This window comes from Azospirillum sp. TSO35-2 (assembly GCF_003116095.1).
Lineage (GTDB): Bacteria > Pseudomonadota > Alphaproteobacteria > Azospirillales > Azospirillaceae > Azospirillum.
The window spans coordinates 2,146,755-2,244,225 of record NZ_LGRA01000021.1; the positions used below are offsets into that span (position 1 = coordinate 2,146,755).

Consider the following 97,471-nt stretch of genomic DNA (forward strand, 5'->3'; position numbering starts at 1 on the left):
CCGGGGTCGACTGCGCCACCCGGGTGGCGGAGCTGAACGCCCAGGCGCTGGTCCTGGTCGCCAACGGCCAGACCATCGCCGGCGCCAGGGCCAGCTTCGGCTGCTCCGCCAAGGGCGAGGTGATCGGCACCGCCGCGACCTCCATCACCGGCAACGGCGACGAGGCGGCGCAGCGGCGCGGCGCGTGGCAGACCGCCTTCAACGGCTTCTTCAGCCTCGCCGGCGCCAAGACCCTGCCGGTCGCCTTCGGCCCGGTCACCGGCGGCATCACCACCATGCCCAGGCTGGTGTCGATCCAGGGCGCCAGCGAGCGCGACCTCGGGCTGGCGGCGATCTGGTTCGCCCTGGTGGCGGCGATCTTCGTGTTCGCCTTCTTCCGGCATTTCGGCCGCACCGACGCCATCACGCCGATCGCCGGGGTGCCGATGCCGGCCGGCTACCGGGCGCCCTACAGCCTGTCGCGCTTCCAGTTGCTGTGGTGGAGCGGCATCGTCACCGCCTCCTACGCGGCGATCCTGACCATCACCGGGTCGATGGACACCATCACCACCGGCACCATGGCGCTGATGGGCATCGTCGGCGGCACCTCGGTGCTGGCCTCGTTCCAGGACAAGCGGCCGAGCGACGATGAGGTCCGGCGCCGGCAGCACGCCGCCGCCTACCTCGCCGCCGCCCAGGCCAGCCCGCCGGACGCCATCGCCATGGCGCACAGCCTGGCCGAGGTCTACCCGCCGTCGCGCGGGCTGCTGCCCGACCTGCTGAGCGACGCCGCCGGCTACAACATCCACCGCCTGCAACTGCTGGCCTGGACCGGGGTGCTGGGTGTCACCTTCCTCTACGAGGTCACCCGCACGCTGGGCATGCCGGAGCTGTCGGCCAACCTGCTGGCGCTGACCGGCATCAGCAACGGCACCTATTTCGGCTTCAAGCTGCAGGAGCAGCAGGTGCCGGCGCCGACCGCCGGCGATCAGCCGGCCCCCGCCGTCTGATGCGCAACCCGCCCCACCGCATTTGACCGTCGCGGCGGACGGTAAGGGCGCGCTATAACCCAAGCCCTTACCCTCCTGTCTTTCGGCGCACGAACGGTCCATGGCTCCTCCCGCACCCATCACCGCGCTCCAGGGCGTCTCCGTCACCTTCGGCGGCCGTCCGCTGTTCGAGGGCATCGACCTGTCGATCGCGCGGGGCGACCGCGCCTGCCTGGTCGGGCGCAACGGGTCGGGCAAATCGACGCTGATGAAGGTGCTGGCCGGGCTGATCCAGCCCGACGGCGGCACCGTGTTCGTCCAGCCCGGCGCCCGCCTCGCCTACCTGCCGCAGGAGCCGGACTTCACCGGCTGCGCCACCGTCCACGACTATGTCGTGCAGGGGCTGCCCGCCGACGAGCAGGACGAGGCGCACCGGGTCGACGCCGTGCTCGACCGCCTGCAGGTCGACGGCGGCCTGGACCCGCGCACGCTGTCGGGCGGCGAGTCGCGCCGCACCGCCCTGGCCCGCACCCTGGTCGGCAACCCCGACGTCATGCTGCTGGACGAGCCGACCAACCACCTCGACCTTCCCACCATCGAGTGGCTGGAGGAGGAGTTGCTGGCCTTCCGCGGCGGCCTGCTGCTGATCAGCCACGACCGCGCCTTCCTCAACCGGCTGGCCAAGCGCACGCTGTGGCTGGACCGCGGCACGGTGCGCGCCACCGACCGCGGCTTCGCCGAGTTCGAGACCTGGCAGGCCGAGGTCTTCGAGTCGGAAGAGGCGGCGGCCCACAAGCTCGACCGCAAGATCGAGAGCGAGATGAAGTGGCTGCGCGAGGGCATCTCGGCCCGGCGCACCCGCAACATGGGCCGCGTGCGCAACCTGCTCGACCTGCGCGCCGGGCGGGCCGAACAGATCAAGGGCGGCCAGCAGGCCAAGCTCGCCATCGCCGAGGCGGACCGCGGCGGCCGGCTGGTGATCGAGGCGACCGGGATCGGCAAGAGCTTCGACGGGCCGGACGGCCACAAGACCATCGTCCGCAACTTCTCCACCCGCATCCTGCGCGGCGACCGGGTCGGGCTGATCGGGCCGAACGGCGCCGGCAAATCGACCCTGCTGAAGATGCTGACCGGCCAGCTGGCCCCCGACGAGGGCACGGTGAAGCTGGGCACCAACCTCGACACCGCCTATTTCGACCAGCGCCGCGAGGGGCTGGAGCCGGAGGACACCATCCGCAAGGTGCTGTGCCCGTTCGGCGGCGACGCGGTGATGGTCAACGGCCAGTCGCGCCACGTCGCCGGCTACATCAAGGACTTCCTGTTTGACACCCGGCAGCTCGACAGCCCGGTCAAGGCGCTGTCGGGCGGCGAGCGCAACCGGCTGCTGCTGGCCCGCCTGTTCGCCAAGCCCAGCAACCTGATGATCCTCGACGAGCCGACCAACGACCTCGACATGGACACGCTGGACCTGCTGGAGGACGTGCTGGGCGACTATCAGGGCACGCTGCTGCTGGTCAGCCACGACCGCGACTTCCTCGACCGGCTGGTGACCGCCACCATCGCGCTGGAGGGCGACGGCACCGCCACCGAATACGCCGGCGGCTATTCCGACTATCTGCTGCAGCGTCCGGACAAGACGGCGCCCGCCGCCGCGGCCAAGCCCAAGCCTGTCGCCGCGCCCACCGCCGCCGCGCCGAAGCCGCGCGGCAAGCTGAGCTACAAGGACCAGCGCGAGCTGGACGAGCTGCCGGCCCGCATGGACAGCCTGGGGACGGAGATCGCCAAGCTGGAGACGGCGCTGGCCGACCCCGACCTGTTCAGCCGCGACGCCGCCAAGTTCCAGAAGACCAGCGAGCAGTTGCACACCAAGCAGGCGGCCCTGGCCGCGGCGGAAGAGCGCTGGCTGGAGCTGGAGTCCCTGCGCGAGGAGCTGGAAGGCGGCCGGGGATGAGCGTTCCCCACATCCTCCAGGCGCTGCTGGTCATGGCGCTGTGGGGGCTGAACTTCGTCGTGGCGAAATGGGCGCTGCACGAGTTTCCCCCGCTGTTCCTGATGTTCCTGCGCTTCGCCCTGGTGGCGGCGCTGATCGTGCCGTTCTTCCGCATCCCGCGCGACAAGCTGGCGAAGGTGGCGCTGCTGTCGGTAACGCTGGGCACCGTGCATTTCCCGCTGATGTTCACCGGGTTGCAGGGGATCGACGCCGCCACCGCCTCGCTGGCGGTGCAGGCGCAGGTGCCCTTCTCGTCCCTGCTGGCGGCGCTGGTGTTCAAGGACAAGCTGGGCTGGCGCCGCGGAATCGGCATGGCCGCGGCCTTCGCCGGGGTGGCGGTGATCGCCGGCGAGCCGCGGCTGGGCAACGCCCTGCCCTCGCTGCTGATGCTGCTGGCGGCCAGCCTCGCCTTCGCGGTGGCCAGCGTGCAGATGAAGCTGATCGGGGCGGTGAACGGCTTCGCCGTCAACGGTTGGATGGCGCTGATGGCGATGCCGCAACTTCTGCTCCTGTCGCTGCTGCTGGAACATGGCCAGATCGACGCGCTGGTCCACTCGACCTGGGTCGGCTGGGCGTCGATCGCCTACATGGCGGTCGGCGTCACCATCGCCGCCTACGGGCTGTGGTACCCGCTGCTCAACCGCTACGACGTCAACCAGACCATGCCCTACCTGCTGACGGTGCCGGTGTTCGGCGTCGCCTGCGGCGTGGCGCTGATGGGCGACCCGGTGACGCTGAGCCTCGCCATCGGCGGGCTGTTGACCATCGGCGGCGTCGCGGTGATCGTGAAGCGCCGTCCGCGGACGGTCAGCGAGACGGTCACCAACCCGACCTGATGCCGTGGACATGAGCGCACACCGCCGGATCGACCTGCCCTCGCCCAACCACGGCCCGCGCGCCGCCGGCGGGGCGGTGGAGCTGTTGATCCTGCACTACACCGGGATGCCGACCGCCGGCCAGGCGCTGGCCCGGCTGTGCGATCCCGACGCCCAGGTCAGCGCCCACTACACGGTGGACGAGGACGGCACGGTCTACGCCCATGTGCCGGAAGACCGCCGCGCCTGGCACGCCGGCCGGTCGAGCTGGCGGGGGGCGGGCGACGTCAACGGCCGCTCCATCGGCGTCGAGATCGTCAACCCCGGCCACGAGTTCGGCTACCGCCCCTTCCCCTCCGTCCAGATGGACTCGGTCGCCACGCTGTGCCGGGCGATCATGGGCCGCCATGGGATCGCCGCCGCCGAGGTGCTGGGCCACAGCGACGTCGCCCCGTCGCGCAAGGAGGATCCGGGCGAGCTGTTCGACTGGCCCGGCCTCGCCGCCCAGGGCATCGGCCTGTGGCCCACGCCGTCCCAGGCCGACGAGGGCCCCTGCTCACCCACAGAGGTGACGGCGCTGCTGGGGCGCTACGGCTACGACCCGGCCGAACCGAAGGCCCTGCTGGCCTTCCAGCGCCATTTCCACCCGCAGGCGCTGACCGGCGCCCCCGACGCCGAGACGGTGCGCCGCCTGCGCGCGCTGGTCCGGATGACCGGGCGGTGATGGCGTCTCCTGATTTCCGGCTTTGCGATTTGGGATTTGCCCCCACCGCCGCTTCCCTATATGAACGCCCCTGCCAGATGGCCGGATGGCCGCCTTCGGTTTCGACCGGGGGAGGAAAGTCCGGGCTCCACGGAAACACGGTGCCGGTTAACGGCCGGCGGGGGCGACCCTAGGGACAGTGCCACAGAAAGCAAACCGCCCGCGTTTCGACGCGGGTAAGGGTGAAAGGGTGCGGTAAGAGCGCACCGCGGACCCGGCAACGGGGACGGCACGGTAAACCCCACCGGGAGCAAGACCGAATAGGAGCGGCCCGGCCACCCGGCCCAGCGATGGGACGGGATGGGGCCAAGCGCGTTTCCGCGCCGCCGCTCGGGTTGGTCGCGCGAGGCGTCCGGGCAACCGGCGTCCCAGACGAATGGCCATCGCCTGATCCTTTGCGGGATCGGGACACAGAACCCGGCTTACAGGCCATCTGGCACTTTTCCCCACCACGCATCCCATAGCGTCCCGGATCCGCGCCCCGCCCGGGCGGCCGATCCCATGTTGCCCCAGGGCACGCCCCCCGGTCGGCGCGCTTCCCGCCCGATCCTCCCGGCGGGCCCATCCACCCGCATCATCCACAGCCTGCGCCCTGTCCTCCCCGCCCTTCGATGGCGGCGTTCCGCGCTGTCCGCGGGTTGGGCACAGGCTCGTCCACATTTTCCCCAGAACAATCCACAGCCGGTGGATAACTGTGGGGCCAATTCCCATGCCGTCCCATGCCTGACCCTGGTTTCGCACCCTAAGCATTATGTCGTTCGGAGGGGTCGATTCGGCTGGTGGATGAACCATGGATAGGACGTATTTTCGTAAATTTTTGGAACGTTCAATGAACCTGTGTGGATAACTTTATCCACATCCCAGCGACTCGCCGGAATACTGCGAAGATCCCCGGAATTCGTACACCAACTTGCCCGGATGCCACAGCTCCACCCAAAAGTCTTGACACCCCCGTCTGAATACTCGGGGGGCCGTTGACGCCCATGCCGTCCCATGCTATCCCAGAACTGCCCATTTAAGGGGGGCTTTTACCCAGTCTGGTTAACACCGGCGGGGAAGGGCTGAATGGGCCAAGCGGGGCTAGCGCGGGGCACCCGACCGCGCGTGGGGGATAGCAGGGGGGACCACTGGGCCTATGGCCGTTTTCCTGTCCACATACGTCAACAAAGTTGACAGGAAAGGGCGTGTGTCCATCCCGGCACAGTTCCGGCAGTCGCTTGCCAAAACCTCGGCGGCGACGACCGTCTATCTCTGGCCCTCGCTGAACCACCAGGCGCTGGAAGGCGCCGACCAGGACTATCTCGACGTCCTCTCCGAAAGCCTCGAGTCCCCCGACCTGGACGCCGACGAGCGCGACATGATCGAGACCTTCATCTTCGGCAAGCTGATCCCCGTCTCCCTCGACGCCGAAGGCCGCATCGTCCTGCCCAAGGAGCTGGCGGAATTCGCCGGCATCAACGAGGAGGCCTCCTTCATCGGCCGCCGCAAGACCTTCCAGATCTGGGAGCCGGAAGCGCTGAAGTCCCACGAGCAGGCGCTGCGCGAACAGGTCGTGCGCAAGGACATCTCGCTGAGCCAGATCGTCGCCAAGGCGTCCCGCGCCGCCGCCGCCGGCCGGGCCGGGGAGGGCGGCGCATGACCGCCCCCATCCACATTCCGGTGCTGCTGGACGAGGTGATCGCCGCGCTGGCGCCGCGTGACGGCGGTGTCTATGTCGACGGCACCTTCGGCGTCGGCGGCTACAGCCGCGCCCTGCTCGAAACGGCGGATTGCCGCGTCTACGGCATCGACCGCGACCCCGCCGCGATCGACCGCGGCCGCGCCCTGGCCCAGGCCTACCCCGGCCGGCTGGAGGTGATCGAGGGCCGGTTCGGCGACATGGACGTCCTGCTGCGCGACCGCGGCATCGACCGGGTCGACGGCGTCGCGCTCGACGTCGGCGTCTCCTCCCCCCAGATCGACGAGCCGGAGCGCGGTTTCTCCTTCCGCTTCGACGGCCCGCTCGACATGCGGATGGGACGCGATGGGCCGACCGCCGCCGACGTGGTCAACCACGCCGACGAATCGGAACTGGCCGACATCATCTACCAGCTCGGGGAAGAGCGGATGGCCCGCCGGGTCGCCCGCGCCATCGTCGCCGCGCGCCGCGAGCAGCCGATCGCCCGCACCGCGCAACTGGCCGACATCGTCCGGTCGGTGGTGCCGCGGGGGAAGAAGGGGGAGGGGATCGACCCCGCCACCCGCAGCTTCCAGGCGCTGCGCATCCATGTGAACGACGAGCTGGGCGAACTGCGGCGCGGCCTGTCCGCCGCCGAGTCGCTGCTGGCGCCCGGCGGGCGTCTGGCCGTCGTCTCCTTCCATTCGCTGGAGGACCGCGAGGTCAAGGCGTTCCTGAAGGAACGCTCCTCGCCGCCACCCTCCCCGTCCCGCCACACGCCCGTGACCGCGGTCGCGGCGCATCACCCATCCTTCCGCCTGCTCTCCCGGAAACCCGTGGACCCGAGCGAGGCCGAAGCCCGAAACAACCCCCGCGCCCGGTCCGCCCGGCTGCGCGCGGCTGAACGCACCGAGGCGCCCGCGTTCCCAGCGCCCGGCAAGGAGGCGGCATGAAAGGCAAAACCTGGCTGTTCTGGGGTGGCCTGATCGCGGCTGCCGGCGGCGTCCTGTTCCAGACCAGCTACGACGTCCAGGATCTCGAGGAGAAGCTTGCCGGGCTGAACCGCAAGATCATCCTGGAGCAGGAGTCCATTCAGGTCCTGAAGGCCGAATGGAGCTACCTGAACGATCCCTCCAAGCTTGAGGCCCTGGCGCACGCCTACCTGCCGTTGCAGCCGACCGAAGCCCGCCAGTTCCTGGCGCTGGAGATGATCCCGATGCGCCCGGCCGACGCGCCGCCGCCCGCCGCCACGACCCCGGGCCTTGCCCCGCTGCCGCCGATGGTCCGGGCGCCGGGCGCCGCCGTCCCGCAGGTCGCCGCCCGCATGCCGGTTCCGGCCGCCTCCACCGGCATCGTGCCGGTCAGCGCGACGCTGCCGGCCGGCGCCGCGATCCCGAAGACGGTGCCGATGGCCAAGGCGCTGGAACGCGCGCCGGTCGTCGTCCCCGCCGCCCTGCCCGCCCCCGCCGACCCGTCCGCCGCCCGTCCGGCGCGGATCAAGCCGGCGGCGCTGGTGCCGGGTGCCGCCCGCGCTCCGTCCGAACCGGCGCCGGCCGCCGGCCGGATGGCGCCCAACGTCCCGACCGCGCTCAACCGGCCGACCGAACTGGCGTCCCGCCCGATGCCCGTCGCGGCCCCGACTCCGGCGCCCAAGGCGGCCGCCGCCCAGCCGTCCTACCAGCCGAAGCCGACCGACAGCCTCGGCCTGCTCGTCGCACGCCTGGGTGCCAATCGATGACCATCCCGCCGCATGACCAGGGCGGTCCGGCGGGCTACGGCCAGCCGGGCGCCAGCACCGGCAGCAGCTATGTTCCGCCCCCGGCGCACAAGCCGCGGACGTCGCTGACGGTCGCGCTGGAGCAGAGCCGCTACCGCCTGATGGTCACAGCGGCGGTGGTGACGGCGGTGTTCGGGGCGATCGGCGTCAAGCTGTCGCTGGCGACCCTGTTCGCGGGCGGCGGCGAGCCGCGCCAGCACGTCGCGCTGGAGTTGGACAACACCACCTCCAACCGCGCCGACATCATCGACCGCAACGGCAACCTGCTGGCGACCTCGCTGGTCACCCAGTCGCTCTACGCCGATCCCAAGCTGGTGTCGCGCCCGGAAGAGGCGGCGCAGAAGCTGGTCAGCGCCCTGCCCGAGCTGGACTACAAGGAGGTGCTGGGCAAGCTGAGCGGCGACCGCCGCTTCGTCTGGCTGAAGCGCAACCTGACGCCGAAGCAGCAGGCGGCCGTCCATCGCCTGGGCATCCCCGGCGTCTCGTTCGAACGGGAGGAGCGGCGCTTCTACCCGGCCGGCCCGCTGACCTCGCACATCGTCGGCTTCACCGGCATCGACAACAACGGCCTGGCCGGGATGGAGCAGGGCTTCAACAAGCGGCTGACCGCCGAGCCCGGCACGCCGCTGCAGCTGTCGGTCGACCTGCGGTTGCAGCATGTCCTGAAGAAGGAACTGGCCGCCACGGTGCAGGAGTTCAGCGCCATCGGCGCCGCCGGCATCATCTTCGACGTGCGCAACGGCGAAGTGATGGCGATGGTCTCGCTGCCCGACTTCGACCCGCAGGACCCGACCGGCCTCGACCCCGACACTCTGTTCAACCGGGCGACGCTGGGCGTCTACGAGATGGGGTCGACCTTCAAGATCTTCAACTCGGCGCTGGCCTTCGACTCGGGCAAGATCCGGGTGTCCGACGCCTTCGACGCGGCCCACCCGATCAAGATCGGGCGCTTCACCATCAACGACTACCACAACCTGCACCGGGCCCTGACGGTGGCGGAGGTGTTCCAGCACTCCTCCAACCTCGGGTCGGTGCGGATGGTGCAGCAGATCGGCATCGCGGCGCAAAAGTCCTTCATGACCAAGATGGGCTTCACCAAGCCGACCGGCCTGGAGCTGCCGGAAAACGGCTGGCCGCTGGTGCCGAACCCGTGGCGCGAGGTCAACAGCTACACCATCTCCTTCGGCCACGGCATTTCGGTCAGCCCGATGCACACGGTGGCCGCCGCGGCCTCGGTCATCAACGGCGGCCAGTTCCACACGCCGACGCTGCTGCGGCGCCAGCCCGGCGCCGAGATCCCGACCGAACAGGTGGTGTCGCGCCAGACCTCCGACATGATGCGGCGCATGTTCCGCTTCGTGGTGGCGGACGGCACCGGCAAGTCGGCCGACGTCAAGGGCTATGTCGTCGGTGGAAAGACCGGCACCGCCGACAAGCAAAAAGGGCGGCACTACCAGAAGAACTCGCGCATGTCGTCCTTCCTCGGGGCCTTCCCGATGCAGGACCCGCGCTACATCGTCTATGTGCTGGTCGACGAACCCAAGGCGACGGCCAAGACCTATGGTTACGCCACCGGCGGCTGGGTCGCCGCCCCGGCGGTGGGCCGCATCATCAAGCAGGTCGGGCCGCTGTTGAACGTGCCGACGGTGGACGAGAACGCGCCGGAGATCCTGAATTCCACCTACCTGAACGCCGCTGGTTCCACCAACTGGCAGCAGTCGCTCCCGCCCGTCACCGCCCCAACCCCGCCGAAGGGAAGCACCGTTGCGTCTTTCCCAACTCAGACCAAGCCGCGCTGACGCCAATCCCGGCGTTACCGACCCCGCCCGGCCTCCCGCCGGGGATGATCCCACCCGGCCTCCGGCCGGGACTGATCCAGAAATCACCGGGCTGACCGCGGACAGCCGCGCGGTCAGGCCCGGTTTTGTCTTTGCGGCCCTGCCCGGGGTGAAGACCGACGGCCGCGCCTTCATCGCCGACGCGCTCGCCAAAGGCGCCGTCGCGGTCCTGGCCGCCGAGGGCACGGCGCTTCCGGCCGGCTCCGGCGCCGTCCTGCTGACCGACCCGCAGCCCCGCCTCGCCTTCGCCCGGATGGCCGCCGCCTTCCACGGGCGCCAGCCCGGCACGGTGGTCGCCGTCACCGGCACCAACGGCAAGACCTCCACCGTCCAGTTCGCCGCCCAGATCTGGGAACGCATGGGCGTGGCCGCCGCCAGCCTGGGCACGCTGGGACTGCTGGGCCCCGGCCTGCACGGTTATGGCGGGATGACGACGCCCGACCCGGTGTCGCTGCACCGCGACCTCGCCGCCGTCAAGGACGCCGGCATCGAGCATCTCGCCATGGAGGCGTCGAGCCACGGGCTGGAGCAGTTCCGGCTGGACGGCGTCGCCATCACGGCCGCCGGCTTCACCAACCTGACCCGCGACCACCTGGACTATCACGGCACGATGGAGGCGTACCGCGACGCCAAGGCGATGCTGTTCAGCCGCATCCTGCCGTCCGGGTGCGCGGCGGTGCTGAACGCCGACAGTGACCACTTCCACCATTTCGCCACGATTTGTAACGAACGTGGCCACCGCGTCCTGTCCTATGGTCTCGCCGGCACCGCGCTGCGGGTCACCGGGGTGGAGCCGCTGGCCCATGGCCAGCGCCTTGCCCTGTCGGTGCTGGGCCGCGACGTGACGGTGGACCTGCCGCTCGCCGGACGCTTCCAGGCCTGGAACGTCCTGTGCGCGCTGGGCCTCGTGATCGGGTCCGGCGGCGACGCCGACCGGGCGCTCGGCACGCTGTCCTCGCTGGAGGGGGTGCCGGGACGGCTGCAGCACGTCGCCACCCACCCGAACGGGGCGACGGTCTACGTCGATTTCGCCCACACGCCGGACGCGCTGGAAACGGTGCTGCTGGCGCTGCGGTCGCACGCCCATCGCCATCTGGTGACGGTGTTCGGCTGCGGCGGCGACCGCGACCGCGGCAAGCGTCCGGTGATGGGGGGGCTGGCGGCCCGTCTGGCCGACCGCGCCATCGTCACCGACGACAACCCGCGCACCGAGGATCCCGCCTTCGTGCGGGGCGAGGTGCTGGCCGGCGCGCCGGGCAGGCTGGAGGAGATCGGCGACCGGGCCGAGGCGATCCGCACCGCGGTGCGGCAGCTTCAGCCCGGCGACCTGCTGGTCATCGCCGGCAAGGGGCACGAACAGGGACAAACGATCGGCACCGAGGTGCGTCCGTTCGACGACGCGGACGAGGCCCGGAAAGCCGTAGCGGAGGTTGGAGCATGAGCGACGACAAGACGGTCCTGTGGACCGCGCAGGACGCCGCGGCCGCGACCGGCGGCCAGCTGACGGGCGGAGACGCCTGGGCCGCCACCGGCGTGTCGATCGACAGCCGCAAGGTGGCGCCGGGCGACCTGTTCGTGGCGTTGCGCGGGCCGAACTTCGACGGGCACGCCTTCGTCGGTGCGGCGCTGGCCACCGGGGCCGTCGCGGCGCTGGTCGACCACATCCCGGACGGCCTGCCGGCCGACGCCCCGCTGCTGCGCGCGCCGGCCGACACGTTGGAGGCGATGGCCGGGATGGGCGCCGTCGCCCGCGCCCGCTGCGGCGCCCGCTTCGTCGGGGTGACCGGGTCGGTCGGCAAGACCGGCACCAAGGAGACGCTGCGCCACGTCCTGTCGGCGCAGGGGCCGACCTACGCCACCGAAGGCAGCCTGAACAACCATTGGGGCGTGCCGCTGTCGCTCGCCCGCCTGCCCGCCGACCGCGCCTACGGCGTGTTCGAGCTGGGGATGAACCACGCCGGCGAACTGGGGCCGCTGTCGCGGCAGGTCAGGCCCGACGTCGCCATCATCACCAACGTCGAGGCGGCGCATCTGGAATTCTTCGCCGGGGTCGAGGCCATCGCCGACGCCAAGGCCGAAATCTTCGAAGGGCTGGGGCCCAACGGCGTCGCCGTGCTGAACCGCGACAATGGCCAGTTCGCCCGCCTGAAGGCCGCCGCCGTCCGCCACGGCCTGTCGCATGTCTGGAGCTTCGGCGCGGCGGACGACGCCGACGCCCGGCTGCTCGACTGCTCGCTGCACGCCACCTGCAGCGCGGTTACCGCGGTGATCCGCGGCGAGCGGCTGCAATATTGCCTGTCGCTGCCCGGCAAGCACTGGGTGATGAACAGCCTGGCCGTGCTGCTGGCGGTGAAGGCGCTGGGCGCCGACGTCGCCGCCGCCGCCCGCGCCCTGTCCAGCCTGCAGCCGGTCAAGGGCCGCGGCACCCGCAAGCGAATCCACGCCGACCAGGGCGCCTTCACCCTGATCGACGAGAGCTACAACGCCAGCCCGGCGGCGATGGTCGCGACGCTGGAGGTGCTGGGCACGATCGACCCCGGCGCCGGCGGCCGCCGCATCGCCGTGCTCGGCGACATGCGCGAACTGGGCGAGCGCGCCGACGCGCTGCACGCCGCGCTGGTTGATCCGCTGCGGGCGGCGCATGTCGACAGCGTCTACGCCTGCGGCCCGCACATGCGCGCCCTGTTCGACCGGCTGCCCGAGGCGATGCGCGGCGCCTGGACCGAGAGCAGCGTCGATCTGGCCCCCATCGTCGGCGCCGCCGTCAAGGGCGGCGACGTTATCATGGTCAAGGGGTCGTTGGGCAGTCGCACAGGTCTGATCGTCGATGCGCTCGCGGCACTCGACACGCGGCGCGAAAGCGGCGACAAAGCCGCCTCCCGATCCACCAACCAGCCCCAGACGGCTTTGCAGACGGCCTCCCCACCCGCCCAGGCGTCGACCACCCAGGTGTCGGCCGCCCAGGCGCCGCGAGGCTGACGGACCCACATGCTCTACAACCTCCTCTTCGGCCTGGCCGACGTCTTCTCGCCCTTCAACCTGTTCCGGTATCTCACCTTCCGGACCGGCGGCTCCGTGCTGACCTCGCTGGTGATCAGCTTCATGTTCTTCCCCAGCCTGATCGCCTGGCTGAAGCGCAAGCAGGGCGAAGGCCAGCCGATCCGCGCCGACGGCCCGGAAAGCCACTTCAAGAAGAAGGGCACGCCCACCATGGGCGGCCTGATGATCCTGATCGCGATGACGGTCAGCACCCTGCTGTGGGCCGACCTGACCAACGCCTACATCTGGATCGTCCTGCTGGTGACCATCGGCTACGGCCTGATCGGCTTCGGCGACGATTATCTGAAGCTGACCAAGCGCAACACCAAGGGCCTGTCCGGCCGCTTCCGCCTGGGGTGGGAGATCGCCATCGGGCTGGTCGCCTCGGCGCTGATCATGTGGGTGTCGGCCCCGCCGCTGTCGGGCGGCGTGGCGGTCCCCTTCGTCAAGGACTTCCTGATCCAGCTGTCCTGGTTCTTCGTGCCGTTCGGCGCCTTCATCATGGTCGGCGCGTCGAACTCGGTGAACCTGACCGATGGTCTGGACGGTCTGGCCATCGTGCCGACGATGATCGCCGCCGGCTGCTTCGGCCTGATCTCCTACCTGTCGGGCAACGCGATCTTCGCCAACTACCTGCAGATCCACCATGTCCCCGGTTCGGGCGAGCTGACCGTCTTCTGCGGCGCGCTGGTCGGGGCCGGGCTGGGCTTCCTGTGGTACAACGCGCCGCCGGCCATGGTGTTCATGGGCGACACCGGCTCGCTGTCGCTGGGCGGGGCGCTGGGCGCCGTCAGCGTGGTGACCAAGCACGAGATCGTGCTGGCCATCATCGGCGGCCTGTTCGTGCTGGAAACCGTGTCGGTGATCGTGCAGGTCGCCTCGTTCAAGCTGACCGGCAAGCGGGTCTTCCGCATGGCGCCGCTGCACCACCATTTCGAGAAGAAGGGATGGGCCGAACCGACGGTGGTGATCCGGTTCTGGATCATCGCGTCGATCCTGGCCCTCGCCGGCCTCTCCACGCTGAAACTGCGCTAGGGGGGAGGCGGCGATGATCGACCTGTTCTACATGCAGGAGCTTCCCGTCGCGGTGATGGGGCTGGGCAAGTCCGGCCTCGCCACCGCCACCGCCCTGCGCCGCAGCGGGGCCGACGTGTGGGTGTGGGACGACAACCCCGCCTCGCGCGCCGCGGCCGAGGCGGAAGGCTTCCGCGTCGTCGATCTCGCCACCGCCGACCTGTCGGAGCTGACCACCATCGTCTGGTCGCCCGGCATCCCGCACACCCACCCGGCGCCGCACCCGGTCGCCACCCGCGCCCGCGCCCTGGGCATCGAGCTGGTCTGCGACATCGAGCTGCTGGGCCGGGCGGAGCGCGACTGCGCCTTCATCGGCATCACCGGCACCAACGGCAAGTCGACCACCACCACGCTGATCGGCCACATCCTGGCCGCCGCCGGCCGCAAGGCCGCGGTGGGCGGCAACCTGGGCACGCCGGTGCTGACCTTCGACCCGATCGGCGCCGGCAACATCTGCGTCCTGGAAATGTCGAGCTACCAGCTCGAACTGACCGTCTCGATCACCTTCGACATCGCGGTGCTGCTGAACATCACGCCCGACCATCTCGCCCGCCATGGCGGGATGGCGGGCTACATCGCCGCGAAAAAGCTGATCTTCCACCGCCAGACCAAGCCGCGCACCGCGGTGATCGGCGTCGACGACGATCCTTGCCGCAGGATCCACGACGAGCTGGTGGCCGCCGGCGACCAGCGCATCTGGCCGATCTCGGCCCGCGGCCCGGTCGCGGGCGGTGTCTACGCCGCCGACGGCTGGCTGGTCGACGACACCGACGGCGCGGCGGAGCGCGTGGCCGCGCTGTCGCGCTTCCCGGCGCTGCTGGGCGCCCACAACTGGCAGAACGCCGCCGCCGCCTTCGCCGCCTGCAAGGCCGCCGGGGTGCCGGTGCCGGCCATCGTCGCGGCGATGGAAAGCTTCCCCGGCCTCGCCCACCGCCAGCAGCTGGTCGGCACCGTCGATGGCGTCCGCTTCGTCAACGACAGCAAGGCGACCAACGCCGACGCCACCGAAAAGGCGCTGGCGACCTTCGATCCGATCTATTGGATCCTGGGCGGACAGGCCAAGGACACCGGCCTGTCGGGGCTGGAGGGCTACACCGGCCGCATCCGGCACGCCTTCCTGATCGGCGAGGCGCAGGAGCAATTCGCCGCATGGTGCGATGCACAAGGCGTTGCTTATACACGGTGCGGCACGCTGGACGTCGCCACCGCCAAGGCGGCCGGCCTGGCGCTGGCCGAACGGCTGGAGGGCGCCTGCGTCCTGCTGTCGCCGGCCTGCGCGTCGTGGGACCAGTTCGCCAATTTCGAGAAGCGCGGCGAGGCCTTCGCGGGCTACGTCGCCGGCATCGTCAGCGCCCATGACGGGTCCGACATCGATCAAGCAAACATCGGCGGCAGCGGGAGCGCGGCATGATCACCTTCGACCGCACCGACCAATCGATCTTCGGCCGCTGGTGGTGGACGGTGGACCGCTGGCAGCTCGGCGCCGTGGCGCTGCTGATGTTCCTCGGCACCGTGCTGATCACCGCGGCCAGCCCGCCGGTGGCCGAGCGCATCGGCATCCAGGACACCTTCTACTTCGTCGAACGCCACGTCATGATGCTGGTCCCGGCGGTCATGATCATGGTCGGCGTGTCGCTGCTCAGCCCGCGCGGCGTGCGGCGGGTGGCGCTGGGGGTGTTCCTGATCGCGGTGGTTCTGGTCTACGCCACGCTGGTGGTCGGCGTCGAAATCAAGGGCGCCCGGCGCTGGATCCATGTGCCGGGCCTGTCGATCCAGCCGTCGGAGTTCGTCAAGCCGGCCTTCGCCGTGGTCGCGGCGTGGCTGTTCTCGCTGTCGCGCACCAACCCGGGCTTTCCCGGCGCGCTGGTGTCGATCGTGCTGTACGGCGTCACCATGGCCGGCCTGATCCTGCAGCCCGACCTCGGCATGACCTTCGTGGTGTCGGCGGTGTGGTTCACCCAGTTCTTCCTGGCCGGGCTGAACCTCGTGCTGGTGATGGGGCTGGGCGGGCTGGGCGTCGTCGGGCTGGTCGGCGCCTACTACACGCTGCCGCACGTCACCAGTCGCATCGACCGCTTCCTCGACCCGCACGCCGGCGACAACTACCAGGTCAACCGCTCGCTGGAGGCCTTCGCCAACGGCGGCCTGCTCGGCACCGGCCCCGGCCAGGGCACGGTGAAATTCTACCTGCCCGACAGCCACGCCGACTTCATCTTCGCGGTCGCTGGCGAAGAACTGGGGCTGATCTTCTGCCTGGGGTTGGTGGTGCTGTTCGCCTTTGTCGTCCTGCGCGGGTTCGCGCGGGTCTTCAACGACAACAATTACTTCGTCCTGCTGGCGACCGCCGGGCTTCTGATCCAGTTCGGGCTTCAGGCGGCGATCAACATGGGTTCGTCCTTGCATCTTATGCCGACGAAGGGCATGACCCTGCCGTTCATCTCGTACGGCGGCTCGTCGCTGCTGGCGTTGGGTTTCGGCATGGGCATGGTTCTGGCTTTGACACGCAAGCGTTTCGGTCCTTTGGAATGAGGAAGCCCGCCATCCTGGCCTCCTCCTCCCCCCACAAGGTGATCGTGCTGGCCGCCGGCGGCACCGGCGGGCACATGTTCCCGGCCGAGGCGCTGGCGCGCGAGCTGCTGGCCCGCGGCCGCGCTGTGTCGCTGGTCACCGACCGCCGCGGCCACGCCTTCGGCGACACCCTGCCGGAGGTGCCGGTCCACCGCATCCGCGCCGCTTCCCCCGGCGCCGGCTTCGTCGGCAAGCTGAAGGCCGCCTTCCACCTGGGCCTGGGCCTGCTGGAGGCGCGGGCGCTGATGCGCCGGCTCGCCCCCGCCGCGGTGGTCGGTTTCGGCGGCTACCCCTCCGTCCCCACCGTCTACGCCGCGATCCAGGGCCGCCTGCCGGTGCTGCTGCACGAGCAGAACGCCGTGCTGGGCCGCGCCAACCGGATGCTGATCGCCGGCGCCCGGCGGCTGGCCGTCGCCTTCGACCGCATCGAGAAGCTGGGCGAGGCGCAGCACGCCAAGCTGGTCCGCACCGGCAACCCGGTCCGCCCGGCCATCGCCGCCCGCCGCCTGTCGCCCTACGCGGCGCCCGATGCCACGTCCGACGCCCCCATCCGCCTGCTGGTGATCGGCGGCAGCCAGGGTGCGCGCGTCTTCTCCGAGGTGATCCCGGCGGCGCTGGCCCGGCTGCCCGCCGAACTGCGCGCCCGCATCCACCTGTCGCAGCAATGCCGGCCGGAGGATCTGGAGAGCGCCCGCGCCGCGCTGGAGCCGCTGGGCCTCGGCCGGCTCGACCTGCAGAGCTTCTTCCGCGACGTGCCGGAGCGGCTGGCCGCCTGCCACCTCGCCATCACCCGCGCCGGCGCCTCCACCATCGCCGAGCTGACCTGCGTCGGCCGTCCGGCGATCCTGGTGCCCTACCCCTTCGCCACCGACGACCACCAGACCGCCAACGCCCGCCATCTGGCGGAGGCTGGGGCCGCGTGGCTGATTCCGCAGCCGGACTTCACCGCCGGGGCGCTGGCCGAGCGGCTGAGCGCGTTGCTGGCCGACCGTCAGGCGCTGGCCGACGCCGCCCGCGCCGCCCACGACTGGGGCACCGCCGACGCCGCCTCCGCGCTGGCCGACGCGGTGCTGGCGATGCTCGACCCGACGCGGGAGCGGCGCGGGACGACCGGCGCCGAATCCGATCCGGTCGAGAGCCGGACCGACACCCCGCCCGACCAATCCGACCACGACCAATCCCACCACGCCCGGCCGGCCGAGGCCGGGACCCATGCCAAGGGGGCCGCGGAATGATCAAGACGATGCGGAATCTGAGCCGACCGACACCGCGTCCGCTCCACGACTGGCCAGCGGACATGACGCGGACCGAGGGGGGCTGGTACAACCGTCCGGGCTGTCCGCTGGTGCCGCGCTTCCTTGCCGAAGGCGGCTTCCTGCGTGACCGGCTGTCGATGATCCACGGATCGCAACCCCTCCCGACCGACCTCACCGACGAGGCGGTCGACGCCACCCTTCGCCTGATGCTTCGCCGCGGAAAGTAAGCCCGACATGCGCGCCCTCCCCCTCTCGATCGGCACCATCCACTTCGTCGGCATCGGCGGCATCGGCATGAGCGGCATCGCCGAGGTGCTGCGGAACCTGGGCTACACCGTCCAGGGGTCCGACCTCGCCGAGAACGCCAACGTCAAGCGTCTGCGCGAGCTGGGCATCTCGGTGTTCGTCGGCCACCGCGCCGAGAACATCGCCGGCGCCGCGGTCGTCGTCGTCTCCTCCGCCGTCAAGCGCGACAACCCCGAGGTCGTCGCCGCCCGTGCCGCCCTGGTGCCGGTGGTCCGCCGCGCCGAGATGCTGGGCGAGCTGATGCGGCTGAAATGGGCGATCGCCATCGGCGGCACCCACGGCAAGACCACGACCACCTCGATGGTCGGCCATATGCTGGAGCACGCGAACCTCGACCCGACCGTCATCAACGGCGGCATCATCAACGCCTACGGCTCCAACACCCGGCTCGGCACCGGCGACTGGATGGTGGTCGAGGCGGACGAGAGCGACGGCACCTTCGTCAAGCTGCCGGCCTGCATCGCCGTCGTCACCAACATGGATCCGGAGCATCTGGACTTCTACGGCACCTTCGACAACGCGCGCGCCGCGTTCGACAGCTTCGTCCAGAACATCCCCTTCTACGGCTTCGCCGCGCTGTGCATCGACCACCCCGAGGTGCAGGCGATGATCCCGCGCGTGTCGGACCGCCGCATCGTCACCTACGGCTTCTCGCCGCAGGCCGACATCCGCGCGGTGAATGTCGAGCTGGGGCCGGACGGCGCCAAGTACGACGTGCTGATCTATGACCGCCACACCGGCGAGAGCCGCGCCATCGCCGGCGTGCGCCTGCCGATGTACGGGCCGCACAACGTCCAGAACTCGCTCGCCTGCTTCGCCGTCGGCAACGAGATGGGCCTGCCCGACGTGGTGATGCGCGACAGCATGGCCCGGTTCCAGGGCGTGAAGCGCCGCTTCACCAAGACCGGCGAGACCAACGGCATCACCGTCATCGACGATTACGGCCACCACCCGGTGGAGATCGCCGCGGTGCTGAAGGCGGCGCGCACCGCCGGCACCGGCCGCACCATCGCCGTGGTCCAGCCGCACCGCTACTCGCGCCTCGCCGCCCTGTTCGAAGAGTTCTGCACCTGCTTCAACGACGCCGACGCGGTGATCGTCGCCGACGTCTACGCCGCCGGGGAGACCCCGATCGAGGGGGTCAGCCGCGACAGCCTGGTCGAGGGGCTGCGCATGCACGGCCACCGCCACGTCGTCGCCCTGCACAACCAGCAGGAGCTGGCGCAGGTGGTGCGCGAGATGGCGCGGCCCGGCGACTTCGTCGTCTGCCTGGGCGCCGGCAACATCACCCAGTGGGCCAACGCGCTGCCGGGCGAGCTGGCGACGCTGTACGGCACCAAGCGATGACGGCGGCCCCGCGCATGAGCGCCCCAGGCGGCCACTTGATCGAACGGATGCCGCCGGTGCGCGGCCGGCTGACCGCCGACGCCGCGCTGGCGCCGGTGACGTGGTTCCGCGTCGGCGGCCCGGCCGAGGTGATGTTCCGCCCGGCCGACGCCGACGATCTGGCCGACTTCCTGGCGGCGTTGCCGGCCGAGGTGCCGGTGACGGTGATCGGCGTCGCCTCCAACCTGCTGGTGCGGGACGGCGGCGTGCCGGGCGTCACCATCCGGCTCGGCCGCGGCTTCACCGACATCGTGGCGGACGGCATGACCCTGACGGTCGGCGCCGCGGCGCTCGACCTGAACGTCGCCATGGTCGCCCGCGACGCCGGGATCGCGGGGCTGGAGTTCCTGTCGGGCATCCCCGGCACGGTCGGCGGCGCGCTGCGGATGAACGGCGGCGCCTATGGCCGCGAGCTGGCCGACGTGCTGGTCTCGGCCAGCGCGGTGGCGCGCGACGGCCGCCGGCTGGCGTTCAGCCACGCCGGCATGGGCTTCACCTACCGCCACAGCGCCGCGCCGGAGGATTGCATCTTCACCGGCGCCGTCCTGCGCGGCGAACCCGGCAACCCGCTGGAGATCGCGCGGCGCATGGCCGAGATCTCCGACAAGCGCGCCGACAGCCAGCCGGTCCGCTCGCGCACCGGCGGCTCGACCTTCAAGAACCCGGCCCCTGAACTTTCTGGGGGCCACAAGGCGTGGGAGCTGATCGACAAGGCGGGCTGCCGCGGCCTGTCGATCGGCGACGCCCAGGTGTCGGACAAGCACTGCAACTTCCTGATCAACAACGGCAACGCCTCCGCCGCCGAGCTGGAGGCGTTGGGCGAAGAGGTCCGGCGCCGCGTGTTCGCCGCCAGCGGCGTGACGCTGGAATGGGAAATCAAGCGCATCGGCATCCCGGCCGACGGAGAACCCGCATGACCGAAGCTCTGCTCCACGCCCACAAGAAGCACGTCGCCGTGCTGATGGGCGGCTGGTCGGCCGAACGCGAGGTGTCGCTGGTCAGCGGCGCCGGTGTCGCCAAGGCGCTGGAAGAGGAAGGCTACCGCGTCACCGCGGTCGACGTGCAGCGCGACCTGGGCGGGTTGATGCAGGCGCTGACCCACCCGCGCCCCGACGTGGTGTTCAACGCCCTGCACGGCCGCGGCGGCGAGGACGGCACGATCCAGGGCGTTCTGGAGTTCCTGGGCCTGCCCTACACCCATTCGGGCGTCCAGGCGGCGGCCATCGCGATGGACAAGGCGATGACCAAACGCGTGTTGGAGACGGTGGGCATCCGGTCGCCGAAGGGGGTGGTACTGGCCCGTGGGGACATCACCGGAGGGGTTCACCCGATGCCGGCGCCCTATATCGTCAAGCCTGTGGACGAAGGCTCGACCGTTGGCGTAACCCTGGTCCGCGAGGGGCAGAACAGCCCGGTCGGCGACGCCTGGACCTTCGGGGAACGCGCGCTGGTCGAGGAGTTCATCCCCGGTCGCGAACTGACCGTGGGCGTCATGGGTGACCGCGCGCTGGCGGTGACCGAGATCGTCTTTCAGGCTCAGGTTTACGACTACACCGCCAAATACAGCGCCGGCCACGCCATCCACACCATCCCCGCCGCGGTTCCCGAGGCGGTGGCGGAGGAGGCGAAACGGCTGGCGGTGCTGGCGCATCACACCCTGGGCTGCCGGGGTGTCTCGCGCAGCGACTTTCGTTGGGACGACAGCCGGCCGGGTACCGAAGGGCTGTATTTCCTGGAGATCAACAACCAGCCGGGCATGACGCCCCTGTCGCTGGTGCCCGAACAGGCCGCGCATGTGGGAATTTCCTACGGCGCGCTGGTCGGCTGGCTCGTGGAGAACGCCGCATGTCAGCTCGCCTGATGGCCAACCCGGAGTTCCGTGCCGCCGCCGGCGCGCGGGCCCGGGAGGAGATGCCGACTCCGCCGCGCGCCATGGCCGCGTCGGCGGAGAAAGGCAAGCGGCGCCGCGCCTGGCCGCGCTGGACCCGCTCGGCCGTCAAGGCGACGCTGATCCTGGTGCCGGTGCTGGGGCTGACCGCCTTTGCCGGATCGGCCTGGAAGCGCGGCAACCTGGCCGACACGCTGGCGGCGGCGCAGGACAGCCTGATCCAGTCGACCGGCGCCATGGGCTTCCGCCTGTCGGAGATCCTGGTGGTCGGCCGCAGCGAGACCGAGCGCGACACCGTGCTGGACGCGCTGGGCGTGCGCCGGGGCGAGCCGATCCTGTCGATCGACCTCGCCGAGGCCAAGCAGCGGCTGGAGGAACTGCCCTGGGTGTCGTCGGCGGCGATCGAGCGGCGGCTGCCCGGCTTCCTCTACATCCGCCTGTCGGAACGCCAGCCGATGGCGATCTGGCAGCATGACCGCCAGTTCACCGTGATCGACCGCGCCGGCCGGCCGCTGGCCGACGCGGCCGAACTGGCCCGGCGCGGCAACCAGCGGATCGAGACGCTGCCCCAGGTGATCGGCGCCAACGCGCCGCAGCAGGTCCACACCCTGCTGTCGGCGCTGGACAGCGCGCCGACGCTGGCGCCGATGCTGTCCTCGGCCAGCTGGATCAGCGACCGCCGCTGGAACCTGCAGCTGAACAACGGCGTGACGGTCAAGCTGCCGGAGGGCACGGCCGACATGCGCCGGGCGCTGCGCCAGCTCGAACAGATGCAGACGGCGAGCCATGTGCTGGAGCGCGACATCGTCGCGATCGACCTGCGCCAGCCCGACCGCGCGGCGATCCAGACCTCCGCCACCGCCCAGCTTCCGGGCTGGGAGGACGACACGAAGAAGAAACCGGGCAAGAAGTCGTAAAGAGAGCGGACCCGGCGGTCGGGGCTTTGTGGGGAAGCGCCGGTCGTCGGCACACGGGGGTTGAGGGCGGACTTTGGGGGGCATGGTCGGTATGGGATTCAACGGCGCCAAGAAGCCGAAGCGGCCGGCCCGTGGCGGAATCGTCACGGCGCTGGACGTCGGCTCGACGAAGGTGTGCTGCGTCATCGCGCGGATGGAGGAGCCCGGCTCCCTCCGCGTGATCGGCGTCGGCCACCAGATCGCCACGGGCATCCGCGCCGGCACCATCATCGACATGGAGGCGGCGGAGACCTCGATCGGCGCCGCCGTCCACGCCGCCGAGCAGATGGCGGGCGAGACGGTGCACGACGTGGTGGTCAACCTGTCGATGGGCCATCCGCGCTCGCACGCCTTCACCGCCCAGGTCCCGGTCTCCGGCCAGGAGGTGACGGACGGCGACGTCCGCCGCGCCATGGCCCACGCCCGCACCCTGCGCGCCGGTCCCGACCAGGCGCTGATCCACACCATCCCGCTGGGCTTCACGCTCGACGGCAGCCGCGGCATCCGCGACCCCAAGGGGATGAGCGGCCATTCGCTGGGCGCCCAGCTGCACGTCGTCACCGCGGCGGCCGGCGCCATCCGCACGCTGCACGCCTGCATCGCCCGCTGCCACCTGAACATCGAGACGATCGTCGTCAGCCCCTTCGCCTCCGGCCTCGCCTGCCTGGTGGAGGACGAGATGGAGATGGGGGCGGCCTGCGTCGACATCGGCGGTGGCGGCACGACGATCTCCATCTTCTCCGAAGGCAACCTGGTGTGGACCGGCGCGGTGCCGCTCGGCGGGCGGCACGTCACCAACGACATCGCCCACGGGCTGACGACCCCGCTGGTCCACGCCGAACGGCTGAAGGTCCTCTACGGCAGCGCCCGGGTGAACCCGGCCGACGAGCGCGAGATGATCGAGGTGCCGCAGATCGGCGAGGACGAACGCAGCGGCAGCGGCAGCATCAGCCAGCCGCGGTCCCTGCTGGTCAGCATCATCCAGGCCCGGATGGAAGAGATTTTCGAAGAGATCCGCAGCGCGCTGGAACAGTCGGGCTATTCCCGGCTGGTCGGCCGGCGCGTCGTGCTGACCGGTGGCGCCAGCCAGTTGCCCAACACGCGCGACATGGCCGCCCCGATCCTGGACAAGCAGGTCCGCATCGCCCGCCCGACCCGGATCGCCGGCCTCAACGAGGCGCATGGCGGACCGGCCTTCGCGACGGTCGCGGGCCTTCTCCTACACGCCGTGCGCAACCCGACGGAGCTGATGGTGACCGGCCAGGAAGCGGTCGCGTCCACCGGGCTCCTGGGCCGCGTCGGCCTGTGGCTGCGGGAGAATCTGTAGATGATTCCCCCCGTCGCACCCACCCGATTCCCGATCGGACAGACACCGGACACAACCGGGCGCCGATCGCGGTCGATCAAACACCAAACTCAACGAAAACAGGTTGTGGAGGCCTGAAGCACATGATCAACGTGACCATTCCCCAAATCGAGCCCGAACTGAAGCCGCGCATCACGGTCTTCGGCGTCGGCGGCGCCGGTGGCAACGCCGTCAACAACATGATCAAGTCGAACCTGGAAGGCGTGGACTTCGTCGTCGGCAACACCGACGCGCAGGCGCTGAAGGGATCGCTCTGCGAGAAGCGCATCCAGCTCGGCACCGGGACCACCCGCGGCCTGGGCGCCGGCTCCAAGCCGGACGTCGGCCGGGCCTCGGCGGAGGAGCAGATCGACGAGATCGTGCAGTTCCTCGAAGGCTCCAACATGGTGTTCATCACCGCCGGCATGGGCGGCGGCACCGGCACCGGCGCGGCCCCGGTCATCGCGCGCGCGGCCCGCGAGCGCGGCATCCTGACCGTCGGCGTCGTCACCAAGCCCTTCCATTTCGAGGGTGGTCACCGCATGCGGCTGGCGGAAGGCGGCATCGCCGAGCTGCAGCAGTATGTCGACACCCTGATCATCATCCCGAACCAGAACCTGTTCCGCATCGCCAACGAGAAGACGACCTTCGCGGACGCCTTCAAGATGGCCGACGACGTTCTGCATTCGGGCGTGCGCGGCGTCACCGACCTGATGGTGATGCCCGGCCTGATCAACCTGGATTTCGCCGACATCCGGTCCGTCATGACCGAGATGGGCAAGGCGATGATGGGCACCGGCGAGGCCGGTGGCGAGCGCCGCGCCATCGAGGCCGCCGAGGCCGCCATCTCCAACCCGCTGCTGGACGACGTGTCGATGAAGGGTGCGCGCGGCGTGCTCATCAACATCACCGGCGGCTATGACATGACCCTGTTCGAGGTCGACGAGGCGGCGAACCGCGTCCGCGACGAGGTCGATCCCGACGCCAACATCATCTTCGGCTCGACCTTCGACAGCTCGCTGGACGGCGTGATGCGCGTGTCGGTCGTCGCCACCGGCATCGACGCCGCGGCGATGAGCAACCCGCGCACCCTGCACCCGGTCAACCTGTCGCTGGTCTCCGACCGCAACAAGAAGCCGGCCGCCCCGGGCAACCTGACCGGCGCGCCGACCGCCCCCGGCGTGTCGCCGGCGATCCCCAGCGCCGCCGCCGGCCTGCGCACGCCGCAGCCGGTGACCGCCGGCGCCGCCGCGATCCAGCATGACCCGGCCCAGGCCGCCCAGGCCGAAGCGCCGAAGCCGGCCGGCAGCCCGCTGCACGGCGAGAACCAGGGCGGCCACTTCTTCGCGCCGAAGCCGGCCGACGCCGGCCCGCGCCCGCCGATGCCCGTCGGCGCCCCGCCGCTGTCGGCGCCGCAGCACCAGCAGCCGATGGCCCAGCCGCAGCAACAGCCGCAGCAGCCCCAGCACCAGCAACCCCAACACCAGCCGATGGCCGCCCCGCAGCACCAGCCGCAGCCGCCGCAGCACCACCATGTGGCCCAGCAGGGTCACCCGGGTGGCCTGTCGGTCGGTCCGGTCCCGGCGCCCGCGCCGGAACCGGCGCCGGCCCGCAAGGGGAACTTCCTGTTCGGTCTGGTGACCGGCCTCGGCCGCAAGTCGGAACCGGCGCACCCGCCGGCGCCGCAGCCCGCGCCGCAGCAGCCGCCGCAGGCCTACCAGCCGGCGCCGCAGGGCTACCCGCAGCAGCAGGCCTACCCGCAGCAGCAGCCGCAACAGCCGGCCTATCCGCAGCAGCAGCCGGCCCCCCAGGGCTACCCGCAGCAGCAGGCCTACCCGCAGCAGGCGCCCCAGCAGCAGCCGCAGCAGCAGCCGAGCTATCAGGCGGCCCCGCAGCAGCAGCCGGCCCCGAGCTACCCGGCCGCCCCGCAGCCGATGGCCCCCGCCCCGCGCGCCGAGGCCCGTCCGGGTGAGCAGGAAGAGCTGGACATCCCGGCTTTCCTGCGCCGCCAGGCCAACTGACGGCGGCCGACCGACACGGCCGCCGGCTGACCCCCGGCGGCCAAGCGATCCCGGCGAAAGCCGGAGATAACCGCCGGCGCCGCAGCCTGCCAATCGCGGCGCCGACGGCTCCACAACCTGACCGAACCTTTCGGACCCCGGAACGCCTTCGTGCGTCTCCGGGGATTTTTTATTGCCGGCCGCTCGACCGCCCGTCGCACCGCCGCCGCCTTGTGCCCTGCAACAAACGGTAACAATGAGTGATTTGCCGATTTCCAGGACACGGTGTTACCTAACAGCATGGTCGAAGGCGAACACGGCCGGTTCGATGATCCCAGGGGTCGTTGGAACGTGTGATCGCCGGAGATCGAACCTACAGACCAAGATGGACAAGACATCGTGGCCAACAATCGCAGCAACGCGGGCGGCATGTTCCAGCAGACCCTGAAGAAGGCGGTGACCATCGCCGGCGTCGGGCTGCATTCGGGCGTCATCGTCACGCTGACGATTTCGCCGTCCGATGCGAATTCCGGGATCACCTTCATCCGCACCGACCGCCATGGTGCCGCTGCCGTCGTTCCGGCGCGCTGGGATGCGGTCGTCGACACGCGGATGTGCACCGTGATCGGCAACGAGCACGGCACCACCATCGGCACGATCGAGCACCTGATGTCGGCGCTGGCCGGCTGCGGCATCGACAACGCCATCGTGGCGCTGGACGGCATCGAGGTGCCGATCATGGACGGCAGCGCCGCCCCCTTCGTCGCCGCCATCGAGCAGGCCGGCATCGCCGTGCAGAACGCGCCGCGCCGGATCATCCGCATCCTGAAGCCGGTCGCCATCGGCGACGGCGTCAAGAGCGCGTCCTTCACGCCGGACGACGCGACGACCTACAGCTTCGACATCGACTTCGACAGCGCCGCCATCTCGCGCCAGTCGCGCGCGGTCGAAATGGACGTCGACGCCTTCAAGGACGAGATCAGCAGCGCCCGCACCTTCGGCTTCCTGCACGAGGTGGAGGGGCTGCGCAAGATGGGCCTCGCCCGCGGCGGTTCGCTGGACAACGCGGTGGTGATTTCGGGCGACACGGTGATGAACGCCGAGGGTCTGCGCTTCACCGACGAGTTCGTGCGCCACAAGATCCTGGACGCCGTCGGCGACCTGTATCTGGCCGGTGCGACCTTCATCGGGCATTTCCACGGCGTGCGCTCCGGCCACGCGCTGAACAACCAGTTGCTGCGCGCCCTGTTCGCCGACCGCAGCGCCTGGCGCTACGAGACGCCGGTGTCCCTGCCGATCGCCCACCGCGCCCTGAAGCAGCTCGCCGTCGCCTGACCTCTCTCTGTGCGGTCTCCACACCGCCTGCCCTCCCCTCCCGGGGAGGGCTTTTTCGTTTGCACCGCCCCCTCCCCTCTCGCACCCGTCGTGTCGTACCAAAGAAAAAGCGCCCTCCCCTCTCGGGTCGGGCGCTGTGACACTGCGTGTGCTTTTCAGAAAGCAACGGAGGGTATCAGCAAATTATTTCAATATCTTAAGAGGTGCTGTTAATCCAATCCTTCAAGGCTTTGCCCCGGTCACCCTACCCCACCGCCGCCAGTGTTTCCTCCGCACCGGCGTATTCGCCGAAGCGGGTGTCTTCCTTCAGGATGTGCTTGCCCAGCCATTCAGAGCAGAACAGGAACACCTCCTCACCGGTGATGCTGCTGTGGCTGACGCGGAACTCGTCGCGGTAGGCTTCGACCTGTTGGGTCAGCTTGTCGTGCAGGGCCTTGTGGGCGACGAAGGTCGGGTAGTTCAGGCGCTGCATCTGCGCCTCCTCCTCGGCGAAATGGTGCCGGGTGTAGGCGATCAGTTCGGCGAGGATGGCTTCGATCACGCCGGGGTTCTCGCGGTTCGCCGGGTCATACAGCTTGTTGACGATGGCGATCAGGACCCGATGATCCTCGTCCAGAGCGTCGTTGCCGACGCTCATCCAGCGCGACCACTGAATAGGCTCCATGGCGTTTCCTTTTCCCCCTCGGTTGATTGTGCCGGTCGGGTGGGTGCGGGCGTTGACCGCCCGTCGCCGTTGGTCCCGAGGACCACCACCCTGCCGCCTTGTTTCACCGGTCCGGCTTTGCCGGCACGAATGTTACCGAATCTCACTCCCCCCATGGCCATCCGTCAATCCGGTCGGATGGCCATGCGACATTTTGGCAGGGATTGCCCGGCCGGACGGCCTCAGCCGCCGATGCGGGCGAGCCACTCCTCCTCGGTCAGGATTTCGACCCCCAGTTCCTTGGCCTTGGCTGCCTTGCTGCCGGCATCGGCACCGGCGACGAGGTAATCGGTCTTGCCCGACACCGACCCGGCGACCTTGGCCCCCAGGGACTCGGCGCGCGCCTTGGCCTCCGACCGGGTCATCTTCTCCAGCGTGCCGGTGAAGACCACCGTCTTGCCGGCGACCGGCGAATTGCCGGCCTTCGGCGCCTCCGCCGCCAGCACGGTCAGCCGGTCGGCCAGCCCGCGGACGATGGCGAGGTTGCGCTCCTCGGCGAAGAAGCCGGCCAGTTCCTCGGCCGCGACCTCGCCGACGTCGGGGGTGGCGACCAGCTCCAGCCACGCCGGGCCGGGGGCCTGCCCCACCGCCCGCTCCATCGCCGCCCGCCAGTCGGCGAGCGTGCCGTGGCGGGTCGCCAGCGCCTGGGCGGCCCGCGTGTTCAGCCGCTTGATGCCGAGCGAGCCGATGATGGTTTCCAGCCGCAGCGCCTCGTTGCCGGCGTAGAAATCCAGCTTCGACCCGCTCTCCGGGTCGGCGAACCAGGCGAGGATGGTGTCGGCGGTGACCGGGCCGACGCCGTTCAGTTCGTGCAGGTCGCGCCAGTCCGGGCCGGGCATCGCCTGCCCGGCGGCGATCATGGCGTCGATCCAGCCGTCCATCGTCGTGTAATGGCGGGCCAGCGACTTGGCCGTCACCTCGCCGACATGGCGGATGCCGAGCGCGTAGATCACCCGGTGCAGGTCGATGCCGCGGCGGCGCTGGTTGATGGCGTTGAACAGGTTCTCGACCGACTTCTCTTTCCAGCCCGGCCGGCCGACCAGCTCCACCCGGCCTTCAAGCGTGAAGATGTCGACCGGCGATTTGATGAAGCCCTCGTCCCAGAATTCCTCGATGATCTTCTCGCCCAGCCCCTCGATGTCGAAGGCGTCGCGCGAGACGAAGTGGCGCAGCCGTTCCTTGGCCTGGGCGGCGCAGATCAGGCCGCCGGTGCAGCGGCGCACCACCTCGCCGGCCTCGCGGATGGCGAGGCTGCCGCAGACCGGGCAGGTTTCGACCGGGACGTAGGGCGCCGACTCGGCCGGGCGCTGCGACAGCACCACCTCGACCACCTGCGGGATGACGTCGCCGGCGCGCTGGACCACGACGAGGTCGCCGACGCGGATGTCCTTGCGGGCGATCTCATCCTCGTTGTGCAGGGTGGCGCGGCTGACCACCACGCCGCCGACGGTGATGTCCTCCAGCTCGGCGACCGGGGTCAACGCCCCGGTGCGGCCGACCTGGATGGTGATCGCCTTCAGCCGGGTCTGCGCCTGCTCCGCCGGGAACTTGTGGGCGATGGCCCAGCGCGGCGCCCGGCTGACGAAGCCCAGCCGCTGCTGCAGCTCCAGGTTGTCGACCTTGTAGACGACGCCGTCGATGTCGAAGGGCAGCCCGGCCCGCCGCCGGCCGATGCCCTCGTAATAGGCCAGCAGCTTGTCATTGCCATCGCACAGCTCGGCCGGGCGGTTCAACTGGAAGCCCCAGCCCTTCAGCCGCTCGCGGATGCCCCATTGCGTCTCGGCGATCGGCTCCGACACCTCGCCCAGCGCGTAGCCGAAGAAGCAGAGCGGCCGGCCGGCGGTGATGGTGGGATCGAGCTGGCGCAGGCTGCCCGCCGCGGCGTTGCGCGGGTTGGCGAACAGCGGCTCCTCCCGCTCGGCCCGCGCCGCGTTCATCGCCCGGAAATCGTCGCGGTTCATGTAGACCTCGCCGCGGACCTCCAGCACCTCGGGAAACGGCGCCGGCAGCCGCTTCGGCACGTCGCGGATGGTGCGGACGTTGGCGGTGACGTTCTCGCCCTCCGCCCCGTCGCCGCGGGTGGCGGCCAGCACCAGCTCGCCGCGCTCGTAGCGCAGCGAGCAGGACAGCCCATCGATCTTCGGCTCGGCGACGAACCCCAGCGCCGCGTCGTCGGACAAGCCGAGGAAGCGGCGGACCCGCGCCTCGAACTCCGCGACGTCGTCGGGCGAGAAGGCGTTGCCCAGCGACAGCATCGGCACCGCGTGCCGCACCTTGCCGAAGCCGGCGGCCGGGGCCGAGCCGACGCGCAGCGACGGCGAATCGGCGCGGCGCAGCTCCGGGAAGCGCGCCTCGATGGCGGTGTTGCGGCGGACCAGCGCGTCATAGTCGGCGTCGGAGATCTCCGGCTGGTCCTGCTGGTGGTAGAGCCGGTCGTGGTGGGCGACCTCGGCGGCCAAGGCGGCCAGTTCGGCCTGCGCCTGCTCCGGCGTCAGCGCCTCGACGTCAATCTTGCGGGGATTGGGCGGCGTGTCGAACAGGTCGTGCATGGCGCATCTCGTGAAGAAACGGGTCTTCCTGGGAAGGGCCGCGCAGGATAGCGCCGGACGGCGCCGAACGGGAGTCTCCCGCGACGGATCGGCGGACGCCCTATATAGTGAAGGAGCATGAACCGCCGGAGCCACCCGAGCTGATGAGCAAAGCGCCTGCCCCCGGCCTGCGCATCGACGACCGCATGGTCATCGCCGCCGCGCTGGACCGCATCCTCTACGACGACCCCGACCGCTTCGCGGCGGACGACGCGCGCACGGTGCGCCGCCTGATCCCGCACAGCCGTTCATCCTGGCTGCGGCTGGGCTTCCGCGCCGAGACCCAAGGCCCGTCGATGAAGGGCGAGGCCGCCGGCGTCGGCGACGTGCGGATGGAGGGCGACAAGAAGGTGGTGGAGGGCAGCGTCGGCGAATCGACGACCTGGCGCTGCGGCCAGTACAAGGTCACCAACCACGGCGGCGACCTGGAGATCTGGCAGGTGATGAGCGACGAGTACGCGCCCGAACCGAAGGGCGCCCGGCTGGAGTTCGACGCGCGCGGCGAACCGGAACGGCTAACCTTCTTCCAGCCGCGCGACATCGAACTGCGCATTCCCTTCACCAGCCTCGCCATCGGCGTGCGGCTGGGCGGCTGGCAGGATTGGAAGCGGGTGGCGGAGGGGGTGTGAGGGCGCCGTCAGCCGACGACGCCCCCCAAACCCACCTCACCCCTGCCGGTAGTTCGGCGACTCGTTGGTGATGGTGATGTCGTGGACGTGGCTTTCGCGCAGGCCGGCGTTGGTGATGCGGACGAACTGGCACTTCTCGCGCATTTCGGCGATCGAGGCGCTGCCGGTGTAGCCCATCGCCGCGCGCAGGCCGCCGACCAGCTGGTGGATGACCGCCGACATCGGACCCTTGTAGGGGACACGGCCTTCGACGCCTTCCGGCACCAGCTTCATGGTCGAAACCTCCTGCTGGAAGTAACGGTCCGCCGAACCACGCGCCATGGCGCCGACCGAGCCCATGCCGCGGTAGCTCTTGTAGGAACGGCCCTGGAACAGGATGACCTCGCCCGGGCTCTCGTCGGTGCCGGCAAACATGCTGCCCAGCATGGCGACGCTGGCACCGCCGGCGATCGCCTTGGCCAGATCGCCCGAATACTTGATGCCGCCGTCGGCGATCACCGGAATGCCATGCTTGTCGCACTCCTCCACCACGTCCATGACGGCGGTGAGCTGCGGCACGCCGACACCGGCGACGATGCGGGTGGTGCAGATCGAGCCGGGGCCGATGCCGACCTTGACCGCGTCGACGCCGGCGTCGATCAGCGCCTTGGCCGCCTCGGCGGTGGCGACGTTGCCGGCGATGACCTGGGTGTAGTTCGACAGGGCGCGGGCGGCGCGGACCTGGTCCAGCACCTTCAGCGAGTGGCCGTGCGCGGTGTCGACCACCAGCACGTCGACCCCGGCGTCGAACAGCGCCTCCGCCCGGGCCAGGCCGTCGTTGCCGGTGCCGGTGGCGGCGGCGACGCGCAGGCGGCCCTTGCTGTCCTTGCAGGCGTTCGGGTAGGCCTGGGCCTTCTCGATGTCCTTGACGGTGACGAGGCCGATGCAACGGTAATCCTCGTCGACGACCAGCAACTTCTCGATGCGGTGCTGGTGGAGCAGGCGCTTGCCTTCCTCCTGGCTGACGCCCTCGCGCACCGTGACCAGCTCCTTGGTCATCAGCTCGCTGACCGGCTGGCGCGGGTCGCTGGCGAAGCGGACGTCGCGGTTGGTCAGCATGCCGACCAGCTTGCCGCTGCCGAGCTGGTCGCGGCTTTCCACCACCGGGATGCCGGAGATGCGGTGGTCGGCCATCAGCTGCAGCGCGTCGGCCAGCGTGGCGTCCGGCGTGATGGTGATCGGGTTGACGACCATGCCCGACTCGAAGCGCTTGACCTTGCGGACCTCTTCGGCCTGCTGCGCGATGGTCATGTTGCGGTGGAGCACGCCGATGCCGCCCGCCTGGGCCATGGCGATGGCGAGGCTGCTTTCCGTCACCGTGTCCATCGCCGACGACATCAGCGGGATGCCCAGCTCGATGGTCTTGGTCAACCGTGTCCGGGTGTCCACGTCATTCGGCAGGACGGAGCTTTCGGCCGGAACCAGCAGCACGTCGTCGAAGGTCAGGGCCTCGCGGATTTTGGTGTCGCGCGCCATGGTGTGGATCTCCCGGAAGGTAAACGTGGCGCACTTATACACAAGACCATGGGCTTGTGAACCCGTGCGCACACAGCATCTGTTATGCAGGTGCGAAGGGCACCGTCAGCCGGCCCCGTGATCGTCGGCGTTGCCGCCGCGGAAGCCGGTGGCGACCACGTAGGTTTCCGACGATTCGGCCCGGCTGGCCGGCGGCTTGGCGTGCTTGACCACGGCGAAGTCGCGTTTCAGCCGGTCGAGCAGCGAGCGTTCCGCCCCGCCCTGGAACAGCTTGGCGACGAAGGACCCGCCCGGCGCCAGCACCTCCTCGGCGAAGTCGTAGGCGGCTTCGGCCAGCGCGGCGATGCGCAGATGGTCGGTCTGCTGGTGGCCGGTGGTCGGCGCCGCCATGTCGCTCAGCACCACGTCGGCCGGGCCGCCCAGCGCCTCCTTCAACTGCTCCGCCGCTCCCGGCTCCAGGAAGTCGGCCTGCATGGTGATGGCGCCGGGCACCGCGTCCATCGGCAGGATGTCCAGCCCGACGACCTTCCAGCCCTCCTTGGTGGTCTGCACCTTGTCCACCGCGATCTGGGTCCAGCCGCCGGGGGCGGCGCCCAGGTCGACCACGCGCTTGCCGGGGCCGAGCAGGCGGAACTTCTCGTCCAGCTGCAGCAGCTTGAAGGCGGCGCGCGAGCGGTAGCCGCGCTTGGTCGCCTCGGCGACGTAGGGGTCGTTCAGGTGGCGCTCCAGCCAGCGCTTGGAGGATTCCGTGCGCTTGCCGGCGGTCTTCACGCGGACCGTGGCACGGCGCCCACCGGGGCGCGACGACGGAGTCTTGTCGGTCATGATCGCTGCATATCCTCGAAAATCATCCGGTCCGCGCGGCCGTGGCCCCGCGGCCGGTCATTCGCCGGCGGCCCCCATCAGGTCCACCAGAATTCCTTCGCGCAAGCCACGGTCGGCGATGCGCAGCCGCTCCACCGGCCAGACGTCGCACAGGGCGTCGAGCACCGCGCAGCCGGCCACCACCAGATCGGCGCGGTCCTGCCCGATGCAGGGGTGGCGGGCGCGGCCGTCGAAATCCTGCGCGACCAGATGGTCGATCACCGTGCGGGCGTGGTCGATGCGCAGATAGCTGCCGTCGACCGCCCGGCGGTCGTAGCGGCACAGCCCGAGATGCACGCCGGCCAGCGTCGTCACCGTGCCGGAGGTGCCGAGCATCTGCACCTTGCCGGCGGCGACGCGGCTCTGGATGCGGTTGCGCGCCTCGAACGGGGCGATGGCGTCGGCCACCGCCTCGACCATGCGGTCGTAGCAGGCGCGGGTGACCTCGGGGCCGCCATACTCCTCGGTCAGGCCGATCACGCCGCAGCGGATGGAGGTCTGGTCGAGGATGCGCGGCGTCCGGCCCTTTTCCATCGCCAGCCACATCAGTTCGGTCGAGCCGCCGCCGATGTCGAAGACCAGCGCGTAGGGCTGGCTGCCCTCCAGCAGCGCGGCGCAGCCGGCCAGCGCCAGCCGCCCTTCCTCCTGGCTGGAGATGATCTCCAGCGTGATTCCGGTCTCGCGCTCCACCGTTTCGACGAAGGCGGCGCCGTTGACCGCCCGGCGGCAGGCCTCGGTCCCGACCGCCCGCACCGAGGTGACGCCGCGCCGTTCGATCTTGGAGCCGCAGACCCGCAGCGCGGCGATGGTGCGTTCCATCGCCGAGTCCGACAGCGAATCGCTGCGGCTCAGCCCCTCACCGAGGCGGACGATGCGGGAGAAGGCGTCGATCACGCGAAAGCCGCCCGGCGCCGATTTGGCGATCAGCAGGCGGCAGTTGTTCGTCCCGAGATCCAGCGCGGCGAAGACCGGACGCACCAGCGCCGACGAACGCAACCGCTCGGTGTCGTTCCGCCGTTCGCTTTGCACCTGTAGATCCACGTACCTTCCCCGCCGCACCTAAAGAGCGGAGTGTAACCCGGATCGCGGTCCGGCGGGAACCCCCCAAGACGGCTTTTCCGCCGACCGCGCCGCCAATGGCCACACCCGCGCCACACCCCCGGGGATTACTTGCCGGTGACGAAGGGACAACCGCTGGTTTCTAACGGCAGAAAGGCTTCAGACGCCGGGATGCTGCGGACCTGTTTGTAGTAGTCCCACGGCGCCTTGCTCTCGGCCGGGGACTTCACCTGATAGAGGTTCAGGTCGTAGAGCACGCGGCCGTCCTTGCGGATGCTGCCGGGGGTGCCGAAATAGTCGGTCGGCATCGCCTTCATCGCCGCGGTGACCGCCGCCGCATCGGTGGAGCCCGCCGCCTTCACGCCCTTCAGCCAGTGCAGCGTGGCGAGGTAGGTGTTCGCCTGCTCCTTGGTCGGCATCTTGCCGTGGCGCTCGAAGAAGCGCTTGGACCACGCCCGCGTCCGGTCGTCGCGGTCCCAGTAGAAGCCGCTCGTCACATACAGCCCCTTGGCCAGCTCGAGGCCCAGCGAGTGGATGTCGGTGATGAAGACGATGTAGCCGACCAGCCGCTGGCCCGATTCGGTCAGCCCGAACTCGCCCGCCTGCTTGATGGTGCCGATGGTCTCGGCGCCGACGTTGGCCAGCGCCACCACCTTGGCGCCGCTGCCCTGGGCGCTGAGCAGGTAGGAGCCGAAATCGCTGGTGCCCATCGGATGGCGCACGCTGCCGACCACGCTGCCGCCCGCCTGCTTGATCGCCTCGGTCGCCGCCTTTTCCATCGCCGTGCCGAAGGCGAAGTCGGCGGTGATGAAGTACCAGCTGGTCCCGCCGGCCTGCACCACCGCCTTGGTCGTGCCGACCGCCAGCGAGGCGGTGTCGTCGGCCCAATGGATGGAGTAGGGCGAGCACTGGGCGTTGGTCAGCTCGGTCGTCGTCGCGGCGCTGATCATCAGCACCTTCTTCTTCTCGCGCGCGACCGCCTGCACCGCCAGCGCCACCGACGAGACCGGGATGTCGGTCACCATGTCGACGCCGTCGAGGTCGAACCAGCGTCGAACGATGTTGGAGGCCACGTCGGGCTTGTTCTGCATGTCGGCCGACAGCACCTCGACCGGCCGGCCGAGCACCGTGCCGCCGAAATCCTCCACCGCCATCCGCGTGGCGAGCACCGCCCCCTTGCCACCGATGTCGGACGCGAACCCGGCCTCGTCGGCCAGCACGCCGATGCGCACCGGGTTGGGTGCCTGGGCCTGGGCGGAGACGGCGGTGGTCAGGGTGGTGGTGGCGAGCAGCGCCGCCGCGATGGCGAGCGGCCGTAGGGACAGGCTCAATCGATCCTCCCGATCCTGGTCTTGAAGGGGCAGTTCCCGGTCGGGCGGCGACAAGGGAGCGCCGCACCGGCGGATCCGTGGATAGCTCCATTTGATTTCGCAAGCAAACAGTATCGATTGAAACTTATTGGGTGAGACAACAAGCGGGGCGGCACCGTGGTTTGACCAGACCCGTTGCATCCCCCGTCATCGCCCACAGGCGCAAACTCAGGTGCGTCGTATCGCCCGCGGACCGGCAACCCCTTCTTTCATCGTCATCCCCGTGAAGGCGCATGGGCGCCAACTTTGGACATTTGCATCATGCCGAAGCCGACGGCTGACCATTTCAACCGTCATTCCCGCGAAGGCGGGAATCCAGGCTCTTCCAAGAGAGGACGCATTGGGAACTTGGAACCCCGCCTTCGCGGGGATGACGGCCGATGAGGAAAATGGTCGGCTTCGAAAGGCTGAACACTCCAGCGCCAACGCCTGTGCGCCATCGGTCGGACGCGGCAGGCTTCCACACCGACGCCCCAAAATGAAAACCCTCGCTCCGGGTGAAGCGAGGGTTTTCGTCACGGGCATCGATAGCCCGCATGTTTGTCGCCAATCAGGCGAATGAAATTCGAATTGTCTTGGCCGTACAGATCGGCATGCTCAAGTAAGCGCCGGTGGAGTCATGATCTTACTCACCCTCCCTGGTATCGGTCTTTACTGCTCCACCCAAGCTGTTCTGCTTTGGTGGATCGGCATCCAAGAAACCCGCTCACTTCACCTCGGTGTCGATTACTGTAAGACAGAGCCTGCTCCCCTTTCCGGTGGCTGTCAAGAAAATCGCACATTGCGGTGCAGCACCCATCCGGACAGCCCCGGCGGCGCCATCCGGACAGGGGTGGGCTGGCCTTTTGCGGCAGGCGCACCACCTTGAGGGCTATGCCGGAACAGGATGAAAACACATGGGGCGGACGGGTCGCGCGGTACGCGCGGGTCGGCACCGCCGTAGGCGGATTGGCGGCGCGGCTGGCGGGCGAGCGCGTGCTGGGCATCCCCTTGCAACGCGACCGCCACGCGGCGGAGCTGCGCCTGGCGCTGGGCGGGCTGAAAGGGCCGCTGATGAAGGTGGCGCAACTGCTGTCCTCCATCCCCGACGCCCTGCCGCGGGAGTATGTGCAGGAGCTGTCGCAGTTGCAGGCCGACGCGCCGTCGATGGGCTGGCCCTTTGTCAAGCGGCGGATGGCGAGCGAGCTTGGCCCCAACTGGCAGGCGCGCTTCCAGACCTTCGAGCACACCGCCGCCGCCGCCGCCTCGCTGGGGCAGGTTCACCGCGCGGTCGGGCCGGACGGGCGGCGGCTGGCCTGCAAGCTGCAGTACCCGGACATGGCCTCGGCGGTGGAGGCCGACCTGCGGCAGCTCGGCCTGATCTTCGCGATCTTCGAGCGCACCGACAGCGCCATCTCCACCCGCCACATCCAGACCGAAATCGGCGCCCGCCTGCGCGAGGAGCTTGATTACGAACGCGAGGCGAAGCACGCCCGCCTCTACCACGGCATGCTGGCCGGCACCCCCGGCGTCCATGTGCCGGAGGTGGTGCCGGAGCTGTCGACCCGGCGGCTGTTGAGCATGGAATGGGTGGAGGGCCGCAAGATCCTGGAGTTCGTCGCCGAGCATCCCGAGGCGCGCGACGAGCTGGCGATGAACATGTTCCGCGCCTGGTACGTGCCCTTCTACAATTACGGCGTCATCCACGGCGACCCGCATCTGGGCAACTACACGGTCCGGCCCGACCGGTCGATCAACCTGCTGGATTTCGGCTGCATCCGCGTCTTCAAGCCCAGCTTCGTCAAGGGGGTGATCGACCTCTACAACGCACTGCGCACCGACAACCGCGAGCAGGCGGTGGAGGCCTACCGGACCTGGGGCTTCGCCAACCCGTCGAACGAGCTGGTCGACGTGCTGAACATCTGGGCGCGCTTCGTCTACGCCCCGATCATGGAGGACCGCAGCCGCCGGATCGAGGAAACCAACGGCGGCCATTACGGCCGCGAGACCGCCGGCAAGGTCCACGCCGAACTGCGCCGCGTCGGCGGCGTCGAGATCCCGCGCGAGTTCGTCTTCATGGACCGCGCGGCGGTGGGGCTCGGCTCGGTCTTCCTGCATCTGAAGGCGGAGCTGAACTGGTACCAGATGTTCCAGGGGCTGATCCGCGACTTCGACGTCGACGCGCTGGCCGCCCGGCAGAGCGCGGCGCTGGCGGCGCAGGGATTGCCGCCAGCGGAGTGAGGGTGTCGCTGAGGGGTGTCGGCTGGCGAATGCCCCCTCCCTAGCCCTCCCCCGCTCACGCGGGAGAGGGAACTCCGCCGCTCCGGCACTGAATCCCCTCTCCCGCCAAAGGCGGGGGAGGGTTAGGGAGGGGGCATGGCAGCTTCGCTCAGCCCAAACTCTTCCCATCCGCCCACCGTTCAGTCTATAGCTCCCCCCTCCATGAAGACCGCCGATTTCGACTTCGACCTGCCGCCCGACCGGATCGCCGAGCATCCCGTCCGGCCGCGTGACGCCGCCCGCCTGCTGGAGGTGGGCCAGCGGCTGCACGACCGCGTCGTCCGCGACCTGCCCGCCCTGTTGCAGCCGGGCGACCTGATGGTCGTCAACGACACGCGCGTCATTCCCGCCCGCCTCGACGGCCGGCGCGGCGAGGTCGCGGTCGAGATCACGCTGCACAAGCGTTTGGGCGAACGGGAATGGGCGACCTTCTCCAAGCCCGGCAAGCGGCTGAAGCCCGGCGACACCATCGTCATCGCGGATGATTTCAGCGCCGAGGTCACCGCCAAGGATGGCATGGAGGTGCGGTTGCGCTTCTCCGCCGGCGGGGCGGAGCTGATGGAAGCGCTGCACCGCCATGGCCGGATGCCGCTGCCGCCCTACATCCGCCGCAAATCGGACGCGGGCGACGACGCCGATTACCAGACCGTCTTCGCCGCGCGCGAGGGCGCCGTCGCCGCCCCCACCGCCGGGCTGCACTTTACGCCGGACCTGCTGGCGGCGCTCGACGCGCGTGGGGTGCGCCGTGCGCCGGTCACCCTGCATGTCGGCGCCGGCACCTTCCTGCCGGTGAAGGTCGACGACATCGCCGAGCACAAGATGCACAGCGAGTGGGGCGAGATCTCCGCGGAGACCGCCACCGCGGTGAACGAGACGCGGGCGGCCGGCGGCCGGATCGTCTCGGTCGGCACCACGGCGCTGCGCATCCTGGAGACGGCGGGGCGCGAGGACGGCACGTTGGTCCCCTTCAGCGGCGACACCGACATCTTCATCACCCCCGGCTACCGTTTCCGCATCGTCGACCTGCTGTGGACCAACTTCCACCTGCCGAAATCGACGCTGTTCATGCTGGTCTGCGCCTTCGCCGGCTATGACCGGATGCGGGCGGCCTACGCCCACGCCATCGACCAGAACTATCGCTTCTTCAGCTACGGCGACGCCTCGCTGCTGCACAGGACGGACCCATCATGACCGGCATCGGCTTTGACCTTCTGGCGACCGACGGACGGGCGCGGCGCGGCCGCGTGACCACTGCCCACGGTACCATCGAGACGCCGGCCTTCATGCCGGTCGGCACCGCGGCGACGGTCAAGGCGATGACCACCGACGCGGTCGCCGCCACCGGTGCGGAAATCCTGCTCGGCAACACCTACCACCTGATGCTGCGCCCGACGGCGGAGCGGGTGGCCCAGTTGGGCGGCCTGCACCGCTTCATGAACTGGAACAAGCCGATCCTGACCGACAGCGGCGGCTTCCAGGTGATGAGCCTGTCCGACCTGCGCACCATGTCGGAGGAAGGCGTCACCTTCAAATCGCACCTGGACGGCAGCCTCCACCACCTGACGCCGGAACGCTCGATCCAGATCCAGCACCTGCTGGACAGCAACATCACCATGTGCCTGGACGAGTGCACGCCCTTCCCGGCCACGGAAGCGCAGGCCGAATCCTCGATGCGCCTGTCGATGCGCTGGGCGCGGCACAGCAAGGACGCCTTCGTCGAGCGGCCCGGCTACGGCCTGTTCGGCATCGTCCAGGGCAGCGTCTATCCGGACCAGCGGGCGGAGAGCGTCGCCGCCCTGACCGACATCGGCTTCGACGGCTACGCCATCGGCGGGCTGGCGGTCGGCGAGGGCCAGGAGACGATGTTCACCGTGCTGGACTTCACCGAGCCGCTGATGGTCAAGGACCGCCCGCGCTACCTGATGGGCGTCGGCCGGCCGAGCGACCTGATCGGCGCGGTGCGGCGCGGCGTCGACATGTTCGACTGCGTGATGCCGACCCGCTCGGGCCGCACCGGACAGGCCTTCGTCCGCCGCGGCACCATCAACATCCGCAACGCCCGTCATGCCCATGACGAGCGCCCGCTCGACGCCGAATGCGGCTGCCCCGCTTGCCGCAGCTACAGCCGGGGCTATCTGCATCATCTGTTCAAGGCGGACGAGATGCTGGGGCCGATGCTGCTGACCTGGCACAACCTGCACTACTACCAGGACCTGATGCGGGAGATGCGGCAGGCCATCGCCGACGGGACCTTCGAGCAGGTCGCCGGCGCCATGGAGGCCCGGCTGACCGAAGGCGACATCGAGGCGACCGTGGACCCCATCGCAAAGCCCGGCAAGCCGCCGAAGCAGGGCCGTCCGCCGAAGGCGGACAAAAGCGATGATGCTCCCAAGGCGGAACCGGTGGCAGAGGAAAAGACCGATGACTGAGAACATCTACGCCGGCCTGACCCAGCTCGGCGGCTCCACCGTCCAGCCCAAGACGCCGGACGAGGCGGTGCTGGAGCGGGTGCCGAACCCGAACCCCGGCGATCTCTACTGCGTGCGCTTCACCGCGCCCGAGTTCACGTCGCTCTGCCCGATCACCGGCCAGCCGGACTTCGCCCACCTGATGATCGACTATGTGCCGGGCGACTGGCTGGTGGAGTCGAAGTCGCTGAAGCTGTTCCTGACCAGCTTCCGCAACCACGGCGCCTTCCACGAGGCCTGCACGGTCGGCATCGGCAAGCGTCTGGTCGCCGAGCTGTCGCCGGTGTGGCTGCGCATCGGCGGTTACTGGTACCCGCGCGGCGGCATTCCGATCGACGTCTTCTTCCAGACCGGCGAGCCGCCGAAGGGCGTGTGGATCCCGCCGCAGGACGTTCCGACCTACCGTGGCCGCGGCTAAGCCCGCCACCGTCCCGTCCGATCCGGCGCGGCTGCGGGACTCCATCCGCGACCGCGCGCTGGCGGCCGGCTTCGACGCGGTGGGCTTCGCCCCCGCCGCGCTGGGATCGGAGGCGCGCGAGCGTCTCGCCCGCTTCGTCGCCGAGGGCCGCCACGGCGACATGGGCTGGATGGCCGAGCGCAGCGACCAGCGCAGCCATCCCCAGTCGCTGTGGGACGAGGCGCGCACCGTCATCGCGCTCGGCACCAGCTACGCCCCGCACGACGACCCGCGCCGGCTGCTGGAGCATCCCGACCGCGGCATCGTCTCGGTCTACGCCCGCAACCGCGACTATCACGACCTGGTCAAGGGCCGGCTGAAGACGCTGGCGCAATGGCTGGCCCACCAGACCAAGGCGGGGGTGAAGGTGTTCGTCGACACCGCGCCGGTGATGGAAAAGCCGCTGGCGGCGCAGGCCGGGCTGGGCTGGCAGGGCAAGCACACCAATCTGGTGTCGCGCGACCATGGCTCCTGGCTGTTCCTGGGCGAGATCTACACGACGCTGGACCTGCCGCCCGACCCGCCGGGGCGCGACCGCTGCGGGTCCTGCGACCGCTGTCAGGCCGCCTGCCCGACCGCCGCCTTCCCGGCGCCCTACCAGCTCGACGCCCGGCGCTGCATCAGCTACCTGACGATCGAGCACAAGGGGCCGATCCCCGACGACCTCAAGCCGCTGATGGGCAACCGCATCTATGGCTGCGACGATTGTCTGGCCGCCTGCCCGTGGAACAAGTTCGCCCAGGCGACGCGCGAGCCCGCCTTCCTGCCGCGCGCCGAGCTGACGGCGCCGCGGCTGGCCGATCTGGCGCAACTGGACGATGCCGGCTTCCGGCAGGTGTTCAGCGGCTCCCCGATCAAGCGCGTCGGTCGCGACCGCTTCGTCCGCAACGTGTTGATCGCCATCGGCAACAGCGGCGACCCCGCCTTGCGCCCGGTGGCCGAGGCGCTGCGCGACGACCCCAGCGAGGTGGTGCGCGACGCGGCCGGGTGGGCGGCGGCACGGTTGAGCGGCGCGGCAAATGCACACGCCTGAGTGATCAGTCTTCCGGGTGATGCCGCCGCCCGCTTACCTTGTCGCCGCCCGCGCTGTTGCGCTATCATCCCTGCGGAGGCGTGCATGTCGAGCAATGCCGAAGTTCTGAGCGCGATCCTGGACCTCAAGACTCATTTCGACGGAAAGTTCGATCGGGTCGAGCAACGCCTCGACCGCGTGGAGCAGCGTCTTGATAAGGTCGAACTGCGCCTGGACGGAATGGACAAACGCCTTGACGGCATGGACAAGCGACTCGACGCCGTGCAGAACAGCATCCACGGCCAGGGCGAGCGCATCAGCCGGATGGAAGGCCGTCTGGACGAACAGTCGCGCATCCTCGCCGCCCTGATCCCGACCCGCGTCGCCGCCGTTCCGCCCGCCGCCGAATGACCGGAGGCGACCGTCCCGCCCCACCCCATCCCTCCGCCGCCTGACTGCGGTCCCGCCGATCCCGACGAGTTGGGCGCCATCGCCCGCTTGGCCCGGCTGGGCTTCGGCCTGTCGGGCGAGCTGTTCGAACGCTATGCCGCGCTGTTCGGAACGGACAGTGTCCGACGGCTGCGTATCCCGGCCGGCCGTGGCTCCACCCTTGCCGCCTGCGCGGCGCAGTGGACGATGAACCAGTGGTTCGGCGGCCGCCCGGTCCCGGTGCAGGCGATCGCCATGGTCGCCGTCGATCCGGCGCTGCGAGGCGCCGGGCACGGTTCGGCGCTGATGCGCGCGGTGCTGGACGAGGGGCGGCGGGCCGGGGCGGCGCTGTCGGTGCTCTGCCCCGCCACCCTGCCCTTCTACCGGAAACTCGGCTATGGCCGCGGCGGCGTCACCTGCCAATGGAGCGCGCCGCCCGCCGCCTTCTCCGGCATCGAGCCGGCGCTGGACGGCTCGCCCGACGACGATCTCCGTCCGGCCGACCCGCTCGACGCGGCACCGCTGGCGGCGCTCCGCCTCCCGCTGCTGGTCGAGGCCAACGGCCTGCCGGAACGGACGGAAGCGCTGTGGACGCTCGCCCTCTGTCCCGACGGCGAACCGGCCGAGCTGTACCGCGGGGCCGGCGGCTATTTCGCCTTCACGCCGCCGGTCGTCTCCGCGCTGAAGGACCGCCGGCTTGCCGTGGCCGATCAGGCCCTGTCGACGCCGGGATCGCTGCGGGCGGTGGCGCGCCTGCTGGCGGGGTACCGGGCCCAGGTCGACCGGGTGACGTGGCGCGGTGGCCCCGACGACCCGCTGGCGCTGCTGGCGGGCGACGGCAGCGTCATGCTGGACGGGAGGGAGGAGTGGCTGGTGCGCCTGCTGGACGTGCCAAGGGCGCTGAAATGCCGCGGCTATCCGGCGGGCCTGGACGCTTCCGCTACTTTTGAGCTGAATGATCCATTAATTTTCGACAATTGCGGGATATACCACCTTGAGGTTGCCCGGTCTCGCGTCAGCATCTACAAATCCGCGCAAGTCGCCGAGCCACCCGTCCAGATCGGAGTCAACGCCTTCGCCAGTCTGTTCACCGGACACGCAAGCGCTCGCGCCTTGTGGCGCGCCGGATTGCTTCATGGTGAAGAAAAGATGATCGACCGGTTGCAGCGCATATTTTGCGGCGCACCAGCCTGGATGCCCGACCGTTTCTGAAAATGAAGGGCGCATGACCTGAATCAAACCGGATGTTAACCCACCCGTGGTTCAATCACGCTCATCATAGGGAGTGGAACGCCGCCAGCAAGGCGACGTCATCGGGGAGTCATCCATGACGATCGGAACACGGATCGCGCTCGGTTTCGCCACCGTGCTGCTTCTGACGGTTGCCGTGGCATTCGTCGGCTGGAACAGCCTGAGCACCTACGCCGAGCGTGTCGACCTCGCGGCGCACACCGCCGAACTGGACGCCCGGCTGAAATCGGTCCGGCTGGAAGAGGCACGCTTCGTCACCGAACGCGATCCCAAGGCCGCGGCCAGCGTTCCCGGCATGCTCGACACCCTGAACGCCAAGGCGCAGGACATCCGCGCCGCCCTGACCGATGGCGAGGGCGTGCGGCTGGTGGGGGAAATCCAGTCGGGCATCGCCGGCTACCGCTCCGCCTTCGCGAATTTCGTCGCCCAGGACGCCGAGGCGCACGCCCGCACCGCCGGCATGGAAACCCGCGCCCGCGCCCTGCGCGAGATTGCCGAGAAAATTGGCGCCCAGCAATCGGAGCGCTACGACCTGAACATGGCCAGCCAGAAGGACGCCGACGCCGAACTCCGCCACAGCGTCGAGACGGCCGAGCGCGCCAACCGTGTGATCGAACGGGTGCTGGAGGCCCGCCGGCAGCAGAGCGAACTGCGGCGCAGCGGCGCCCCCGCCCTGGCCGACCAGATCGCGACCGCGCTGGACGAGCTGGTGCAAACCACCGACACCGTCGCCAAGGACCTGCTGGGCACCAACGACGAGGATCTGGCCGGCCGCATCGCCGCCGACGCCCACGCCTACCACGACGCCTTCCAGGCGATGCGGGCCGCCGGCGTGACCGCCATGACCGACGCCACCGAAACCGCGCTCGACAACGCCGCGCGCGGCGTTCAGGACCGCGCGGTCGAGCTTCAGCAGAATCAGGCGATGGTGACCGACGCCCTGCGCGAGGCCTCCAAATTCGCCCAGAGCGAGGTGACGGAGGCGGTGATGCTGCGCGGGCTGGCGATGCGGCTGGTGCAGAGCGCCCAGGCCGCCATGCTGGGCCAGCGCGACTTCCTGCTGACCGGCTCGCCGGAGGCCCAGGCCGCGGTCGCCGGCGCGATGAAGGACACGACGGACCTCGCCGACAAAGCCGGGGCGGTGCTGGTCGACCAGGACGGCCGCAAGCTGATCGCCGCGATCACCGACGCCGCCCGCGCCTTCGATTCCGAATTCGGCGCCCTGTCCGCCGCCGTCGCCCGGCAGCACGACGCCTCCACCGCGATGGGTCAGGCGGCGACGTCAGTCAGCGACCAGATCGGCCGGCTGGTCACCCTGCAGCGCGAAGACCGCGAAGCGGGCCGCGCCAGCGCCGGCATGGTGATCGCCGTCGGCGCGGCCGTCGCCCTGCTGCTGGGCGCGCTGATGGCCTGGATCATCGACCGCGCCATCACCCACCCGCTGCACGCGATGACCGGCGCCATGAGCCGGCTGGCCGAAGGCGACCTGTCGATCGACATCCCCGGCGGCGACCGCAAGGACGAGCTGCGCAACATGGCCGAGGCGATGACCATCTTCAAGGACAACGCCCTGGAGATGCGCCGGATGGAGCGCGAGCGGGAGGAGATGCGCGTCCAGATCGACGCCGACCGCCGCCGCACCATGAACGAGTTCGCCAACGGCTTCGAACAGGCGGTGTCGGGCGTGGTGACCTCGCTGACCGAGTCGGCCAACTCGCTCGGCCGCGACGCGCAGGAGATGTCGTCCGACGCCGCGCTGACCACCGCCAAGTCGACCGCCGTCGCCACCGCCTCGCAGCAGGCGACCGCCAACGTGCAGACCGTCGCCGCCGCGGCGGAAGAGCTGTCGGCCTCCATCGCCGAGATCTCGCGGCAGCTCAACAACAGCTCGGCCACCGCGTCGGGCGCCGCCCACAAGGCGGTGCAGACCAACAGCATCGTCGAGGGGCTGTCGCACGCCGCCGAACGGATCGGTCAGGTCGTTGGCCTGATCGGCGAGATCGCCGAGCAGACCAACCTGCTGGCGCTGAACGCCACCATCGAGGCGGCGCGCGCCGGAGAGGCCGGAAAAGGCTTCGCCGTGGTGGCGACCGAGGTGAAGAACCTCGCCGGCCAGACCGCCAAGGCGACCGAGGAGATCTCGACCCAGGTCGCCGAGATGCAGACCGCCACCACCAGCGCGGTCGAGGCGATCCGCACCATTTCCGACGCGGTGACCAGCATCAGCGGCACCGTGACCGAGATCGCCCAGGAGATGGAGCAGCAGGGCAGCGCCACCCGCGAGATCGCGCACAACGTCCAGCAGGCGGCCGAAGGCACCCAGCAGGTCATGCGCAACATCGCCGAGGTGACCAGCGCCGCGACCAAGACCGGCGGCGCCGCCGACGCCGTGCTGGATGCCAGCCGCACCCTGGCCGGTCAGGCCGACCGCCTGCGCGGCGAGGTGCAGGGATTCCTGGACAAGGTGCGGACCGCCTGAGGGGGGAGGAAAAGCGGCGGCTTCGGCCGCCGCGGCCCCGCCGGCTCTACGCCGCCGCCGACCAGCCGCGGATCGGCGCGCGCGACAGGGCCGAGTTGCCGTAGGCCCGCAGCGTGGTGACCTCGGCGCCGATCCAGTCGGGCAGCGGCACCGTCTGGTCGGGGTCGTCCAATTCGACCTCGGCGATGACCAGCCCGGCGTTTGCGCCGTGGAACACGTCGATTTCCCAGCACAGACCGTCCTGGCAATGACGGTAGCGGGTCTTCTCGATCACCCGTCCGGCGCAGACGTGGCGCAAAAGCGTCTGGGCGACGTCGATCGACAGGGGGTGCTCCACCTCTTCGCGGCTGGCACCCTGTTTCCGCGTCTTGATGGTGAGGGTGGCGCGGCCGGCCGCGATGCGGACCCGGACCGTGTCGCTGCCGTCGTTCGGCAGATAGCCCTGGAGGATGCGGACACCGTCCCGATACAGGTGCCGGATATCCTTGCGCACGAGGAAGCGCCGCTCGATTTCCAGTGCCATGGCCGGGCCCTTCGGACGAACTCGTCCAAAACCCTAGCCGAAGGGATCGGCCCCTTCAACCGGCGGGACCCTGTGTGCAGTGCAACGGAGCCACCGCAGGGCGCGACGTTCGGTCGCAAAGCCGGGCGATGGGATGCTATCCTGCGGGGATGGACGACACCCTTTCCGCCCTGGCCCCCTGGCTCATCCTGTTCGCCCTGTATGGGCTGCCGCTGCTGCATGTCGCGCTGTCGCGGCGCGGCGGCGGCTGGCGACCGCCGGCCGGTTCGCGCTGCCCCTTCGGGCCGCGCGCCGGCTGGCTGGTGATGGTGCTGATGCTGGGGCCGGTCGGATGGCTGATGTTCGCGCTCCGCCGGCCCCGCAGCGCATGCCCTGCGCCCCCGGCGGGCCGCGGGAACCGGGCGGACTAGATCCGGCCCATCAGCAGCAGCACGATCACGACGATCAGCAGCACGCCCATGATGCCGCTGGGACCATAGCCCCAGCTGCGGCTGTGCGGCCACGCCGGAACGGCACCGAGCAGCAGCAGAATAAGGATGATGAGCAAAATCGTGCCGAGCATGGCCTTCTCCCTGTTTGCCGATCCCGCCGCGATGGGCGAGCGCAGACCGGAACGGGAATCGCCGGGCTTTGTTCCTGCCCGGCGCGAAGGTGACCGCCGGCCGCCAGGATGGGAAGAGCGCACGATTTCGGCACCCCCCGAACGGCGCCGGCTCGTCCTTTTGCGCCGCAGCGCCGCGAAGCCGCTGTGCCCGGCGCGGGTTACAGGCGGGTTGACGCCCCGCCCGACAGACCGTAGGCTTGAGCCCATGATCACGCACGGGCTCAACGGCATTCTGCGAATTAGCGGCCCGGTTCTCCTTTGAGAGCCGGGGATTTCGCTCGTCCATTCCGCAGAACCGTTTGAAAGCCTGATCACGTCATGCCCAACACCGTGAAGACCGTCGCCGCCTCCGCATCGGACGCGCGCGCCACCGCGCCCGGCCGCCGGGTTTCCTTTTCCCTGGTTGCCGACGCCGACCCGGGCACCCTGCCCCGCGTGCTGGAGCTGGTGGCCAAGCGTGGGCTGGTGCCGCTGGCGCTGCACAGCCGCCGGACCGGCGACGCGCTGGCCATCGTCCTGGAGGTCGCCGACCTTGCCCAGGGCGAAACCGACCACATCGGGCGCTGCCTGGGGCAAATCCCGATGGTGGCCGCCGTCACCGTGACGGAACTCGCCGCGACCGCGCCGCTCGCCGAGCCGGCGGAGCGGGAGCTGGTCGCGGCGGAGTAAAGGTCCGGCCGTCGCCGTTCAGTTCGACTTCGGGGCGCCGTCGACCGGGACGCCGCCGGCCACCGCCTCGTTCCCCGGCTGGGGTTCGACGATCTCGGTGCGCATCAGTTCCGCGGCGCGTTGCAGCTTGCGGAACTGCGCAACCGAGAACGGCAGGGTGATGAGATAGGCGATCTCCACCAGCGACAGCGTCCACCAGGGCAGGCTGACGAGCATCGCGGCGAGCAGGCCGACTCCGGCCAGCGCCGGCACCACCCAATGGGCCGGCACCCGGGCGCCCTTGAAGGAGAAGGTCGGCAGCGTGCTGACCATCAGCCCGCCGACCAGGAAGGTCCACGGCACGATCAGCACCGCGTGGCCGGTGAGCTGCGGCCCGACCTCGAAGCCCAGGATCATCGGCAGCAGCACAAGCCCGGCCCCGGCCGGCGCCGGCACCCCGGTGAAGTAGTTGTAGGCCCAGGGCGGCAGGTCGACCACGCCGAGTCGCGAGTTGAAGCGGGCCAGCCGCAGCGCGCAGCACACCGCATAGGCCATGGCGGCGATCCAGCCCACGCTGCCCGCGCCGTTCAACCCCCACAGATACATCATGAAGGCCGGGGCGACGCCGAAGCTGATGGCGTCGGACAGGCTGTCCAGTTCCGCCCCGAACTTGCTCTGCCCGTTCAGCAGCCGGGCGATGCGACCGTCCAGCGCGTCGAGGATGGCGGCGATGAGGATCGCGATCACCGCCGGCTCCCACCGCCCCAGCATGGCGAACCGGATCGCCGTCAGTCCGGAGCACAGCGCCAGCACCGTCAGCACGTTCGGCAGCAGGTGGTTGATCGACAACCCCTTCAGCCGCGGGTGCGGACGGCGCGGGCGGCGGACCTTGCCCGGACGGAAGATCGGCTGCCGGAAAACGGGCGGGCGCTTCATCGCCGCACATCCCCCTGCCGCTGCGGCTCGGCCCCGTTCAGGTCGGCGAGGATCGTCTCGCCGCCGATGGCGGTCTGGCCGACGCACACCAGCGGGGCGACGCCGTCGGGCAGGTAGATGTCGGTGCGGCTGCCGAAGCGGATCAGGCCGAAGCGCTCGCCCGCCTTCACCTCCTGCCCCGCCTTGGTCCACCACAGGATGCGGCGCGCCACCAGCCCGGCGATCTGGACATAGGCGATCTCGCGCCCGTCGGGCAGGCGCTGGCGGAAGGCCATGCGCTCATTCTCGTCGCTGGCCTTGTCCAGGGCGGCGTTGACGAAGGTCCCCTTGTGGTATTCCGCCGCCAGGATGGTGCCGTCCGCCGGCACGCGGTTGACGTGGACGTTGAAGACGTTGAGGAACACGCTGATCCGGGTCAGCGGCTGCTCGCCCATGCCCAGTTCCTTCGGCGGCACCGCCGGGACGATCATGGTGACGCGCCCGTCGGCCGGGCTGACCAGCAGGCCGGGCCGGGTCGGCGTCACCCGGTCGGGATCGCGGAAGAAGTAGGCGCACCACAGGGTCAGCACCAGCCCGAGCCAGCCGAGCGGCGTCCAGACGGCCAGACCAAGGATCAGGGAGACCACGGCGAATCCGGCGATGAAGGGCCAGCCGGCACGGTGGATGGGGACGACGACGGTATCGATGGCGGACATCGCCTGCTTTCTTTGCTTTTTCTGCCGAATGCGAACAGCCATTCTAGACGGCCGTTCCGAGCCTTTACAGAATTTTAGCAGCGAAGGGCCATGCTGACCGTCCGTCGTCCCTGAAGCCGAGCGCACCGCCTTGTCCGTTCCCGATCTGAACACCATTCAATCGCTGGCCGTGGTTCCGGACGGCGCCCTTCCGATCACACCCGATTCGATCGTGATGACGCCGGAAGGCGTGCTGGGCATCGCCAAGCCGCCGAAGCCGTGCAAGCTGACCTTCATGGCCGACGGCCTGCCCTTCAACATCGCCGTCCGGCACGAGGGCGACGGGTCGGTCTGCCAGATCTGGGCCGACCTCGGCCATGTGCCCTACACGGCGCAGGCACCGGAACGCCGCCGCGCCCTGCTGGCGGTGCTGCGCGGGATCGAGGGGCTGCCGAACGTCCGCTTCATCGTCCAGGGCGGCCAGAAGATCATCCTGTTCTCGGAAATCACCTTGGAACACCACGCCTCGCCCGAGGATCTGTTCCATCAGACCATCCTGGTCCTGCAGGAGGCCCGCCCCTTCCTGCGCCTGCTCGCCGAGTATCTGTAGGCACGGACGGCGTTCAGGCGTCGGGCCAGAACGACTCGCTCATCATTTCGGCGAAGCTCCAGGGGCACTGGGCGGGAAATGCAGCCTCGTCGAATCCGGTTTCGGCGGCGGCGTCGCGTCGCGCCAAACGGTAGGCGTCGGCAACGGCCTCCCCCAGCCTGGATTTCAGGCTCGGATTGTCGCGCAGATGGGTGTCGAGTTCGTCGCGCGCGTTGGCAATGGACAAGCGCCAGGAATTCCCACGCCGCGACGGTTGATGCTCCCACTTCAGCAGATGATGAAGGAGCACACGAAGCCGGCTGACCAACTCCCGCTTCTCGGTCTTGCCCATGCTCTCGATCTCCTCGGCGATATGCTCGATGTCGGCCGCATCGAGCTTGCCGGCCCGCAGGAGGGCCGCCTGTTCGTTCGCCCAGGCGTAGAAGTCGCGGTCGTAAAGGCTGCTGCCATCCATCGCCCACCTCCACCACAGCGCCGTGGCGCGGGTCGGGCCGGAGACACTCCCCGGCCCGCCCACCCGGCGGTCCTTACTTCGGAACCTTGCCCTGCACGCCCTCGACGTACCAGTCCATCTTCAGGATCTGTTCGTCGGTGGCGGTCTTGCCTTCCGGAATCACCACCTTGCCGGCCTGGTCCTTGACCGGGCCCTGGAAGGAGTGGCGCTTGCCGGAGATGATGTCGGCCTTGATCTGGTCGGCCAGCTTGATGACGTCCGCCGGGATCGCCGGGTTGTAGGGCGCCAGTTCGACCATGCCGGTGCTCATGCCGCCCCAGGTGTCGATCGGCTTCCAGCTGCCGTCCAGCACCGCCTTGACGCGGTCGACGTAATAGCCGTTCCAGTCCTCGACGATCGCGGTCAGGTGCGACTTCGGACCGAAGCGGGTCATGTCCGACGACTGGCCGACCGACCACAGCCCACGCTCCTGCGCGGTCTGGATCGGGGCCGGGCTGTCGGTGTGCTGGACGATAATGTCGGCACCCTGGTCGGCCAGAGCCTTGGCGGCCTCGGCTTCCTTGCCGGGGTCGTACCAGCTGTTGACCCAGACGACGCGGACCTCGGCCTTCGGGTTCTGCTCGCGCAGCGCGATGGTGAAGGCGTTGATGCCGCTGACCACCTCGGGAATCGGGTAGGAGCCGATGTAGCCGATGATGTTCGACTTGGTCATCTTGCCGGCGATGGCGCCGACCACGGTACGCGCCTCGTAGAAGCGGCCCGAATAGGTGGCGACGTTCTCGGCGCGCTTGTAGCCGGTGGCGTGCTCGAACTTCACCTCGGGGTGGCGCTTGGCCACCTTCAGCGTCGGGTTCATGAAACCGAAGGAGGTGGTGAAGATCAGCTTGTGGCCGCTGGCCGCCAGCTGCTCGATCACGCGCTCGGCGTCGGCGCCTTCCGGCACATTCTCGACGAAGGTGGTGGTGACCTTGTCGCCCAGCGCCTTCTCGACGGCCAGACGGCCCTGGTCGTGCTGGTAGCTGTAGCCGTGGTCGCTGATCGGGCCGACATAGACGAAGCCGACCTTCAGCTTGTCCTGGGCGTGGGCCGGACCGGCTCCCACGCTCAGCGCGACCGCGGCGGCGCCGGCCAGACCCAGCAGCGTCTTGCCCATCGTCCTTCTGTTCACGGCGGAACTCCTTGCTCTTCGGTGTCTTTTGATAGGAGGGTTTGTTTCGGTTTCAGAACGACGCGTCAAGCATCGGGATGAAACAGTTTTCCCAGACAGGCCGGCGCGTTCAGGCGGATGCGGGCGACGTCCCGCGAGATCATCACCAGGACCAAGACGGTAGCCAGATACGGCAGCATCGACAAGAGCTGCGACGGCACGTCGATTCCCATGCCCTGCACGTGCAGTTGCAGGATGGTGACGCCGCCGAACAGCCAGGCGCCCAGCATGACGCGCACCGGCTTCCAGGTGGCGAAGACGACCAGCGCCAGCGCGATCCAGCCGCGGCCCGAGGTCATGTTCTCCGCCCACATCGGCGTGTAGTCCATCGACAGGAAGGCGCCGCCCAACCCGGCCATGGCGCCGCCGAACATCACCGCCAGGAAGCGGATGCGCAGCACCTTGTAGCCCAGCGCGTGGGCCGCGGTGTGGTTCTCGCCCACCGCGCGCAGGACCAGCCCGGCGCGGCTGCGGTAGAGGAACAGATGGACCAGCGGCACCGCGGCGATCGCCAGATAGACCATGACGTCCTGGCCGAACAGCGCCTGCCCCACCACCGGCAGGTCGCTCAGGCCGGGGATGTTCAGCTTGGGCAGCCCTTCCAGCGGGATGCCGACGAAGCCCTGGCCGATCAGCGCCGACAGCCCGACGCCGAACAGCGTCAGCGCCAGCCCGGTTGCCACCTGGTTGGCCAGCAGGAACAGGGTCAGCACGGCGAACAGCGACCCGGTCGCCGCCCCGGCCAGCGCCGCCACGACGAAGCCGGCGGTGGCGCTGCCGGTCTGGACCGTCACGGCAAAGCCGCAGACGGCGCCGACCAGCATCATGCCCTCCACCCCCAGGTTGAGGACGCCCGACTTTTCCACCACCAGTTCGCCGAGCGCGGCGAACAGCAGCGGCGTCGCCGCCGCGAACATGGCGGCGAGGATCGAGCCGACCACGGCGAAATCGCTCATGCCACCACCCTCCGCGCCCCGAAGCGGATCCGGTAGCGGATCAGCACGTCGCTCGCCAGCAGGAAGAACAGCAGCATGCCCTGGAACACTCCGGTGATGGCCTTGGGCAGGCCCATGGCGATCTGCGCCGCCTCGCCGCCGATGAAGGACAGCGCCATCAGCAGCGCCGCCAGCAGGATGCCGACCGGGTGCAGCCGGCCGAGGAAGGCGACGATGATCGCGGTGTAGCCGTAGCCGGGCGAGATGCTGGGGGTGATCTGGCCGATCGGGCCGGCGACCTCGCCCATACCGGCGATGCCGGCCAGCGCGCCCGACAGCAGCAGCGCCAGCCAGACGATGCGCTTCTGGTCGAAGCCGGCGTAGCCGGCGGCGGCCGGGGTCAGGCCGATGACCTTGATCTGGAAGCCGACGAAGGTCCGCGCGATCAGCAGCCAGCCGCCGGCCACCGCCAGCAGCGCGAACAGCCCGCCGAGATGGACGCGGGTGCCGGCCCACAGGATCGGCATGACCGCGTCCGACTCGAACAGCCGCGATTCGGGAAAGGCGAAGCCGTCGGGGTCGCGGAACGGCCCATGGACCAGATAGTTCAGCAGCAGCAGCGCGACGTAGTTCAGCATCAGGCTGGTCAGGATCTCGCTGGCGTTGAAGCGCAGCCGCAGCCACGCCGGCACCGCCGCCCAGGCCGCGCCGCCGATCGCCCCGCCGATCACCATCAGCGGCAGCAGCCACCAGCCGCCGTCGCCGTAGAAGGCCAGCGCCAGCCCGCCGCCGGTGATGGCGCCCATGGTCAGCTGCCCTTCGGCGCCGATGTTCCAGACGTTGGCGCGGAAGCCAATGGCCAGCCCGACGGCGCACAGCACCAGCGGCGTCGCCTTGACGATCAGCTCGCCGATGCCGCGCTGGGTGGTGATCGGCGCGATGAAGAAGGCGTGGAGCGCCTTCAGCGGGTCGAATCCCATGGCCAGGAACAGGATGAAGCCGCTGAGCAGGGTCAGCGCCACCGCCAGCAGCGGCGTGGCGTAGACCATGGTCTTCGACGCCTGCCCGCGCGGTTCGAGACGGAGGAGGCTCATGCGGCGTCTCCATACACCCCTTCTCCCCCCTGGGGAGAAGGTTGGGATGAGGGGGGTCGGCGCAGCCGACGACGTCCGGCGGGTGCATCCCCCTCACCCTGCCCTCTCCCCAGGGGGGAGAGGGGAAGAACGATGTCACACCGCACGCACAATCTCCCCGTCTTCGTCCGGCGGCGTGCTGAACAGGCCGCCCATCAGCAAGCCGATGCGTTCCACCGTGGTCTCGTGCGTCGGCCGGCTGTCGGACAGGCGGCCGTGGAACAGCACGGAGATGCGGTCGCTCAGCACGAACAGCTCGTCGAGGTCCTGGCTGATGACCAGCACCGCGGCGCCCGAGCGGGCCAGCGCGATCAGCGCCTTGTGGATCGCCGCCGCCGCCCCGGCGTCGACGCCCCAGGTCGGCTGGCCGACGACCAGCAGTTGGGGTCGTTGCAGGATCTCGCGGCCGATGATGAATTTCTGCAGGTTGCCGCCCGACAGCGACCGCGCCTCCGCCCGGTGGCCGTGGGCGACGACGTTGAAGCCCTTGATGATCGTCTCGGCGTAGGCGCGGGCGCGGCCGAAATGGACCATGCCGCCGCGCACCAGCGGTTCACGGGCGTAGCCCGACAGCAGCGCGTTCTCCGACAGGCTGAGTTCCGGCACGGCGCCGCGGCCCAGCCGCTCCTCCGGCACGAAGGCGAGGCCGAGCGCGCGCCGCGCCCGCGGCCCCAGCAGCCCGGCCGCCACCCCTTCGATGACGACGGAGTTGGCGTCGGCGACCAGCACCTCGCCGCTCAGCGCCGCCATCAGCTCGGCCTGGCCGTTGCCGGCGACGCCGGCGATGCCCAGGATCTCGCCCGCCCGCACCTCGAACGACACGTCCTTCAGGTTGGTGGCGAACGGGTTGTCGGAGGTCGTGGACAGGTGGCGCACCGTCAGCCGCGCCTTCCCCGATTCGATCTGCGGCGGCCGTTCCGGCATCGCCAGCTCGGCGCCCATCATCATCTCGGCCAGACCGCGCGCGGTTTCCTGCCGCGGGTCGCAGGCCCCCACCACCTTGCCGGCCCGCAGCACGGTGGCCCGGCTGCACAGCGCGCGGATCTCCTCCAGCTTGTGCGAGATGTAGAGGATGGTGCAGCCCTCCGCCGCCAGCCGGCGCAGGGTTTCGAACAGCTTCGTCGCCTCCTGCGGGGTCAGGACCGAGGTCGGCTCGTCCATGATCAGCAGCTTGGGGTCCTGCAACAGGCAGCGCACGATCTCCACCCGCTGCCGCTCGCCCACCGACAGGTGGAAGACGTGGCGGTCGGGGTCGAGCGCCAGCCCGTAGCGTTCCGACACCGTGCGGATGCGCGTCGCCAGCGCATCCATCGGGCCGGCGTTGTCCAGGCCCAGCGCGATGTTCTCGGTCACCGTCAGCGTGTCGAACAGCGAGAAATGCTGGAACACCATGCCGATGCCCAGCCGACGGGCGCCGGCGGGGTCCGGCACCACCGTCTCGCGCCCCTGCCACAGCAGCGTGCCGCCGTCGGGGTGCAGCACCCCGTAGATCATCTTGACCAGGGTCGACTTGCCGGCGCCGTTCTCGCCCAGCAGCGCGTGGATCTCGCCCGGCTGAAGGACGAGATCGACATGGTCGTTGGCGAGGCAGCCGGGGAATCGCTTGGTGATGCCGCGCAACTCCAGTCGGGGAAGCGCGGCCTCCAGGGGGGGGGTCTCGGCGTGCGAATGCAAGGAGGAGCAATCCGGAAAAAGGTCAAACCTTCATGGCATTGCCAAAGCCGTGCCACCGCTACCAACAGAGTAATCCGCCGTAGCCACCGCCCGTCAACAGCCGATCCTCTGCCTAACCGGAATGCGTTTGCCGTTTTGGTCATCAGGCCCGGCCGACACCCCCCGCAACGCAGACCACCGCAGCGCAGCAGGCCCTTGCCAGCCGGGCCGATCCGCCCAACACTTTCGAAGAACAGGACGAGGCGGAGGCGAGAATGGCGGCGGAATACGCGGTGCTGGACCAGCGGAGCGTGGTGGCGGTGGCGGGCGAGGACCGCAAGGCCTTCCTGCAGGGGCTGGTGTCCAACGACGTGCTGCGCGTCGCGGCCGACCGCGCCGGCTATGGGCTGTTCCTGACGCCGCAGGGCAAGTTCCTGCACGACTTCACCATGGTTGAGTCAGGCAACGATTCGGACGCCGTCCTGCTGCTCGACCCCGAGACCGACCGGCGGGCCGACCTGCTGCGCCGGCTGAAGATGTACAAGCTGCGCTCCAGGATCGCGCTGGAGGACCGCGCTGAGCGGCTTCACGTCGTCGTCGCCTTCGGCGAGGGCGCGCTGGCGGCGCTGGGCCTGCCGGCCGAAGCGGGGGCCGCCCGGCCCTTCGGCGGCGGTGTCGCCTTCACCGACCCGCGCCTGCCCGGACTCGGCGCCCGCCTGTTCCTGCCCGCCGACGGCATCGCGGCGCTGGAGGCGGCCGGGCTGACGCCGCGCGACGCCGCCGACTGGGACCGGCTGCGGCTCGGCCTCGGCGTGCCGGACGGCAGCCGCGACCTGATCCCGGAAAAGTCGATCCCGCTGGAAAACCGGATGGACGCGCTGAACGCGATCTCCTGGGACAAGGGCTGTTACATGGGGCAGGAACTGACCGCCCGCACCAAGTACCGCGCCCTGATCAAGAAGAAGCTGTTCCCTGTGACATTCCTGGGGCCGGCGCCCGACGCCGGGACGCCGGTGACGGTGGAGGGCAAGGAGGCCGGCGAGATCCGCAGCGGCCGCGACGGCGCCGCGCTGGCGCTGCTGCGCCTGGAGGATTTCCAGCGCGCGATGGAGAACAAGCTGACGCTGCTGGCCGGCCCGGTGGCGGTCGCGCCACGGGCTCCGGACTGGGATCCCACCACGTCGGGGTAGTCCTTCACCGAAAGAATTCCCGGAAGGTGAGATCAAAAGGGCGTCACGGGTGTTGTTCCTGTTGTCTTTCGACACAACGACAAAGGAGCCACCCCATGCGTCGCACCCTGATCGCCACCGCCGCCACGCTGGCCTTGCTGTCCGGCGCCGCCGTCGCGCAGACCACGTCGCCGACCGTGGGCAACCCGTCGTCCTCGACCTCCACCATGTCCAACACGGCGATGCCGGACAGCAAGGCCGGCAGCCCCACCGGCGGCCAGATGGCCAGCGCCGACGAACTGATCGGCAAGAACGTCTACGGCCGCGACAACAACAAGATCGGCGAGGTCGAGGACGTCATCCTCGACGGCACCGGCAAGGCCAAGCAGTTGGTCATCAGCTCCGGCGGCTTCCTCGGCATCGGCGAGAAGCAGGTCGCGGTCGACTACACCGCCGCCAACTGGGACGCCCAGAACAACCGCCTGAACCTCGCCGGCATGAGCCGCGACGACGTGAAGTCGATGCCGGAGTTCAAGTACGACGACACCATGACGTCGCTGAACAAGCACCGGAAGTCGTCCACCACCACCGAACCGGTGGCGCCGGGCGCCGCGCCGACCACGGGTTCGGGGAGCACCCCCGCGAAGTAACACGCGGACGGTTCCGGGGGCGCTTCACGGCGCCCCCGTCCCGGTGTCATTGCATTCGAGCCTGGGGCAGCCACGTTTGGCCGAGGGTGCCCTTCTCCCCACAAGGGGAGAGGGGCGCAAGAGGGGTGCGCCCCGCCCCGATCACCCGCGCAGCAAATCCACGAAGCGCCGGCAGGCGTCGATCTCGGCGCGTACGTTCCGGCGGCGCTTGGTCGCCTCGGCGTCTTCGCCCCATTGCTCGATCTGGTAGGTTTCGTCCAGTTGCGAGACCTCGAACGCCTCCTCGGCGCTCAGCCGGCCTTCCAGCAGGGCCAGCGCGACGATGATCGAGCCGCACACCCCCGTCGCGGTCTGCAAGGCCGACAGGTACCAGTCGTCGGTCGCCTCCACCACACGGCGCAGCGCGACCAGCGCCTCGTCCGGCTGCGGCTTCGGCATCAGCCCGACACAGACGGTCAGCGGCGCGTCGTACTGCAGCGCCGCCCAGTCCAGCAACGGCTGCCACAGCCGGGCCTGTCGGTCGACCAGCGGCTGGGGATGGTCGGCGCGGTAGCACAGCAGGTCGGTGCCGGCGTAGGCGCTGACCGCCTCGACGATCTCCGCCCGCTTGGCCGGGATCAGGTCGACCGCGGTGCTGGAGAACTGCATCAGCGGCATCGAATGGGGATCGATCCGGTCGTCCTGCGCATTCCATTCGTCGGCCACGCCCTGGGCCAGCGTCCGGCTGGAGAAGACCAGCGGCGCCTTGGCCGGGCTGCGCACCGGACGGCCGTCCAGCTCGACCTGGAAGCCGCCGTCCGTTTCGCCGACGCCCGCGGCCTTGTAGAAACGCTTCATCGCTTACCTTTCCAGCAATTCCAGCACCGCGTCGGCGACCTCGCGCCCGCGGTGGACGATGCGGTCGGCACCGGCCCGCTCCAGCTCCGGCACCGCGTGGTACCCCCAGGAAACGCCGACCGAGGCCACCCGCGCGTTGCGGGCCATCTGGATGTCGTAGGTGGTGTCGCCGATCACAACCGTCCCCGCCTCCGCGACGCCGGTTTCCGCCAGCGCGCGCTGGACCATGTGCGGGTTGGGCTTGCCCGGCCCGACGTCGGCGGTCTGCAGGGTGACGAAGCGGCCGGTCAGCCCATGCCCCTTCAGCACCGCGTCCAGCCCGCGCCGCGACTTGCCGGTCGCCACGCCGAGCAGCACACCGGCCTCCTCCAGCGCCGCCAGCGTGTCGAGGATGCCGGGGAACAGCGGCTCGTCGACCTCGCCCCGGCTGCGGCTGGCGGCGAAGGCGCGCTTGTAGCTCTCCGCCACCGCCACATGGTCGGCGGGGGCGAGCGACGGTTGCAGCAGGGCCACCGCCTCAACCAGCGACAGGCCGACCATGCGCCGGACCTCCATCGGGTCGGGTTCGCCCAGCCCATGTTCGGCCCAGGCGGCGGTCATGGCGTCGATGATGGCGAACTGGCTGTCGACCAGCGTGCCGTCGCAGTCGAACAGCGCAAGGCGCAACGGGGCCGGTTGGGACGAAGCCGGACGGGACGGGAGGCTCATCGCGATGTCACTCCAGATCCTCGAACGGGTCGCCGCGCAGGTTGGCGCTGAAGCCGAGATACTTCCAGGTCGCGAGCATGTGGTCGGGCAGCGGGGCGGTCACGTCGATGGTCTTGCCGCCGCGCGGGTGCGGCAGGATCAGCCGGCGGGCGTGCAGGTGCAGCTTCTTCGCCACCTCCGCCCCGGCCAGGAAGGCGTCCTGCCCGGCGTATTTGCCGTCGCCCAGGATCGGCGTGCCGATGGCCGCCATGTGGACGCGCAGCTGGTGGGTGCGGCCGGTCAGCGGCCACATGGCGACGAAGGCGGTTTCCTTGCCGGCGTTCTCCAGCACCGAATAGACGGTGACGGCGCGCTTGCCCTCTTCCTTGTTCTCGGCCACCCGCTCGCCGTGCGGGCCGCCTTCCTTGGCCAGCGCCAGATCGATCTTACCCTGGTAGGGCTTGGGCACGCCGACGGTGGCGGCCCAATAGATCTTGCGCACGGCGCTGCCGCGGAACATCTCGGTCAGCTTGCTGGCGGCGAAGGTGGTGCGGGCGAGCAGCAGCACGCCCGAGGTGTCCTTGTCCAGCCGGTGGACCAGCTTCGGCCGCTCCGTCCCGTCGAAGCGCAGGGCGTCCAGCATGGCGTCCAGATGCTTGGTCGTGCCCGTGCCGCCCTGCACCGCCAGCCCGGCCGGCTTGTTGATGGCGATGACGTCGGCGTCACGGTAGAGCACCATCGCCTGCAGCTCGGCCGCCTGCTTGTCCGACACCGGCTTCGGCTTGGCGCCGACATGGCCGGGAGTCTTGGCCGGAGCGGCCCAGGCGGCCAGCGGCGGGATGCGGATCGCCTGCCCCTTCGCCAGCCGGTCGGAGGTCTCCGCCCGCTTGCCGTCGACACGGACCTGCCCGGTGCGCAGCAGCTTCTGCAGATAGCTGTGGTTCACATCGGGGTAGTGCCGCTTGAACCAGCGGTCGAGCCGCATGTCGGCCTCGTCGGCGGTGACGGTGCGGGTTTCGACCTTGCTGTCGCCGGATTTTTCGCCGGATTTTTCGCCGGTTTGGGCGTCGGGCTTGGCAGCGGGATTGCCGGCGGGCTTGGGAGACTCAGTCATCAGATGGACACCGAAACAAGAGAACGCACGACCCACAGGCCGGCAAAGAAACCGATCACGCTCAACAGGACCGAGGCGAGGCAATAGCCCAGCGCCGCCGCCATCTCGTCCCGGCCGACCAGGACACCGATGTCCAGCGTGAAGGACGAGAAGGTGGTGAAGCCACCCAGCACGCCCACCATCAACAGCGCCCGCATCTCCGGCGAGGGCGTCCAGGTCAACACCGCCAGTTCCGACAGCACGCCCATGACCGTGCAGCCCAGCGCGTTGACGACGATGGTGCCGAAGGGAAAGCGTGTGCCCACCCACTGGCCGATCAGCATCAGCATCAGGTAGCGCACGACCGAACCGGTCGCACCGCCGACGGCGACGGCGAGCAGCGAAAGAGGGGATGCGAGCACAGCGCCTCCGGACGCGGGATGGTGACGGGGGACCGTCGGGAACGGGTGAAGCGCCGGATTAGAGCCAGATTCCGGCGGACTTGTCACGCGGCGGACGCAGCGGCAGGATCGACGGGATGGAAACCCTGCCTCCCATCCTGCCCGCCGATGCCGCACTGCTGATCGTCGACCTGCAAATGGCGATCGACGACCCGCGCTGGAGCCGCGTCGGCCCGCGCAACAACCCGCAGGCCGAGGCCAACGTCGCCGCCCTGCTGGCGGCGTGGCGGCGGACCGGGCGGCCGGTGGTCCACATCCGCCACGATTCGACCGAGCCGGACTCGGCCTACCGTCCCGGCGGCCCCGGCCACGCCTTCAAGCCGGAGGCGATGCCGCTGCCGGGCGAACGGGTGGTGGCCAAGACGGTGAACAGCGCCTTCATTGGCACCGACCTGGACGGCTGGCTGCGCGGCCGCGGCATCGGCACGCTGGTGATCGCCGGCGTCATCACCAACAACAGCGTCGAGGCGACGGTGCGGACGGCCGGGAATCTCGGCTACGACGCGCGGCTGGTCGCCGACGCCTGCTTCACCTTCGCCCGCCGCGACCATGCCGGCCGCCACCGCACCGCCGAGGAGGTCCACGACCTGTCGCTCGCCAACCTGGAGGGCGAATACGCGACGGTCACCGACACCGCGACGGTGCTGGGGATGGTTTAAGCTTACGCCAGCTTCTGCTTCAGGAACTGCACGCTGCGCGTCCAGGCGAGGTCGGCGGCCTCCTTGTTGTAGCGCTCGGCCGAGGTGTCGTTGTGGAAGGCGTGGTTGACGCCGGGATAGACCAGGATCTGGTGCTCCACCCCGGCCTTCTTCAGCGCCTCGTCATAGGCGGGGATGCCGGCGTTCACCCGGTCGTCCAGTCCGGCGTAATGCAGCATCAGCGGCGCCTTGACCGTGGCAACCAGCGCCGGATCGGGCGTCGGGCCGTAGAAGGCGACGCCGGCCTTGAGGTCGGGCGCCTTGATCGCCAGCCGGTTGACCATGCCGCCGCCCCAGCAGAAACCGATCGCCCCGACCTTGGCCGAGGAATAGCGGTAGGCCATCAGGTAGCTCATCGCCGCGACCAGATTGTTGACCGTCTTGTCGGCGTCGAGCTGCCCGAACATGTCGCGCGCCTTGTCGGCGTCCGACGGCGTGCCGCCCAGCGGCGACAGCAGGTCGGGGGCGAGCGCGACGAAGCCCTCGGTCGCCAGCCGCCGGGTGACGTCCTCGACATAGGCGTTCAGGCCGCGATTCTCGTGGATGACGATCACCGCCGGCGCCTTGTCGGCCAGCTTCGGCCGGGCGAGATAGCCAGCAATGTCGCCGGTGGCGCCCTGGAAAGACACCTTTTCCGCCGCAAGCCGGCTGTCGTCCGCCGCGACCACGGCGGCACGGGCGTAGTTCGGCTCGATGGCGGCCAGGATCGCCGGGATGGCGGTGGCGCTGCCCGCCAGCACCGCCAGCCGTTCCAGGAACACCCGGCGCGGCAGCGGCGCGTGGGTGTATTCGTCGTACAGGTCGATGATGCGCTGGTCCATCCGTCGGGCCCCCCGTTTGTCTTTTCGCGCAGCGGTCGCGGAGAAGAGTGGTGGCGCCATCGGCCGTTGGCAACAGCGCCGATTCCCAGCCTTTCGCCCTATGACGTCGCGGTTTGGGACGTCTCGGTTTGCGACTCGCCCTGCAGGCTCGCCGGTTCGCCGACCGGGGTCAGCTCGCTCGGCGAATATTCCACCAGCAGCCCGTCACGCATCTCCAGCACGCGGTCCATCCGGCGGGCGAGGTCGAGATTGTGCGTCGCCACCAGCGCGCCGACCCGCGCCTGCCGGACGATGGCCGACAGCATGGCGAAGACATGCTCCGCCGTGTGGGGATCGAGGTTGCCGGTCGGCTCGTCGGCGATCAGCAGCGACGGCGCGTTGGCCAGTGCGCGGGCGATGGCGACGCGCTGCTGCTCGCCGCCCGACAGGCGGGCCGGACGGTGGGTGGCACGCGCCTCCAGCCCGACCATGCGCAGCAGCTCGTCGGCGCGCTGCCGGGCGATGGACTTCGACACGCCAGCGATCATCTGCGGCAGGACGATGTTCTCCCGCGCCGAAAACTCCGGCAGCAGGTGGTGGAACTGGTAGACGAAGCCGATGGAGCGGCGCCGCACCTCGGTCCGCTTGCCGTCGTCCAGGTTCGACACGTCGGTCCCGGCGATCCGCACGGTGCCCGAGGTCGGCCGTTCCAGCAGGCCGGCGATGTGCAGCAGCGTCGATTTGCCCGCCCCCGACGGGCCGACCAGCGCCACCAGCTCGCCGGCACCGACCCGCAGGTCGGCCCCGCGCAGCACCTCCAGCGTTTCGCCCGCCTGTTCGAAGCGGCGGACGATGCCCGTCAGTTCCAGCATGTCGTTTCGATTGGGCTCACTCATAGCGCAGGGCCTCCACCGGATCGAGCCGGGCGGCGCGCCAGGACGGGTAGATGGTCGCGGCGAAGGACAGGCCGAGCGCCATCAGCGTCACCTGCGTCACCTCGCTCCAGTCGATCCGGGCCGGCAGGTGCGACAGGAAATAGATCTCGGCGTTGAACAGGTTGGTGCCGGTCAGCCCCTGGATCACCTGCCGGATGCTCTCGATGTTCAGCGCGAAGGACACGCCCAGCGCCACCCCCAGCACCGTGCCGGTCACCCCGACGCTGGCGCCGGACAGGAAGAAGATGCGCATGATCATGCCGCGCGTCGCCCCCATGGTGCGCAGGATGGCGATGTCGCGGCCCTTGTCCTTCACCAGCATGATCAGGCTGGAGATGATGTTGAAGGCCGCCACCATGATGATCAGCGACAGGATCAGGAACATCACGTTGCGCTCGACCTGCAGCGCGGTGAAGAAGCTGGCGTTGGACTGCTGCCAGTCGACCACCCGCCCCTCGCCCGCCACCACCGACTGCACCGCGGCGCGCGCGGCGCCGATCTGCATCGGGTCGTTGACGAAGACCTCCAGCGAGGTCACGGCGTCGCCGGTGCGGAAGAAGGCTTGCGCCTCCTCCAGCGGCAGGAAGATGAAGTTGTTGTCGTACTCGAACATGCCGACGTCGAAGATCGCGCCGATCGGGTAGCTGCGCATCCGCGGCACGGTGCCGAAGGCGGTGACGTTGCCCTGCGGCGCGATCAGCGTCAGCTGGTCGCCGACCGACAGCCCCAGCCGCTGCGCCATGCGCACGCCGATGGCGATGCGGTCCTCGCCGAAATCCTCGGCCGAGCCGCGGATGACGTTGGTGGCCAGCGTCGGGCGGACGCGGAAATCCTCCGGCCGCACCCCGCGCACCACGGCGCCGGAGGCGGCGCCGCGCACCGACACCAGCGCCTGTCCCTCCACCGTCGGGGTGACGTTGGTCACGCCGGGGGTGTTGCGCAGCCGGCCGGTCAGGATGTCGAAGTCGGGCAGCGGCCCGCCGCGCGCGTTGTAGACGTTCAGATGGCCGTTGAGGCCGAGCACCCGGCCCAGCAGCTCCGCCCGGAAGCCGTTCATCACCGCCATCACGATGATGAGCGTCGCCACGCCGAGCGCGATGCCCAGCAGCGAGAACCCCGCGATGACCGAGATGAACCCTTCCTGGCGGCGCGCCCGAAGGTAACGCATCGCGACCATGCGTTCGAAGGCGTTGAAGATCATGCGGGGGTCCTGTGGGTGGGCGGAAGCGATGCCCTAGATAAGAACGTGAGCGTGGCGGGAAAAGGGCACTGTACCGACGGGCAGCCGGTCCCTCTCCCGGCGCTTGCGCAAACACCATTTGCGCGTGCGCCGGGAGAGGGACGCGAACGGATCAGCCCAGCAGCTTCGCCAGGGCCGCCTCGACCGGCAGTTCTTCCTTCTCGCCGGTGGCGCGGCGCTTCAGCTCGACGACGCCGGTCTTCAGGCCACGCGGGCCGACGACCAGCTGCCACGGCACGCCGATCAGGTCCATGTCGGCGAACTTGGCGCCGGGGCGCTCGTCGCGGTCGTCGTAGGCGACGTCCAGGCCGGCCGATTCGAGCTTGGCGTACAGCTCGGCGCAGACGCGGTCGGTTTCAGCGTCGCCGGTCTTCAGGTTGATCAGGCCAACGTTGAACGGGGCCACGGCGTCCGGCCAGATGATGCCGTTGTCGTCGTGGCTCGCCTCGATGATGGCGCCCATCAGGCGCGACACGCCGATGCCGTAGCTGCCCATCTCCACCGGGATCGACTCGCCGTTCGGGCCGGCGACCACCGCGTTCATCGGCTTGGAATACTTGGTGCCGAAGTTGAAGATGTGGCCGACCTCGATGCCGCGGGCCGACACCAGCTCCGACTCCGGAACCGGGCAGGAGGCGGCGTCGTGCTTCTCGTCGGTGGCGGCGTAGATCGCCGTCGTGCGGTCGAAGAAGGGCTGCAGGTCGTCGTCGAAGCCCGGCGCGTCCTTCAGGACGTCCAGGTTCAGCCAGTCCTTGTGGCAGAAGACGCCGCTCTCGCCGGTGTCGGCCAGGATGATGAACTCGTGGCTGAGGTCGCCGCCGATCGGGCCGGTGTCGGCGCGCATCGGGATCGCCTTCAGGCCCATGCGGGCGAAGGTGCGCAGGTAGGCCAGGAACATCTTCTGGTAGGCACGCCGCGCGCTGGCCGGGTCGATGTCGAAGGAGTAGGCGTCCTTCATCAGAAACTCGCGCCCGCGCATCACGCCGAAGCGCGGGCGGATCTCGTCACGGAACTTCCACTGGATGTGGTAGAGGTTCAGCGGCAACTGCCGGTAGCTCTTGATGAAGGAGCGGAAGATGTCGGTGATCATCTCCTCGTTCGTCGGGCCGAACAGCATGTCGCGGTCGTGACGGTCGGTGATGCGCAGCATCTCCTTGCCGTAATCGTCGTAGCGGCCGCTCTCGCGCCACAGGTCGGCCGACTGGATGGTCGGCATCAGCAGTTCCTGCGCGCCGGCCTTGTCCTGCTCTTCGCGGACGATCTGCTCGATCTTGCGCAGCACCCGATAGCCCAGCGGCAGCCACGCGTAGATGCCGGCGCTGGTCTGACGGATCATCCCGGCCCGCAGCATCAGGCGGTGCGAGACGATCTGCGCCTCGGTCGGGGTCTCCTTGAGGGTCGGCATGAAGAAGCTGGACAGCCGCATGGCTCTGCTCTCGTGTGCGAGGTGTTCAAAAGGCGTGCGGCGCGACACCCCATCAAGGATGCCGCGACCACGGGTGAGCGACTTTAGGAAGGTCGCCCGCGCTTGTCCACCATGCCACTCATCGCCAGCGGTCGCGCGGGCGCCGATCCGGCCGGATCAGCGGCTACGGCAATAGGCGGCGAGCCGCTCCGCCGCCGCCGGTTCGATCGGCTGGCCGTTCAGGTACAGCCGGTTGCCCATCACGGTCAGCCACACCGCGGTCACGTCGTTGGGCAGGCCGGGCGCCGACGCCATGGGAAAGCCCATGCGCCGGGCGAGATCGACCGACAGCGGCAGGTCGATCGGGATCGGCGGCGCCGCACCGGCGGAACCCGGCAGGTCGGCGGGCGCCACCGGCCGGCCATGCACGTCGACGCCGGGCCGGTATTCGACGTCGGGCGCCGGTTGGTGCGCGGTGAGGGTCTGGCACAGCGACAGATCGACCACCGGCCGCTGCCCGCCATCGGGCGACAGCCGGACCGGCCCCTGGACCGGGGGCTGCGACTGGGCCCGCGAGGGACCGGCGCACACCCCCGCCGCGGCGATGCCGAACGCCAGAAAGGCGGCCGTCCGGCCTGCCCGTCGGGCCCGATGCGCGTTGCTCCCCTTCATGCCGATCCCCGTCATAGTGTGTGCCGCTCCACCACCGGCGCCGGGTTCGACATCGACTTCCAGTAGATCGCCAGATAGGGCATGCCCTTCTCCGCTTCCTCCTGGGTGCGCGCCGACTGGCGGATGTATTTGCCGATGAAAGGCTTGTTGACGTGCTCCAGGTCGACCGCCGCCTTCAGCACCAGGAACTCCCCGATCCGGTCGGGCAGGTTGTAGTGCCACTTCTGCAAGCATTCGGAGGTGACGCCGGGCTTCGCCTGCTCCGGTTCCGGCAGGTGGAACTCCTGATGATGATACTGCGAGATTTCCTTCCAGGCCTGCGCCACCCGGCCGGGCTTGACCCGCGGCAGCGCCTTCAGGATGCGGACGTCGTCGTGGAACAGCGGCAGGAAGCCGCGCTTCTCGCCCAACTCGCTCAGCATGATGTGCAGACCGGCCAGCACCCCGCTGTCCGACCCGCCATCCGCCCCGTGGTCGCCGGAGCGGCCGCCGGGCGTCCTGTCCGGCCGGCGCCCGAACAGCGAGCGGAAAAAACCCTTCTTCGGTTTGTCGGATCCCGAGGCGGCGCTGTCCTGACCCACCTTGCGCTCGTCCCACAGCGAATCCCAGGCGTATTCCCAGGCGGTGAAGACGGCGTTGGACCGGTCGTCGAGCACGGTCAGCAGATACTCGCGCCCCTCGCGGGTCCAGTCGACGTCGCCGACGATGGCGCGCACCGGCCGGCGGCTGAGCACGACCGGCAGGATGCCGACCCGCACCAGATCGCTGTAGAACTCGACGAAGGACGGGGTCTGGATGAAGGGCAGCCGGGAGCATGGCTGCAGCTCCGGCGCCAGCAACTCCATGCTCTTCTTGGTCCGCTCCAACAGTTCGGTCGTCAGAACCGCGGCGAACTGATTGAACCGTTCGTTTTCGTTCGCGGTCATCGGCGCCTCGACGGTCGTTCCTTCCCTGCCCACGGCCTTGCCCGGTCATGACCGGACAAAAGGCGGTACGAAGCCGGGCGGCATGGCCATCCGGCGGTGGTTCGAAGAGCCGGGATCCGGGGAACCCGAACCGGAGCTAAGCGAAGCAACGCTACCAAGTAAACCGTTAACGTTTTCTAGAGCAAGGAAGGAAATTTTCTGTCCGCGCCACGGATGATCAAGGGGGGCGCCTTTCCCTGGCCCCCGTGCCCGGCGCCCCCGGCCGGAAGGCCGATAAAGAAAGGCCGCGCGGCACGAAGCAGCGCGGCCATATGAGTTTAGGGAGGAATCGCCACCAGGCGTCGGAAAGGAGGGAAAACGACGAACGCTGTCCCCCCTCGTCACATCAAAAAGAGTGAACCCGCGCCGCGGCGGTGGCAAGCCCAAAACACAGGCAGACGCTGTCTCTGCTTAAAGATTTTGCATTTTTGCCCAGGCTTTCGGCGATTGCTGATGTTCTGAGCGGTGTTTTGCCTATTTTGCGGGCTCATAGCCCCGATAGCCGGCGTCCAGGGCGGCCTTCCAGGGCGGACTCTGCGCCAGCACCACCGCCTGCACCGGGCAATCGGCCTGATGCGCACCCGGCAGATAGCCGAGGCTCATCAGGAATTCCCCGACGATCTCGCCGCCGGTGAAACGGAAGGTGCGGCCGAACAGCGTCACCCACTCCGCCTTGGTCAGCGGGTGATGGGCGCGCAGCCAGCCGTCGAACGAGCCGTGGCTGTCGCGCAGCGCGACGATCCGGCGTGCGTTGTCGATGACGGCGTCGACCTTCAGCCGGTTGCGGATGATCCCGGCGTCGGCGAGCAGCCGCGCCCGCTCCGTCTCGCCATAGGCGGCGACGCGGTCGATGTCGAAGCCGTCGAAGGCGGCGCGGAACGCCTCGCGCTTTTTCAGGATGGTCAGCCAGGACAGGCCGGCTTGGTTGATCTCCAGCACCAGCCGCTCGAACAGCACGCGGTCGTCGGCGCTGGGAAAGCCGTATTCGCCGTCGTGGTACGGCCCGTGGTGGGGATGGCCGGGAGCGGCCGCGCAGTAGGTCACGCTCACCCGAACACCCCCTCCATTCCCAGCCGGTCCGCGATCACAGCATGTCGCGCGCCATGTCGTGGAACGAGATGATGCCGGAACGCTCGACGCCGAAGATCACCAGCCACACCACCAGCGCCACCAGCGAGGTGATGGCGAACTTGCGCAGGATGCGCGGTTCCACCGGCGCGCTGGAGGCCATGCCGGGCTCCGGGTTGTCCGGCGTCCGCACGCCCCAGGGCAGCACCGCGAACAGCACCACCCACCACACGACGATGTAGACGAACCCACCCGTTACCCAATTGTCCATCGCACCACCTCCGGCGGCGTCCGGCGGGGGTGCCGGATCAGGCCTGCTCCAGTTCCACCAGCGTACCGCAGAAATCCTTCGGATGCAGGAACAGAACCGGCTTGTCGTGGGCGCCGATCTTCGGCTCCCCGTCGCCCAGCACGCGGGCGCCCTGCGCCTTCAGCCGGTCGCGGGCGGCCAGGATGTCCTCCACCTCGTAGCAGATGTGGTGAATGCCGCCCGACGGGTTCTTGTCCAGGAACGGGGCGATCGGCGACTTCTCCCCGAGCGGGTGCAGCAGCTCGATCTTGGTGTTCGGCAGGGTGACGAAGACCACCGTCACGCCGTGCGCCGGCACGTCGACCGGTTGGGAGACGGCGGCCCCCAGCGTGTCGCGGTACAGCGCCGTCGCCGCGGCCAGGTCCGGAACGGCGATGGCGACGTGGTTCAACTTCCCGATCATGCGTGTCCTCTCTCGGTGCGAATGGCCCGGCCCGTTCCCGGGCTCTGTCCCGTGGTTATACACGGACCAGATGGACCTCCGTCACCGGCTTCTTGCCATGAGACGCATTGAAGCAGCGGCGGACCGCGATGCGCGCCGCCTCCTTCACCTGGGCGTCGTCGCCGCGCGCCGAACGGGGCAGCGCCGCCACCGACTCGCGCACCGCGTCGATCACGTCCAGCAGCAGGTCACGGTCGGCCGCCTCGTCGATCAGCCCCATCACCGCCACCTGCGGCGCGGTCAGCATCTCGCCGGTGGACGACATCACCAGCGTCACCACGGCGGCGCCGTTGTTCACCATGCGGTTGCGCGCCCGCATCATCCCGGTGTCGAGCGGCACCAGCCGCTTGCCGTCCAGCGCCATCCGGCCGGCCTGCACCTGCGCCACCACCCGCGCGCCCTCCGGCCCGTCCAGCCGGATCAGCTCACCGTTGGCCGGCACGATGCGGTCGGCGACCTGACAATCCTGCGCCAGGGCGGCGTGGGCCTGCTGGTGGCGCTGCTCGCCATGCACCGGCACGGCGATGCGCGGGCGCACCCACTGGTACATGCGCACCAGCTCGTCGCGCGCCGGATGGCCGGAGACATGGACCGCCGCCTCGTCGGCGGTGATCAGCTCGATGCCCTGGGCGACCAGCTGGTTCTGCATGCGGCCGATGGCGCGCTCGTTGCCGGGGATCTCGCGGGACGAGAAGACCACCACGTCGCCGCGCGACAGCGTGATCTGCGGGTGGTCGTTGCCGGCGATGCGGGCGAGCGCGGAACGCGGCTCGCCCTGGCTGCCGGTGCAGATCAGCACCAGCTTCTCGCGCGGCAGGTAGCTGGCGTCATGCTCCGACAGGAATTTCGGCACATCGGCGAGGTAGCCGTTGGCCCGCGCCGCCTCGTTGATCCGCCACAGCGAGCGGCCGACCAGCGCCACATGGCGGTCGTGGGCCGCCGCCGCCGCCGCGATGCTTTCCAGCCGGGCGACGTTGGTGGCGAAGCAGCTGACGGCGATGCGCCGGTCGGGGTAGCGCCCCATCAGCTCCATCAGGGTCGCGCGCACCGTGGCCTCCGATCCGGCGGAGCCCGGCACCAGCGCGTTGGTGCTGTCGCCGACCAGCGCCAGCACCCCCTCGTCGCCGATGGCGCGCAGCCGCTCCTCGTCCGCCGTCTTGCCGACCAGCGGCTCCGGATCCAGCTTCCAGTCGCCGGTGTGCAGCACGGTGCCCGCCGCGGTGCGGATGGCCAGAGCGTTCGGCTCCGGGATCGAGTGCGTCATGGTGACGTATTCGACGGAGAACGGACCGACCTCGACCGTGCCGCCCAGCGGGATCTCGACGATCGGCACCGCCGCGCTCAGGCCGCGCTCGTGCAGCTTGGCGCGCAGGAAGGACGCGGTGAAAGGCGTGCAATAGACGGGGCAGCGCAGCTCCGGCCACAGATACTGGACGGCGCCCAGATGGTCCTCATGCGCGTGGGTCAGCACCAGCCCGACCAGATCGTCGCGCCGCTCCGCGATGAAGGTCGGGTCGGGCATGATGACGTCCAGGCCCGGCATGGTGTCGTCGGCGAAGGAGATGCCGAGGTCGACCATCAGCCATTTGCCCTGATGGCCGTACAGGTTGAGGTTCATCCCGATCTCGCCGGAACCGCCGAGCGGGAGGAAATACAGCGCGCCATCCTCCGGAACGAAGGGGTCCGCCGGGGTTTCGGGAGTTCCGGCGGCTGTCATGGAGGATCGTGTCATTGGACCGTGTTGCGCTTGTGGATCAGGAGGAGACCGCGGAGCGTCAGCTCGTTGTCGGTGTGTTCGATGACATGGGTAGCCTTCGCGAAAAGAACAGCCAACCCTCCCGTCGCGACCACCCGCATGGGTTCGCCGTACTCCGCCCGGATGCGGGCCACCAGCCCTTCGATCAGGCCGACATACCCCCAGAAGATGCCGGATTGCATGCAGGCGATGGTGTTCTTGCCGATCACCTCGGCCGGCGGCTGGATCTCGACGCGCGGCAGCTTGGACGCCGCCATCTGCAGCGCCTCCAGCGACAGGTTCAGCCCCGGCGCGATCACGCCGCCACAGTAGTTGCCGTCGGCATCGACCACGTCGAAGGTGGTCGCCGTGCCGAAATCGATGACGATCAGCGGGGTCTTGTAGGTCGCTGCGGCCGCCACCGTGTTGACCAGACGGTCGGCCCCGACCTCCTCCGGCCGGTCGACCAGCGCCTTGGCGCCCAGCTTGACTTCGGGCTGACCGACGATCATCGGGTCGCAGCCGAAATGATCCTTGCACAGCCGCTTCAAATTGAAGGTAGCGCCGGGGACCACACTGGCGATGATGGCGCCGTGGATGTCCAGCGCCTTCAGCCCCTTCAGCGCCATCAACTGCATCAGCCACACCATGTATTCGTCGGCGGTGCGCTTGGGGTCGCTGGCGGTGCGCCAGATGCCGCGCTGGCGGTCGCCGTCGTAGATGGCGAACACCACGTTCGTGTTTCCGGCGTCGATGGCGAGCAGCATGGTGAAATCCGTGGAAACGGGTGGGTCGGCGTCAGGCGGCGGACGGATCGGAGAAGAACACGTCGCCGGCGGCGATCCGCTGCCGCGGCCCGCCGTCCGTTGGATCAAGCAACAGAACGCCGTCGCTGTCCAGATCGGCGAAGGTGCCGGGGATCGTCCGGTCGCCGAGCCGGACCAGGATTGGGCCGCCCAGCCCCTTGGCACGGGCGAGCCAGGCCTCGCGCACCGGCGCGAACCCATGCTCCCGCCACCGCCCGTACCAGGTGGCGAGGTGGCCGGCATAGACCTCCAGCAGCGCGCCGGGTCCCATGGCGGGCGCCCCTTCGGCGATCAGCGCGGTGGCGCCGTACTCGGTGGTCGCGGGGAAATGTCGCAGGTTGATGCCGACGCCGAGCACCACCCAGGCGACCGTGCCGTCCGCCGCCGGCTCCGACTCGAGCAGGATGCCGGACAGCTTGCGGTCATGGACCAGGACGTCGTTCGGCCATTTGCAGCGCACCCCGCCGGGGTCCGGCAACACCGACTCGGCGGTCTCGGCGATGGCGAGCGCCGCCAGGAAGGAGATCTGCGCCGCCTCGGCCGGCGGCCGGCCGGGCCGCAGGATGGTGGTGCAGTAGAGATTGCCCTCGGGCGAGGTCCAGGCCCGGCCGCGGCGGCCGCGGCCGCTGTCCTGCCGGCGGGCCCAGACGATGGTGCCCTCGGCGCCGAATCCGCCGACCCCCGAACGCGCCAAGGCCTTCGCCTCGTCGTTCGTGCTGCCGACGTGGTCGAAGGCCTTGACCTGGAAGCCCGGAGGCAGGCGCAGCCGCGCCGCCTCCGCTTCGAGCGATGCCGTCATCGCTGCGCCGTCACCCGGCGAACAGGGCCGCCGCCGCCGCCGCCGCACCGTTCAGGATCGGCGCCGGAGCGACGAAGAACAGCAGGGTGAACAGGCTGGTGACGACCAGGACGCCGGTCATGCCGTCGTCGCCGATCTTGTCGACGACCACCGCCGGCTCATCGAAATACATGATCTTGATGATGCGCAGGTAATAGAAGGCGCCCACGACGCTGGTCAGCACGCCGACCACGGCCAGCGTGTAGTCCTGCGCCGCGACGGCGGCGAGGAAAACGTACAGCTTGCCGAAGAAACCCGCCATCGGCGGGATGCCGGCCATGGAGAACATGAAGATCGCCATGGTCGCGGCCAGCATCGGGTTGGTCTTGGACAGGCCGGCGAAGTCCTTGATCTCCTCCAGCATCTGGCCCTTGGCCTTCATGCTGAGGATGACGGCGAAGGCGCCGATGTTCATGGCGATGTAGAGCGCCATGTAGATCAGAACGCCGCGGACGCCATCCTGGGTGCCGGTGGTCAGGCCGACCAGCGCGTAGCCGACATGGCCGATCGAGCTGTAGGCCATTAGGCGCTTGATGTTGGTCTGCATGATCGCGGCGAAGGAGCCGATGACCATCGACAGGATGGCGGTCGCCACCAGCACCTGGTGCCACTGGCCGGCGAGATGGCCGAACGGCTCGATCACCACGCGGGTGAACAGCGCGATCGCCGCCACCTTGGGCGCCGCCGCGAAGAAGGCGGTCACCGGGGTCGGCGCGCCCTCGTACACGTCGGGGGTCCACATGTGGAACGGCGCGGCCGACACCTTGAAGGCCAGACCGGCCATCACAAAGACCAGGCCGATCACCACGCCGGTCGACACATGCGCGCCGCCGGCGAACAGCGCCGCCACCTTGTCGAAGGAGGTCGTGCCGGCGAAGCCGTAGACCAGCGAAGCGCCGTACAGCAGCATGCCGGACGACAGCGCGCCGAGGACGAAGTACTTCAGCCCGGCTTCCGACGACTTCTCGCTGTCGCGGCGGAAGGCCGCGATGACGTAGAGCGCGAGGCTCTGCGTCTCCAGCCCGACATACAGCGAGATGAGATCGTTGGCCGAAATCATCATCAGCATGCCGAGCGTGGCGAACAGCATCAGCACCGGGAACTCGAAGCGGGCCATGTGCTCCCGCTCGTTGAAGCCGAGCGAGAGGACGACCGAGAAGGCGGCGGCAACCAGCACCAGCACCTTCATGAAGACGCCGAAGGCGTCCATCACGAACATGCCGTTGAAGGTGACGACCCGCCCGCTGCCATAGCCCATCGCCAGCACGGCGGCGAGCAGCATGGCGACGATCGCCAGATAGGAGACGGGGCGGGTGAAGCCGTCGCCGCGGAAGACGCCCAGCATCAGCAGGGCGACGCCCGACAATGCGAGGAAGATCTCCGGCAGGGCCGGCCAGACGTCGGGAAACACTGCGGTCATGTCGAAGAACCCCTTACCGCGCGGCGACGGAGACGCCGGACGCGGCGTGCGACGCGGCCAGCTTGGTCTGGTAGGTCTGGATCAGCTGCTCGACCGACGCCGAGGTGACGTTCAGGAAGCTGGTCGGGTAGACGCCCATCCACAGGACGACGGCGATCAGCGGCAGGAACACCGCGATTTCCCGCGGGGTCATGTCGAACATCGCCTTGACGTCCGGCTTGGTCAGCTTGCCGTAGACGACGCGGCGGTACAGCCACAGCGCGTAGGCGGCGCCGAGCACCATGCCGGTGGCGGCCAAGGCGGCGACCCAGGTGTTGTCGCGGAAGACGCCCAGCAGCACCAGGAACTCGCCGACGAAGCCGGCGGTGCCCGGCAGACCGACCGAAGCCATAGTCATGAACAGGAAGACGACGGCGTATTTCGGCATGTTCTTCACCAGACCGCCGTAACGGGCGATCTCGCGGGTGTGCAGCCGGTCATAGACGACACCGACGCAGAGGAACAGCGCCGCCGAGACCACGCCGTGCGACAGCATCTGGAACACCGAGCCTTCGATGCCCTGCTGGTTCAGCGCGAACATGCCGATGGTGACGAAGCCCATGTGGGCGACCGACGAGTAGGCGATCAGCTTCTTCATGTCCTCCTGGGCGAGAGCGACCAGCGAGGTGTAGATCACGGCGACGACCGACAGGGTGTAGATCAGCGGCGCGAAATACTCGGTCGCTTCCGGCAGCATCGGGATGTTGAAGCGCAGGAAGCCGTACCCGCCCATCTTCAGCAGCACGCCGGCCAGGATCACCGACCCGGCGGTCGGCGCCTCGACGTGGGCGTCCGGCAGCCAGGTGTGGACCGGCCACATCGGCACCTTCACCGCGAAGGAGGCAAAGAAGGCCAGCCACAGCCAGAGCTGCATGTTGCGCGGGAACTGGGTGGCGGTGATGGTCGGGATGTCGGTGGTGCCGGCCACGTAATACATGGCCAGGATCGCCAGCAGCATCAGGACCGAGCCGAGCAGCGTGTACAGGAAGAACTTGAAGGCGGCATAGACGCGGCGCGGGCCGCCCCAGACGCCGATGATCAGGAACATCGGGATCAGGACGCCTTCGAAGAACATGTAGAACAGGACGAAATCCAGCGCGCTGAACATCCCGATCATTAGGGTTTCCAGCGCGAGGAAGGCGACCATGTACTCCTTCACCCGGACCTGCACCGACTCCCAGCTCGCCAGGATGCACAGCGGCATCAGGAAGCCGGACAGCACGACGAACAGCACCGAGATGCCGTCGACGCCCATGTGGTAGTTGATGCCGAAATCGGGGATCCACGCCGCCTTTTCCACCATCTGGTAGCCAGGGTTGCGCGGGTCGAAATTCACCCAGACGAGAAGCGTCAGCACGAAGGTGATGAGCGTCGTCCACAGCGCGATGAAGCGCACGTTCCGCAGCACGTCCGGCGAGGTGCCCCGGCAGAACAGCAGGATCAGCGCCACACCGACGAGCGGCAGGAAGGTCGCGAACGACAGGATCGGCCAGCTAGCCATTGTTGTTGTTCCCCCTCGAAACCGCTCAGCCGAAGACCGACAGCCAGGCGACGAACAGGACGACCCCGATCACCATGGCGAAGGCGTAATGATAGACGTACCCCGATTGCAGCCGGCTGGCGCGCGCCGCGACGTCGCGGGTGACGGCGGCAATGCCGTCCGGCCCCACGCCATCGATCACCGCACCGTCGCCCGACTTCCACAGGCCGAAGCCCAGGGCCTTGGCAGGGCGGACGAACATCGCGTCGTACAGCTCGTCGAAGTACCACTTGTTGTAGAGGAACTGGTGCACGCCGCGGAAGGTGCCGGCGATCTTGCCCGGCAGGCTCGGCATCTGGACGTAGCCGATGTAGGCCATCGCGATGCCCAGCAGGCCGACCACCAGCGGAGCCAGCGAGACCCAGCCTGGGGTGTGGTGGTGCGCGGCCTCGACCGGATCGTGCCCGTGCAGCACCAGCAGCGCCTGGCCCCAGAACTCCGCCCGCGCCTCGCCGATGAACCACTGGTGGAAGCCGACACCGGCGAACAGCGCGCCCAGCGCCAGAACCCCGAGCGGAACCAGCATGACCACCGGCGATTCATGGGCGTGGTCGTAAACCTCCTTGTCCATCCGCGGCGTGCCGTGGAAGGTCATGAACAGCAGGCGCCAGGAGTAGAAGGCGGTCAGCAGCGCCGCGGCGATGCCGAGCGCGAAGGCGAAGCGCCCCACCCCGCTGCCCGAAGCGAAGGCCGCCTCCAGGATCATGTCCTTGGAGTAGTAGCCGGCGAAGAAGGGCAGACCGGCGAGCGCCAGGTTGCCGATCCACATCACCGCGTAGGTGAAGGGGATCTTGCGCCAGACGCCGCCCATCTTCCGCATGTCCTGCTCATGGTGCAGGGCGTGGATGACCGAACCGGCGCCAAGGAACAGCAGCGCCTTGAAGAAGGCGTGCGTGAACAAGTGGAACATGGCCGCGCCGTAGGCGGAGACGCCGGCGGCGAAGAACATGTAGCCGAGCTGGGACATCGTCGAATAGGCGATGACCCGCTTGATGTCGAACTGGGTGAAGCCGATGGTCGCGGCGACGAAGGCGGTCAGGCCGCCGACCACGGTCACGACCTCCAGTGCCGTCGGCGCGTATTCGAACACCGGCGACAGCCGGCAGACCATGAACACGCCGGCGGTCACCATCGTGGCGGCGTGGATGAGCGCCGACACCGGGGTCGGGCCCTCCATCGCGTCCGGCAGCCAGGTGTGCAGGCCGAGCTGGGCCGACTTGCCCATCGCGCCCATGAACAGCAGCAGGCAGGCGATGGTCAGGCCGTTGAAGTCCCAGCTCAGGAAATGCAGCGACTGGCCGGTCAGCGTCGGGGCCTTGGCGAAGATCGCGTCGAACTGGACCGAGCCGGTCAGCACGAAGATCGCGAAGATGCCGAGCGCGAAACCGAAGTCGCCGACGCGGTTGACCAGGAAGGCCTTCATGGCGGCGGCGTTGGCCGAGGGCTTCTCGTACCAGAAGTTGATCAGCAGGTAGGAGGCCAGACCGACGCCCTCCCAGCCGAAGAACAGCTGCACCAGGTTGTCGGCCGTCACCAGCATCAGCATGGCGAAGGTGAACAGCGACAGGTAGCCCATGAAGCGCGGCTTCTGCGGGTCCTCGGCCATGTAGCCGACCGAGTAGACATGGACGCAGGCCGAGACGGTGTTGACGACGATCAGCATCACCGCGGTGAGCTGGTCGACGCGCAGAGCCCACTTCACGTCGAGCGTGCCGCTCTGGATCCAGGTCATCAACTCGATCGTGCGGGGGTGCCCGCCGACGGCGACGTCGAAGAACAGGATCCAGGACAGCAGCGCCGAGACCAGCACGGCGCCCGCCGTCACGAACTGCGCGGCGCGGTCGCCGGCGGTCGGCGGCCCGGCGACGACGTGATGGTCGTCGTGGGCGTCGTCGTGCGCGTGGTCCAGCTCGTCATGCGAGATGTGGTGGGCATGATCGTCATGGGCGTGGGCGATCTGGGCGTGTCCGTGCCCATGATCGTCGTGGCCATGACCGTGGCTTCCGTGACCCGCGGCGACCGGCGCGGCCTTCGGCCCGCCGAACAGCGCGATCGATCCGGCGACGAGGAACGCCAGGAGCGGAAGGAATACGACTAGCACTTCCATGGCGCCGCCTCAGCCCTTCATCATGTTGATGTCTTCGACTCGGATCGAGCCGCGGTTGCGGAAGTAGACCACCAGGATGGCGAGGCCGATGGCCGCCTCGGCGGCGGCGACGGTCAGGATGATCATGGCGAAGATCTGGCCGACCAGATCGTGCAGGAAGGTCGAGAAGGCGACGAGGTTGAGATTCACCGCCAGCAGCATCATCTCGATCGACATCAGGATGATGATGACGTTCTTCCGGTTCAGGAAGATCCCCAGCACGCCCAGCGTGAAGACGATGGCCGAGACCGTCAGGTAATGTCCGAGACCGATCTCCATGATCACACGCCCTCCCCGGTCGTAACCTTGCGAATGACGACGACGTCGTCCCGGTGACGGGCGATCTGGACGCCGACATTCTGTTTGCGCACGCCGGCCCGCTGGCGCAGCGTCAGCACGATCGCGCCGATCATGGCGATCAGCAGCACGATGCCCGACGCCTGGAACAGGTAGACATACTGGGTGTACATCAGCTGGCCCAGCGCGTGGGTGTTCGTCACCTGGTCCAGCGCCGGGGTCGGCGCGCCGGCGATCGACGCGACGCCCGGGGCGACGATCCAGCCGCCCAGCACCGCGACCAGCTCGGCCAGCAGGATCAGCCCGATCAGCGCGCCCAGCGGCAGCGTTTCCAGGGCGCCCTGCCGCAGCTCGCGGAAGTTGATGTCGAGCATCATCACCACGAACAGGAACAGCACCGCCACGGCGCCGACATAGACGATGATCAGGATCATCGCGATGAACTCGGCGCCCATCAGGACGCAGAGGCCGGCCGCCTGGAAAAAGGCGAGGATCAGGTAAAGGACCGAATGAACGGGATTCCGCGCCGAGATGACCATCACACCGGAGGCCACCAGCAGCGCGGCGAACACGTAGAAGGCGATGCCTTGGAGTATCATCGTTTTTCTCGCTTCCGCTTACCGGTAAGGAGCCTCGGCCGCGAGGTTCTGGGCGATCTCCGCCTCCCAGCGGTCGCCGTTCGCCAGCAGCTTCTGCTTGTTGTAGAAAAGCTCTTCGCGAGTCTCGGTGGAGAACTCGAAGTTCGGCCCCATGACCACCGCATCGACCGGGCAGGCCTCCTGGCACAGGCCGCAGTAGATGCACTTGGTCATGTCGATGTCGTAGCGCGTCGTGCGGCGGCTGCCGTCGTCGCGCGGTTCGGCCTCGATCGTGATGGCCAGCGCCGGGCACACCGCCTCGCACAGCTTGCAGGCGATGCAGCGCTCTTCGCCGTTCGCGTAGCGGCGCAGCACATGCTCGCCGCGGAAGCGCGAGCTGATCGGGCCCTTTTCATAGGGGTAGTTCAGGGTGACCTTCGGCTTGAACATGTAGCGCAGGGTCAGCGCCATGCCTCCAAGCAGCTCGGTCAGGAACAGGCTGCGCGCCGCGCGATCGAGGAACGCCATGGCCTCTTCGTCTCCTTCCTTGCCGGCGGGGGGATGAACCGCATCCGCCGGCACTTCTCAACGAGATTCAGTAATCGACTGTGTGGACCGCTCGCTTGTGCCGCCGCTTATTTGGGCAGCCAGCCGAAGGTCACCAGAACGCCGGCGGTCAGCACGACCCAGAACAGCGAGAAGGGCAGGAACACCTTCCAGCCCAGCCGCATCAGCTGGTCGTAGCGGTAGCGCGGCATGGTGGCGCGGACCCAGACGAAGGTGAACAGGCAGAACGCGATCTTCAGGGCGAACCACACGATGCCCGGCACCCAGGTGAAGGGCGCGAAGGGCAGCGGCGACAGCCAGCCGCCGAGGAACAGGATGCTCGTCATCGCGCTCATCAGGATCATGTTGGCGTATTCGCCAAGGAAGAAGAGCGCGAAGGGAGCCGAGCTGTACTCGACCATGAAGCCGGCGACCAGCTCCGACTCGCCTTCCGGCAAGTCGAAGGGCGAGCGGTTGGTCTCGGCCAGTGCCGAGATGAAGAACATCACGAACATCGGCAGCAGCGGGATGCAGAACCACACCTTCTCCTGCGCGTGCACGATGTCGGTCAGGTTCAGCGACCCGACGCACAGCAGCACCGAGATGATGATGAGGCCCATCGAGACCTCGTAGGACACCATCTGCGCCGCCGAGCGCAGCGCGCCGAGGAAGGCGTAGCGCGAGTTCGAGGCCCAGCCGGCCATCACGATGCCGTAGACGCCGAGCGAAGAGATCGCGAACAGGTACAGCACGCCGACGTTGATGTTGGACAGCACCACCCCGTAGTTGAACGGGATGACCGCCCAGGCGATCAGCGCCAGGAAGAAGGTGATCATCGGCGCGACGTAGAACACGACGCGGTTGGCACCTTCCGGCAGGATCTGCTCCTTGGCGAACAGCTTCAAGCCGTCGGCGAAGGGCTGCATCAGGCCGAAGGGACCGACGATGGCCGGCCCCTGGCGCAGCTGCATCGCGCCCATGATCTTGCGCTCGGCGTAAGTCATGAAGGCCACGGCGACCAGCAGCGGCACGACGATCGCCAGGATTTCCAGGACGATGATGATCAGCGGCAGGAGGAAGCCGCTCCAGAACTCAGCCATGGGTGCCAGTCCTCTCCTGAGCAGGGCCCACCAGCGCTTCCGTGCAGTTGGCCATCGTCACCGACGCCCGGCTGATCGGGTCGGTCATGTAGAAGTTGGTGATCGGCGTGACGAACGGCGCCGCGTCCACCGGACCCTGCGCGCCGAAGGGCGCCCAGGCCGCCGGGGTCATCTGGCCGACCGCCGCGAAGATCGGGTTGGCGGCCATCAGCCGCTGGCGCAGTTGCGTCTGCGTGTCGAAGGACAGCGTCGCACCCAGCGCTTCCGACAGGGCGCGGACGATCTTCCAATCCTCGCGCGCTTCACCCGGCGGGAACACCGCGAGGCGGGCGAGCTGCGGACGGCCCTCGGTGTTGACGTAGACCGCGTTCTTCTCGGTGTAGGCGGCGCCCGGCAGGATGACGTCGGCGCGGTGGGCGCCGGCGTCGCCATGGTGGCCCTGGTAGACCACGAAGGCGTTGCCCAGCTTGGCGGTGTCGATCTCGTCGGCGCCCAGCAGATAGACGACGTCGATCTCGCCCGTCGCGGCACCCTCGAGGATGCCCTGGAGGTCGCGGCCGCCCTCGCCCGGGACGAAGCCGGCCTCGATGCCGCCGACCCGCGCCGCGGCGGTGTGCAGCACGTTGAAGCCGTTCCAGTCGTCACGGACCATGCCGTACATCTCGCCGACCTGACGGGCGGCGGCCTGCACCGCCAGACCGTCGGGGCGCTGGAAGGCGCCCATGCCGACGATCATCAGCGGGTTCTTGGCGGCGCGCAGCGTCTCGGCGAACGGGTGGCTGCCGTCGATCAGCTGCTGCAGCGTCTCCGGACCCGAACCGATCACGCTGTGCGGATAGGTCAGGTCGCGCTGCTCGCCGATCGCGGCGATGGTGACGCCGCCAGCCAGGTAGCGCTTGCGGATGCGGGCGTTGACCAGCGTGCCTTCCCAGCGCGGGTTGGTGCCGACCAGCAGGATGACGTCGGCCTTCTCGATGCCGGCGATGCCCGAGTTGAACAGGTAGCCGGCGCGCGCCGACGTGTCGAAGCGGGCGCCGTCCTGGCGGCAGTCGAGGTTCGCCGAGCCCAGACGGGTCAGCAGTTCCTTCAGCGCGAACTGCGCCTCGACGTCGATCAGGTCGCCGGCGATGGCGGCGATCCGGTTGCCCGGGACGCCCTTCATCTTGGCGGCGATGGCGGCGAAGGCCTCGGCCCAGGAGGCCGGGACCAGCTTGCCGTTCTGGCGGATGTAGGGGCGGTCGAGGCGCTGGCGCTTCAGCCCGTCATAGGAATAGCGGCTCTTGTCGTTGAGCCACTCTTCGTTGATGTCGTCGTTGACGCGCGGCAGCACCCGCATCACCTCGGCGCCACGGGCGTCGACGCGGATGTTGGAGCCGACGGCGTCGAGCACGTCGATCGTCTCGGTCTTGCGCAGTTCCCACGGCCGCGCCGTGAAGGCGTAGGGCTTGTGGGTCAGCGCACCGACCGGGCAGACGTCGGCGAGGTTGCCCGACAGCTCCGAGCCGATCGCCTTCTCGACGAAGGTGGTGATCTCCATATGCTCGCCGCGGTAGACGGCGCCGACGTCCGGCACGCCGGCCACTTCGTTGATGAAGCGGATGCAGCGGGTGCAATGGATGCAACGGGTCATGATGGTCTTGATGACCGGACCCATGTACTTGTCCTCGACCGCCCGCTTGTTCTCGCCGTAGCGGCCGCGGTCGAAGCCGTAGGCCATCGCCTGGTCCTGCAGGTCGCACTCGCCGCCCTGGTCGCAGATCGGGCAATCCAGCGGGTGGTTGATCAGCAGGAACTCCATCACGCCCTTGCGGGCCTTCAGGACGGTTTCGCTGTTGGTGCGGACGACCATTCCGTCGCCGCAGGGCATGGCGCAGGAGGCGACCGGCTTCGGCGCGCGCTCCATCTCGACCAGGCACATGCGGCAGTTGGCCGGCACGCTGAGGCGTTCGTGGTAGCAGAAGCGCGGAATCTCGATCCCCAGCTGCTCGCAAGCCTGGAGGATCGAGGTGCCCGGCTCGACCTCGATCTCGATCCCGTCGATGGTCAGTTTCGGCATGGGAACGGGAACTCCTTACTCGGCCGCCAGCGGCGCAGCATTGCGGTAGGCCTGGATGCGCCGCTCAACCTCCGGACGGAAGTGGCGGAACAGGCCCTGGATCGGCCAGGCGGCGGCGTCGCCGAGCGCGCAGATGGTGTGGCCTTCGACCTGCTTGGTCACTTCCAGCAGCATGTCGATCTCTTCCAGCCGGGCGTTGCCGGAGACCATGCGCTGCATGACCCGGTTCATCCAGCCGGTGCCCTCGCGGCACGGCGTGCACTGGCCGCAGGATTCATGCGCGTAGAACTGCGACAGGCGGGCGATCGCCTTCACGATGTCGGTGGACTTGTCCATGACGATGACCGCCGCGGTGCCGAGGCCCGAGCGGACCTCGCGCAGGCTGTCGAAGTCCATCAGCACCGTGTCGCAGATCTCCTTGGGCAGCACCGGGACCGACGAGCCGCCGGGGATGACCGCCAGCAGGTTGTCCCAGCCGCCGCGCACGCCGCCGGCGTGGCGCTCGATCAGCTCCTTCAGCGGGATGCCCATCTCCTCTTCCACGTTGCACGGGTTGTTGACGTGCCCGGAGATGCAGAAGAGCTTGGTGCCGCTGTTCTTCGGCCGGCCGATGCCGGCGAACCAGGAAGCGCCGCGCCGCAGGATGGTCGGAACCACCGCGATCGATTCGACGTTGTTCACCGTGGTCGGGCAGGAATAGAGGCCGGCCTGGGCGGGGAACGGCGGCTTGTTGCGCGGCTGGCCCTTCTTGCCCTCGATCGACTCGATGAGCGCGGTTTCCTCGCCGCAGATGTAGGCGCCGGCGCCGCGGTGGATGTAGACGTCGTAGCTGTAGCCGGTGCCGCAGGCGTTCTTGCCGATCAGCCCCGCCGCGTACGCCTCGTCGATGGCGCGCTGGACGTTGGAGCCCTCGTTGTAGAACTCACCGCGGATGTAGATGTAGCAGGCGCTGGCGCCGATGGCGAAACCGGCGATCAGGCAGCCTTCGATCAGCTTGTGCGGATCGTGGCGCAGGATGTCGCGGTCCTTGCAGGTGCCGGGCTCGCCCTCGTCGGCGTTGATGACGAGGTAGACCGGCTTGTCGGTCACGTTCTTCGGCATGAAGGACCACTTCATGCCGGTGGAGAAGCCGGCGCCGCCGCGGCCGCGCAGCCCCGATTCCTTCACCTGCTCGATGATCCATTCGCGGCCGTTGGCCAGGATCGCCGCCGTGTTGTCCCAGTCACCGCGCTTGCGGGCCCCGTCCAGACCGAAGTCCTGGAAGCCGTAGAGGTTGGTGAAGATGCGGTCCTCATCGCGAAGCATCGCTGTCCCCTCCCCCTCAATCGTCCGCTTGCGCGGTGGTGAAATCCTTGAGCGTCGTCGGGCCGCCGACCGGCTCCGACGAACGGCGGCCGATCTGCGAACCGGGTTTCGGCGTCTCGCCGCGCTTCAGCGCCTCGATCAGGCCGTCGATGTGCTCCGGGGCCACGTCTTCGTAGTAATCGTCACCGATCTGCACAACCGGCGCGTTGACGCAGGCGCCCGAGCATTCGACCTCGCCCAGCGTGAACTGGCCGTCCGCCGTCGTCTCGCCGACGCCGATGCCGAGCTTGTTCTTGCAGGCGTGGACGATCTCGTCCGAACCGCGCAGCCAGCAGGGCGTCGTCGTGCAGACCTGGATGTGATGCCGGCCGACCGGGTTCTTGTTGTACATCGTGTAGAAGGTCGCGACCTCGTACACGCGGATGCGCGGCATGCCGAGCAGGTCGGCCACGGCGTCCATGGCGACGCGCGGCAGCCAGCCGCCGTGCTGGCGCTGGGCGACGTCGAGCAGCGGCATGCAGGCGCTGGCCTGCTTGCCGGCCGGGTACTTGGCGATGATGCGCTTCGCCAGCTCCAGGTTTTCCGGAGTGAAGGTGAAGCTGGTCGGCTCAACGTGGCCGTGATCGGAAGCGGGCGCGCTCATCGATCGATCTCTCCGAAAACGATGTCCATCGAGGCGATGTTGGCGACGGCGTCAGCCAGCATGTGACCCTTCGACATGAAGTCCAGGCCCTGAAGATGGGCGAAGCCCGGCGCGCGGATCTTGCAGCGGTAGGGCTTGTTGGTGCCGTCGGACACCAGATACACGCCGAACTCGCCCTTGGGCGCCTCGATCGCGGTGTAGGTTTCGCCGGCGGGAACGTGGAAGCCCTCGGTGAAGAGCTTGAAGTGGTGGATGAGCGCCTCCATCGAGCGCTTCATCTCGCCGCGCGGCGGCGGCGACACCTTGCGGTCCTCGATCTTGTACGGACCGGCCGGCATCTCCTTGCAGCACTGGCGGATGATGCGCAGCGACTGCCGCATCTCCTCCATGCGCACCAGGTAGCGCGCCCAGCAGTCGCCGGTCAGGCCAACCGGGACATCGAAGTCCATGCGGTCATAGACCTCGTAGGGCTGCGACTTGCGCAGGTCCCAGGCGACGCCGGAGCCGCGCAGCATCGGGCCGGTGAAGGCCCAGTCGAAGGCCTCCTGCTTGCTGACGACGCCGATGTCGACGGTGCGCTGCTTGAAAATGCGGTTGTCGGTCAGCAAATTGTCGAGGTCTTCCATGAATTTCGGAAAACGCTCGGTGAAGGCCCAGATGTCGTCCAGGATGCCGTCCGGCAGGTCCCAGGCGACGCCGCCCGGCCGGAAGTAGTTGGCGTGCAGGCGGGCACCCGACACCCGCTCGTAGAACTCCATGAGGATTTCGCGTTCCTCGAAGCCCCACAGCGCCGGCGTGATGGCGCCGACGTCGAGCGCACCCGTCGTGATCGACAGGATGTGGTTCAGGATGCGCGTGATTTCCGAGAACAGCACGCGGATGTACTGGGCGCGCAGCGGCGCCTTGATCTGCAGCAGGTTCTCGATGCCGAGCACATAGGCGTGCTCCATGCACATCGGGCTGACATAATCCAGCCGGTCGAAATACGGCACGGCCTGGGTGTAGGTCTTGTACTCGATCAGCTTCTCGGTACCGCGGTGCAGCAGGCCGATGTGCGGATCGCAGCGCTCCACCACCTCGCCGTTCAGCTCCATCACCAGACGGAGCACGCCGTGGGCGGCCGGATGCTGCGGCCCGAAATTCATCGTGTAGGGCTTGATCTGCGTCTTGCTCTCCGGACCGGAGGCGCTGATCGGCCCGCCGGGTCCGGCCACGACGACGCCGGTCGCCGATTCGGTCGAAACGGTCATGCTCACGGCTTCTTGCTCCCGTCCTGGAGGGCGGCCTTTTCGTCACCGGGCAGCATGACGTTGGTCATGCCTTCCCAGGGGCTGAGGAAGTCGAAGGCGCGGAAATCCTGGGTCAGCCGGACCGGTTCGTAGATCACGCGCTTCTGGTCCTCGTCGTAGCGGGCTTCGACGTAGCCGGTCAGCGGGAAATCCTTGCGGAAGGGGTGCCCCTCGAACCCGTAGTCGGTGAGGATGCGGCGCAGGTCCGGGTGGTTGTCGAAGAAGACGCCGAACAGGTCCCACACCTCGCGCTCGAACCAGTTGGCCGCGCTGTAGACGGCGACCGCCGACGGGACGGGGGTGTCCTCGTCGGTGGCCAGCTTCACGCGCATGCGCCGGTTGTGGGCATAGCTGAGCAGCTGGTAGACGACCTCGAACCGCTCGACACGGTCGGGGTAATCGACCGCGGTGATGTCGGTCAGCTGCTCGAACGAGCAGGCCGGGTCGTCGCGCAGCGCGGTCAGCACCGTGAGGATGGCGGTCCGCTTGACCGTCACCATCAGTTCGCCGAGCCTCACCTCGACCGTCAGGACATCATCGCCGAGCTTGGCCGCGATGACGTCCCCGAGTTCCTTCAACGCCTGTTCGGACATGGGTGGGACCCTGCCTTCCTACTTGTCTTCAGCGCGCTTCGTTCGGTGTCGCCCGGTCCGCCGGGCTAGTCGAGTCCGCCCGGTCAGCGGGCGATGCGGTTGCCGCGCTTGATCTTCTTCTGGAGCTGGAGGATGCCGTAGATCAGCGCCTCCGCCGTCGGCGGGCAGCCGGGCACATAGATGTCCACCGGCACGATCCGGTCGCAGCCACGCACCACCGCGTAGGAATAGTGGTAGTAGCCGCCGCCGTTGGCGCAGGAGCCCATCGAGATCACCCAGCGCGGTTCCGGCATCTGGTCGTAGACCTTGCGGAGCGCGGGCGCCATCTTGTTGGTCAGCGTGCCGGCGACGATCATGCAGTCGGATTGGCGCGGGCTGGGACGCGGGATCACGCCGAAGCGGTCCAGGTCGTACCGGCTCATGTAGGCGTGGATCATCTCCACCGCGCAGCAGGCCAGACCGAAGGTCATCGGCCACAACGAGCCGGTCCGGGCCCAGGCCAGCACGTCCTCGTACTTCGCCAGCACGAAGCCCTTCTCCTGGATCTCGTCGGAGACCGCGCGGATGTAGGCGTCCTGTTCCGGTCCGGGCGGAATCGGCGCCAGCGGCTTGGCGACCTCTACTCCCATTCCAGAGCTCCTTTCTTCCACTCGTAGATGAAGCCGATGGTCAGGATGCCGAGGAACAGCATCATCGACCAGAAGCCGAACAGCCCGATGTCACCGAGGGCGACCGCCCACGGGAACAGGAAGGCGACTTCCAGGTCGAAGATGATGAACAGGATCGAGACCAGGTAGAACCGCACGTCGAACTTGGTGCGCGCGTCCTCGAACGGCTCGAAGCCGCATTCGTAGGGCGAGACCTTCTCGGCGTCCGGGTTCTTCGGGCTGATGACGTAGGATGCCCCCACCATCACCGCGGCCAGCGCGATGCCGATCAGCAGAAACACCAGGATCGGAAGATACTCAATGATCAGCGGAGTCGACACCGCGTTCCTCCCATAAGCCCACGACCACGGGCGCCGTTCCAGCCGGGAAATCGGCGGAAGCGCAAAGCCGTGGCAGCCATGCCTTGGATTAGCCCATCAGACGGGCCGGAATATATGCTGAGAGCGTGGGCAAGGAAAGCGCTTTGAATCGCTTTTCACAACGCGGAAGCAGACGCGGCGATTCACGCGGGCGCTTGGTAATACCACGTTTTTAAAATTGGGCAAAGGAAAGACGGCGAACAAACGAAAAAGGACCCGCAGTTCGCGAGCCCTTGCGCCTTACTGGCGGTTGCCATCGAATTTCAAAGGAAAGTGGCGCGAGTGACGGGACTTGAACCCGCGGCCTCCGGCGTGACAGGCCGGCGCTCTAACCAACTGAGCTACACCCGCGCAGATCGACGTTTCAAACTTTGGACATTTCAAAGCCAAGACCTTGAAGCGTCTGCTGTTTTTCGAGGCCGTCGCGGCCCCCGTCGTTCGGTGGGCGGTTTGTAGTCGCCCGGGGCACCCCCTGTCAATCACGAATTTGCAAAAAATACCGTCCCCGCGTCGCCACCGGTCTTCCCGGCCACGGTCAGGGCAGCCGGTGCTCGGACCGGCGCAGGCTTTCCAGCCGCTCGAAGGCCTGGACCATGCCGGCCGACAGCTCGCGGTGATCGACCGCGTCGGGGCCGCCGAAGCGGGTCAGCGTCTCTTCCAGCGCGCGGGCCAGATGTTCGGCGACCTCCAGATGCTTCTGCTCCAGCGCCAGTTCCAGTGCGGCGAGGATGCGGTCGCCGAGCCGCCGTTCGTTCAAAGTCATGTTGTTTCTTACCCTGGTGACCTGTTTCCGCCCGCTGCCAGGATAGCAGTTCCGCGCCGAACCGTCGGCGGGAATTGCACGGTTGCGACATTTGGCGGGCGCCTCTTCCGGAACGCCGGCGGGCCGTGCGATAGTCGGGCGATGCAACGCCGCCTGTCGCCCCCGTTCCGTCTGCCCGCCGCCCTGATGGGCGTGATTTTCTGCATCTCCGCCGGTTCCGCTGCCGCCGCGCCCAGCGTGTCCGCCGGGCAGGCCGAGGCGAAGGAGATCGCCAAGTCGATGGGCAACTGCACCCCCGCCAAGGTCGAGGTGCTCAGCTACACCCTGGGGCGCGAGGGGCAGACGGTGTTCAAGGTCGGCTGCACCGAGGACAAGGACGCCTTCGTCGTCGTGCGGTGCCGCTCGCGCATCTGCACCCTGCTGCGCTGACGACTCCCAGGGCCGGGATTCACCGGTTGTTAACCGCGTCCGCGCGCAATGTGTCGATCGCACGCGCGCGCCGGGGAAGGTGCGCCGGGACGATGCGTGATGGCGGAATCGCGCGAACGGGGACTGTGGGGACCATGACGGCAGCGAAGACGGCGGCAACGGTCGTGAGGGTGCAGGTGTGGCTGGCGGTGTCGCTGGGGGCCCTGGCGCTCGGCGGCTGCACCTCGCCGCTCGGGCTGGCGGCGGCGGGCGCCGACGTGGTGACGCTGAACGCGACCCGGAAAACGATCGGCGACCATGTGGTCTCGTCGGCGACCGGGCGCGACTGCTCGATCATTTCCTTCACCGAAACCGGCGACTATTGCCCGGACAAGGTCGTGGTCGACCGCTCCAAGGTCTATTGCTTCCGCACGCTGGCCGACGTCGAGTGCCACCACATCCCCGACCCCTACCGCAACGGCACCGCCTCGCTGGCCAGCCCGCCGCCGGACATCCGGCCGGTGCCGCGCAAGCGCGGCTGGTTCGACGACGCGACGCCCTACACCGCCAACAACGGCTCGTAGGTCAGCGGACCTTCTTGGCAACGAAGGCCTTGGCGATGGCCATCATCGCCTTTTCGTGCGACGGACCGCCGGCCGGGGCCGACGCGGCCGACCGGGCCGGCGCGCCCTTCGCCGCGGCGGCGCTGCTGGCCGGCCGGGGATCGGCGTCCCCATCCGAATCGCGGCCCAACCGGTCGAGCAGGCTTTCCAGCGCGTCGCGGCTGAGACCGGAGGCGGACGGCCGCGCGCCGCCGGCACCGCCGGCCGATGGCCGGGCGGCTGGGCTGCGGCTGGGCGGGCGGGCGGCGCGCTCGATGGCCGCGGCGGCGATGGCCTTCAGGAAGGGCTGGGCGATGCCGCGCAGCAGGTCGGGATCCTCGACGGCCCAGGCCATCAGGATCTTCTGCGCGTTGGCCCGGCTGCCCTTGGCCGCCATGATCGCTTCGCGCACCTTGCCGTCGACGTAAGAATTGCTCATCGGGAACCGCCCACCGGGATAGGCCCACCGCCCGCGCGTCGCCGGAACGGCCGCGTCCGCGGCGGCGGAACCACCTGCGACTGTCGGGCCAACTCGGTTAACAAACGGTTGCGGCCGCGGGCGTCCCCCGGGAAACCAATAACCCAAGTAGCGGTTGCCCCCGGCCCGGCGCTCGCGGATAGTGATGGGATGCTGATCGAAACCTTCGCCGACCTGATCTGCCCCTGGTGCTACATCGGCAAGCGCCGGCTCGACCGGGCCCTGGCGCAACGGCCCAACCTGCGGCCGGACATCCGCTGGCAGCCCTTCCAGTTGAACCCGGACATGCCCCGCGGCGGCATGTCGCGCGACGACTATCTCGCCGCCAAGTTCGGCGGGGCGGAGCGGGCGCGGCAGATCCACCGGGTGGTGGAGGACACGGCGGCGCGCGACGGGCTGGTCCTGGCGCTCGACCGCATCCAGCGCACGCCCAACAGCTTCGACGCCCACCGGCTGGTCCGCATCGCCGGCCGCCAGGGGCTGGCCGGCGCCATGGCCGACGCGCTGTTCGCCGCCTATTTCGCCGACGGGGTGGACATCGGCGACCTCGACGCGCTGGCCGAGGTCGCGGCCGGCGTCGGGCTGGACGCCGCCGACACCCGGCGCCAGCTTTCCACCGACGCGGAGTCGGCGTCGGTCTACGCCGCCGACGCGCTGGCCCGGCAGATGGGGTTGCAGGCGGTGCCCTGCTACATCTTCAACCGCCGCTACGCGCTGTCCGGCGCGCAGGAGCCGGCGAGCTTCCTCCCCCTGCTCGACCTCGGCAGCGAGGAGCCGGAGAATGTGTCGGTCGTCTCCGGCTGACGCTTTCCAGCCGGTCCGGCGCAAAAGGAAAGGGCGGCGGCCCACATCCGGGTGCCGCCGCCCTGCCCTCTTTCGTCACACAGGCTTTAGGCCGGGGCCTTACGCCGGCGTGGTGTCGACCTTGGCGTAGCCCAGGCCGCGCAGCGCGTCGGCGATCTCCGGCAGGATGCCCGGATCGTCGATGGTCGCCGGCATCTTGTAGTCCTGGCTGTCGGCGATCTTCTGCATGGTGCCGCGCAGGATCTTGCCCGAGCGGGTCTTGGGCAGACGCTCCACCACCACGGCGCGCTTGAAGTCGGCGACCGGGCCGATCTGCTCGCGCACCAGCTGGACGACCTCCTTGACGATCTCCTCGTGCGGACGGGTGACGCCGGCCTTCAGGCAGACGAAGCCGAGCGGCACCTGGCCCTTCAGGTCGTCGGCCACGCCGATCACCGCACATTCGGCGACGTCCTTGTGGCTCGACAGCACCTCTTCCATCGCGCCGGTCGACAGGCGATGGCCGGCGACGTTGATGATGTCGTCGGTGCGGGCCATGACGTAGACGTAGCCGTCGTCGTCGACGAAGCCGGCGTCACCGGTCTGGTAGTAGCCGGGGTAGTCGGCGAGATAGGACTTCTTGAAGCGGTCGTCGGCGTTCCACAGCGTCGGCAGCGTGCCCGGAGGCAGCGGCAGCTTGACGCAGATCGCGCCGATGTCGCCGCGCGGCACCTCCTTCAGCTCGGCGTTCAGCACCCGGACGTCCCAGCCCGGCATCGGCCGCGTCGCCGAGCCGTACTTGATCGGGAACAGATGCACGCCCAGCGGGTTGCCGGAGATCGCCCAACCGGTTTCGGTCTGCCACCAGTGGTCGATCACCGGGACCTTCAGATTGTCCTCGGCCCAATGCAGCGTGTCGGGGTCGGAGCGCTCGCCGGCCAGGAACAGGGCGCGGAGGCAGGACAGGTCGTACTTCCGCAGGTGATTGGCGTCCGGATCCTCGCGCTTGATGGCGCGGAAGGCGGTGGGGGCGGTGAACAGCGTGCCGACCTTGTGCTGCTCGATCACCCGCCAGAAGGTGCCCGGATCGGGGGTGCCGACCGGCTTGCCCTCGAACACCACGGTGGTGCAGCCGGTCAGCAGCGGCGCGTAGACGATGTAGGAGTGGCCGACGACCCAGCCCACGTCCGACGCCGCCCAATACACCTCGCCCGGCTGGACGTTGTAGATGTTGGTCATGGTCCAGCGCAGCGCCACGGCGTGGCCGCCGTTGTCGCGCACCACGCCCTTGGGCTGGCCGGTCGTGCCCGAGGTGTAGAGGATGTAGAGCGGGTCGGTCGCCGCCACCGGCACGCAGTCCGCCGGCTCCGCCGTCGCCGCCGCCTGCGCCCAGTCGACGTCGCGGCCTTCGACCAGCGACGCGGTTTCCTGCGGGCGCTGGTAGACGATCACGCTGGTGGGCTTGTGCGCCGACTGTTCGATCGCGGCGTCCAGCATCGGCTTGTACTTGACGATGCGGTTCGGCTCGATGCCGCAGGAGGCCGAGACGATGGCCTTGGGCTTGGCGTCGTCGATGCGGGTCGCCAGCTCGTGCGGGGCGAAGCCGCCGAACACCACCGAATGCACCGCGCCCAGCCGCGCGCAGGCCAGCATGGCGACGACCGACTGCGGGATCATCGGCATGTAGAGCAGCACCCGGTCGCCCTTGTCCACGCCCTGGCCGCGCAGCACGCCGGCGAAGCGGGCCACCTGGTCCTGCAGTTCGGCGTAGGTGATGGTCTGGACGGTCTGGGTGACCGGGCTGTCGTAGATGATCGCCGCCTGCGCCCCGCGCCCGGCCTCCACATGGCGGTCCACCGCGTTGTAGCAGGTGTTCAGCTCACCGCCGGTGAACCAGCGGTAGAAGGGCGCGTTGCTGTCGTCCAGCACCTTGTCCCACGGCTTGTACCAGGAGATGTCCTTGGCGGCATCGCCCCAGAACCCCGCGGGGTCGGCCAGGGAACGGGCGTGCATCTGGTCGTAACGCTCGGCTGTGCTCGGGCTGCTGGGCGTCGGGCTCGGCGTCGGGCTCATGGGGCGTCCCTCGTTCTATTTTAGTACTATTTGGTGAGCATTTCCTCTCGACCGCGCAACGATCCGCTACGCAGCCTCCACAATCTGCGACAAAAGCATAACCGCAAGCAAATGTCAGAAGGTCGGGGGTGCGGCGAGCTGTCGCAAGCGCCGGTCCGGACCTCCCAACGGGCGAATCGGCGACTCAGAAGGAGACGCAGACCGGCCGGATCGACAGGCCGACCGACTGCTGGTGGAACTGGTCCTTGTAGAGATCCACGATCTCGTGGATCAGGCGCAGCGTCGCCGGGTCGCCGCCGGCCAGCAGGGTGACGACCTTGCTCGGCTCGCGGATCAGGCGGCCGGTCTCCATGTCGCGCCAGTGGCCCGACGCGTCGACGACGGTCAGGCCGTTGGGGAAGCGCGGCGTCACCTCCTTGTCGAGGAAGTCGGTCCAGTCCCGTTCGCTGACGCCGAGTTCGGCGCCGATGTTGCGGCCGAAGAACAGTTGGGCCTCGATCATCGCGCTGGCGGCGTAGAGCGTGCAGTCCGGTGCATCGGTGCGCTGCGCCACAGGCGCATCGGCGCGCTGCGCCACGGCCGGATCGGCACCGGCCAGACCGGCCATGACGATGCAGGACAGCAGGAACGGCCGGATCGGCATGGGGCGCATCGGTGGGGCTCCTCAATCGGGAAGGCGGCATCCAGCACGCTGGTCAGGACGGCGCCGGACCGTTATGCATGGATCATGGCCGTCGATCCACCCATCACCGGAATCCGCCCGATCCTGACCGTCGTTCACGGAAACGGCGAGCGGCTGATCGTCGCCCGCCTGACCAACCTGGGCGGCGGCAGCCAATCCAATCGCTTCGTGCTGCGGCGGTCCGACTTCCGCGCGCCGTGGGAGCAGCCCGACAAGGGCTATTTCGGCTACGCCGAGGTCGCCCGCGCGCTGGACGCCAACGGCTGGCGCGGCTGCGCGATCGAGGCGATGGCGACCACCGACCTGGAGGAACGCCGCGCCCGCCAGCTCGCCCGCAAGAAACTGCACCTGCAATGCGTCGAGGCGGCAATCCGCCGGGCGCAGGAGGAGGGGGCGTCCGGTTAAGCCTCGCCCACCAGCAGGCGCAGCGCGATCGCCCACATCACCAGCGCGATCACCCCATCCGTCACCCGCCACGCCATCGGCCGCGCGAACAGCGGGCGCAGCAGGCGGGCGCCGTAGCCCAGCGCGAAGAAGAACAGGACGGACGCCGTCATCGCCCCCAGCGCAAAGGCGGCCCGCCCCTCCGCGAACCGGGCGGACACCGAGCCGACCAGCACCACGGTGTCCAGATAGACGTGCGGGTTGAGCCAGGTCAGCGCCAGGCAGGTGAGCAGCGCCGGCAGCAGCCCGCCCGGCGCCCGCTCCGCCGGGGCCAGCCCCGTCGTCCCGGCCCGCAACGCGGCGCGGGCGTTGCGCAGGCCATAGACCAGCAGGAAGGCGGCCCCGGCGTAGCGCATCAGCGGCTCCAACCACGGCCAGCGCGCACCGGCCTCGGCGAATCCGCTCACCCCCACCAGGATCAGCGCGGCGTCCGACAGCGCGCAGGTCGCGCAGATCGCCAGCACATGCTCGTTCCGCAGCCCCTGCCGCAGCACGAAGGCGTTCTGCGCCCCGATGGCGACGATCAGGCTGAGGCCGAGGAACAGGCCCGGCAGGAAGGCGGGGAGAAAGCTGGATGGCAGGGCGGTGGGCATGGCGGCTCCGGCAAGGGCGGACGGCGATGGGAAGGCGACTCACGGCAAGCGCGGTGGATTCCTGCTATCACCCGGCGAGGCTTCGGCGTACTTAATCCTCCTTGTCCCGATGAAGCGGAACTAATCCCATGCTGGACTACCCGCTGCTGTCCGCCCTGGCCGCCGTGCTGCGCACCGGCAGTTTCGAACGGGCGGCGCAGCAGCTTCACGTCACCCCCTCGGCGGTGTCGCAACGGGTGAAGCTGCTGGAGGAGCGGCTGGGCAGCGTGCTGGTGGTGCGCGGCCAACCCTGCACCGGGACCGCCGCCGGCCTGCGCCTGTGCCAGCATGTCGAGCAGGTGGCGCTGCTGGAAAGCGAGTTGCGCCACGCCCTGCCCGGCCTGCCGGCGGACCGCATGGCGGACGGCGGGCCGGCGACGCTGCGCATCGCGGTGAACGCCGACAGCCTCGCCACCTGGTTCGTCGCCGCGATGGCGGAGGTGCCGGGATGCCTGTTCGACCTCGTGCTGGACGACCAGGACCACAGCGCCGACTGGCTGCGCCAGGGCGAGGTGCTGGCCGCCGTCACCGCCAGCGCCACCCCGGTCCCCGGCTGCAACAGCCACCCGCTGGGCGCGCTGCGCTACCGCGCGACCGCCAGCCCGGACTACCGGGACCGCCATTTCCCCGACGGGGTGGACGCGGCCGCCATCGCCCGCGCGCCCTGCCTGACCTTCAACCGCAAGGACCAGCTTCAGGCGCAATGGCTGCGCCGCGTCTTCGGCACGGCGTCGGGCACCGGGGCGGGCGCAGCGCCGACCCCGCCGACCCACTGGCTGCCTTCGACCCACGCCTTCGTCGACGGTGCGCTGGCCGGGCTGGGCTGGGGCATGAACCCCGAATCCCTGGTTGCCGGGCATCTGGCGGCGGGACGGCTGGTGGAACTGGTGCCCGGCCGGCCGCTCGACGTGCCGCTGTTCTGGCAGCAGAGCCGGATCGCCAGCACGACGCTGGCCGAGCTGTCGCGCTCCGTGCTGCGCGCCGGCCGCAGCACCCTTCACCAGCCGTCGCCCACCACGGGCGAGGACGCCGGCTGATCGCATCGGCACTTTGCCCGTGACGCGTGCGCGCTTATATGGATTCCACAAATCTCTGGAGGGACTCGATGACCAGCAGCGCCGCCTTGGCCGCAACCGAAAGCCCCGAATTGGGCACGCTGCCCGCCTGGGACCTGAGCGACCTCTATCCCGGCATGGACTCGGCCGAGCTGAAGGGCGACCTCGACCGCATGGAGCGGGAGTGCACGTCCTTCCGCGAACGCTACGCCGGCAAGCTGGCCGCCCTGGACGGCGACGATCTGGCGGCGGCGATCCGCGGCTATGAGGACATCGACGAGACGCTGTCGCGCGCCATGTCCTACGCCGGGCTCGTCTACAACGGCAACATGACCGACCCGACCATCGCCAAGTTCTACCAGTCGGCGCAGGAGCGGGTGAACGACATCTCCGCCCACCTGATCTTCTTCACGCTGGAGATCAACCGGCTGGACGAGCAGGAACTGGCGGGCAAGCTGGCCGCGTCGCCGGCGCTGAACCGCTACGCGCCCTGGCTGCGCGACGTGCGGCTCTACCGCGACCACCAGCTCTCCGACGAGATCGAACGGCTGCTGCACGAGAAGCACGTCGTCGGCCGCGCCGCCTGGAACCGCCTGTTCGACGAGACCATCGCCAGCCTGCGCTTCCCCATGGGCGGCAAGGATCTGACCTGCGCCGAGGCGCTGAACCGCCTGTCCGACCGCAACCCGGCCATCCGCCGCGAGGCCGGCGAGGCGGTGGGCAAGGTGCTGGGCGACAACGCGCGGCTGTTCGCGCTGATCACCAACACGTTGGCCAAGGACAAGGAGATCGAGGACGAGTGGCGCAACTACCCGACGCCGACCTCGGCCCGCAACCTGTCCAACCGGGTCGAGGACGAGGTGGTCGACGCGCTGGTCTCCGCGGTCAAGACCGCCTATCCGGACCTGTCGCACCGCTACTACGCGATGAAGGCCAAGTGGTTCGGCCAGGACCATCTGGACTATTGGGACCGCAACGCGCCGCTGCCCGACGACGCCGACCGCAGCATCCGCTGGGATGAGGCGCGCGACATCGTGCTGGGCGCCTACGGCCGCTTCTCGCCGGAGCTGGCGAGCCTGGGCAAGCGCTTCTTCGACAACCCGTGGATCGACGCGCCGGTCCGCCCCGGCAAGGCGCCGGGCGCCTTCGCCCACCCGACGGTGCCCAGCGTCCACCCCTATCTGCTGGTCAACTACCAGGGCAAGACGCGCGACGTGATGACGCTGGCGCATGAGCTGGGGCACGGCGTGCACCAGATCCTGGCCGGCCGCCAAGGCCATTTCCTGTCCGACACGCCGCTGACCCTGGCGGAAACCGCGTCGGTGTTCGGCGAGATGCTGACCTTCCGCGCCCTGCTGGCGGCCGAAAGCGACCCCAAGCGCCGCCGCATCATGCTGGCCGGCAAGGTCGAGGACATGCTGAACACGGTGGTGCGGCAGATCGCCTTCTTCGACTTCGAACGCCGCGTCCACACCGAACGGCGCGAGGGCGAGCTGACGTCGGATCGCCTCGGCCAGATCTGGATGGATGTGCAGACCGAAAGCCTCGGCCCGGCGCTGCGCTTCGACGAGGGGTATCGCCATTACTGGTCCTACATCCCCCACTTCATCCACTCGCCCTTCTACGTCTACGCCTACGCGTTCGGCGACTGCCTGGTGAACTCGCTCTACGCGGTCTACCAGGACGCCGAGCAGGGCTTCGCCGAGAAGTACCTCGCCATGCTGTCGGCCGGCGGCACGCTGCGCCACAAGGACCTGCTGGCTCCCTTCGGCCTCGACGCCTCCGACCCGGCCTTCTGGCAGAAGGGCCTGGGCGTCATCCGCGGCTTCATCGACGAGCTGGAGGCCGGCGAGGGCGCGGCCTGATCCGGAGGGCCTGAGCGCGAATCGATTGGCGGCCAGGCGATTGACGGCGGTCAAGCATCCCTGATCTGCCTGTGGGTATGGTGGCCTTCGGAGCGTCGTCTCCGAAGGCCACCGCCGTTGAAGGACCCACCGCCATGCTCGCGCCGGACACCATCACCCTCGGACATGCGGTCATGGACCGCGACCACACCGATTCCCTCGCCCTGTGGGAAGCCGCCAAGGCGGCCCCCGCCGGCGCGCTCCAGGCGCCGTTCGCCGCCTTCGCCCGGCACCTGCGCGAGCATTTCGCCCGCGAAAACGCGCTGATGACCGAACACGGCTTCTTCGCCCTGCACTGCCACATGGACGAGCACGCCCGCGTCCTGGCCGTCGTCGCGACAATCGAAGCGGAACTGGCGGAGGGCCAGGAAGACCGCGGCCGCGAATACCTGCGCCACCACTTCCCCGACTGGTTCTACACGCATCTGGCGACGATGGACCGGGTGACGGCGGACTTCCTGCTGCGGGCGGCGGGCTGACGGGGCTTTGGGATGGGACGTTTTGGGAACGTTTTGCCCCCTCCCCATCCCTCCCCTCTTCGAGGGAGAGGGGGTAGGAGCTTTGCAGGAGTACGGCGGCAGTCTCCTCTCCCGCGTTAGCTCTCGCACAAAGCTGTGCTTTGTGCTGACGCGGCAGGCGGACCGTAGGTCCGCCGAGAGCGGGGGAGGGTTAGGGAGGGGGACCCCCGCAAACACGCCAGACCAGACATCCCAAACCCGGAAAATGGAAAGGGGCCGAAACCTGTTCGGTTTCGGCCCCTTATGGATGGTGGGCGCACAAGGACTCGAACCTTGGGCCCGCTGATTAAGAGTCAGCTGCTCTACCAACTGAGCTAT

Annotated in this window: 94 protein-coding genes, 1 tRNA gene, 1 other RNA gene and 1 pseudogene; 46 read left to right on the top strand and 51 right to left on the bottom strand. The window is 69.1% G+C overall.

Features of this window, described 5'->3' with window-relative positions; genetic code table 11:
• The 23 genes from TSO352_RS25750 to lpxC form a co-directional block, all read left to right on the top strand.
• A partial coding sequence (locus tag TSO352_RS25750; RefSeq protein WP_109110879.1) for a hypothetical protein occupies positions 1-989 on the top strand: 989 nt, incomplete at its 5' end.
• Positions 990-1,089: 100 nt separating this feature from the next.
• Positions 1,090-2,919 (top strand): ATP-binding cassette domain-containing protein, encoded by a 1,830-nt coding sequence (locus TSO352_RS25755; RefSeq protein WP_109109964.1) that lies wholly within the window; start codon positions 1,090-1,092, stop codon positions 2,917-2,919.
• Complete coding sequence (locus TSO352_RS25760; RefSeq protein ID WP_109109965.1) at positions 2,916-3,794, top strand: EamA family transporter; 879 nt, start codon at positions 2,916-2,918, stop codon at positions 3,792-3,794. Before TSO352_RS25755 ends, TSO352_RS25760 begins: the two co-directional genes overlap by 4 nt.
• A 10-nt stretch (positions 3,795-3,804) precedes the next feature.
• On the top strand, positions 3,805-4,497 hold the full coding sequence (locus TSO352_RS25765) for an N-acetylmuramoyl-L-alanine amidase (protein WP_109109966.1): 693 nt from the start codon (positions 3,805-3,807) through the stop codon (positions 4,495-4,497).
• Positions 4,498-4,570: 73 nt separating this feature from the next.
• Positions 4,571-4,977, top strand: an RNA gene (gene rnpB, locus TSO352_RS25770) — RNase P RNA component class A.
• Between the two features lie 745 nt (positions 4,978-5,722).
• Positions 5,723-6,175 carry an MraZ family transcriptional regulator gene (locus TSO352_RS25775; protein ID WP_247872434.1) on the top strand — a complete coding sequence of 151 codons (453 nt, stop codon included), beginning with the start codon at positions 5,723-5,725 and terminating at the stop codon, positions 6,173-6,175.
• A complete protein-coding gene (gene rsmH / locus TSO352_RS25780; protein WP_109109968.1) occupies positions 6,172-7,146 on the top strand; it encodes a 16S rRNA (cytosine(1402)-N(4))-methyltransferase RsmH in 975 nt (324 codons plus the stop codon). The genes TSO352_RS25775 and rsmH overlap by 4 nt, the downstream gene beginning before the upstream one ends.
• Positions 7,143-7,931 (top strand): hypothetical protein, encoded by a 789-nt coding sequence (locus TSO352_RS25785; RefSeq protein WP_109109969.1) that lies wholly within the window; start codon positions 7,143-7,145, stop codon positions 7,929-7,931. Before rsmH ends, TSO352_RS25785 begins: the two co-directional genes overlap by 4 nt.
• Positions 7,928-9,769: a penicillin-binding protein 2 gene (locus TSO352_RS25790; RefSeq protein WP_109109970.1), complete on the top strand. Its 1,842-nt coding sequence runs from the start codon at positions 7,928-7,930 to the stop codon at positions 9,767-9,769. Before TSO352_RS25785 ends, TSO352_RS25790 begins: the two co-directional genes overlap by 4 nt.
• A complete protein-coding gene (locus TSO352_RS25795) occupies positions 9,735-11,249 on the top strand; it encodes a UDP-N-acetylmuramoyl-L-alanyl-D-glutamate--2,6-diaminopimelate ligase (RefSeq protein WP_109109971.1) in 1,515 nt (504 codons plus the stop codon). The genes TSO352_RS25790 and TSO352_RS25795 overlap by 35 nt, the downstream gene beginning before the upstream one ends.
• Positions 11,246-12,787 (top strand): UDP-N-acetylmuramoylalanyl-D-glutamyl-2,6-diaminopimelate--D-alanyl-D-alanine ligase, encoded by a 1,542-nt coding sequence (locus tag TSO352_RS25800; RefSeq protein ID WP_109109972.1) that lies wholly within the window; start codon positions 11,246-11,248, stop codon positions 12,785-12,787. Before TSO352_RS25795 ends, TSO352_RS25800 begins: the two co-directional genes overlap by 4 nt.
• 9 nt (positions 12,788-12,796) lie before the next feature.
• Positions 12,797-13,882, top strand: coding sequence for a phospho-N-acetylmuramoyl-pentapeptide-transferase (gene mraY, locus TSO352_RS25805; protein WP_109109973.1), 1,086 nt, complete (start codon positions 12,797-12,799; stop codon positions 13,880-13,882).
• Between the two features lie 13 nt (positions 13,883-13,895).
• Positions 13,896-15,332, top strand: a complete 1,437-nt coding sequence (gene murD, locus TSO352_RS25810; protein ID WP_109109974.1) for a UDP-N-acetylmuramoyl-L-alanine--D-glutamate ligase — start codon at positions 13,896-13,898, stop codon at positions 15,330-15,332.
• Positions 15,329-16,450 carry a putative peptidoglycan glycosyltransferase FtsW gene (locus TSO352_RS25815; RefSeq protein WP_109109975.1) on the top strand — a complete coding sequence of 374 codons (1,122 nt, stop codon included), beginning with the start codon at positions 15,329-15,331 and terminating at the stop codon, positions 16,448-16,450. The genes murD and TSO352_RS25815 overlap by 4 nt, the downstream gene beginning before the upstream one ends.
• Positions 16,447-17,724, top strand: a complete 1,278-nt coding sequence (gene murG, locus TSO352_RS25820; protein WP_109109976.1) for an undecaprenyldiphospho-muramoylpentapeptide beta-N-acetylglucosaminyltransferase — start codon at positions 16,447-16,449, stop codon at positions 17,722-17,724. Before TSO352_RS25815 ends, murG begins: the two co-directional genes overlap by 4 nt.
• Positions 17,725-17,786: 62 nt before the next feature.
• On the top strand, positions 17,787-17,972 hold the full coding sequence (locus TSO352_RS25825; RefSeq protein WP_247872435.1) for a hypothetical protein: 186 nt from the start codon (positions 17,787-17,789) through the stop codon (positions 17,970-17,972).
• Positions 17,973-17,979: 7 nt separating this feature from the next.
• Positions 17,980-19,398, top strand: a complete 1,419-nt coding sequence (gene murC, locus TSO352_RS25830) for a UDP-N-acetylmuramate--L-alanine ligase (RefSeq protein WP_109109978.1) — start codon at positions 17,980-17,982, stop codon at positions 19,396-19,398.
• Between the two features lie 14 nt (positions 19,399-19,412).
• Positions 19,413-20,354, top strand: a complete 942-nt coding sequence (gene murB, locus TSO352_RS25835) for a UDP-N-acetylmuramate dehydrogenase (protein ID WP_247872436.1) — start codon at positions 19,413-19,415, stop codon at positions 20,352-20,354.
• A complete protein-coding gene (locus tag TSO352_RS25840) occupies positions 20,351-21,298 on the top strand; it encodes a D-alanine--D-alanine ligase (RefSeq protein WP_109109980.1) in 948 nt (315 codons plus the stop codon). The genes murB and TSO352_RS25840 overlap by 4 nt, the downstream gene beginning before the upstream one ends.
• Positions 21,283-22,242, top strand: coding sequence for a cell division protein FtsQ/DivIB (locus TSO352_RS25845; RefSeq protein WP_109109981.1), 960 nt, complete (start codon positions 21,283-21,285; stop codon positions 22,240-22,242). Before TSO352_RS25840 ends, TSO352_RS25845 begins: the two co-directional genes overlap by 16 nt.
• A 91-nt stretch (positions 22,243-22,333) precedes the next feature.
• Complete coding sequence (ftsA, locus tag TSO352_RS25850; protein WP_109109982.1) at positions 22,334-23,608, top strand: cell division protein FtsA; 1,275 nt, start codon at positions 22,334-22,336, stop codon at positions 23,606-23,608.
• Between the two features lie 122 nt (positions 23,609-23,730).
• Entirely contained in the window at positions 23,731-25,647 is a 1,917-nt protein-coding gene (gene ftsZ, locus TSO352_RS25855) for a cell division protein FtsZ (RefSeq protein WP_109109983.1), read from the top strand.
• A 378-nt stretch (positions 25,648-26,025) separates the two neighbouring features.
• The gene (lpxC, locus tag TSO352_RS25860; RefSeq protein WP_109109984.1) at positions 26,026-26,961 is read left to right on the top strand and encodes a UDP-3-O-acyl-N-acetylglucosamine deacetylase; all 936 of its coding nucleotides are present in this window, start codon (positions 26,026-26,028) and stop codon (positions 26,959-26,961) included.
• Between the two features lie 244 nt (positions 26,962-27,205).
• Here the strand turns inward: lpxC and TSO352_RS25865 are convergent, their stop codons facing one another.
• Positions 27,206-27,625: a bacteriohemerythrin gene (locus tag TSO352_RS25865; protein ID WP_109109985.1), complete on the bottom strand. Its 420-nt coding sequence runs from the start codon at positions 27,623-27,625 to the stop codon at positions 27,206-27,208.
• A 221-nt stretch (positions 27,626-27,846) separates the two neighbouring features.
• Positions 27,847-30,213, bottom strand: a complete 2,367-nt coding sequence (gene ligA / locus TSO352_RS25870; RefSeq protein WP_109109986.1) for an NAD-dependent DNA ligase LigA — start codon at positions 30,211-30,213, stop codon at positions 27,847-27,849.
• A gap of 143 nt (positions 30,214-30,356) precedes the next feature.
• On the opposite strand from ligA, the gene TSO352_RS25875 reads away from it, so the two are divergent.
• The gene (locus tag TSO352_RS25875; RefSeq protein WP_109109987.1) at positions 30,357-30,881 is read left to right on the top strand and encodes a hypothetical protein; all 525 of its coding nucleotides are present in this window, start codon (positions 30,357-30,359) and stop codon (positions 30,879-30,881) included.
• 36 nt (positions 30,882-30,917) lie between these two features.
• On the opposite strand, the gene guaB is transcribed toward TSO352_RS25875, so the two are convergent.
• The 4 genes from guaB to TSO352_RS25895 all read right to left on the bottom strand — a co-directional run bounded on the left by guaB (position 30,918) and on the right by TSO352_RS25895 (position 35,650).
• Positions 30,918-32,396, bottom strand: coding sequence for an IMP dehydrogenase (gene guaB / locus TSO352_RS25880; RefSeq protein ID WP_109109988.1), 1,479 nt, complete (start codon positions 32,394-32,396; stop codon positions 30,918-30,920).
• A 105-nt stretch (positions 32,397-32,501) separates the two neighbouring features.
• A complete protein-coding gene (locus tag TSO352_RS25885; RefSeq protein ID WP_109109989.1) occupies positions 32,502-33,221 on the bottom strand; it encodes an RlmE family RNA methyltransferase in 720 nt (239 codons plus the stop codon).
• A gap of 57 nt (positions 33,222-33,278) precedes the next feature.
• Positions 33,279-34,289, bottom strand: a complete 1,011-nt coding sequence (locus tag TSO352_RS25890) for a Ppx/GppA phosphatase family protein (protein ID WP_247872437.1) — start codon at positions 34,287-34,289, stop codon at positions 33,279-33,281.
• Between the two features lie 137 nt (positions 34,290-34,426).
• Positions 34,427-35,650 carry an ABC transporter substrate-binding protein gene (locus TSO352_RS25895; RefSeq protein WP_247872438.1) on the bottom strand — a complete coding sequence of 408 codons (1,224 nt, stop codon included), beginning with the start codon at positions 35,648-35,650 and terminating at the stop codon, positions 34,427-34,429.
• A gap of 912 nt (positions 35,651-36,562) precedes the next feature.
• On the opposite strand from TSO352_RS25895, the gene TSO352_RS25900 reads away from it, so the two are divergent.
• From TSO352_RS25900 to TSO352_RS25935, 8 genes are all read left to right on the top strand, one after another.
• Positions 36,563-37,909: an AarF/UbiB family protein gene (locus tag TSO352_RS25900; RefSeq protein ID WP_109109992.1), complete on the top strand. Its 1,347-nt coding sequence runs from the start codon at positions 36,563-36,565 to the stop codon at positions 37,907-37,909.
• A 201-nt stretch (positions 37,910-38,110) separates the two neighbouring features.
• Entirely contained in the window at positions 38,111-39,139 is a 1,029-nt protein-coding gene (gene queA, locus TSO352_RS25905; RefSeq protein WP_109109993.1) for a tRNA preQ1(34) S-adenosylmethionine ribosyltransferase-isomerase QueA, read from the top strand.
• Positions 39,136-40,377 carry a tRNA guanosine(34) transglycosylase Tgt gene (gene tgt, locus TSO352_RS25910; protein WP_109109994.1) on the top strand — a complete coding sequence of 414 codons (1,242 nt, stop codon included), beginning with the start codon at positions 39,136-39,138 and terminating at the stop codon, positions 40,375-40,377. The genes queA and tgt overlap by 4 nt, the downstream gene beginning before the upstream one ends.
• Positions 40,370-40,834 carry a preQ(1) synthase gene (gene queF / locus TSO352_RS25915; protein ID WP_109109995.1) on the top strand — a complete coding sequence of 155 codons (465 nt, stop codon included), beginning with the start codon at positions 40,370-40,372 and terminating at the stop codon, positions 40,832-40,834. The genes tgt and queF overlap by 8 nt, the downstream gene beginning before the upstream one ends.
• Complete coding sequence (queG, locus tag TSO352_RS25920) at positions 40,821-41,906, top strand: tRNA epoxyqueuosine(34) reductase QueG (RefSeq protein ID WP_109109996.1); 1,086 nt, start codon at positions 40,821-40,823, stop codon at positions 41,904-41,906. Before queF ends, queG begins: the two co-directional genes overlap by 14 nt.
• Before the next feature lie 84 nt (positions 41,907-41,990).
• Entirely contained in the window at positions 41,991-42,296 is a 306-nt protein-coding gene (locus tag TSO352_RS25925) for a hypothetical protein (protein WP_109109997.1), read from the top strand.
• A 69-nt stretch (positions 42,297-42,365) separates the two neighbouring features.
• Positions 42,366-43,526 carry a GNAT family N-acetyltransferase gene (locus TSO352_RS25930; protein ID WP_247872439.1) on the top strand — a complete coding sequence of 387 codons (1,161 nt, stop codon included), beginning with the start codon at positions 42,366-42,368 and terminating at the stop codon, positions 43,524-43,526.
• Positions 43,527-43,641: 115 nt separating this feature from the next.
• Entirely contained in the window at positions 43,642-46,044 is a 2,403-nt protein-coding gene (locus tag TSO352_RS25935; protein ID WP_109110880.1) for a HAMP domain-containing methyl-accepting chemotaxis protein, read from the top strand.
• Between the two features lie 46 nt (positions 46,045-46,090).
• Here the strand turns inward: TSO352_RS25935 and TSO352_RS25940 are convergent, their stop codons facing one another.
• Complete coding sequence (locus tag TSO352_RS25940) at positions 46,091-46,567, bottom strand: CYTH domain-containing protein (RefSeq protein WP_109109998.1); 477 nt, start codon at positions 46,565-46,567, stop codon at positions 46,091-46,093.
• A gap of 149 nt (positions 46,568-46,716) precedes the next feature.
• On the opposite strand from TSO352_RS25940, the gene TSO352_RS25945 reads away from it, so the two are divergent.
• Positions 46,717-46,977, top strand: a complete 261-nt coding sequence (locus TSO352_RS25945) for a hypothetical protein (protein ID WP_109109999.1) — start codon at positions 46,717-46,719, stop codon at positions 46,975-46,977.
• On the opposite strand, the gene TSO352_RS25950 is transcribed toward TSO352_RS25945, so the two are convergent.
• The gene (locus TSO352_RS25950; RefSeq protein ID WP_109110000.1) at positions 46,974-47,129 is read right to left on the bottom strand and encodes a DUF3309 family protein; all 156 of its coding nucleotides are present in this window, start codon (positions 47,127-47,129) and stop codon (positions 46,974-46,976) included. The two genes, TSO352_RS25945 and TSO352_RS25950, sit on opposite strands and share 4 nt — an antisense overlap.
• A gap of 360 nt (positions 47,130-47,489) precedes the next feature.
• Between TSO352_RS25950 and TSO352_RS25955 the strand changes: the two genes are divergently transcribed.
• On the top strand, positions 47,490-47,840 hold the full coding sequence (locus TSO352_RS25955; protein ID WP_109110001.1) for a hypothetical protein: 351 nt from the start codon (positions 47,490-47,492) through the stop codon (positions 47,838-47,840).
• Positions 47,841-47,858: 18 nt separating this feature from the next.
• Here the strand turns inward: TSO352_RS25955 and pssA are convergent, their stop codons facing one another.
• Complete coding sequence (gene pssA / locus TSO352_RS25960; RefSeq protein ID WP_109110002.1) at positions 47,859-48,755, bottom strand: CDP-diacylglycerol--serine O-phosphatidyltransferase; 897 nt, start codon at positions 48,753-48,755, stop codon at positions 47,859-47,861.
• Entirely contained in the window at positions 48,752-49,492 is a 741-nt protein-coding gene (locus TSO352_RS25965; RefSeq protein WP_109110003.1) for a phosphatidylserine decarboxylase, read from the bottom strand. The genes pssA and TSO352_RS25965 overlap by 4 nt, the downstream gene beginning before the upstream one ends.
• An 88-nt stretch (positions 49,493-49,580) precedes the next feature.
• Here TSO352_RS25965 and TSO352_RS25970 point away from each other — a divergent pair, with 88 nt between their 5' ends.
• The gene (locus TSO352_RS25970; RefSeq protein WP_109110004.1) at positions 49,581-50,039 is read left to right on the top strand and encodes a hypothetical protein; all 459 of its coding nucleotides are present in this window, start codon (positions 49,581-49,583) and stop codon (positions 50,037-50,039) included.
• A gap of 13 nt (positions 50,040-50,052) precedes the next feature.
• Here the strand turns inward: TSO352_RS25970 and TSO352_RS25975 are convergent, their stop codons facing one another.
• From TSO352_RS25975 to TSO352_RS25995, 5 genes are all read right to left on the bottom strand, one after another.
• Positions 50,053-50,493, bottom strand: coding sequence for a DUF29 domain-containing protein (locus tag TSO352_RS25975; RefSeq protein ID WP_109110005.1), 441 nt, complete (start codon positions 50,491-50,493; stop codon positions 50,053-50,055).
• 73 nt (positions 50,494-50,566) lie between these two features.
• Complete coding sequence (locus TSO352_RS25980) at positions 50,567-51,646, bottom strand: BMP family ABC transporter substrate-binding protein (protein ID WP_109110006.1); 1,080 nt, start codon at positions 51,644-51,646, stop codon at positions 50,567-50,569.
• 80 nt (positions 51,647-51,726) lie between these two features.
• Entirely contained in the window at positions 51,727-52,656 is a 930-nt protein-coding gene (locus TSO352_RS25985) for an ABC transporter permease (protein WP_109110007.1), read from the bottom strand.
• Positions 52,653-53,729, bottom strand: coding sequence for an ABC transporter permease (locus TSO352_RS25990; RefSeq protein WP_109110008.1), 1,077 nt, complete (start codon positions 53,727-53,729; stop codon positions 52,653-52,655). The genes TSO352_RS25985 and TSO352_RS25990 overlap by 4 nt, the downstream gene beginning before the upstream one ends.
• A gap of 135 nt (positions 53,730-53,864) precedes the next feature.
• Positions 53,865-55,442 (bottom strand): ABC transporter ATP-binding protein, encoded by a 1,578-nt coding sequence (locus TSO352_RS25995; RefSeq protein WP_109110009.1) that lies wholly within the window; start codon positions 55,440-55,442, stop codon positions 53,865-53,867.
• A gap of 227 nt (positions 55,443-55,669) precedes the next feature.
• Between TSO352_RS25995 and TSO352_RS34310 the strand changes: the two are divergent.
• The 3 genes and pseudogenes from TSO352_RS34310 to TSO352_RS26005 all read left to right on the top strand — a co-directional run.
• Positions 55,670-56,020 (top strand): annotated as a pseudogene (locus TSO352_RS34310) (folate-binding protein); the annotation flags it as partial.
• A 195-nt stretch (positions 56,021-56,215) separates the two neighbouring features.
• Positions 56,216-56,611 carry a hypothetical protein gene (locus TSO352_RS34315; protein ID WP_282183908.1) on the top strand — a complete coding sequence of 132 codons (396 nt, stop codon included), beginning with the start codon at positions 56,216-56,218 and terminating at the stop codon, positions 56,609-56,611.
• 95 nt (positions 56,612-56,706) lie between these two features.
• On the top strand, positions 56,707-57,240 hold the full coding sequence (locus tag TSO352_RS26005; protein WP_109110011.1) for a PRC-barrel domain-containing protein: 534 nt from the start codon (positions 56,707-56,709) through the stop codon (positions 57,238-57,240).
• A gap of 141 nt (positions 57,241-57,381) precedes the next feature.
• Here TSO352_RS26005 and TSO352_RS26010 read toward each other — a convergent pair whose 3' ends face one another.
• From TSO352_RS26010 to crcB, 4 genes are read right to left on the bottom strand one after another with little or no spacing between them, the layout of a single operon-like run.
• Complete coding sequence (locus TSO352_RS26010) at positions 57,382-58,077, bottom strand: ATP12 family protein (RefSeq protein WP_109110012.1); 696 nt, start codon at positions 58,075-58,077, stop codon at positions 57,382-57,384.
• Positions 58,078-58,080: 3 nt separating this feature from the next.
• Positions 58,081-58,785 (bottom strand): HAD-IA family hydrolase, encoded by a 705-nt coding sequence (locus tag TSO352_RS26015; RefSeq protein ID WP_109110013.1) that lies wholly within the window; start codon positions 58,783-58,785, stop codon positions 58,081-58,083.
• A gap of 7 nt (positions 58,786-58,792) precedes the next feature.
• Positions 58,793-59,878 (bottom strand): RluA family pseudouridine synthase, encoded by a 1,086-nt coding sequence (locus TSO352_RS26020; protein ID WP_109110014.1) that lies wholly within the window; start codon positions 59,876-59,878, stop codon positions 58,793-58,795.
• Positions 59,878-60,279, bottom strand: a complete 402-nt coding sequence (crcB, locus tag TSO352_RS26025) for a fluoride efflux transporter CrcB (protein WP_109110015.1) — start codon at positions 60,277-60,279, stop codon at positions 59,878-59,880. The genes TSO352_RS26020 and crcB overlap by 1 nt, the downstream gene beginning before the upstream one ends.
• Positions 60,280-60,395: 116 nt before the next feature.
• Here crcB and TSO352_RS26030 point away from each other — a divergent pair, with 116 nt between their 5' ends.
• Positions 60,396-60,977 carry a cysteine hydrolase family protein gene (locus TSO352_RS26030; protein WP_199231725.1) on the top strand — a complete coding sequence of 194 codons (582 nt, stop codon included), beginning with the start codon at positions 60,396-60,398 and terminating at the stop codon, positions 60,975-60,977.
• 2 nt (positions 60,978-60,979) lie between these two features.
• Here the strand turns inward: TSO352_RS26030 and TSO352_RS26035 are convergent, their stop codons facing one another.
• The 28 genes from TSO352_RS26035 to TSO352_RS26170 form a co-directional block, all read right to left on the bottom strand.
• Positions 60,980-61,837 (bottom strand): dienelactone hydrolase family protein, encoded by an 858-nt coding sequence (locus TSO352_RS26035; protein ID WP_109110016.1) that lies wholly within the window; start codon positions 61,835-61,837, stop codon positions 60,980-60,982.
• A 98-nt stretch (positions 61,838-61,935) separates the two neighbouring features.
• Positions 61,936-62,688, bottom strand: a complete 753-nt coding sequence (locus TSO352_RS26040; RefSeq protein WP_247872441.1) for an ABC transporter ATP-binding protein — start codon at positions 62,686-62,688, stop codon at positions 61,936-61,938.
• Positions 62,689-62,704: 16 nt separating this feature from the next.
• Positions 62,705-63,952, bottom strand: a complete 1,248-nt coding sequence (locus tag TSO352_RS26045) for a lipoprotein-releasing ABC transporter permease subunit (RefSeq protein ID WP_109110017.1) — start codon at positions 63,950-63,952, stop codon at positions 62,705-62,707.
• 151 nt (positions 63,953-64,103) lie between these two features.
• The gene (gene proS / locus TSO352_RS26050; RefSeq protein WP_109110018.1) at positions 64,104-65,417 is read right to left on the bottom strand and encodes a proline--tRNA ligase; all 1,314 of its coding nucleotides are present in this window, start codon (positions 65,415-65,417) and stop codon (positions 64,104-64,106) included.
• Between the two features lie 156 nt (positions 65,418-65,573).
• Positions 65,574-66,068 carry a hypothetical protein gene (locus TSO352_RS26055; RefSeq protein WP_247872442.1) on the bottom strand — a complete coding sequence of 165 codons (495 nt, stop codon included), beginning with the start codon at positions 66,066-66,068 and terminating at the stop codon, positions 65,574-65,576.
• An 11-nt stretch (positions 66,069-66,079) separates the two neighbouring features.
• Positions 66,080-66,994, bottom strand: coding sequence for a hypothetical protein (locus tag TSO352_RS26060; RefSeq protein ID WP_109110019.1), 915 nt, complete (start codon positions 66,992-66,994; stop codon positions 66,080-66,082).
• Between the two features lie 513 nt (positions 66,995-67,507).
• Positions 67,508-68,083, bottom strand: coding sequence for a DNA-3-methyladenine glycosylase I (locus tag TSO352_RS26065; protein WP_109110020.1), 576 nt, complete (start codon positions 68,081-68,083; stop codon positions 67,508-67,510).
• Positions 68,084-68,117: 34 nt separating this feature from the next.
• The gene (locus TSO352_RS26070; RefSeq protein WP_109110021.1) at positions 68,118-68,372 is read right to left on the bottom strand and encodes a DUF1467 family protein; all 255 of its coding nucleotides are present in this window, start codon (positions 68,370-68,372) and stop codon (positions 68,118-68,120) included.
• 37 nt (positions 68,373-68,409) lie between these two features.
• The gene (gene mce, locus TSO352_RS26075; protein ID WP_109110022.1) at positions 68,410-68,814 is read right to left on the bottom strand and encodes a methylmalonyl-CoA epimerase; all 405 of its coding nucleotides are present in this window, start codon (positions 68,812-68,814) and stop codon (positions 68,410-68,412) included.
• 55 nt (positions 68,815-68,869) lie between these two features.
• Positions 68,870-70,570: a ribonuclease J gene (locus TSO352_RS26080; RefSeq protein WP_199231726.1), complete on the bottom strand. Its 1,701-nt coding sequence runs from the start codon at positions 70,568-70,570 to the stop codon at positions 68,870-68,872.
• 11 nt (positions 70,571-70,581) lie between these two features.
• Positions 70,582-71,355, bottom strand: coding sequence for a type III pantothenate kinase (locus TSO352_RS26085; RefSeq protein WP_109110024.1), 774 nt, complete (start codon positions 71,353-71,355; stop codon positions 70,582-70,584).
• Between the two features lie 31 nt (positions 71,356-71,386).
• Positions 71,387-72,193, bottom strand: a complete 807-nt coding sequence (locus TSO352_RS26090; protein WP_109110025.1) for a biotin--[acetyl-CoA-carboxylase] ligase — start codon at positions 72,191-72,193, stop codon at positions 71,387-71,389.
• A 10-nt stretch (positions 72,194-72,203) separates the two neighbouring features.
• Entirely contained in the window at positions 72,204-73,652 is a 1,449-nt protein-coding gene (gene nuoN, locus TSO352_RS26095; RefSeq protein ID WP_109110026.1) for an NADH-quinone oxidoreductase subunit NuoN, read from the bottom strand.
• 13 nt (positions 73,653-73,665) lie between these two features.
• Positions 73,666-75,192: an NADH-quinone oxidoreductase subunit M gene (locus TSO352_RS26100; RefSeq protein WP_109110027.1), complete on the bottom strand. Its 1,527-nt coding sequence runs from the start codon at positions 75,190-75,192 to the stop codon at positions 73,666-73,668.
• A 25-nt stretch (positions 75,193-75,217) separates the two neighbouring features.
• Complete coding sequence (nuoL, locus tag TSO352_RS26105) at positions 75,218-77,338, bottom strand: NADH-quinone oxidoreductase subunit L (protein WP_109110028.1); 2,121 nt, start codon at positions 77,336-77,338, stop codon at positions 75,218-75,220.
• Positions 77,339-77,347: 9 nt separating this feature from the next.
• A complete protein-coding gene (gene nuoK / locus TSO352_RS26110; RefSeq protein WP_042693497.1) occupies positions 77,348-77,656 on the bottom strand; it encodes an NADH-quinone oxidoreductase subunit NuoK in 309 nt (102 codons plus the stop codon).
• Between the two features lie 2 nt (positions 77,657-77,658).
• A complete protein-coding gene (locus TSO352_RS26115; protein WP_109110029.1) occupies positions 77,659-78,273 on the bottom strand; it encodes an NADH-quinone oxidoreductase subunit J in 615 nt (204 codons plus the stop codon).
• 18 nt (positions 78,274-78,291) lie between these two features.
• Positions 78,292-78,780 (bottom strand): NADH-quinone oxidoreductase subunit NuoI, encoded by a 489-nt coding sequence (nuoI, locus tag TSO352_RS26120; protein ID WP_109110030.1) that lies wholly within the window; start codon positions 78,778-78,780, stop codon positions 78,292-78,294.
• A gap of 107 nt (positions 78,781-78,887) precedes the next feature.
• A complete protein-coding gene (gene nuoH / locus TSO352_RS26125; protein ID WP_109110031.1) occupies positions 78,888-79,898 on the bottom strand; it encodes an NADH-quinone oxidoreductase subunit NuoH in 1,011 nt (336 codons plus the stop codon).
• Positions 79,891-81,954: an NADH-quinone oxidoreductase subunit NuoG gene (nuoG, locus tag TSO352_RS26130; protein WP_109110032.1), complete on the bottom strand. Its 2,064-nt coding sequence runs from the start codon at positions 81,952-81,954 to the stop codon at positions 79,891-79,893. Before nuoG ends, nuoH begins: the two co-directional genes overlap by 8 nt.
• A gap of 15 nt (positions 81,955-81,969) precedes the next feature.
• Positions 81,970-83,259, bottom strand: coding sequence for an NADH-quinone oxidoreductase subunit NuoF (nuoF, locus tag TSO352_RS26135; protein ID WP_109110033.1), 1,290 nt, complete (start codon positions 83,257-83,259; stop codon positions 81,970-81,972).
• Between the two features lie 16 nt (positions 83,260-83,275).
• A complete protein-coding gene (gene nuoE / locus TSO352_RS26140; RefSeq protein WP_109110034.1) occupies positions 83,276-83,902 on the bottom strand; it encodes an NADH-quinone oxidoreductase subunit NuoE in 627 nt (208 codons plus the stop codon).
• Positions 83,899-85,047, bottom strand: coding sequence for an NADH-quinone oxidoreductase subunit D (locus TSO352_RS26145; RefSeq protein ID WP_247872530.1), 1,149 nt, complete (start codon positions 85,045-85,047; stop codon positions 83,899-83,901). The genes nuoE and TSO352_RS26145 overlap by 4 nt, the downstream gene beginning before the upstream one ends.
• A 107-nt stretch (positions 85,048-85,154) precedes the next feature.
• A complete protein-coding gene (locus TSO352_RS26150) occupies positions 85,155-85,784 on the bottom strand; it encodes an NADH-quinone oxidoreductase subunit C (RefSeq protein WP_109110036.1) in 630 nt (209 codons plus the stop codon).
• An 83-nt stretch (positions 85,785-85,867) separates the two neighbouring features.
• Positions 85,868-86,413, bottom strand: coding sequence for an NADH-quinone oxidoreductase subunit B (locus TSO352_RS26155; RefSeq protein WP_199231727.1), 546 nt, complete (start codon positions 86,411-86,413; stop codon positions 85,868-85,870).
• The gene (locus TSO352_RS26160) at positions 86,404-86,772 is read right to left on the bottom strand and encodes an NADH-quinone oxidoreductase subunit A (protein WP_045580751.1); all 369 of its coding nucleotides are present in this window, start codon (positions 86,770-86,772) and stop codon (positions 86,404-86,406) included. The genes TSO352_RS26155 and TSO352_RS26160 overlap by 10 nt, the downstream gene beginning before the upstream one ends.
• 313 nt (positions 86,773-87,085) lie before the next feature.
• Positions 87,086-87,162 (bottom strand) — tRNA-Asp (locus TSO352_RS26165).
• A gap of 184 nt (positions 87,163-87,346) precedes the next feature.
• Positions 87,347-87,574: a hypothetical protein gene (locus TSO352_RS26170; RefSeq protein ID WP_109110038.1), complete on the bottom strand. Its 228-nt coding sequence runs from the start codon at positions 87,572-87,574 to the stop codon at positions 87,347-87,349.
• Between the two features lie 141 nt (positions 87,575-87,715).
• On the opposite strand from TSO352_RS26170, the gene TSO352_RS26175 reads away from it, so the two are divergent.
• Positions 87,716-88,003: a hypothetical protein gene (locus TSO352_RS26175; RefSeq protein WP_247872443.1), complete on the top strand. Its 288-nt coding sequence runs from the start codon at positions 87,716-87,718 to the stop codon at positions 88,001-88,003.
• Positions 88,004-88,137: 134 nt separating this feature from the next.
• On the top strand, positions 88,138-88,566 hold the full coding sequence (locus tag TSO352_RS26180) for a hypothetical protein (RefSeq protein WP_109110039.1): 429 nt from the start codon (positions 88,138-88,140) through the stop codon (positions 88,564-88,566).
• 1 nt (position 88,567) lies between these two features.
• Here TSO352_RS26180 and TSO352_RS26185 read toward each other — a convergent pair whose 3' ends face one another.
• Positions 88,568-89,023, bottom strand: coding sequence for a hypothetical protein (locus TSO352_RS26185; protein WP_109110040.1), 456 nt, complete (start codon positions 89,021-89,023; stop codon positions 88,568-88,570).
• A 189-nt stretch (positions 89,024-89,212) separates the two neighbouring features.
• Here TSO352_RS26185 and TSO352_RS26190 point away from each other — a divergent pair, with 189 nt between their 5' ends.
• Entirely contained in the window at positions 89,213-89,866 is a 654-nt protein-coding gene (locus TSO352_RS26190; RefSeq protein ID WP_109110041.1) for a DsbA family oxidoreductase, read from the top strand.
• Between the two features lie 99 nt (positions 89,867-89,965).
• Here the strand turns inward: TSO352_RS26190 and TSO352_RS26195 are convergent, their stop codons facing one another.
• The gene (locus TSO352_RS26195) at positions 89,966-91,918 is read right to left on the bottom strand and encodes a propionyl-CoA synthetase (protein ID WP_109110042.1); all 1,953 of its coding nucleotides are present in this window, start codon (positions 91,916-91,918) and stop codon (positions 89,966-89,968) included.
• A gap of 184 nt (positions 91,919-92,102) precedes the next feature.
• The gene (locus tag TSO352_RS26200; protein WP_109110043.1) at positions 92,103-92,570 is read right to left on the bottom strand and encodes a DUF3574 domain-containing protein; all 468 of its coding nucleotides are present in this window, start codon (positions 92,568-92,570) and stop codon (positions 92,103-92,105) included.
• A 75-nt stretch (positions 92,571-92,645) separates the two neighbouring features.
• On the opposite strand from TSO352_RS26200, the gene TSO352_RS26205 reads away from it, so the two are divergent.
• Complete coding sequence (locus TSO352_RS26205) at positions 92,646-93,005, top strand: hypothetical protein (protein WP_109110044.1); 360 nt, start codon at positions 92,646-92,648, stop codon at positions 93,003-93,005.
• Here TSO352_RS26205 and TSO352_RS26210 read toward each other — a convergent pair.
• Positions 93,002-93,637 (bottom strand): LysE/ArgO family amino acid transporter, encoded by a 636-nt coding sequence (locus tag TSO352_RS26210; RefSeq protein WP_109110045.1) that lies wholly within the window; start codon positions 93,635-93,637, stop codon positions 93,002-93,004. The genes TSO352_RS26205 and TSO352_RS26210 overlap by 4 nt on opposite strands.
• A 128-nt stretch (positions 93,638-93,765) precedes the next feature.
• Between TSO352_RS26210 and TSO352_RS26215 the strand changes: the two genes are divergently transcribed.
• The 3 genes from TSO352_RS26215 to TSO352_RS26225 all read left to right on the top strand — a co-directional run bounded on the left by TSO352_RS26215 (position 93,766) and on the right by TSO352_RS26225 (position 97,114).
• A complete protein-coding gene (locus TSO352_RS26215) occupies positions 93,766-94,713 on the top strand; it encodes a LysR family transcriptional regulator ArgP (RefSeq protein WP_109110046.1) in 948 nt (315 codons plus the stop codon).
• A gap of 68 nt (positions 94,714-94,781) precedes the next feature.
• Complete coding sequence (locus tag TSO352_RS26220; protein WP_109110047.1) at positions 94,782-96,596, top strand: M3 family oligoendopeptidase; 1,815 nt, start codon at positions 94,782-94,784, stop codon at positions 96,594-96,596.
• 134 nt (positions 96,597-96,730) lie between these two features.
• On the top strand, positions 96,731-97,114 hold the full coding sequence (locus TSO352_RS26225; RefSeq protein WP_109110048.1) for a hemerythrin family protein: 384 nt from the start codon (positions 96,731-96,733) through the stop codon (positions 97,112-97,114).
• The last annotated feature ends 357 nt before the right edge of the window (positions 97,115-97,471 follow it).

Excerpts from the sequence above, each read along its gene's own strand:
- TSO352_RS25755 (WP_109109964.1), top strand. The coding sequence starts at position 1,090 with ATGGCTCCTCCCGCACCCATCACCGCGCTCCAGGGCGTCTCCGTCACC.
- TSO352_RS25760 (WP_109109965.1), top strand. The coding sequence starts at position 2,916 with ATGAGCGTTCCCCACATCCTCCAGGCGCTGCTGGTCATGGCGCTGTGG.
- TSO352_RS25765 (WP_109109966.1), top strand. The coding sequence starts at position 3,805 with ATGAGCGCACACCGCCGGATCGACCTGCCCTCGCCCAACCACGGCCCG.
- rsmH (WP_109109968.1), top strand. The coding sequence starts at position 6,172 with ATGACCGCCCCCATCCACATTCCGGTGCTGCTGGACGAGGTGATCGCC.
- TSO352_RS25785 (WP_109109969.1), top strand. The coding sequence starts at position 7,143 with ATGAAAGGCAAAACCTGGCTGTTCTGGGGTGGCCTGATCGCGGCTGCC.
- TSO352_RS25790 (WP_109109970.1), top strand. The coding sequence starts at position 7,928 with ATGACCATCCCGCCGCATGACCAGGGCGGTCCGGCGGGCTACGGCCAG.
- TSO352_RS25800 (WP_109109972.1), top strand. The coding sequence starts at position 11,246 with ATGAGCGACGACAAGACGGTCCTGTGGACCGCGCAGGACGCCGCGGCC.
- mraY (WP_109109973.1), top strand. The coding sequence starts at position 12,797 with ATGCTCTACAACCTCCTCTTCGGCCTGGCCGACGTCTTCTCGCCCTTC.
- murD (WP_109109974.1), top strand. The coding sequence starts at position 13,896 with ATGATCGACCTGTTCTACATGCAGGAGCTTCCCGTCGCGGTGATGGGG.
- TSO352_RS25815 (WP_109109975.1), top strand. The coding sequence starts at position 15,329 with ATGATCACCTTCGACCGCACCGACCAATCGATCTTCGGCCGCTGGTGG.
- murG (WP_109109976.1), top strand. The coding sequence starts at position 16,447 with ATGAGGAAGCCCGCCATCCTGGCCTCCTCCTCCCCCCACAAGGTGATC.
- TSO352_RS25825 (WP_247872435.1), top strand. The coding sequence starts at position 17,787 with ATGACGCGGACCGAGGGGGGCTGGTACAACCGTCCGGGCTGTCCGCTG.
- murC (WP_109109978.1), top strand. The coding sequence starts at position 17,980 with ATGCGCGCCCTCCCCCTCTCGATCGGCACCATCCACTTCGTCGGCATC.
- murB (WP_247872436.1), top strand. The coding sequence starts at position 19,413 with ATGAGCGCCCCAGGCGGCCACTTGATCGAACGGATGCCGCCGGTGCGC.
- TSO352_RS25840 (WP_109109980.1), top strand. The coding sequence starts at position 20,351 with ATGACCGAAGCTCTGCTCCACGCCCACAAGAAGCACGTCGCCGTGCTG.
- TSO352_RS25845 (WP_109109981.1), top strand. The coding sequence starts at position 21,283 with ATGTCAGCTCGCCTGATGGCCAACCCGGAGTTCCGTGCCGCCGCCGGC.
- ftsA (WP_109109982.1), top strand. The coding sequence starts at position 22,334 with ATGGGATTCAACGGCGCCAAGAAGCCGAAGCGGCCGGCCCGTGGCGGA.
- ftsZ (WP_109109983.1), top strand. The coding sequence starts at position 23,731 with ATGATCAACGTGACCATTCCCCAAATCGAGCCCGAACTGAAGCCGCGC.
- TSO352_RS25865 (WP_109109985.1), bottom strand. The coding sequence starts at position 27,625 with ATGGAGCCTATTCAGTGGTCGCGCTGGATGAGCGTCGGCAACGACGCT.
- ligA (WP_109109986.1), bottom strand. The coding sequence starts at position 30,213 with ATGCACGACCTGTTCGACACGCCGCCCAATCCCCGCAAGATTGACGTC.
- TSO352_RS25875 (WP_109109987.1), top strand. The coding sequence starts at position 30,357 with ATGAGCAAAGCGCCTGCCCCCGGCCTGCGCATCGACGACCGCATGGTC.
- guaB (WP_109109988.1), bottom strand. The coding sequence starts at position 32,396 with ATGGCGCGCGACACCAAAATCCGCGAGGCCCTGACCTTCGACGACGTG.
- TSO352_RS25885 (WP_109109989.1), bottom strand. The coding sequence starts at position 33,221 with ATGACCGACAAGACTCCGTCGTCGCGCCCCGGTGGGCGCCGTGCCACG.
- TSO352_RS25900 (WP_109109992.1), top strand. The coding sequence starts at position 36,563 with ATGCCGGAACAGGATGAAAACACATGGGGCGGACGGGTCGCGCGGTAC.
- queA (WP_109109993.1), top strand. The coding sequence starts at position 38,111 with ATGAAGACCGCCGATTTCGACTTCGACCTGCCGCCCGACCGGATCGCC.
- tgt (WP_109109994.1), top strand. The coding sequence starts at position 39,136 with ATGACCGGCATCGGCTTTGACCTTCTGGCGACCGACGGACGGGCGCGG.
- queF (WP_109109995.1), top strand. The coding sequence starts at position 40,370 with ATGACTGAGAACATCTACGCCGGCCTGACCCAGCTCGGCGGCTCCACC.
- TSO352_RS25925 (WP_109109997.1), top strand. The coding sequence starts at position 41,991 with ATGTCGAGCAATGCCGAAGTTCTGAGCGCGATCCTGGACCTCAAGACT.
- TSO352_RS25935 (WP_109110880.1), top strand. The coding sequence starts at position 43,642 with ATGACGATCGGAACACGGATCGCGCTCGGTTTCGCCACCGTGCTGCTT.
- TSO352_RS25940 (WP_109109998.1), bottom strand. The coding sequence starts at position 46,567 with ATGGCACTGGAAATCGAGCGGCGCTTCCTCGTGCGCAAGGATATCCGG.
- TSO352_RS25945 (WP_109109999.1), top strand. The coding sequence starts at position 46,717 with ATGGACGACACCCTTTCCGCCCTGGCCCCCTGGCTCATCCTGTTCGCC.
- TSO352_RS25950 (WP_109110000.1), bottom strand. The coding sequence starts at position 47,129 with ATGCTCGGCACGATTTTGCTCATCATCCTTATTCTGCTGCTGCTCGGT.
- TSO352_RS25955 (WP_109110001.1), top strand. The coding sequence starts at position 47,490 with ATGCCCAACACCGTGAAGACCGTCGCCGCCTCCGCATCGGACGCGCGC.
- pssA (WP_109110002.1), bottom strand. The coding sequence starts at position 48,755 with ATGAAGCGCCCGCCCGTTTTCCGGCAGCCGATCTTCCGTCCGGGCAAG.
- TSO352_RS25965 (WP_109110003.1), bottom strand. The coding sequence starts at position 49,492 with ATGGCTGTTCGCATTCGGCAGAAAAAGCAAAGAAAGCAGGCGATGTCC.
- TSO352_RS25975 (WP_109110005.1), bottom strand. The coding sequence starts at position 50,493 with ATGGATGGCAGCAGCCTTTACGACCGCGACTTCTACGCCTGGGCGAAC.
- TSO352_RS25980 (WP_109110006.1), bottom strand. The coding sequence starts at position 51,646 with ATGGGCAAGACGCTGCTGGGTCTGGCCGGCGCCGCCGCGGTCGCGCTG.
- TSO352_RS25985 (WP_109110007.1), bottom strand. The coding sequence starts at position 52,656 with ATGAGCGATTTCGCCGTGGTCGGCTCGATCCTCGCCGCCATGTTCGCG.
- TSO352_RS25990 (WP_109110008.1), bottom strand. The coding sequence starts at position 53,729 with ATGAGCCTCCTCCGTCTCGAACCGCGCGGGCAGGCGTCGAAGACCATG.
- TSO352_RS26005 (WP_109110011.1), top strand. The coding sequence starts at position 56,707 with ATGCGTCGCACCCTGATCGCCACCGCCGCCACGCTGGCCTTGCTGTCC.
- TSO352_RS26010 (WP_109110012.1), bottom strand. The coding sequence starts at position 58,077 with ATGAAGCGTTTCTACAAGGCCGCGGGCGTCGGCGAAACGGACGGCGGC.
- TSO352_RS26015 (WP_109110013.1), bottom strand. The coding sequence starts at position 58,785 with ATGAGCCTCCCGTCCCGTCCGGCTTCGTCCCAACCGGCCCCGTTGCGC.
- TSO352_RS26020 (WP_109110014.1), bottom strand. The coding sequence starts at position 59,878 with ATGACTGAGTCTCCCAAGCCCGCCGGCAATCCCGCTGCCAAGCCCGAC.
- TSO352_RS26030 (WP_199231725.1), top strand. The coding sequence starts at position 60,396 with ATGGAAACCCTGCCTCCCATCCTGCCCGCCGATGCCGCACTGCTGATC.
- TSO352_RS26035 (WP_109110016.1), bottom strand. The coding sequence starts at position 61,837 with ATGGACCAGCGCATCATCGACCTGTACGACGAATACACCCACGCGCCG.
- TSO352_RS26040 (WP_247872441.1), bottom strand. The coding sequence starts at position 62,688 with ATGCTGGAACTGACGGGCATCGTCCGCCGCTTCGAACAGGCGGGCGAA.
- TSO352_RS26045 (WP_109110017.1), bottom strand. The coding sequence starts at position 63,952 with ATGATCTTCAACGCCTTCGAACGCATGGTCGCGATGCGTTACCTTCGG.
- proS (WP_109110018.1), bottom strand. The coding sequence starts at position 65,417 with ATGCGGCTGTCCAGCTTCTTCATGCCGACCCTCAAGGAGACCCCGACC.
- TSO352_RS26055 (WP_247872442.1), bottom strand. The coding sequence starts at position 66,068 with ATGAAGGGGAGCAACGCGCATCGGGCCCGACGGGCAGGCCGGACGGCC.
- TSO352_RS26060 (WP_109110019.1), bottom strand. The coding sequence starts at position 66,994 with ATGACCGCGAACGAAAACGAACGGTTCAATCAGTTCGCCGCGGTTCTG.
- TSO352_RS26070 (WP_109110021.1), bottom strand. The coding sequence starts at position 68,372 with ATGGACAATTGGGTAACGGGTGGGTTCGTCTACATCGTCGTGTGGTGG.
- mce (WP_109110022.1), bottom strand. The coding sequence starts at position 68,814 with ATGATCGGGAAGTTGAACCACGTCGCCATCGCCGTTCCGGACCTGGCC.
- TSO352_RS26080 (WP_199231726.1), bottom strand. The coding sequence starts at position 70,570 with ATGACAGCCGCCGGAACTCCCGAAACCCCGGCGGACCCCTTCGTTCCG.
- TSO352_RS26085 (WP_109110024.1), bottom strand. The coding sequence starts at position 71,355 with ATGCTGCTCGCCATCGACGCCGGAAACACGAACGTGGTGTTCGCCATC.
- TSO352_RS26090 (WP_109110025.1), bottom strand. The coding sequence starts at position 72,193 with ATGACGGCATCGCTCGAAGCGGAGGCGGCGCGGCTGCGCCTGCCTCCG.
- nuoN (WP_109110026.1), bottom strand. The coding sequence starts at position 73,652 with ATGACCGCAGTGTTTCCCGACGTCTGGCCGGCCCTGCCGGAGATCTTC.
- TSO352_RS26100 (WP_109110027.1), bottom strand. The coding sequence starts at position 75,192 with ATGGCTAGCTGGCCGATCCTGTCGTTCGCGACCTTCCTGCCGCTCGTC.
- nuoL (WP_109110028.1), bottom strand. The coding sequence starts at position 77,338 with ATGGAAGTGCTAGTCGTATTCCTTCCGCTCCTGGCGTTCCTCGTCGCC.
- nuoK (WP_042693497.1), bottom strand. The coding sequence starts at position 77,656 with ATGGAGATCGGTCTCGGACATTACCTGACGGTCTCGGCCATCGTCTTC.
- TSO352_RS26115 (WP_109110029.1), bottom strand. The coding sequence starts at position 78,273 with ATGATACTCCAAGGCATCGCCTTCTACGTGTTCGCCGCGCTGCTGGTG.
- nuoI (WP_109110030.1), bottom strand. The coding sequence starts at position 78,780 with ATGGCGTTCCTCGATCGCGCGGCGCGCAGCCTGTTCCTGACCGAGCTG.
- nuoH (WP_109110031.1), bottom strand. The coding sequence starts at position 79,898 with ATGGCTGAGTTCTGGAGCGGCTTCCTCCTGCCGCTGATCATCATCGTC.
- nuoG (WP_109110032.1), bottom strand. The coding sequence starts at position 81,954 with ATGCCGAAACTGACCATCGACGGGATCGAGATCGAGGTCGAGCCGGGC.
- nuoF (WP_109110033.1), bottom strand. The coding sequence starts at position 83,259 with ATGCTTCGCGATGAGGACCGCATCTTCACCAACCTCTACGGCTTCCAG.
- nuoE (WP_109110034.1), bottom strand. The coding sequence starts at position 83,902 with ATGAGCGCGCCCGCTTCCGATCACGGCCACGTTGAGCCGACCAGCTTC.
- TSO352_RS26145 (WP_247872530.1), bottom strand. The coding sequence starts at position 85,047 with ATGAATTTCGGGCCGCAGCATCCGGCCGCCCACGGCGTGCTCCGTCTG.
- TSO352_RS26150 (WP_109110036.1), bottom strand. The coding sequence starts at position 85,784 with ATGTCCGAACAGGCGTTGAAGGAACTCGGGGACGTCATCGCGGCCAAG.
- TSO352_RS26155 (WP_199231727.1), bottom strand. The coding sequence starts at position 86,413 with ATGGGAGTAGAGGTCGCCAAGCCGCTGGCGCCGATTCCGCCCGGACCG.
- TSO352_RS26170 (WP_109110038.1), bottom strand. The coding sequence starts at position 87,574 with ATGACTTTGAACGAACGGCGGCTCGGCGACCGCATCCTCGCCGCACTG.
- TSO352_RS26175 (WP_247872443.1), top strand. The coding sequence starts at position 87,716 with ATGCAACGCCGCCTGTCGCCCCCGTTCCGTCTGCCCGCCGCCCTGATG.
- TSO352_RS26180 (WP_109110039.1), top strand. The coding sequence starts at position 88,138 with ATGACGGCAGCGAAGACGGCGGCAACGGTCGTGAGGGTGCAGGTGTGG.
- TSO352_RS26185 (WP_109110040.1), bottom strand. The coding sequence starts at position 89,023 with ATGAGCAATTCTTACGTCGACGGCAAGGTGCGCGAAGCGATCATGGCG.
- TSO352_RS26190 (WP_109110041.1), top strand. The coding sequence starts at position 89,213 with ATGCTGATCGAAACCTTCGCCGACCTGATCTGCCCCTGGTGCTACATC.
- TSO352_RS26195 (WP_109110042.1), bottom strand. The coding sequence starts at position 91,918 with ATGAGCCCGACGCCGAGCCCGACGCCCAGCAGCCCGAGCACAGCCGAG.
- TSO352_RS26200 (WP_109110043.1), bottom strand. The coding sequence starts at position 92,570 with ATGCGCCCCATGCCGATCCGGCCGTTCCTGCTGTCCTGCATCGTCATG.
- TSO352_RS26205 (WP_109110044.1), top strand. The coding sequence starts at position 92,646 with ATGGCCGTCGATCCACCCATCACCGGAATCCGCCCGATCCTGACCGTC.
- TSO352_RS26210 (WP_109110045.1), bottom strand. The coding sequence starts at position 93,637 with ATGCCCACCGCCCTGCCATCCAGCTTTCTCCCCGCCTTCCTGCCGGGC.
- TSO352_RS26215 (WP_109110046.1), top strand. The coding sequence starts at position 93,766 with ATGCTGGACTACCCGCTGCTGTCCGCCCTGGCCGCCGTGCTGCGCACC.
- TSO352_RS26220 (WP_109110047.1), top strand. The coding sequence starts at position 94,782 with ATGACCAGCAGCGCCGCCTTGGCCGCAACCGAAAGCCCCGAATTGGGC.
- TSO352_RS26225 (WP_109110048.1), top strand. The coding sequence starts at position 96,731 with ATGCTCGCGCCGGACACCATCACCCTCGGACATGCGGTCATGGACCGC.